The organism is Candidatus Nanosynbacter sp. HMT-352 (genome assembly GCF_022819345.1).
In the GTDB taxonomy this organism is placed as follows: Bacteria; Patescibacteriota; Saccharimonadia; order Saccharimonadales; family Saccharimonadaceae; genus Nanosynbacter.
Genome location: NZ_CP089288.1, coordinates 461,374 through 576,716, shown reverse-complemented (window position 1 = coordinate 576,716; position 115,343 = coordinate 461,374). Strand labels below are relative to the sequence as shown.

The following is a 115,343-nucleotide window of genomic DNA, read 5'->3' as shown; positions in this document are numbered from 1 at the left end:
AGATAACTTTGCCGTCTGGTGAGAGAAAAGTTTTTGAAGCCGCAGTTCCTGACGAATTCAAGAAGTTCTTCCCAGAGGATTTATAGATGTCTGAAGTGATCATATCCGCTCGAGATGCTCAAAAAATCAACCAGATTTCATCGCAATTGCCTCACGCACTTTTGGTGATTGCGGATTACGGACTTGATGGGCTGGGCGTAGCTCAAATACTAGCAAAAAATAGCGATACTTTTCACCTGAAGCCGCTTCCAGAAAAGCAAACCATATCTGTTGATCAAATCCGCGAACTCATCTCTATGCTCCGAACTTACGCCATAAATCGTCGAGTCATTATCATTGACGAAGCTGATTTAATGACCGAACCGTCGCAAAATGCATTCCTGAAAGCACTGGAAGAACCGAATAAAAATACCAATTTTATCCTTGTCGCGAAAAACCTAAAGTTGATACTCGACACTGTTAGATCTCGTTGTCAGACGTTGACGCTTCATAAAACAACATCTGCCCAAGATAAAAAACTGCTTGAAAAGTACAATTTAGACCCAGCTTCCAGCCAACAGATCCTTTTTTTGGCTGCTGGGCGACCATTGCTAATTAAGGAATTAGCGGAAAATCCAGAAAAATTCGCCGAATATCGACAATTAGCCACCGACGCAAAGCAAATTTTAGCCACAAATCGGGAATACGACGCGTTTAAGAATCTCGCCAAATACTTTTCTGACCGCCAAAAAGCGATATTGCTAACGGATATTATAGTAAATATGATTCGCTTTCAGGCTTTATCTCGCGGGATGAATTCGTCGCTTGAGGAGCAACTTGAAAAAACCACCTCTGTTGCGAGCGCGTTAAAATCCAACGCCAACGTCAGGCTGGCACTGACACAACTTGTGATATAATAGTATAGATATGTTTGGATTACTCCTCATTCTGATTTTAATGATTTGGGCGATTTTTTATCATCCGTCAATTAAAGAAACTGGCGATCTGCCAACTAAGATTACTAATAAACTTGATCAGTTATGGGAAATTGCTCAGGAATCGATTCGTGAAAATAAATATTTGCGAGCGGAAAAGGCTTTATTGACAATTTTGCGAGTCGACGAGAAAAACGCCACGGCATACAATCGTTTAGGAATTTTATACGCCAAGCAGCGCGCATATAAAGACGCTATCGAGTGTTTTGAGATTGCCCAGAGTTTGGAGCCAAGTGCTTCCAGCCTTCATAACGTCGGCTTAATTTACTATGAAACAGAGAATTACGAAAAGGCGTCGCTAGCATTTGAGCAAGCACTGGAAATGGAAGATGATTTGGCGGCACGCTACATCGCTTACGCTAAGGTTCAGGAAAAAATAGGAAACACAAAGAAGGTTATCAACGCCCTAGAAAAAGCTGTCGAATTAGAGCCGATTCCTCAGACATTGAAGATTTTAGCGGAAGCGTATGACAATGCTGGACAGACCGAGCTGGCTGAAGAATTGCGTAAGAAAGCCACAAAAATGCTAACTCCGACGACATCATCAAAGAAAGCTGACGCGCCACGTCCACGCCAACAGCGCAAAATACATCAACCACGAAAAATAGTTATGTAAACTCTTGTCACAGAGAGAAAAAATTGATAAAATAAATTCAGTTGCCGCTTTAGCTCAGTTGGCTAGAGCAACGGTTTTGTAAACCGTAGGTCCTCGGTTCGAGCCCGAGAAGCGGCTCCACATCACGCTGGAATCGTGTAGTGGCAATCACAGGAGACTGTAAATCTCCCGCCGTAAGGCTTCGTAGGTTCGAGTCCTACTTCCAGCACCAAGTTTGAATCATCGTCGCCTTTTCGGGCGACTTTTTATAATACTAACAGACTCTTTATAAATTAATCTTCCGCGATAAGGCATCGCGCCACCGCTATCACGCAAGTCTTCAGAAGGGCTATTTCAAAAGATGGTAAGCATTCGTCATACCTTAAATGCTCAATAGAAATAATATATCTGTTAATCTACTGGGTCCTTGTTGTATTAAATAGACTATTGCCAAAACCCTCTTCATGTTGTAAAATAGCGAAGTTGCAGTAATCGCTGTGACTTCGCTCCTTTACAGAGAGGATATTATCATGTCTCGTCAGCGAGACGCCGAGCTTGACCGTTTGAAATCTGCCCGTGAGTCTGCCCGCCAGCGACAGCAGGCAGCCTGGGAAGCTCAGCAAGCAGCCTGGGAGCGCCGCTCCTTGGCTCGTGCAGTCATGAACCGTGCCTGGGAGGCCAAGCAAGCCGCCTATGCAGACCAGCAAGCCGCATGGGAAGCCTACATGTCCATAAAGCTAACCAACGGCCCGCGAATCGAAATCCTGGATAATCAGCAAGAGAAAGCATACCAGGAAATGAAGTCGGCTTTCGAGTCGGCTTCACTAGCCCACGACATGCGCGACGACGCTAGCGCGCGTATGTATGCAAATCAGGGACATGTCCACAAGGCAAGGTCTCAAGCCTTTGCCGCCGAACGGCGACAGCTTGTCTCTGAAATTCGCGCCGCACGTGAGCGGTTCGATGCCGTCAAGCCAGCCTTCTGGTCGGCTAAGGATGAGTTTGCTCGTGCGCAGCAGACATTTCATTCTGTCAGGGCAGAGCACGAACTAGCGGAGGCTGAGTTAAAGCGCGCCAAGGCCGACTTTGAATCATGCGCCAAGGCTTTCCGCTCCAGGCTCGATGAACTGAAGTCGGCAAGCCGAAAGAAGCGTAAGGAGTTGGCCGCAAAGGCTGGAGTTCCGCTTCAGTATCAGGACGATGTATGGATCTCGATGGAGCCGAACGGCAACGTCAACATCTACTTCGGTGGTGTTGACAAGCCTGATGGTCCTGGTCACGGACACTACGTCATGGGTCGAAACGGAGTCGTAACATACAGGCGCGATCCGTTCGCACCGCATGGTGCGCAGAACTTCACCGATGAGCCTGGTGGGGAGCACTGTATGACCGCCGCGCCCGGAGAGATACGCTACCGCTAGGTGTGAGAAACCGCGACAACGACACCAATGATCGCAGTGGAGTGTTCTACGATAGGAATCGCCAGATAGATCTGCATGTGACGCAGTACTACGAAGATAACTACCGCATCTCGTGGAACACCGACGGAGAATCTAACAAAGACCATCACTAGACAAACCAGAGCCTTCCATACGGTCACCCTGACAGACATAATCCACCTGAAGATGCTCGATAGATAGAAAGGAGACGACCGTCCCAGGCTAATATTATATTATTATTAGCCTGGGACTTTTTCATGTTATATAATAACAAATATGAATAATAAGAAGAGCCAATACCCTCAAATGACTTACGAACAAGCAGTCGAGCACTGCAAATATTGGGCAGATCAAATTAGACATGATGGGCTTGACTTATTGACTACTGATTATGGTGCGGCTATTGGAGTTTCCGACCAGTTAGCGTATCCTTTGGAGATGCAGACTTGGATTAATTCACAAGAATATCCTCTCCTGCATAAAGTTTGCGTATACGCTGTTACCGTTGATAATGACCACACCGACAGAGCCTCATGGGAAAAGCTACTCGAGCTAATTGATAAATTATAAGGTCGGAAAATAATATTTTTCTTACGTGGATATTTTTATAGAATTGGTCGCAAGACGCCAGGCTGAGTGCCATTGACTTTTGATAATTTATGTGCTATTATATGGGTATGCTTGAATTTACAAAATCTATTCTGACACTATGGAATAGCGAAAAAAACCAACGATTGAAATTACAATACGCTTACATTATGTTAGCCATAATCGGGCTAGCCGTGGCGGGATTATTGACATTATTTAACGCTTCATCAGCGCACTTGGCGGCATCAGCTTCAGGAATATTGTTCGTTACATTCTTAGTCAATAGCGTAACGTGGGGAATAATAGAGGCATTTGTCACGCCAAAACTACCAAAAGAAGCCAGCACGCCAGCCAAAAAATCCATTCGTAAAAAATAGCCCAGTTGATTAAACATGGCTTAATATGCTAAAATTAAGCCTGTTACGCCGCGATAGCTCAGTTGGTAGAGCGCATCCATGGTAAGGATGAGGTCTCGGGTTCAAGCCCCGATCGTGGCTCCATATGAAACACGGATTCGCAGAGATGCGGATCTTTTTATATCATATAGCTCGAGTCACGGAAGGACTACAAAGCCTTAGTAACTTACTAGCTCCAGCAATTTTTCGTATGAGTTGCAAACTCCATAAATACGATCGCCGTTACTAATCTTTTCGAAGTGCTTTCTGGCGCACTCAATCTTAGCTTTTTCAATACCTTTCACGCCGACATCAAGTTGTCCCTCGCTCACGCCCTTAGTTTCCGCCACAAAGTAAATGTGCTTTACTCCGGATTCATCCTTAAACGCAATTGCCCAGTCTGGATTGTAATTGCCCATTGGAGTATTTATGTAGAATCTCTTTGGAAGTTTCACGTAAACTTCTACTGCATCGCTATTTTCAAGTTCCCTCGCAAAGTTCTTTTCAACTTCAGAATCGTAGCGCAATTTGTCATATAGATGATGATCGGGAGTATCTATGAGGTTGTAGCCATATTCACCGGTAATACTTTCATTGATGAAAATTTCTCCACTGTCCCATTTCTCGTTTAGCTTGTCATATTCAATATGTTTAACTACTGTCGAGGCTTTTTGGTCGTTTATGAGCTGAATTGCATTGTGGATAAACTCTTCAGGATTTGTTTTAAACGAATGAAATACACTCGGTTCAATTCTAGACAAAATGCTTGCTATAGCCTTACGCGTGAGACCCGTACCACCATCGCTATAAGACCTGGAAAGCTCAGAGATAATATCGTATTTAACCGTCTCATTCGCAATTTCAGAAACAGCAATTGGCATGCCGATTTTACTTCTATACATCTCCAATTTATCTTTACCGGCAGTCTTTAACAAACCTTCGGTAATAATAACTTCCGTCTTTGTCACACGCATATTTCTATTAAGAGAATCCACACACCTCTCTATAAGCTCATCGTCGTCAAACTCCACGGTATAATAAGTCTTTTCATTAATACTGTCCCACAGCTCCTTAAACTTCTTAGAGGCGAACTTTTCTTTATCAAGTTCAAGTTTCTCGCTATTGCGATTATTAGTCACAAGCCGCCCACGCTTTGAATCGTAAACAGAAGATAGGATGTTATTAATGTTCTCTGCAAACGGAGCGTACATCTCGCCAACAGCTTCGCGAACTTTTTGAATCTTCTGCTCGTCATTTAACGAATGATATGCATCCGTCAACTGCTTTGAAACCTTGTCAACAAGTCCAGTATTAACCAGTCCCATGTATATATCCGCAGCCGCAGAGTCATCAAGCGTAATGGTCTTTTCGCCACTAGCATCCTGTATTATCTTTCCATTAAACAATGAAGCAGACGCATCCTTTGGGCGCCTTGCAATAATTTCATTAAACTCAGACTGAAGACTATTGGCAAAACTCTCATAACTTTCATTCGCAATGACAGTAAGTATGTTCGTGTCATGGACGAGATTTTCACCGAGAATCTCCGCATCTTGACGAATACCGTTTTGATCTACACACAATCGAAGTCCACGACCAATTTCCTGACGTTTCTTAATTTCAGCATCAGAATCACGAAGTGTACAAATCTGGAAGACATTTGGATTATCCCATCCTTCGCGCAGGGCAGAGTGAGAAAAGATAAATCGCACCGGCTCTTTCAAGTCCAGCAGCTGCTCCTTATTCTTCATAATAAGATCGTACGCCGAAACATCATCAGAGCCGTTACCTTCACGACCTTCCTTACTATTGATGGCGTGACCTTTTTTATCGATAGAGAAGTAGCCGGAATGTATTTCAGACGGGGTAAATTTTTCTAAGTATTTACGAAAATCTGCATTTTCTTCGAATTGAAGCTGCTGATTCAGGTAAATATCTATAGCTTTTGTAAATTCCTCTTCGAATATCTTCGCGTAGGAACCTTTATGTTCACCATTTTCATCATAATATTTATACTTGGCAACCTCATCGATGAAGAATAGAGAAAGGACTTTAATTCCTCTCTTAAAGAGTTTTTGCTCGGTCTCCATATGAGACATAATAGTTTCACGTATTTGAATACGGCGTAGATCCTCAGCATTAGTTTCGCCAATGATTTCACCCTCGTAAATACGAAGCCCATTCTTAAAGTCTACATACCTGTCGCCCTCTCTGGCGTTTATCTCCGTAATTAGATATCCATCATGATACGCCTCCAATTCGCCTGAATGCTTATAGATATCATCGCCCCAGCTAAGAGTCTTCGTTTTACGGCGTATTCCAGTGCCTGCTTTTGAATCAAACTCAAATATAGCCGTAACGGTTGGCTTTTTATTCGGATAAGTATTAATTTTTTGGATATAAATATATCCGTTAGTCGCAGTACCACCCTTAACCGTGATGCCCTTAACTGTAATTTTCTTCACAAGCTGCTTCTGGTAAGCGTCAACAGCGTCCAGACGGTAAACTTTATTAAAATCTTCACGATGAGTCGCGGAATAGTTTAAGAAAAATAGCGGGTTGAAATTGGAGATGGAAGAGCGGGTGATATTCGCTTTTTTACTTGTGCCAATAACACTTTGCGGCTCGTCAATAATTACAATTGGTTTTGTGGCGGCAATCACGTCAATCGGACGACGAGACCGAAAACTATCAAGCTTCATCGTAATACGCTTGGCGTCGGCTCCACGGGCGTTAAAAGCCTGTGTATTAATAATCATGACGTTAATATTTGGATCGCCAGAAAATTGCTCCAGCTCGCTCAGCTTGGAGGAATTGTAAACAAAGAAACGAATCTTCTTACCATAATCTTCAGCAAAATGATCCGCAGTCGTCTGAAAAGTCTTATAAACACCCTCGCGAATCGCAATACTCGGCACCACAACAATAAACTTGCTCCAGCCGTATTGTTTATTCAACTCATACATCGTTTTAATGTACGTATAAGTTTTACCAGTACCAGTTTCCATCTCAATTGTAAACACCGGTCTGTTATTAAGACGCTCAATTTTTGCATTACGGGGAATATTCTGCAGCCCCTGAACTTCATGCAGGTTCTTAATCAATTGAGCGTCTTGCAGGGAAATGTCCTCATTACCAAAGCCATACATATCAACAAAGCTCATGCTGTCACCTTGATCCGCCAGGAATCGATGCTCGGATTTTATTTGCCCGGTAAAAATATCACAGGTCGCTTTAACGGCATCTTCTTGGAATTTTTGGTGCTTGAATCTTAGCTTCATTATATTACCTTAACTCTCGTATCAGGACTAATAATACGGAAGTGCTCAGACAGGTTAATTTTTTCAGCAGAATTCTTAAACGACGAATCCTTAAATGCTGCCGTCAGAGGATTTAATTTGGCAATTTCCTTAACAGTTTCTTCCGGAACTTCGTCATCAAAGCAGGCAATAAGACCGGTATTTTCATCCAAGTAGCCATACATATAAACCGTATTCTCACCAATTTTACGCGTTTCAAGCTTAAGATCAAACGGCAGGGCAGAGGTGTAAATTATGCCGAATAATAAGTCCAGCGGCGTGCGGTCTTTTTTAACGTTATCAATCATGTCAAACATGTCACTCTGATCAATTTCACCCAGTGGCTTACGAATGTTTTCATTATTATTACTGCCGTCAACGCGGAATACACGGAATCCAGTGTCAATGTCCGCTTCTGGATGCTCAGACTTAATTTTCTCCCCAGCACGGCGCAGACGCTCAGCGGTTATTTGGTCAATGGTGTCGTATCCAGCCTTTTTGGCTTCAGATTTTTCATCAGTCTTTTCATCAAGCTGCACGCAAATGTACTGACGCTTTCCGCCATCTTCAGCGTTTAAGTCCATGACGGCATGACCAGTAGTACCAGAACCAGAGAAGAAGTCGAGAACGATATCTTCTTTTAGACTAGAGGTATTAAGCCTAATTAAATCTTCTATGAGTTTTATAGGTTTAGGGTTAGAGAAAATATCACAACCATCAAAAGCCTTTTTTAACCCTAGACTACCATTGGCATTTGCGTATTCACTTTTCATAAAATCAGCCGTGTGAAAGATAAGCTTTTCATCTTTATCTACTAAGGAATTGGTCTTTTCGTCAAATCTTTTGTCGAGATATAGCTGCATTCTAAGAGTATTTCCAGTCTCTACGAGAATGCCTAGGTCAGCAGCCGCCTGCATCCTGTCTTTAGACCAAAGCCATCTGTTTCTAGTACCATCTTTCGTTACTGGAGAATATTTTTTACCGTTATATTCAAAATCATAATCCCCACCCTTCGAATATCCTTGGGTGATGGCAGCTAGAATAGCCTTCGTATCACCTTTTATGTAGCAACCATTCTTGTCTTTTAATATAATTTTATTTGTAAGGTCTCTAGTTATTATGTTATTAAAATCATAGTTATGATTTTTTACATAACACATGACATAGTCATGAGACACGTTCATATATTGTTCTTGTCCAGATCTTTGAGCGGAAGTTAATCTAGGAATTTGGGTAATAAAATTATCTTCACCAAAAACATCATCACAAAGTTTTTTTAAGTTTGCTTGCTCATTATCGTCAATTGAGATAAATATAGCCCCATCATCAGTCAGAAGATTCCTTGCCAGACGTAACCTCGGATACATCATCGACAGCCAGTCTGAATGGAATCTGCCGTTTGCCTTTGAGTTTTCGGCGTACTCGTCTTCAGAGATAATTACATTGCCATCAGAATCCGTAGAATTGTCCTCAAAGTCGGCTTTTTAACCGTAAAATTGTCATGATACACGAAATCATGACCGGTGTTATACGGAGGATCGATGTAAATCATTTTTATTTTACCGAGGTAGGATTCTTGGAGGAGTTTCAGTGCGTCAAGGTTATCTCCAACGATTAGCATGTTCTTTGTATTGTCAAAATCTTTGGAAGCTTCCAAGTCTGGGCGGAGAATTTTATTAATTGGCGCGCCAGCCTCAATAATGGACTTTCGTTTACCAACCCAAGTGAAGTCGTACGACTCATCTTTATCTTCCAGCTTATCCAGCGCTTCACCCAACGATTCAAAGAATTCGCGACTACTTTTCCAGTCTACGCGGTTCAAGTCGATCTTTTCGACGTTATCATTCATAAGATTTCCTCCACGGTTTGTTATAAATATCCTTACCGTAATTATATCACAAAAGCTGTTGTTTTAATCTGTAACGCTCTTCTGCTAGCGACTGCTTCTTACCAAGAGATGGCTCCATCTTAATCTTTCGGTCCAACGCCGCTATTTGTTTCATAATCCTTTCACGTTCTTTCAGAGTCTCAATATCTTCTTTAATGGAATTCGGGAATTTTTCCTTGTTATTTTTATTTGTTGTAGTAAGTTTATCTCCGGCAATTTGACGCACAAAGTTGCTAAAAACTGCATCTATATTAAGTCCATCAATTTTAATGCCCTGAAGCTTCTCGTCATTCCACTTCGTGTAAAAGTAAGTATCCACCTTAACAACGTTCTCATTTTTTTGACTTTGCTCTTTGTAGCAAATGGCGGCTTTTTTAATTGAACCTTTTTCTATAATGAAAAGAATCGGATATGGAATTACTGAATCAATAGTTCTCAAAACTTTTTCTGGAATTTCACCATTTTTAAGCACTATACGAAAAACTTCGATTTCTGCCCACTTTTTTACTGGGAGGTTAATTGTGTTGGGCGCAAGTTTATATTCCCAAATTATTCGAGCAATTTCGCTCTGAAAGAGGTTTTTCGTGGCAGCGTCAATATTCTTATAAAAGTATTCTTTGGCGACAATTTTACCGACCTTTGCGCGTTCTGGAAACGTTATCATTATTTAACCACTAAAAAGTTAATTAACTCAAAGTCATCAAGTCCGGATATTTTATTAGTTAGGGCAGTAGTGCCGCCGGCTTTGAATAAACTTGCGACATCTTTCTCGTCCTTAATCGTTACGATGCTATGAATTGCGTCAGAAAGTAGCTTCGAATATACATCCATTTTCTTACCGTTTTCGGTCTCAAGGTTGAATTTTGCTACCAATTCACGACTTGGAGTGTCTTTTTCTTTACAAAGTAAACGCATTTTATCAAGAAGAGACTTCGGGTTGAGATGATCTACGAATACTTCGCCATCATCTTTAATATAAACAAGGTAAAACGGATGTAGGCGGTTCTGCTTATCAATGTTTACTCCAGAATTGATATTTTTAAGAATATAAATTACGCCAGCTGGAGCCTCATCTTTAATAGCGCCAGCAGTTGCGCTAATGCCAAATGGTATATGATCCGCGTCACCGTATTTCTTATGGAGTTCTTGTAAATCCATATGGAATTCATTAAGTCCAAGATCCATAATTGAAACACCGCTATTCATCTCTTCGAGGTCAACTACTTCTTTCTGAAGTCGCTCAAGCTGCTCCTTCCTGTATTCAAGTTCTGGATCTGTATTTTCAAGCACATCGCCGCCAGCGCCAGTGATAGAAATAAGTTTTGTGCGATTTTCCACGCGTGCTCTAAGGTTTATGTATTCGTCGAGGTCGACATTTGGCCAAAAGTTCACCAACTGAATCTGTTTATTATCCGACCCGATTCGATCAACACGACCAAAACGCTGAATAATACGAACTGGGTTCCAGTGGATGTCGTAGTTAATTAAATAGTCGCAATCCTGCAAGTTTTGACCTTCTGAAATACAGTCAGTGGCAATGAGAATGTCAATATCCTTATCAGCGAGAGCAGCCCCAAACGCGTCTCGATTCTTCGACTTCGGACTAAAGCAGGTTAGGATGCTATTAAAATCTTTTGCCACTCCCGCACAATTGGTTTCTGGATTCCTACTGCCAGTAATAACCCCAGTATTTAAGCCAAACTTATCTTTAATGGCGCCTGATATTTCACCATATAAATAATCCGCTGTATCAGCAAACGCCGTAAAGATAACAATTTTCTTATTATCGCCGTTAATCGGATTTTCAAGCTTTTCTTTAATAACTTTTTCAAGCTCACGCAGCTTAAGGTCGTGATCTGGAGTAATGAGACGGATTTTTTCGATAAGTTCGGACAATACTTCGTGATCATCAGAGAGTTTTTGGCGCCAAGAAATGCGATCCATATCACCAAGTTCAATCCTCAGGTCTTTACCAACTGTATAATCTGAGTCATTGTCATCCTCGTCAATCTCGTTAATTTGCTCCATGACATTACCAAAGTTGAATTTTGTCGTACGACCTTGCTCGAATCGGTCTATATTGTCCATTGTGTCAGCTATGAGATTATCAAGGCGCTCAACCGTTTCACGGAACGCATACACCGAACTTTCCGCACGCTTCAAGAGGTTAGTTATCATAAGAATGTTTCGACCAGCTTCACGGTTCTCCCACGACTTACCCTGGGATGAATTCAAGTCAACGTATTTTGCTAATTTTGATTTGTGCACAAATTTGAGCGGAGTATAAATCTGGAGATTCAGTTTATCAATATATTCAAACAGCGTGTTAAAGTCTATGTCCTCGAGGTCGGTTAGGTTAGGGCGATAACTTTTCGGCGCGAGTCTTTCAGGGAACTTACCGAGGTTTGTTTCATTATAATATTTTTCGATATGCTTTCTGGAACGAGCAATCGTAACACTATCAAGCAGATCAAAAAAGTCAAAGCTAAGCATCTCCAGAAGTTTCTCGGTCGTGCGATTCTCTGGATCAAGCTCAGACCAAGATTTGAAGGCGTTATTTGCATCACGGAATATTTTCTCGAGTGAACCCCCGACTTTAAGCTTGCCAGAAAGTTCATATTCATTACCGCCGCTCGCAATCATCAGCTGGTTCTTAAGGTCGGTAAAATCTATATTCACCGGAGTAGCAGACAACATCAAAACCTTCGTGTTCACTCCAGCCTTAATGATTTTTCGAATAAGTTTACGGTAGCGATTCTCGTAATTTTTATCACTTTTACGAGTACTATGTTCGCCATTACGGAAGTTGTGCGACTCATCAATAACCACCAAGTCATAATTGCCCCAATTGATGAGACTTAGATCGATTCCATTAGAAGTGCCACGCTCACGACCAAGATCCGTATGATAAAGAACATCGTAATTCAAGCGGTCATCAGCCAAAGGATTATTCTTATAATTGCCCTTAAAAGTATTCCAGTTGTCACTTAAACGCTTCGGACAAAGAACAAGAACTCGCTGGTTTCTGGATTCAAAATATTTAATAACACCTAGCGCAGAGAACGTTTTACCAAGACCCACGGAATCGGCAAGTATACATCCACCATAACGATTAAGTTTTGTAATGCATCCAACTACGGCGTCACGCTGGAAATTGTAAAGCATATTCCAGACCTTAGATTGCTTGAAGCCAACAGCTTCATTAGGAAGCGAGGCGTCATCGATGTCTTCAAGGAATTCACTAAAAATATTATAAAGCGCAATAAAATAAATAAACTCTGGCGAATTTTCTTTGTAAGCTGCCGTAATATTTTCAAGCACGGCATCAGTTACGTCAGCCAGGCGATCTTCATCATTCCACACTTCATTGAAAGTGTTAATGTACTGTTCTGTCAACGGAGCATGAACTTTAATTATCGTAGAATATGCGTTATTGCCTCGATCTTCACCTAGTTCGGCAGTAGTGAAGTTTGCAAACGGACTATAAGTAGCATCTCCCTCAGGACTTTCTATATTCATAAATGGAGACATCATTTCATTGGAAATATTTGAGCGAAAATGCGCTTTCTTACGAATCCAATCCGCACACTCCTTAGCTATTGCTTGTTGATTAAGTTCGTTTCGAAGTCGAACTTCAAAGTTGGTGCCATAAAGAGAGCGCTCGCGATTGAGTCTTGGGATATAAAACTCGCGAGCTTCTTTTGGAGCTTTTTCTTTTGTAAATGTTTCTCCCGTAAAAAGAAAATGAAATTCATCGACAGAGTTTAATTCTTTCTTTAAGGCTTCAAATGCATAAATAGAGAAAGAAGCTGCTGCTATAGAAACCTTACTACCTTTTTTAATTGTCGTTTTTAAATCATCAATTACTTTTCTATTGACGTTGTCTAAAAATTCTGGCGCCTTTGGTGTCTCTGAAGACTCTTTGTTAAATAGACCCATTTGAGTTTTTCTCCACGGTTAAATTACAAGCTATCCTTATCTTAATTATACTATAAAACGACCACCAAAAGTTTGGCTAATGATATAATCTTAACAAGGTTAGGAGGGTGTTATGACGAAACAATCGATAGAGCAGAGGGTTGATAAAGTGCGCGGGTCAATGTTGGGCGGGGCAATTGGTGATGCGCTTGGCTATCAAATAGAGTTTGAGCGCGACATAGTGCCGAGATCAACGACTCGATTCACGGATGGAATTGGTGTGATTTCGGACGATACGCAGATGACGCTATTTACAGCTTGCGGACTTTTATGGCGATCTACGCGCCTACAAACGCGTGGCATAGCGCTACTTCCATCAGAGGCGATATATTTGGCATATTTGGATTGGCTTGATACGCAACAAAAAGCTGGACAGGTCGAGCACACACCAGTAGCTTGGATAAAAAATATTCCAGAATTAAACGCCGTGCGAAGTCCAGGAATGACGTGCCTTGATTCACTTTCCTCAGGAGAGATGGGAACATTAGAAGGCGGTCTCAATGGCAGTAAAGGCTGCGGTGGAGTTATGCGAATTGCGCCAATTGCCCTGTATTGCAAAGAAGACGTTGTTGGTGAAATTTCTGCCAAATCTTGCGCGCTGACTCACGGACATCCTCTGGCAATTCTTTCCGCATACGCGCTGGGATATATAATTTATTACGCGCTGGACGGAAAATCGATAGAAGAAGCCGTGCAAATCGCAATCCAGAAAATGAATGACTGGACTACCGAGAAAGTTTATGGAGATCAAGATCCTTTTGAGATTGGTTGTGATAGCGAAAAAGCCGAGCTAACCAAACTGTTTAACAACGCCGTTCGCTTAGCCAAATCTGACGTTGAAGATCAAGAAGCTCTTTATCAACTCGGAGAGGGTTGGGTCGCCGAAGAGTCGGTTGCGATTGCTATTTATTGCTCGATCAAGTACCAAGATGATTTCGAGGAGGCGATCATCGCGGCGGCAAATCACGACGGAGATTCGGACTCAACGGCGGCAATAACTGGAAATATTGTTGGAGCGAGGGTTGGTTATAAAAACATACCGGATTATTACAAAGATAATATTGAACTCAAGGACGTAATATTGGAAATTGCAGATGATATGGCAAAAAATATGCCGCTCAAAAAGATTGACGACAAACACCTTGAACCGACGGATGAATGGCTGAATAAATATTTATACTTGGAAAAGAAAGATTAGAGTCCGGCGCGTCTTATCGATCGGCGAAGTAAGCATAAAAATTAGTAAAATCTGATATGGTACTAGCATTTTCACTTCACCCATGCTATAATTAGCCAAGACGTTTTATAAAATCTAACGAGTAAAGAGATGGCAAAGAAGAATACGAAACGAAAGCTGATTGGTTTGGTGAGTAACTTGAGCAACCACCGAACTTACTATACTACTGTTAACACCCAGAACCGCACCACAAAAGGTCAGGGTAAATTGACACTACGTAAGTACGACCCAATTGCAAAGCAACACGCTACTTACACCGAGACTAAGAAAAACCTTGGTCGTAACGAAGTTAAAGCTCGTAAAAGCTAATTTAACAGAATTATACAGAAACTCCCTCGCATTCAGAGGGAGTTTTTATTTGGCAAGGATATTTGGCTATTTCCTCAATCGAGATTTCATATCACGAATGGTATTCATATAGTAAAGAAAAGCGTCGTACGGCAAATCATACGGGCTAAAATAAGCATGGACGTCGCCGTCAGCAAAATTCTTCGTTCCCATGTAATAGAAGTGGTCTGAAGTTTGCAATTTTCGCCAATCGCTAATTAGACCTTCGTCTTTACTGTTCAAGACCTCATCTTCAAGCTCATAGACATATCGCAAAGCTTCTTTCTGCAGGTTGTTTCCGTTCCAAGCCGTCAAATCCCGCTCGGCGTCCGCCCACGTTACAGGCGACGGCATACTTATTTCACCAGCAGGCGCATTCGCGTCCAGCGCCTCGCTAACGGTATAGAAAGTATTGCCACTAACGCTCAGCCATTTATCAACAAATTCCTCAAAGAAGCCGAAAATCCCAGATTCCGCCCATTGATGTTCGCCGAAAGTTTCATAGTCCATAAACAGGTTAAGCAGTGGCGCGTAACGAACAGAATCTTCCACCCAAGTATTAAACTTATCCGCGGTCAGCGGCCATTCGTTCCATTTTCGATCACTGAACCTAAACGCTAAATCATCACTCAATCGATAATTCTTAAGCAACAATCCAATTTTCTTCGTGCCTCTTGGGCGATATACATAATTCGGACTGCGCCAATTTAGAATCGGATCCCAGCCCTCAGCCAACACGCCCTTAAAGCCGTCCTGCTCAGCCCATTTCGCCAAGTCGTCGCTATATGCCAATTCTGTATTTGCCAAAACTCGCGTTTCTGCACCAAAAATCTCGCGAATCTTCCAGCGGTGAAGTTCAACTTGACGCTCGAACTCCTTGCGCGAATAGAAAAACGCCAGACTGTGATGATACGGACTTGATAAGATTTCCACTTGACCAGTTTTCACTAGGCGCTTGAAACTCTCCAAAACCTCAGGATTAAACCTTTCGGCTTGCTCTAAAAACGTTCCACTAAAACTCAGCGAGATCTTAAAATCAGGATATTTTTTTAACAATTTTTCAAGCAAAGCATTCATCGGCAAATACGACTTTTCTGCAACTTTTTGGAATATTTTTTGATTGTCCTGATCTGGATTTTGACCGCCAGAGAAATAATTATGCTTCCAAGCCACGTCAAATATACTATACTCGCGTATTCGCCACGGTTGGTGTACATGTAGATATAAAACTATTCCTTTATTTTTATTCATACCAGCGCTCCTTTGTACAGTTTCAGACATTTTCTAGCGGCGTCTTGCCAGGAAATTCTTGCGTATTCATTCTTAACGTTTTTCTTCAAAGATTTCTGTAAGGCAGGTGATTCAGCGATATTAACAATTTCATCCGCCAATTTATTCACATCCCAATAGTCAAACCGCATAATATTATTCAGAACCTCGCCAACGCCAGATTGATGACTAATAAGTAACGCCGTATCATGATGCGCCGCTTCCAAGGCAGTCAAACCAAATGGCTCAGAAACCGAACTCATCACAAAAACATCAATCAAACAGTAAATATCTCGCCACTGTTTTCCGCGCACAAATCCCGTAAAAATCATCTTATCGCTAATCCCTAAATCTGCCGCCAGTTCAATCAGCTCATCTCTTTGCTCGCCATTTCCAGATAGAACAAAAACGATTTTCTCATATTTTTCAAGTGCCTTCGCTGCGGCCCGCACAAAATACGTCAAACCTTTCTGAACCGTGAGTCGCGTCAACGCGCCAACGACCGTATAGCCGTCCTTCTTCAATTCCTCCAAATACCTGTAAGTACTGGCGTCATATTCATGCGGCGGCAAATCAGCCAAATCAATCGCGTTATAAACCACCTCAATTTTCTCTGGCGGAATGTGATAATTCTTAACAATTATTTCCTTCGTGATTTCACTAACGGCGATTATCCGATCAGCCATCAACAAGCCTTGTTGCTCAATCTCGTGAACTAGAGGATTCCCAGACTGCTCGCCAGAACGGTCAAATTCCGTCGCATGAACGTGCACAATTAGCGGCGCGCCCGTTATTTCTTTGGCAATTATTCCAGCTTCCATCGTCAACCAATCGTGCGCGTGAATCGCGTCAGGCTGATGATTTTTCACAAACTTCCGAACGTATTTACCGTAACGCCTCTGTACGGCACGCATTGGCGAAAGACCATACTCGTCCTTGGCGTTTTCACGATCTTCCTCCGAACCGTTATTGTATGCACCCAAATCGTGATAATTCGGCGGCAAAGGAGTGGCTGAATAGATATTCATATAGTCAATTCCAGGATGCTCGGCGGTGTAGGGAATGATAAAGTCGATATCAACGCCCTCCGAAGCAAGCGCCTTCGACATCTGATAGCAAGCAACGCCAAGTCCGCCACTATTGTGCGGAGGAAGTTCCCACCCAAGCATTAAAATTTTCATCTCTGAGTTAATTGTAGAACTACGCTTATGTTTTTTCAAGAGATTTTGGGATCTTTTTCACGAGTTTTTTTATTTTTCACAATTTTAACATTTGCGACAAAGCTAATTCGTGATAAAATGGTTGCTATAGGAGTGTAGCTCAGGTGGCTAGAGCACTGGTCTCCAAAACCAGGTGTCGGGGGTTCGAGTCCCTCCACTCCTGCCAAGATTCTCGCTTGAAAGAGAATCTTTTTTATTAGTCAAAAATCTGCTATAATTTCTCAATATGAAACCTTTATCACCTTCACTTCCGCATATTATCGCCATGGTTGGTGCGCCAGGTTCAGGGAAGACACAATTCGCTGTAGAATTTGCGAAGATTTTCAATTCTCCAGTGGTAAGTTCTCGACAATTTGAAGTTTTTACGGACAATACAAAAACCATTTCTGACGCAACATTATCGCTTTTGGAAGAATTTTTGAAGACTAAGCAAACTGTCATTTTGGACGGATCAACAGATCAGCGCACGAATCGTATGCGCATCAATCGCCTTGCCAGGGAATATGGATATAAAGTCCTATTTGTTTGGGTGCAAACCGATCCCGCCACAGCCAAGCATCGCTGGATAAAGGCTTACGGCGGAAACGATGAATCTTTCGAACGACGACTAAAGCAATTCTCAGCGCCGCACAGCAGCGAATCTTACGTCGTGATTAGCGGTCGTCACACCTTAAGCAGTCAAGCTCGCACTGTTCTTAAGCAGATCGGCGCCAGTCGCCCAGAAGCTCCACGCCGCCCAATTGCCGGAAATCGCATTAGCATAGGTTAGTCATGACAATTATTACCGACGAAGAATTCGGAGAAATTGTCGTTAAAAAACGCAGCCTGGCGAAAACTGTTAGTTTGAAAATTGCGCCAGACGGACGAATACAAATTACAATGCCGCCATATGCGCCGCTGTTGGCTGCAAAGGCATTGATTAAAACCTCTCGAAAGCAAATCCGCGAATTAGTTTCTCAATACCGAGAAAAACTTTCTTATACGGAGAATCAGCAGATCGGCAAAAGCCATCATTTATTAATACAAACGACCACGAAACCTTCGAGCGCGAAAATCGTCGGAACGCAGATATTGGCAGAAATCAACGAGGCGGAATCCGTCGAATCGGCCGCAAACCAACAACTTATCCGCAGCAAAATTCTGGCAGCTCTCAGAAAAGAAGCCAAGTCATATTTACCAAGGCGACTGTCGTTTTTAGCGGAAGAACACGGCTTTTCTTTTGCTCGGAGTAAAATCACGCACTCGTCAAGTCGCTGGGGAAGTTGCTCTTCATCTGGGACGATTAGCTTGAATATCGGAATGATGAATTTGCCATTTGAGCTGATTGATTACGTAATTATCCACGAATTATGTCACACCAGGCATATGAATCACTCGACGAAATTCTGGGACGAAGTTGCCAAATTTGACCCGCATTATAAAATGCACCGAAATGAATTGAAAAAATATTCGCCATACATATAGAAACGTATATGCTTATGTTATACTTTAGCTATGTGGGCGCTAATTTTTCTATTGATCACTCTGAGTGTTGTTTTAGGTGTTATAGCTATTGTTTTACATAAAATATTGTCGGAAATTAGCGATAAATCTGATTATAAAAATGATAAAAAAAGCCTCAGCGAGCACCAAAGAATGATTACGCTTATCAATAATATTACCGACGCAATTCTCAGTACGGACGAACACGGAATTATCAATACATACAATTCGGCGGCACTTAATTTGATTGACACGAACAGCGGAATTAACGGCGAACATATCAGTCAGGTGCTGAATCTTGAAACGACGGATAAAAAGCCGATTGACATTTTTAAGGAACTCACCAAGTCTTCCGCAATTCGCCAGCGCGACGACGTTCTGATGAAAATCGAAGATGACGATTATATTCGCCTGGAAGTTACGCTTGCGCCAGTTCAGGGCGGCGACAAGATGACGCCGGACGGATATGTACTTATCTTGCGTGACATTACGAAGACGAAGAGTCTCGAGGAGGAGCGCGATGAGTTTATTAGCGTAGTTAGTCACGAATTACGCACGCCAATTGCTATTGCTGAAGGCTCGCTGAGTAACGCCAAATTGTTGGTCGAGCGTAAAATGACTAGCAAAATTCCTGAAGCCATCGACGAATCTCATAAGCAAATTTTATTCTTAGCGCGAATGATCAACGACCTCAGCACATTATCACGCGCCGAGCGAGGAGTGGCTGATGAAACAGAAATAATCGACGTAACAGAGTTGGCGGCTCAGATAAATTCCGAATATTCACCTCAGGCGAGCGAAAAAGGTTTGGCTTTCAATTTGGATATCGGCGGGCGACTTGGCGTAGTTAAGGTTTCTCGTCTATATCTGGAAGAAATTCTCCAAAACTTCATCACCAACGCCATTCGATATACACAAAAGGGCTCCATAACTTTATCAATCAAGAAAAATAAATCTGGCGAAATCACCTTCAAGGTTGTTGACACGGGAATTGGCATTAGCAAAGCCGACATGGCAAAAATTTTCGACAAGTTTTACCGCGCAGAAGATTATAGAACTCGCGAGACGAAAGGCACGGGATTAGGTCTATACGTTTCCGCTAAGTTGGCGAAGAAATTGGGCTGTAAAATTGAGGTAGAAAGCCGATTAAACCACGGATCGACGTTCGGATTCAAGCTGAAAGAGTTCAAAAATAATGACAAATAATATTCGGTCAACTTGTTTTTTTGACTCGGATGAATTACAATGACTATTGACAGTCTGTGAAAAACAGACTTTTTAAATTGGGAGAAAATATGGCACAGAAAGGCAAAGCAAGCAGCAAAACTACGGTTCGTCGAATCAAGGCTACCGACGACGCGCCAAAAAAAGAAAAAGCTGTAGCGAAAAAAATCAATAAATCAACAAAAATCACCACAAAAGCGTCTAAAAATTCTGACGAAAAAGGTGGATTGATTGGATATTTTAAGGGCGCTTGGGAAGAGTTGAAGCTAGTTCGCTGGCCAACCCGCTCAGCAACTTGGGCAATGACAGCGGCGGTGCTTATCTTCACCTTTGTGTTTGTCGTTCTGATTTTATTACTTGACGCCGCATTTAACTGGGGCTTTAACCAAATTTTGAAGTAAAGGAGAGATTATGAGTTCAAAACGATACGATGATAGTCAGCAATGGTATGCAATTCATACCTATTCTGGCTACGAAGAAAAAGTTGCTGAATCAATCCGCCAGCGAATCAACGGCGTTGATATGGCTGATAAGATTTTTGACGTTATCGTGCCAAAGGAAAAGCAGATCCAGATTCGCAACGGTAAGCGTAAAATTGTTGAAGCTAAAATTTTCCAAGGCTATGTCTTGGTTGAGATGAAATTGACTGACGAAACTTGGTACATCATCCGCAACACGCCGGGCGTTACGGGATTTGTGGGTGCCGACACTACGCCAACTCCAGTTTCTGAAAAAGAGATTGCGAAGATTAAGAAGCGAATGGGCGTTGAAGAGCCAAAGCATCAGATTGACTTCTCAGAGGGTGAAGTTGTTTCAATTATCGACGGTCCGTTCAAGGGCTTTGATGGCGCCGTGAGCGAAATTGACGCGTCTAAGGGTACTTTGAAGATTATGGTCAGCATGTTTGGCCGTGACACTCCAGTCGAGCTGGACGCCCTGCAGGTTAAAAAAGTTTAGCTTGCAATTTTAAGCATTTTTCGATATAATATTCGAGTTACGCACTACAAACTATAAGGAAGAACTATGGCAAAGAAAATTATTGGTAATTTGAAATTACGCATTCCAGCCGGTCGAGCAACAGCAGGTCCTCCAGTGGGATCAACGCTTGGTCAGTGGGGACTAAACATGATGGACTTTATTAATCCATTCAATGACGCTACAAAAGACATGATGGGTAAAGACGTAATTGTTCACATTCAAGTTTACGAAGACCGAACATTTACTTGGAACTCACTTGGTCAACCAGTTGACGATATGATTCGTGAAAAAGCTGGAATCCAAAAGGGCAGTGGCAAGCCGCACTCGGACAAGGTCGGTAAGATTACTCGCGCACAATTGCAAGAAATCGCTGAGGCGAAAAAAGACCAATTGAACGCAATCGACATCGAAGGCGCAATGAAAGTTATCGCCGGATCAGCACGCTCAATGGGCGTTGAAGTCGTCGACTAATCTACAGAACTTTTAGCAAATAGCCCCGAACTTCTCGGGGTTATTTTATGGTAAGATGTAATAAATGATTGTGAAGAATATTTTAGATGACAGCGCAATTTCCGCGCTTAAAAATGAGCAATTGATAATTGCTAAAACTGATACGATTTATGGAATATTAGCCGCTGCCAATTCAAAAAAAGCCGTCGAGAAATTATACGAAGTTAAGCGGCGCCCCTTGAATAATCCGGTCATTATTTTGGTTGCAAATATTGACGACATTCCCAATCTCACGCCGTCGATCAAACACAAATATCAAGAAATCTCCAAAAATAGACCGACAACAATCGCCACCAAAGTGAGTCCTGATTTCCTGCCACATCTTCCGAGAAATGGCGGAACATTGGCATTCAGAGTCGTGCCAGAATCTCCGTTGGCAGAGTTAATTCGAACCGTCGGTCTTTTGGTCGCGCCCAGTGCAAATCCATCAGGAGAAGAACCGGCAAAAAACATCACCGAAGCGATAAATTACTTCCACGAATTAGTGCCGATTTATGTCGATTCTGGAGAAGTCGCCGATACTCAACCGTCACAAATTGTCCGAATCAACGAGGGCGGGGAAATTGAGTTTTTAAGAAGATAATCCTCGAATAATTATCAAAAATCGCCAAATAAAAAAGACTTCCTCTGAATTATGGGGAAGTCTTTTTGCGCGAGTTACTTCACAAACGGATGTGCAATCTCCAAATCTGGACGCTTTTCCGCAATTCTCAGCAGCTCGTTATACTTAGCAATTCGCTCTGAACGCGACATCGAGCCAGTCTTAATTTGACCCGTACCCAAACCGACCGCCAAGTGAGAAATCGTTACGTCCTCCGTCTCGCCAGATCGGTGGCTCATCACCGTATTCCAGCCAGCATTCTTCGCCATCAAAACAGCCTGAATTGTCTCAGTCAATGTGCCAATTTGGTTCGGCTTGATTAAGATCGCATTGCCAGCCTTTTCTTCAATTCCGCGCTTCAATCGCTCGACATTCGTCACCAAAAGATCGTCGCCAACCAATTGCGCAAAATTGCCCAAATCAGCCGTCATTTTCTCCCAATCTTCCCAAGCTTCTTCGTTCAATCCGTCTTCAATCGAGAGAACAGGGACGCGTTCCAACAGGGCTTTATACGTGCGAATCATTTCGTCAGCCGACAGAATTCGGTGTTCAGTCGCCAAGTTGTATTTGCCGTCCTTATAAAGTTCGCTCGCTGCAACGTCCAATGCAAAACCAAAGTCCACGCCTAATTTATAGCCAGCCTGCTCGATGGCGCGAGATAGCAACAAAATAGGCTCCATATTACCATTCCTAACATGAGGAGCGTAACCGCCTTCATCGCCAACCGTCGTAGGATAACCTTCATCTTTCAGGATTTTTGCCAACGCGTGAAAAACTTCCGCACTCATTCGAACTGCGTCCGCGAAAGTTGCCGCGCTAGTTGGGATAATCATATATTCCTGAAAATCAGTCGCGCCCAACGCATGCTGACCGCCGTTCATCACGTTGATCATCGGCATCGGCAGGCACATTGCAGGACTTCCAGCTAAGCTATTGACGTATTGATACAACTCCACGCCACGCGACTTAGCAGCAGCTTTCGCCACAGCCAGCGACACCGCCAAAATCGCATTTGCACCCAAGCGCGCCTTATTCGGCGTACCATCCAGACTCTTCATTTTTTCATCAATTGCGACCTGATCGAACGGATTAGAACCCTTCAAAGCCTGCGCAATCTCACCATTGACATTTTCGACCGCACGAAGCACGCCTTTACCGCCGAACGCCAACTCGCCATCCCGAAGCTCAACAGCCTCGAAAGAGCCAGTGCTTGCGCCAGACGGAACAGCCGCACGACCGAACGAACCGTCACTCAAAGTCACGTCCGCCTCAACCGTCGGATTTCCGCGCGAATCTAAAATTTGCCTTGCTTGTATGTTTGTAATTGTTATATCCATAATTACTATTTTATCAAACATTTGCCTCAATCTCTGAAAATATGGTATAATTTCACTATTATCAATCAATGCTGGGAGGCTGGTTTGTTAAGATGACAAATTGCCGTTCGTACCACAGAAAGGATTTTTATGGCAAAGAAAGCCGAGTTGCTAGAAAAAGCAGCAGAACTAAAACTATCAGTCAGCGAAAAAAACACAATCGCTGAAATTGAAGCAGCAATTGCAGAAGCTACCAATGAAAGCAAATCTCACGACAACAAAGACAAAGACGTTGTTGCTGAGCGCGAAGCTACTGTCGCTAAGTCTGGCAAACGTAGCCAAAAAGCTCTTGACGAAGCTGCTGAAAAAGCAGAGAAGGAAGCTCGCAAGGAAGCTGGCGACACTACTCCACAATCAGACGACGCTGAAGCTCACGTAAAGAAAGGTCCAAAGCCAGTTACTCGTCCACGCTTGGAGCGCCGCGGTAAAAAATATCAAGACGCTGCAAAAAACGTTGAAAAGAACAAATTGTACAGCTTAGACGAAGCTTTGAAATTGGCTACTGAAACCAGCCCAGTCAAGTTCGACGCTAGCGTTGAAATCCACATCCGCTTAGGCGTTGACCCACGCCAAGCCGACCAAAACATTCGCTCAACTGTAGCATTGCCACACGGTACAGGTAAGGATGTTCGCGTTGCTGTTTTCGCACCAGAATCAGAACACGCTGCCGCTAAAAAAGCCGGCGCCGACATCATCGGTGATGAAGAATTCCTAAGCCAATTAGACAAGGAAGAATTGAACTTCGACATTTTGGTCGCAACTCCACAGTACATGCCAAAGCTTGGTAAATACGCACGTTTGCTTGGTCCACGCGGTTTGATGCCAAATCCAAAGTCTGGCACCGTTGCTACTGACGTCGCTAAAGCCGTTTCTGAAGCAAAAGCCGGAAAAGTTGAATACCGCGTTGATAAGCAAGCCATCGTTCACTTGTCAATCGGCAAAGTATCATTCGGCGCTGAAAAATTGTCAGAAAACGCACGCGCATTCTTAACCAGTTTGAACTCCCAAAAGCCATCCAGCTTAAAGGGTGTTTACGTTAAGAGCGTTGCAATTGCCACAACTATGGGCCCTGGTATTAAAGTAGAGAACTCTCTGTAATATTTATATTTCAGGCAATTAAATCCCGTCGATTTTGGCGGGATTTTTGTGTTACTATTGCATTTTTCATTTTTTATGATAAAATAGTAAAGTCCACGCAGCTGATGTTCAGATTTCCTGATTTCCAGCATGGCTGGATAAGGACCTTAACATCTTCTGTACCTGACTCAACAAAGAAAGGATGGTGCGAAAATGCACCACCGTAACAGGACTCCGCTGGGGGTCTCAATCGTGGCGACCCTCGTCGCGATTCTTGCTATGTCCCTCTTCGGGGGTGTGGTCGCTCCGTCTTACGCGGATGGCCACCCCATGACTGCTGAAATCACCAAGGTCACCTCTGCCGGTACTCACGTCACCTCGACGGTGTCTGTGAACGGCACGTGGGCGGCAGACAAACTTGAGGTTGGTCAGACGTTCACCGTCTATGCCAACATCGACCTCAAGTGGGCTTCCGAGTTCCCCTTCACGCTCGACAGCGGCGAGAAGATCGGTGACTGCAAGGTTGCCGACAGCAAGCTCACCTGTACTGTCACCACTGTACCCGACTCCATGACCGATAAGGCTAATGTCTCCGGTCACTGGTGGGCGAATGCCAGGATTCAGGAAACGGCAGTGGGTAAGAACACTTCCAATCTCATCCTGGATGGCAAGACGACGTCTGTCACGTTCGGTGATAGCAACGGTGATGGTACATGCGATAGGGACTGCGGTCCTGTGCATTACCCCTACGCAAGTATCGACAACTTCAAGGCGGGATGGGTCAATCCTGACAACACCGTCTCTTGGATGATCAGCTGGGTCACCACGCCTGGCACTGAGTACACAATTCACGACGAGAGCACCCGTCTCTCGAATGTTGTCTCGTGCTCTACGGATGAGACGTGGAACCCGAAGACCGTTATCAAGGTCACGGCTACTCAGGTTGACAACGAGACCATCAAGATGATGGCTCCCGAGGGATCGAAGGTCTGTGTGACCTACACCCCCGATCCGGTGAACCCTGATGGCGCAAAGGCGGTCACGAATGTGGCTACCGTCAATGGCGTCCGCTATGAGAAGACGGTCGAGATCAAGGCTAATGGAGGGACCGACGGAGACGGCACGACGCCTGCTCCTCAGCCTACACCCACTCCCTCTGTGACCCCGACCCCGGCACCGAGTCCGAGCCCGTCGGCACCCGCGCCGACCCCGTCGACGAGCCCCACACCGGCTCCGACACCAACCCCGTCGGCACCCACGCCGGAACCGACACCGACTCCGAGCCCATCGACGACACCGTCGGCAACACCGGTGCCGACACCCACGCCGTCGGCGACTCCAAATCCGACGACGACACCGGCACCCGTGCCCACGCCGTCGGCGACACTGGCACCAGCACGCCAGCACAAGAAGCTGGCGATCACTGGTGCAAGTAGAGACGCAGTCACCAGCGCGGTCGCGCTAGTGACTCTCGGAGGATTCCTTATTTGGGCGCGTCGTCGCCAGACGGCGCACCCAGAAGGATAACCAACATCTCGTTGAGGGGTGTTAGTTTAATCGACTAGCACCCCTCAGCGGAGAACTCAGATACAGAAGGAGGTTTCACACACCACACCCGCTCTACGGAGCGGGTTTTCTCTTTGGCTAGACATAGAAGCCTATTGATTTTATCACGTTATTATTGTAAAATAATCGGCTGGAAAATAATTGCCATAACTCTTGTTTTTCGTTGTCATTTCTGCTACAATTCTAAGGAACATTACCAAAGACAGTGGCGACTTGACGTAAAACAAGTGTAAAAATGCCACCGAGGGATGAAACTAACAGTTTTATTTGACGTCTTTGGTAGTGCGAGAATCAAAGACGTTTTTTGATTCTCCATTACCGCACGTTAACAAATTGGCACATAACAAATTAACTCAATCAAAGAAAGGATTTTTATGGCAATTTCACGCGATAAAAAACAAACTTTGGTTGCTGAACTGACAGAGCTATTAAAAGACGCTAAGGGTACGGCTTTTGCTCGATATCAAACCCTTACCGTTGCCGACCTACAAGAACTACGCAAGGCAGCTCGCGAAGCGGGCGTTACCATCAAGGTTGTTAAAAACCGACTGGTACGCGTAGCTCTTCAGGAAATCGACACTTACAAAGAAACCGACACCAGCTTATTGGTTGGTCAATTGGTTTACGCCGTAAGTAGCGAAGATGAAGTTATGCCAGCAAAGGTATTGGACACGTTTGCAAAAACACATCCAGCATTACAACTTGCAGGTGGCTTCTCAGGCGAAGGCTTGGCAATTAGCGAAGCTGACGTTAAAGCATTGGCGGGTCTACCAAGCAAAGACCAACTCGTTGCTCAAGTGGTATCACAATTGCTATCACCAGTACACGACACGGTCAACGCGCTTGGCGGCAATTTGCACGGACTTTTGGACGGCATCGAAGCCAAAGCTGCTGCTTAAGTTTAGCAATCAACACTAGTAACGTTGCATTCATCGCAACAATATAATAATAAAGGAGAATATCAATGGCTGATATTAAGAAATTGGCTGAAGAACTTGTAAAGTTGACAGTTCTAGAAGTTAACGAATTGAAAAATCATCTTAAAGAAGAATACGGCATCGAGCCAGCTGCTGCAGCTGTCGCTGTTGCTGGTCCAGCTGCTGGTGGTGACGCCGCTGCTGCTGACGAAAAAACTGAGTTCACAGTTACTTTGAAAGACGCTGGTTCTCAGAAGGTTGCAGTCATCAAGGCTGTTAAGGAAATCACTGGCCTAGGTCTAGGTGAAGCAAAAGCTATCGTTGACGGCGCTCCAGCACCAGTCAAGGAAAAAGTTTCTAAGGACGAAGCTGAAGCTGCAAAGAAAACTTTGGAAGACGCTGGCGCTACTGTCGAGCTTTCATAATTTGTTATATAACGCCAATTTGTTTCGTTTAATCACCGTCCGCTCTGGGCGGTGATTTTTATGTCGCCAATCTTAATATCACGAACCACACGTCGATTTCAAGAGTAAAATTTGCAACACTTTTTTATTCATATCTTATAGCGCTGTGGAAAATCGGATAAAAATAGATAACGCGACTTGATATAAATGTAAGGATATGCTATATATTAGTTAAGTATTATAAAAAATAGACAAAGGAATTGCGAGAACCATGTCTGAATTACCAGAAAAGCAAATTAAGCGTCTGAGGACACTTATTCAAGAGGCGGAAACCAATTTAGCTGCCGCAAAAGAATTATTGATTAGTATTATTGGCGACGACGGTCAAGTTGTCACGCCAAAAAATTCGTCAGATGATGTAACAGGAAAGATTATCGAAGGCGTATTTGACGGCCAGATGATGCTTAGCCCAGACGGCAAAAATTACCCAATCCCAGCCAACTACGCTTCAAAGTCGAAGCTGGTTGAAGGTGACCTGATGAAATTGACAATCGCTGAAGACGGCAGCTTTATCTATAAGCAAATCGGTCCTGTACCACGAAAGCAAGTTATCGGAACACTCGTCCAGCACGACGGAATTTACTACGTCGAGGCTTCCGGCCGCGAATATCGTATTTTGCTTGCTAGCGTAACTTACTTCCGAATTAACGTCGGCGACCAAGTTACAATCATCATCCCCGAAGACAATCCTGACGCAACTTGGGCTGCAGTCGAAGCTGCATTGTAAATATTATGCTACCGAGCGAATTTCTGCTCAGTTACGCCAGTTTTAACGCCGACAATAAGCCTTTTATTGAATGTCAAGTTGGTGATAAAATTGAGCGCCATGAATTGTTCGAACAAGATTTGTCTCTTAAGTTTGATTTTTCCGTTAAATATTGCACGGGTTGGGTGGATTTTGAGAATCGCTGTAGCCAAATCTGCCCAGACCACGCCACGGTTGATGAAAAATATGAAAATTGCCTAAAATGCCGCGACAAAACTGGCTTTAATCCAGCATTTTATAACGCCAATTCGGTTTCCGCCCAACAAGAAAAAATCAATCAAAATCCGCACTTTGTTTACTTGGCGTACTTCGCGCCGAACGTCATAAAAGTTGGAATCTCGCAAGAAGAGCGCGGAATTCGAAGATTATTAGAGCAAGGAGCGCGATTAGCCGTAAAATTAGAAACATTTTCTTCGGCATTGATCGCCAGACAATATGAGGCGAAAATTTCCAAGCTGGACGGAATAACTGAAACTCTGCCAGTTTACAAAAAGCTGGAATTGATAAAACAACCTTTTGACCGTGCAGTTGGCGAAAGGGAATTGCGACAAAAATTACTTGAAATTGAGCAAAAAATTGGTGTGTCGTTTCCGAAATCCGAGCTAATTCCTTGCGAAGATTATTTTCAAACCACTGGTGTTGATTTGTCACGTGTCGTTTTAATGAAGGATTATAGTCAACTAGTCGGACATGTACGTAGCGTCATCGGCTCAATTGTCATCACTGATTACGACGGTCAGCTGCTGGCTTACAACATCAAAAAGCTCATTGGCTATCGGGCGCAAAAAGTTGACGGCGTCATTGACATAGAAATACCCAGCACGCAGCTGGCGTTGTTTTAAGAGTAATTTAACCGCGAGGCTTTTGTTAACATTATTACTTTTATTTTAGAAGAGCAGGGGTTGACTTTTTGATAGAACAGAAGTATAATTCCACTCATCCGAGAATAATCTCGGTGTACGTTTCACAATCAGAGGAGTTGATGATGAACAGCAAGAAGCGATTGGCGGCATTTATTGCCATCATTTCTCTCGTGTTCTCAGCGATGACGCTAGCCACCCCACCCGCCGCTCATGCCGTCGGGTGCTACGGAGACTGGTGCTCGGGACAGGACGCAGACGCAACGGGCTGCAGCGCCGATGCCGTCACCACCCAAGTCTACAACAACAAGGAATTCTCCTTGCAGATTAGGTGGTCGCCAACCTGCAAGACAAACTGGGCTCGCATTGTCATGTATAGCCCAGGCTGGATCAAGTGCGCTAGTAACGGATATCTGAAAGCCGTCCAGGATACTGGATACACACAACAGATATTCTTCGATACAACATGCGCACCAGTCGCCACTGTACACTATACGCCGATGATCTACTCGCCGGCACATAAAGTGCGTGCAGTGTTCGTGAACCAGAACAACTTCACATATTCAACACCATGGTCGTGAGACCAGTCCCTCGCTCTCTATGCAAACATAGAGAGCGAGGGTAAAACACAGCAAAGGAGGCTACCAATGAGCTTAACTACAATATTATTCAATACTTCAATAGTACTGGCACGATACTTGCCATACATCTTGGGAGTGGTGACTCTAATTACATCAATATTTATCCTTAAGAGAGAAAAAATTGGCAAGAAGTCTAAGGCTCTGCTATTAACTTGTATAATTACTGCCATTATTACAATAATAATCGTATTTATGCGATCTCGAATAATCGGAAATCACATTTGTTAACTTCTGTCTCAAGGTATAGTTTGCTATAATTATCTCATGAGGAGCATGAGGGGATGAGTCAGGCGCTATATCGTAAATATCGCAGTCGCAGTTTGGATGAAGTTTTAGGTCAAGATCACGTGACTAGTATTTTACGTCGAGCGTTAGAGCAGAGAAAAATTGCTCATGCGTACTTATTGACTGGACCACGTGGCGTGGGAAAAACATCAGTGGCGCGAATTCTGGCGCACGAAATTAACCACTTGCCATATGATGACGACGCTTCAAACTTGGATATTATTGAAATTGACGCAGCCAGTAATAACGGCGTCGACGACATTCGAGCCTTAAGAGAAAAGGCCCAAGTCGCGCCTGTTTCTGCGCCGAAAAAAGTTTATATCATCGACGAAGTTCATATGCTGTCAAAATCAGCATTTAACGCGCTATTAAAAACCCTGGAAGAACCGCCAGAGCATGTGGTGTTTATCTTAGCTACAACCGACGCCGACAAACTTCCAGCTACCATTCTTAGCCGTGTTCAGCAATTTTTCTTCCGCCCAATTCCGACGGAAATTATGACGCGCCAGTTAATGAATATAGCGAAAAAAGAAGGATTTGCAATCGAAGAGGATGCTGCCAAGTTAATTGCTGAACGTTCCCGCGGCGGATTCCGTGACGGCATTAGCACGCTTGACCAATTGTCGATTTTAGCAACTCCAGACCAGCCGCTGACGGCGAATATGGTTACCGAATATTTGGGACTGAGCGACGCGACGATGCTCGGCAATTTGTTGGATTCATATCCATCCGACGATAACGAAAAAGTCTTAAACATCTTCCAGGAATTAGAAAATAGTGGCGCAAATTCAGTTGTTGTGTCGCATCAATTATTGTCGATTGCTCGCAATAGGTTACGAAAAAATCCAAACCTTGTTGGGCTAGTTCAGCAATTGATCGAGGTTGATCGGCACCCGCATCCAGACTTGAAACTATTGACGATATTTATGAATAGCAATTCTCAGCCGGCAGAAAAGCCAATCACGACAAAGAAAAATACAACTCAAGCTGCATCCCAAAAACCTGCCGCAAAACCAACACCAATTAAGCCCGCAGAGCCAGCAAAACCGACCGAAAAGCCGATTAAAAAAGAAGAAAAACCAGCCGAGCCAGCAAAAAAACCCGCCGCAAAACCAAAGAAAACCGACGCGCCACTAGAGCTAAATTGGGAAAAAGTCATTGAAAGAGCGAAGGAAAAATCCCTCGGACTGGCGTCATTATTACAGAAAAGCCAGTGGTCGTTTGACGGTGAAAAATTGACAATTTACGCAGGTTCCGCGTTTTATAAGAAAAAACTGGACGACGCAAAAAACAAACCATTGATCTCAGAAATTATCTCAGAAGAAACCGCGATGGATTTGGAAATTGATATAATTGGAGAGAAGAAACCGCCAGAGGACGAAAAATTGGCGGAAATTGCAGAATTAATGGGTGGCGGCGAAGAAGTTAAGCTGGAGGATATTTAATGGCAGATAAAAGTGAAGAAGTAAAAGGGAAGATACCGCCACAAAATTTGGACGCGGAAAAGAGTTTGCTTGGGGCGGTTTTAATTGACGAGGAAGTTTTGGCGGACGCCGCAGAGATTACTCACCCTAGCGATTTTTACGACAAGAATCACGGATTGATTTTTGCCGGAATGATGCGGCTATTTGAAAAACATAAGCCTGTCGATCTATTGACCTTAACTGACGAATTGAAGCGAAAGGACGAGCTGGAATTAGTTGGCGGCTCGGCATACCTGACAGAGCTAACAAACTACGTCCCAACGGCAGCGCACGCATCGGCTTACGCGGAAATGATTGCGCAGGCAGCGGTTCGCAGGCGTCTGATAAAAGCGAGTGGCGATATTTCAGAACTTGGCTATGACGAATCGACGACCACACAGGAATTATTAGAGAAGGCCGAAGCTGAACTTTTCAGCGTATCAGACCAATCAACCAAGCAAGATTTGGTCAGTCTGGAAAGCATTCTGACGGATAGCTTTGATCGAATTGAAGAGCTCAGTAAAAATAAAGGCTCTCTCAGGGGAGTTCGTACTGGCTATCGTGATCTGGACAATATGACCGCTGGTTTGCAAAAATCAGACTTGATCATTCTGGCGGCGCGCCCAGCCATGGGTAAGACGACGCTAGTAACAAATTTGGCTTATAACGTGGCGACGATTGAGAAAAATCCTGTCCTATTTTTCAGCCTAGAGATGAGCAAGGAACAGCTGGTCGACCGTATGTTGGCGGATGCGTCGGGAGTTGATAGCTGGAATATTCGTACCGGAAACTTGAGCGATGAAGATTTTGCAAAATTGTCTGAGGCTATGGGAGAAATGGCTGAGGCGCCAATTTACATCGATGACACGCCGGGATTATCAGTTTTGGAAATGCGAACTAAAGCGCGCCGAATTGCTCATGAGAACCAATTGGGACTAATCATCGTCGACTATTTGCAGCTTATGCAGGCCAACGGAAACCACAACGGAAACCGCGTTCAGGAAGTTTCGGAAATTTCACGCGGACTGAAGCTTATTGCTCGCGAGCTGAATGTGCCGCTAATTGCCCTAAGTCAGCTGAGCCGTTCTGTCGAATCGCGCACGCCGCCAATTCCGCAACTAGCCGACCTGCGTGAATCCGGTTCCATTGAGCAGGACGCCGACATCGTGAGCTTTATTTATCGCCCTGGATATTACGAACCTGACAACCCGGAAGTCCAGAATATTACTGACCTCATTATAGCTAAGCACCGTAATGGTCCGGTCGGTAAAGTTCAATTGTACTTCCACCCAGAGCGCCTACGCTTTATGAGTCTGGATCGCAAGCATGAATAGAATTGTGTTATAATCATACCAATGAAAAAGCAAAAAGTTACCGATATATTCCTTTACCGATGGCGCTACGTTTTCGGCTATACGCTGCTGGCGCTGCTATACATAGGAGCTATTATAATTTCCGCGTTGCACGTGCCGGGAGGTTTGTCGCAAGCAGAAATCGACATGGTCAATACGACAAATCACTTGAATTTTAGCGTCGAGGGAATCGCCGTCACAAATCTGCCATTTCACCTTCTTCAATTGCTATTCTTCAAACTGTTTGGCGTCGGTTTATTAACAATTAAAGCGCCCGCCGTAATCCTTTCAATCGCCAGCTCCGTCGCTATTTTCTTCCTCTTAAAGCGCTGGTTTAAGCCGTCCACAACAATTCTATCGCTATTAATCATGGCAACGACTGGTCAATTTTTATTCATCGGTCAAAGCGCAACTGTTGGCATTTTATATATTTTCTACACCGCGCTAACTTTACTTTTTGCCACATTGATTCTCCAAAAAGCCCAGAACGCTTCCATTTGGCGAATCAGCTTAGCAATCACCACGGCACTCAGTCTCTTCACTCCGTATTTTTGGTATATCAATCTGGGACTTCTGATCATCGCCCTCCTGCATCCGCACCCACGCTATTTCCTCATCTCCAGAAAACATCGTAAATCTTGGATTGTGCCGTCCGCTATTTTATTCACAATTGGTTGTGCGATTGGTTTTCTTTGCTATAAATCCCACGCGCTATTTTACAACCTCATCGGCATCAACGGCCTAAGTTTTGACATCATCGCAAACCTCAGGACTTTATATTACACATACATTCGCATTTTCCCATCAGTCGTAGGAAACCAAATCACGCCAATTATGGACGTCAACGCAATGGTGCTGATCGGACTAGGGCTATTCCGCAGCTTCCAAAAAATCTCCAGCGCCCGCTCGTTTATGATTTGGTCGTGGCTAATCTTAGCATTGGCGCTACTCATCTTCCAGCCAAGTCTCACCCCGATAATCATCATCCCGCTATTTATTCTCTTGGCGGTCGGATTGGAATCCCTAATGAATATGTGGTACGGCCTTTTCCCGCGCAATCCATACGCTCGCGGCACAGGACTGGTTCTTATATCAATGTTAATTATCGTTATGGTGGTGGGTGGTAGCTTCCGCTATATTGACGGTTATCGTTATTTCCCAGAAGCAGTTTCACGCTTTAATAAAGATTTATCTTTGCTCCGTAAAAATACCGCACCAACTGATTCATTCTCGTTATTGGTCAGTAAAGAAGAATCACCGATTTACGAAGCGCTTAAAAAACACAACTATCACCAGATATCAATTATCTACACAGCGCCAGCGAATGTCGGACAGACTTTATATGTTAGCCACAGCGTAAAGTCTCAAATTCCGCAGACTTACTCTGGGCACTTGTCGTCAGTAATTGTCAATGACCATAAAGACGGCGATCGCTTCTATATCTACACATCCGACCGCAAATAGGGTATAATTATAAGTGTTAAATAAGGAGGAATATGGCGTTTGATCAGGTAAAAATGCTGCAACAATTACGCAAAGCACAGAAACAATTAGGCAAAGAAATCATCGAAGTTGAGGCTGGCGATGGCGCTGTGATCGTACAAATCACTGGCGAATTAAAGATCAAGTCTGTAAAGATTGACCCAGAAATGGTCGACTTGGAGAATATCGAAGAGTTGGAGCACTGGATTGAAATCGCAGTTCGTGACGGCATGACAAAGGCACAGGAAGTCGCTGCTGAAACTATGAAGCCATTGATGGGCGGCTTGGGCAACTTGCCATTCTAAAGTCATGTCAATCGACATTTTACCAAAAGCACTAACTGCTTTAATTGATGATTTTGGTAATCTACCTGGAGTTGGACCGCGTACGGCTGAAAGATATGCCTACGCGGTTTTACGCCGTAATCCCAAATCCGCAAAGCAATTAGCGCATTCATTAGACCAATTGCACGACCGCGTAAAAACCTGCCCGAAGACATTTGCGTTAATCGACTCAGATGACGATGTGTCGCCTTTATACGCAGATTCGAACAGGAATAAAAAAGTCGTTTGTGTAGTCGAGGAGCCGCTAGACATTGTCGCTATAGAAAGAACAGGGCAGTTCCTGGGTACGTACCACGTGCTGGGCGGCGTTATTTCACCAATTGACAATATTGGACCAGAGCAATTACACATCCCAGAGCTGATCGAGCGCATAAAAACCGACGACGTTCAGGAGATTATCATCGCTACGAACGCTTCAGTAGAAGGCGAATCAACCGCGCTATTCTTACAGCGTTACATCCAAGAAGCTGGCTTGAATACGACCATCACACGCTTGGCTAGAGGTATTCCAGTCGGCGTTGACCTTGAGTACGCAGACCAAATTACACTAACTCACGCACTAGAAGGTCGAAAACAGTTATAGACTCAACAGCTTCATCACCAATAAAAATACCCGCCATCTCGGCGGGTATTTCGTTGCTAGCTTGACCTATTACATTTGGCGGCGGCTAGCGATGTAAGCGATAGTAGCTGTAGTTAGTCCACCTAGACCTAGTGCTGACATGATCGCGTCACTTGCACCAGTCTTTGGCAATTCTGGGCTAGGTGTTGGTGTTGAAGGAGTGTTTGGTGTAGGGGTTTCCTGACACTTGCTCAAGTCAGTTGTATACTTTGACTCGTTGTACTCTTCCTTCTTGATTTCACGAATCTCTTTTTTCTCGATTACACAGATTTTAATCTTAGCAGGAGCTTCCTTGCAGTCGTTTGGATTCTTTGAATACTTGCTCTTGTCGAACTCTGATTCCTTAATCTCTACTGGATACTTATTAGTCTTAAGTTCACAAACAACAATCTTTGGCTCCGGCTTAACCGTAACAGTTTTTTGACAGTTAGGGTTTTGCCTCTTAACTTCACCAGTTTCTTTACCGTTTACAGTAATAGTAACTGTGTAGTTGCCTTCTTTTGCGTAAGTGTATTGAATTTCTGATGAGTTAGTTGTCTTGATGTTGTTATCACCGAAGTTGTATGTGTAGCTGGTGATAGATGCGCCATCCTTAGCGGTTGCCTTAACACTGAATTTGAAGGTGTTTCGAGAAATTTCAGTTACTTGCAAAGCGTCACATGTTAGAGCAGGCTTTGCTGGAGGTGTTGTTGGGTTACCCCAAACTGGGTTACCACAGTCTTTAATCACACCAGTGATAAATGAGCCGTTATTGTCAAACCATGCGTAAATATTGTAGCTCTTAGGTCCGTCAACGAAGCTCTGACCAGTTGTGTATTGGTAGTAAGTATATCCGTTTGAGGTCTTGTAGCTACGTTGTGGCTGAGGCTGACGAGTACCAGCTTTAGACTGTACGGTTATAGCGTTTGTAGCTACAACACGACCGTCAACAGTAATGTTACCATTTGCGTCAACTACACCTTCACGCATGTTTGAGCCACCTTGAACCATAGTCTCAGTAACGTACCACTCTTTGTATAGTTCTTTAATTTCTGTACGACTGTATGCTGTTTGCAATTCTGACATAGAATGTGTACCACAGTATACAACGTTAAAGCTGTTACAGCCGGCAGCCTGTGAAGGTGATGCCAACCAGATTCCACCGAGCATAGCAAATCCCAAAGAGATAGCAATGCCGATTTTCTTAAATTTGTTCATAAAAACTCCTCTTTTCCAGCCCTATCTTCAGGCTTTATGTCCTCATACTAGCACAATCTTTATATTTTGTCAATAATAATTTATAAAAATGTTTATGTTTTTTTCGATTGCGCAGTATTTTTAATAGTCCATCACATATTATACCACTTATGTAATTAAAAACAATATATATTATATTAGAGTAAAAATCATTTGTTATAATAAATAATATGCTAGATACAGCTAAACAATTCATTCAATCCGCAAACAATATAGTTATTATTCAAGCCGAAAATCCCGACGGCGATAGCCTGGGTTCAAGTTTGGCGCTGGAAGAAGTCTTAAGCGACCTAGGGAAGACTGTTACTTTATATTGTCCAGTAGACATACCGAAATATCTTCATTATATTCGCGGTTGGGATCGAGTGCAGAACGACTTTCCGTTTCAAGCTGACGCCGCGATAATTGTCGATACAAGCGCGGACGTGCTTCTCAGTAAGGTATTAGAAACTCCTGGGGCGCGCCATTTTCTGGAAACGCACCCGACTCTGGTTATCGATCATCATACAGCCGAATCGACGCTCAGCTTTGATCATATTATGTTATCAGAAACCGTCGTGGCGACCGGGGAATTACTGTATAAACTATTCAAGCATTCCGACTGGAAGATAAATCCTCAGGCGGCCGAAGATTTGTTGATAGCTATTATGAGCGATAGTCTGGGACTTACTACGCCAAACACTACGGCTCAGACTTTTCATACGGCGGGAGAACTTACAGAACTGGGCGCTTCCAACGCGGAAATTGAAGAGCGACGACGCGAATTTATGAAGAAATCGCCAGAAATTTTGGCGTACAAGGGAAAATTGATCGAGCGAATCGAATATTTACTGGATGGACAATTGGCGTTAGTGCATGTGCCATTTGAGGAAATCCAAGCCTATAGCGATGCCTACAACCCTGGAGCGTTGATTGGCGACGAACTGCGGTTGGTTGAAGGCGTGGCGCTTAGTTGCGTTATTAAAACTTACCCTGACGGCAAATTGACTGCGCGCCTACGAGGTAATTTGCCAATCGCCGACACCGTGGCTGGATACTTCGGTGGCGGCGGTCATCCGTATGCGGCCGGCTTCCGCGTATATGAAGATTATGACGAAATCGTAAGGGAATTAGTTACAGCAACAAATCAAGCTCTACAAACAGAATATTGATCCACTACGCTATCAATATATATCTCCCAGACCTGCTCTATCTAGTTGCTCTATCAAATCATCATTCACATCAAATGCACCCTCAGACCATAGGGGGCCGTTAACTTTTCTTCGTACCTCTTCTACTCGGTCCGATACACTAGGGTAACTAAACATTATTCTATCATTATACGTCAGATAATCCTGGAGAACTTTGCTTACGGCATAAGCTTGCAATTCAGAACGGAGGTTTACTTGATCGGATTTAGGGTCTATTTCCAAAACTGGATTCGTGACACAATCATGCGCATGAGATGTCTCGTGACCCAACGTGGCGGTATTAACACATGTCAGTCCACTCTGAGCCACACTAATAACAGGGCGAAGATATACATAAGGGCCCGTCCCGACGTCCCCCATTTCGTAAAAAGTAGTACTACAAAAACCGCCAACACCTGTTCTTTTTATTTTTGTGGGCGAATAGATATCTACATAAGTACACATTCTGGCGATACTTTCACTAGCAAAAGTATCGCTTATTCTATCTTTTTGCACTGGCATAAGAGATATCTGCCTTCCAGAAACAACAAACTCATTACTCCCAGTAAGTGGTATTATATTTTTATCTGTCCAGTCTGGGTCAGGATGACTGCCTCCCAGCTCTTCACCTTCAACAGATTTCATAGGCTCCAGCATTTGAGCCGTATTACATAGTCCTAAGGCTAGATTCCCCAGTTTATCAATTATCTCAGGCTCCTCTAAAGCACCTATCAACCTATCTTTCATATACTTTAAAGAATCCAGTGTAATAGGCCTATCGTAGCTGAATATTGGCGGACGACGCACCTGCACTTTTTCTCTCATACTTTTTATTATATATTAAATATCTTATTTTGTCAAGTACAAGGTCTTATCTGGCGACATAGCTACGACGTCTTAGACCCTGATAGGACTAGGTTAGAGTTGACTTTTTAATATAAGTGTGGTATAAATAACACCAGCTTTTGTTGACAAGTTGAGTAAATCCTTGTCCGAAAGCGTACTTTGACAGACAGTTATATACAAGGTGAGTTTTTATTCCTTTTATAAAAAGCAGAAAAGAGGAATGAGATCTCACCTTGTGACAAAACGTCACTTAACCATCCAGGGGTGAGAAGACAGGAAAGAGATTATGTCTCGACAGGAAAAAGACAACACTCTGAAAATTAGCGGAAAGACTTTTGTCTTCAAGGAGAGCGACATCAAGCTCTTTTGTAAACTGGAGAATGCCGCCAATAATCTGGGGCGTGCGTTCCAGAAGAGTGGAAAAATTACGGGGGAAGAAGTCATCGATAATATGATTGAGAGCTGTCTCTCAATCATGCTCATCTTACATGACGTCTTGGCGTCGTCGCTTGACGTCAGATATCACTCTGTTAGCAGAATGACACTTGCTTCGTATTCGGCGGAGCAGAATCTACTTGCTGTGTTCAACACAGCAGGGTCTTCAGGCAGGACTCAGACCTGGTCGCGCTGGGAGATAATGTCGGCCTACGGTCGCCTTTCACTGTGCCACGTCAAGGTTATGAGGCGCCTAAACGGCGCGATCATCACTGCCTTGAAAAAGGCAGTGTGCGCCTTGGAAGAACAGAGGAAGGGGGTGAAAGATCTCGGAGACTATCTTGTCGAGATCGTTATACCTGCAATGCAAGTAAGGGAAAATACCCATATCTTGCTCGACGAGTCCGACATTCTTCAGTTGGGGGAGAATCAAATTTCCCAGCTGCATCAGCTACTCGGGAGGATTAAAACCCTCCTAGAGTGGAACTAATCTTCCGACGGGAGAAATGGCGGGCGGCGTTTTGTAATAATACTGTCTGTCATTTCTTCCTTGAAATTATTAAGTCCCGTTGGGGCTGTTTTTTATACCAATTTTGAAAAACTGACCAGAGTAACGTACAATAGAACTAATGATAAAACTCTATAACACGCTTACCAGAAAAAAAGACGAACTGAAACCGCTCGACGGAGAAACGGTCAAGTTTTACACCTGTGGTCTAACAGTTTATTCGCAACCGCACATCGGCAACTGGGTTGGCTATATTTATTGGGACGTGCTGGTGCGATTGCTACGCTGGCAAGATATTCCCGTTATTCGAACGCAAAACATCACCGACGTTGGACATTTGACCAGCGATGACGATAACGGCGAGGATAAAATGGAAAAAGGCGCGCGCCGTGAAGGGAAGACTGCCTGGGACGTGGCGGAAAGATATATTTCCATAGCCAATCATGAGGCTTATGACGTGCTGAAATTGATAAAACCAGATTACTTGGTGCGGGCGACGGATTATATTCAGCAGCAGATTGACTTCGCAAAAGGACTGGACGAAAAAGGATTTTTATATAAAATCGACGGCGACGGCATGTATTTTGATACGTCGCTTTTGAAGGATTACGGGAAATTAGCGCGGCTGGACGTAGCGGGCCTGGAAGCTGGCGCCAGAGTGAGCGTTGAGGGGAAGCGCAATATTACCGACTTCGCCGTCTGGAAGTTTTCGCCAAAAAATGCCAAGCGCGATATGGAGTGGGACAGTCCGTGGGGAGTCGGTTTTCCTGGCTGGCATCTGGAATGTTCGACAATTGCCCGTGAAACACTTGGGGATTCTATTGATATTCACGCGGGCGGGATTGATCATATTCCAGTTCATCACACGAATGAAATTGCCCAGAGCGAGAGTTTGACTGGAAAGCAATTTTCTCAGATTTGGCTGCACAATAATCACATAAAAGTCGACGGCCGAAAAATGAGTAAATCCCTGGGAAATATTATTACGCTGGAAGATATTATTTCGCGAGGCTTTAGTCCGATGGCGTTTAAGCTGGCGATTCTCAGTAAGCATTATCAGACGGAGGGCAATTTTACTTGGGAAATTCTGGAAGCAGCGCAGGCGCGGCTGAATCATTGGCGGGATTACGCGGTTCTGAGACATCAAACTCACGACACGCTGGAAGATGACGATGATAAGGACGAGCAGGACGATTCGGTTTCGTTATTAGCGGGACGTCAGGCGTTAGTCGAGAAATTGAACGATGATTTGGATACTCCAGGCGCACTGGCGTTGATTGATGAAGTATTTTCAAAGTTGGATCATACGCCACTTGATAAAATTCATCGACAGAGTTTGGTGCAGTTTATTGATGAGATTGACGAGATTTTAGGGCTGGATTTGGCCGAATCCACGCCTGATATTACTGACGATTTGAAGAGGTTTATCATCCAGCGACGTCAAGCACGCGCAGAGAAAAATTGGGAAGAATCCGACAGAATTCGTGATGAACTTCTTCAGGCTGGCGTTGCCGTTCGTGATACGCCAAGCGGCAGCATTTGGACATGGAAATAGCCCGCTGGATTCAACGGGCTATATTTTTTCTGTGTCAACTAATCTTCGTTTTTCAATTTCTTAACTAATTTATTAAGCGGTTTTTCGCTTTCGACGCGGTTAGACTTGGCTTGCTCCAAGTAATTATCCAGCAAAACTTTCACGACGCCAGCGGCTGGAATAGCAACTAAACCACCTAATAGACCACCGACATACAAACCAATTGTCACCGCGACCAAGACAGTCAGAGCCGACAACTCAACCTTCTTTGACTGGATAGAAGGAGAGACAAAGTTATTCTCAATCTGCTGGTAAATCACGAAATAAATCGCATAAATAACGCCCGCTGTCATGTTATTGAAGAATAGTAGTAGTGATATCAACGCGCCAGCAATCGTTGCGCCAAACATCGGAATTAGCGTCAGCACAAACGTCGCCATAACGGTGAGCATTGCCAAATTTGAATTTATGACAGGGAATGTCAAACTCAGCACAAACACCACGAAACCTGATAATATCGCATCGATTCCAGAAACTGTCAATTGCCCAGAAACGTATCCCGTAATCACGTTATACATACGACCGACCAGCTTCTTATGACGCTCCATTTTTTCTTCGTCGTTGTACAATCCCCACAAACGCTTCACCCAAGTTGGACCCTCGAGGAGCATCAGGAATGACAGCACTAGCACCAAGAATAGCGAGCCCAAGAACGACGCCAAAGAGCCAACGCTGGACAATAGATTCGTGCCGACGCTCGTCGCCCAAGACGAAAATTGCTGCTTGATGTTTTCCATCATCGAATCGACCTGTGGGCGCAAATTATTCTTATCAATAAAATCGTTGACGCCACGCCACTGTGAACTTGCTTGGTCGATTATACTCGGAATACTCTCGACAAATTTGGCAGATTGTTGGACAATTGGCGGAATAACAAACCAGATCACACAACCCAAAAGCAAAACCAGCGTCGTGTACGCCAGCGCTGTGCCGCCTAATCGACTTTTTCCAGGCAATTTTTTAGCAATTGCTGCAACCGGACGATTTAGTGCCAACGCCAAGAACAGGGAAATTCCCAATAAAACCAGCGCATCCTTTGCGGAATAAATTGCCAGACCAGCCAGACCAAAGCCCATCACGACCAGCCAAAATCGCACAAATGTTTTCGTGTCTATCTCTATACGTACTTTCATACCTAAACTTTACCAGCTTTTCGGCGTGTTCGCAACGCCGACAGAGATAATTTACTATCATAAGACATCGCGCCGTAGCGGAAAACGCGCACCGATAGCCACATAACAAACACCGCCGTAGCGACCAAAATTGCCGTACCGAGCAAAGCTTCCCAAATTGGCAAATTGCCTATTGCGTTTCGTAATAACAATGGAATCGGCGCGGTGAATGGAAATAGCGATAAGAACTTAACGAAGAAATAATCAGGGAAGGAAACGAACGCCGTGATTCCGTAAAATGGGCCAATGAATAGCATAATCACAATTCCGAACCACTGACTGGCTTCTTTGGCGGTCGGCATCATCGCGCCCAAAGTTACCAACATTCCCGTAAATAAAGTGAAGCTTGCGGAGAAAATTATGATCGCCAGACCAATTCTCACAGGATCAAACACGAGCGTGCTCAAGTCCAGATTAGGCAATTGCAACTTCGAGCCAAATGCCAAATAGCCCGCCAAAACTGGCAAAACAATCACCAAAATCTGAATCAAAGCCAACACCATCAAAGACAGAATTTTACCCGTAATCAAAGTGTCGGTTTTAACGGTCGTGAGCAGCATTTCCACCGTGCGATTTTCTTTTTCCTCGGTGGTGCTAATGAGCATTTGATTGCCAAAAATACTGATGAGAATGAACAAAATAACCAAAAACATTCCCGGCACAATCATCTCATTAATGCCGCCGTGTTCTTTTCCGTCCAGATATGTGGTTGATAACAATTGGACTTTGCCGCGTAGAATTGCAACTTGTGCTGGATTAACGTCGCTTGCTACTGATTGGCTCAATAAGCTCTGCGCCACCGCGCTGTATTTTCCGTTTTGGAATAACCCAACATCTTTACCATAAACTTCAACCTTTTGCTTGCTCAAATCCTTTGGAAAATAAATATACGCATCAACCTTATTATTTTTTACGTCGTCAATTCCAGATTCTTTCGATTTGGCGGTTCTGGCTTTAATTGCCGTCAGTAATTCTGGCTTCACGAACTTCGAATCGTCCGTGACTTCCAGCGAAAATTCTTGCTTTTCCAGATTTTTTGACGCTTCAATAGTCGTACTTTGTGACCAAAACATAATGCCGTACAGCACGCCAATCAACAGAGGAAACCCTAAAGCCGTCAACCAAAACGTCGGTTTTTTCAGCGTTCTAAGCGTTTCAAATTTGAAAACCGTCCCCAAATTATGCATTTTACTCATCACTCAACTCCTTCGCTTCGCCGCCGTAAACTTGGACAAAAATGTCATCCATTGACGCGCCGCCAAATTGACTTTTTACTTCTTCCAATGTGCCGTACGCCGCCGCTTGACCATCTTTCAATAAAATCAAGCGATCGCACAATCTTTCGACTTCCTCCATCTGGTGCGTAACGTAAATAATTGTCGCGCCAGCTTTTCGTTGCTCCTCAATTATATTCATCAACAAACGGCGATTCACTGGATCAAAACCTTTGGCTGGCTCGTCCATAATCAGTAGTTCTGGATCGCCCATAATTGTTACGCCGAGCTGGATTTTCTGTTGCTGTCCGCCAGATAATTTATCAAGTTGCGTATTAGCCTTATCGCTTAAATTGACACGCTCCAAAAACTTCAGAGAAAAATCCTTAGCTTCTTTGCGACTCAAGCCTTTCAATTGACCAAAGTAGAGCATCACGTCTAAGACTTTTTCTTTTTTATACAAGCCGCGCTCCTCAGGAAGATATCCGAGGCGAATCTGACTCTCCACCGAATATGGCTTGCCGTTTATCAATAAATCACCCGCGGTCGGCTGGTATAGTCCAAGCAGTGCGCGCAACGTCGTAGTTTTTCCCGAGCCATTGCTTCCCAAAAAACCAAAAACTTCGCCGCGAAAAACATCAAAACTCAGATCTTTAATAACAGTTTTATCGCCGAAACTCATCTTAAAATGACGAATCTCAACCATTTTTTTATTATCTGGCATACGCCTCCTTTTCTTTAAATAAAATTATAGCACTTAGCGCAGGAAAAAAGATATAATATAAATATGCGACTGCTGGTTATTGAGGACGAACGAAAAATTGCGAGGATCATAACCGAATCTTTGAAGCGCGAAAAATACGCGGTCGATGCGGCGTACGACGGAGAAGAGGGCTTTAATTTGGCGGACAGTCAGCCATATGACTTGTTGATTGTTGATCGAATGCTGCCGGGATTAGAAGGCACGGAGATTGTTAAAAAATTGCGCGAAAACGGGAAAAATATGCCAATTCTGTTTCTGACAGCCCTGAGTACGACCGAAGATAAAACGCTCGGACTGGACGTGGGAGCCGATGATTATTTGACTAAGCCTTTTGCAATTGATGAATTGTTGGCGCGCGTGCGAGCCTTGCTTCGTCGGCCGCCAATTCAGCAACCAGACATCTTGAAAATTGACGATTTGAGAATTGACAAGCAGCAGCAAACCGTAACTCGCGCAGGAAAAATTATCGACCTCACGAGCAAAGAATATGCGCTGCTGGAATATTTGATGCAGCATCCGAACCAGATTCTCAGTAAAGAAACGCTGATTGATCACGTTTGGGATTTTGACGCCGATATTTTGCCGAATAATGTCGAGGCGTACATAAAAAATCTACGCCAAAAAATCGACAAACCGTTCAAAAAACAATTGATAAAAACCGTGCGCGGTTTCGGTTATAGGATTGAATCATGAAAATTTTTACTTCAGCAACAATTAAGCTGGCGGGCTGGTATTTGATGATTTTGATGATCGTCAGTTTGCTGTTTAGTAGTATTATTTTTCAGGTGGCGCGCTCGGAAGTTGATGCGCAAATTCATAAAATTATCGTTCAAAGGAAGGGCGATTTTCCTGCAATCAATTTGTCGGAAAGAATAGATAATTCAACTCGAAATCTTTTAATTAGTTTGGGCTATATAAATCTTATAGTTCTGCTCGCTGGCGGTTGGTGTTCATATTTATTGGCGAAAATTACTTTGCGACCGATAGAAACCGCCCACAAAGCTCAATCGCGATTTGTTGCTAATGCCAGCCATCAGCTCCGAACGCCTCTAGCAATTATGAAGGCAGAAACTGAATTTTCGCTAAAAAATCGGAAGGCGAATAAGGCGGAACTTACAGAAACTCTGGAAAGCAATTTGGAGGAAATAAATAAGTTGACTGAGCTTACAGCGATGCTTCTGGAACTGTCGCGGACAGAAAATAAGTTGGCACTGGAAGATAAAAGTTTTAACTTGACGGAATTGATATCCGAACTCATCCGCGAACGAAAAGCCGAAGCGCGAGTTAAAATGAATTGCCCAGAACACATAAATATTCCGCTTCATCACACTGCGACGCGAGAATTGTGCGCGATTTTACTCGACAATTCATTGAAACATAGTCCGAAAAATTCTGTGGTAAAAATTTGCATCATTCCATCGAAACAAAACATCACCGTCAACTTCATCAACGACGGCACGATTTCACAACAAACTCTGCCACACGTTTTTGAGCGATTTTTCCGCGGTAGCCAAAGCACAAAAGGCTACGGCTTAGGATTGCCATTAGCGGAGCAATTGACAAAAGCGCTAGGCGGGCAAATCTCTGTTAGTACCTCAAAAAACTCAGCCATTTTCACAATCTCTTTGCCGATTCTGTAAATTTTCAGCTATTTTTCAGAATTAGATGTTGTAATAGGATTGTTGATTGGCAAATTGCCGATCCGAAAGGGGAAGTATGAGTACAACATTTTTAAGCAAAAAAGGATTTAAGGAGCTCCAGAAAGAAATTTCTGGACTAGAGATTTCAGAGAAAGCGCTCATATTAGAATTGAAAGAAATTGGGCGCGCCAAATCGCGTGATGACAAATTACGCCGCAACGATGTAATTACGCAGCTGGAAAATATTCAATCAAAAATCTTTATGAAGAAGGACATTTTACGCCACGCCAAGCCGCTGCCAAGGAAGCGCGATCGATTGAAAATTGCTATTGGCTCAGTCGTGGATTTGGTGGATCAGCAGGGAAAAATTTTCCGCTATACGCTGGTTCATAGCCTGGAAGCAAACCCTCTGGACGGGCGAATTTCCGTGGATAGTCCACTAGGAAAAAGTCTACTGAACCGCAAGAAATCCGAAACTGTTTCCTGGAAAAATGGCTTGATGACCAGACAGCTACAAGTCGTTAAAATTAGCTAATCCAAATTGTCCACCACGACAGTTTAGCTCTCACTAGCGAGTGGGAGCTTTTTTTATATAAAGCAATAAGCCGATGCTGCGGCATGCTATAATTACACTAAGAATATTCACAAATTTAGCGACAAAAAATAAACGGGGGATATTATGTCAAAGCTAAACGTAGACCAAAAAAGTATCTATGCACTCTTATCGGATAGAAAAGCAGACTACATCATACCAGATTACCAGCGTCCATATGCGTGGGATGAGGATAGTTGTCAGACTCTCTGGGATGATATATTTTCTTTTGCAATACCAGACAATGATGCCACAAAGTTCGATAGTAACGACGAGTATTTTCTCGGTTCAATTGTGACTTTTGAAAACGACAAAAAACAACAAGAAGTGATCGACGGTCAGCAGCGCCTAACCACATTCATGCTTCTCCTTCGAGCTTTTTACGATCGCTTCACCAAAATGCAAGACCAAGGCTCAAAAGACTTTTCCGAACGCATCGCCAGCTGTATATGGAAAACAGATGAAATGGGCAAGCCAGATAAAGATCACCTAAAAATAGATTCTGTTGTCGCCACTGATAAAGACAAGGAGGAATTCCTTTCAATTCTAAGAACAGGCATCGTTACCGACAACCAAACTAGCCGATACGCCAATAACTTTAGATTTTTCCTTAAAAAAGTCGATGAATTCATCAATAGCTTCCCAACTTTTGCAAAGAACTTGCCAGCAAGAATTCTTAATAACTGCATCTTAATGCCAATCGAAGCCGAATCTCAAGATACCGCTCTTCGCATATTCTCAACATTAAACGATAGAGGTCTCCCACTTTCAGATTCTGATATTTTTAAGGCTCAATTCTATCAATATTACAAACAGAAAAGCGAAGACGACAGGGATGAGTTTATTAAAGATTGGAAAAAACTCGAGGAGACATGTGAAAAAATCTTTCACCCAATCACCGGCACACCAATGGACGATTTGTTTACGAGATACATGTATTTTATTCGTGCCAAGCGAGACAATAACAAGTCTTCCACGACCGAGTCACTTAGAAGATTCTATGAGCGCGATAAATATTCCGTACTTAAACAAGATGACACTTTTGAAAATCTTAAAGATCTTGCTCAATTCTGGGAAGATATTACCGATCAAAATCGTGAACGTTTCAGCGAAGAGGTTTTAAAGAAATTATTCATATTAAACTATGCTCCAAATAGCATGTGGAATTATTTCATATCTGTTTACTATTTAGCAAATCGCACCGAAGACGGAAAATTGGATGATGAAGACTTTAAGATGTTTCTCGATCGTACAATTGCATTCATATGGGGATACGCAATAATGCACCCAGGCGTGAACGCATTAAGAACGCCTATTTTTGCCGAGATGCTGAATATAGTTAATCTAAATGAAGTTACATTCTCAGACTTCAAATTTGATAAAGAGCAAACACGCAGTGCGATCCTTATTTATGATTTCAAAAACGGCAGACCAATCACTAAATCCATGCTGGCGCTTCGTATGATGCTCAATAAAGAGCAATCATATCCAAAACTCTCTCAGCAGTTTGATATTGAACATATTTATCCCAGAAAGCGACAAGAAAATGAGAAAGGATTGTCTAATAATCGGCAAATCGACCTCCTTGGTAATAAATCTCTTTTAGAAAAACGAGTCAATATTCGCGCATCCGACTATAGGTTCGAAGATAAAATTAAATATTACCAGGGTTTTGATAATAGTAGAGGACAGCGCATAGGCGGAACAGAAAATCTTGAACTCAAGAATATAAGCAATGTTTATAAAAAATTCGGAGAAAAAGAAATTGTTGAGAGGACTAATTTGTTTATTGACGATTTTATGAATTTACTAGATAAAAATGGCTTGATTGCTTAAAAACAAAAAATCGCCCAAAAGAGCGATAATTTATGTCTGTCAAATTTGGCTGGGACGGCAGGATTCGAACCTGCGAATGCTGGGACCAAAACCCAGTGCCTTACCACTTGGCGACGTCCCACTATTGCCAGGACAATGACGATTATAGCACGCCAGCCAGAAAAAATCCACACATCCTGATATAATATAACCTAATGAGAAAACAAATTTTTGAGACTTTAAGATTGGAAAAAATCGTTGGCGGCGGGCAAGCCATCGGGACGCTTGACGACGGTCGCAAAGCATTCGTCTGGGGAGGGTTGCCAAAAGAACTTGTAACGATTCGCGTGACAAAGAAAAAATCACACTTCGTCGAAGGAATAGTGACGGAAATTATCGAGAAAAGTCCAGAGCGAATTACGCCGAAGGATGAAAATAGTTATTTAAGCACCAGTCCTTGGCAAATAATGCCGATGTCCAGCGAGCAATCGTACAAAGCGTCGCTAATCGAAGAGGCTTTTTTGCTTCACAATATTACATTGCCAGGTAAAATTGACGTCTTTACCGACGGCGTAGAATTTAATTATCGCAATAAAGTCGAGTTCAGCTGGTTCGGCGACAAAACGGACGACGACGAAAAAGAAACTTTGGACTTGGCGTTTTTCAAGCGTGGCGGCAAGGGAAAAGTTGTCGTCGACGGAACCAGCTTGGCGCACCCGAGCATAAATAAATTGGCAATTGAAATTCGCGACCTATTACGAGAAAAACCGATTGTCGCGCGCCAATTAAAAACACTCTTGATTCGCTCAGATCAACAGGGAAACGCCGTCTGGCAATTGTACGTAAAAAATAAGATAGAAAATCTGATTTCCGACGATGAAGTCAAATTGCTATCAGCCGCGGGCGGCGAAATAATCTATTCCGACCCCAAAAGCCCAGCCAGCAGGATCACAGAACGCTTGAACAAATTCGGCGACACGACACTGAGCGACACGATTTTAGGCGTCGCCTTCAACTACGCCTGCGAAGGATTTTTCCAGGTCAACATTCCCGTTTACGAAAAAGCCCTAAGCGACATGAAAGCGTGGATCGATTGCAATGAAAAATTGCCGACACTTGACCTTTACTCTGGAGTTGGGACAATCGGTTTGACAATTGGGGGTGATGACGTGACGCTGGTGGAAATTAACGAACATGCCGTCGCGGAAATGCGGAGGAATATTACCAAGCTGAATCGACCGAACGCCAAGGCAATTTTGGCACCGAGCGAAAAATCTCTGGAATATATAACGGGCGAGCAAATTGTCATCGTTGATCCGCCGCGCGCTGGACTTCACGCGGATGTTACTAATAGACTGCTGGAAACAGAGCCGCCTCGGATTATTTATCTGAGCTGTAATCCAGTCACGCAGGCGCGAGACGTCAGCCTACTTCAGGAAAAATATGAAATCGTGCATCATCAAGGCTACAACTTCTTCCCGAGAACGCCGCACATTGAGCACCTTGTGGTTTTGGATAAGAAAGCGTAATCTATAGCCATGAAGACTAGAATATTAAAGCAAGCTACGTTTAGAGGAATTATTCCTTTCGTTATAATGTCGGCATTAGCGCTCATAATGACATATCAAAAAATTGACCCGTCACAGATTAAGGGGACATTCTTATCTGGCATCATAATATCCATAGTCGCAGCCGCATCTGTAATATACGACATTGAAAAATGGTCATTACTCAAACAATCTGCCATACATTTTATCGTCATGATATTAACAATTTTTCCTTGTCTATTGATAAGTGGCTGGTACGAGTTAAGCTCGTTCGCAGACTATTTGAAAGTATTCGGAATATTTTTACTATGCGGTTGCGTTTTCTGGACTATAGGATATATCGTTTTTGGCAAATTACTGAATAGATAGACAAGTTCCTACCGAACAATTCGTCGACCAGCCCAGCGAGCAATGAATAGCTGAGCTAACATCGCTACGACAATTGCGCCAGCAGCTGGCCACATTATGAACAAATTCGGTACGGTAAAGTCGAAGAAATCGCGTAGGAAACCAAAGCTAAAGCTTCCGGCCGCCACAATAATCACCGACAGAAGATAAAGCAGACGAGCGCGCTTGGCAGATTTATCGATGGTTACGTCAAGCATAATCCCCACCAAGAACACCAAATATACACCAAATAAAGTCGCGGTAAGCACGGTCATCGTTGCGACTTCTGCAGCGTGACCAGGGAATATAACAGAGGTAATCCAATAGGTGAACGCGACAGCCACGCCAGTAATCAAGGCAATCGGCGTAACAGCCAGCAAAGTATCATGCCAGAATCTCTTCGGATTTATTCGATGCTTCGGCACTGGCGGAAACAGCGTCCACATAAGAGTTGGCATCGTCACCAGAAAGATATTCATAAATGTAATGTGGCGCGGCGAATACGGATAATTCATATTGATGAGAATCGTCGCAAGAAGAAGCGTCACGCCGTAAATAATTTTATGGAAAAACAGAACAGCGATGACTTCGATTGCTTGCATAATTTGATTGCCCAATTTCATTCCCATCGGCAGAGAAGTGAACGAATTGTTGAGCAATATAATGTCGGAAACTCGACGCGATGCTGGAGCACCAGCGTACATAGCCACACCGAGGTCAGCCTTTTTCAGCGCCAAAGCGTCATTTACACCGTCGCCGACCATACCAGTGAACTTGCCAGATTGCTGGAATCGATTAATCAATCGCTCTTTTTGGTCTGGCAAAACTCTGGCAAAAATCGTGTAAGTGTCAGCCGCTTTATTAAATTCATCTTCGCTAAGCGCCGCCAAATCCTCGCCTAAAATCGCCTTTTCTGGATGTTTAATTCCAGCCTCCTTAGCGATGTATTGAACCGTGCGCGGATTATCACCAGAAATTACGCGAATAGTTACGCCTTGGCTCTGCAGAAAATCCACCGTTTCAACAACGCCATGACGCAGAGAATTGCGCAGAACAACCGCACCAATTGCCGTTCCAGAGCCGTTTTTCAAGTCTTTCAATTTGGTTTTATCGTCCGAAAATTCAGCCAGCATCAACACACGCAAGCCATTGTCAGCCCAATCATTCAGTTTCTTCTGGATCTCCTCATCTACCGGCGCCAACTTCGACACAAACTCTGGCGCGCCCATCATCAAAGTCCGAATTTCACCGTCAATATTCGCCCTCACGCCAGCCATTTTACGCGCCGATGAAAACGCCATCACTCCCAAAACTTTCGTATTTTTTGGCGAAGTAGCTTCCGCCAAAATTGCACGACCAGTGATATTCCCGCCACTGGTTTCATGAGAAATTAATGCCGCAAAACTGGCGATATCAGAATCCAAATAGTCATTTTCATCACTGAACGCCGCGACTTTTTCAAGCGTCACTTCATCGCTAGTCAAGGTGCCTGTTTTATCTACAGCCAGCAAATTCAAAAGCGCCATAGCTTCAATCGCTGACAATTTTTGTGGCAAGACTTTCGCCTGGGCTAATCGCAGTGAGCCGAACGCCAAAAGCAGAGAACTCGCCAACAACAGACCTTCAGGCACGACCGTAACCGCCGCCGAGGTTATAGTTTTTAAGATAACGACGACGTTATCGCCAGAGAAATAATAGACGATAGCAATAAGTAGCGACAGAACAATTGCGCCGTAAGTCAAGAAGTAAATTGCGCGCCAAATCGCCAATTGCAAAGGTGTGAGTTCTGGTTTGTAACGCTTCAGGACTTGGCTAATCGCGCCAGCTTTCGTGTCGTCACCAATCGCAATTACTCGCGCCATACCTTCACCAGCCAAAACCGTGGTCGCCGCCAACACGACATCGCCGTCCTTTTTCTCAATCGACGCAGACTCGCCGGTCAACATACTTTCATTCAGCTCCAAGCCTTTTGACTCAATAACTTTCGCGTCCGCCGGTAGTTCATCGCCAGCCTGAATAAGAATTTCATCGCCAACCTTAAGCTCGTCATAACCGACCTCGACAACATTTCCATCTCTTAACAATCGAGCTTTCGGCGCGCTCATCAATTCCAATTGACGTAAAACTCGCTTAGCCCTTAATTCCTGGATAATGCCAATCGTCGAGTTCACGACAATCACCACCGAAATAAACCACGCGTCACGATATTCGCGAACATAAACCAGCGCGCCAGCCAGCAGAAAAATCACCACGACAATAGGTGAAAGCAGATTCCGCTTGATAATGTCCAAGTAGTCGCGCATTAAATTGCCCGAATCCTTCTGTAGCTAAACCTCGCGCCAACTCGCCAATTTCCGTACGCGTCAGAATCGAATTGATATATCTCGCCATTTTTCACTTCAGAAATCAAAACCAAGGCGGGATTATACGGCGCCAAAGTTTTATAAAAATGCAAATCTTCATCCGTGACGTGCTTTCTCCCAGGAAAAACCTCGCGGAATTTGCGCTTGCCAATATCTTCAAAATATCGCGGCTGACCTTTTGGTGGAAGAAATAATTCCGCACGCATACCCATTCGTGAAATTATCTTTTTAACGTCAGACAAAATCAACGGCGAAGTCGCCTCCAAATACATCATCAGCTGCTTTTTATTCGTCAAAAACACCGACGCCTTAGCAGTGCGACTAACATCAGCGTGCCACAAAATTATCGACTGAACATCAATTGGAAAACCAAATTTCTCCTTAGCAATTCGCTCCAGCGCCAGCTCGTCGTACGTCGCCTTATTCATAGATAATATTTTACCATTTTTTTATGAGGTGCGCGAGATGACAAAGATATGAAATCTAATAGCCAAACTGTCTGACCGATTCGACTGATTGACGGGAAATATCCAAGTGGCTTTTACCCTTAAACGCGTCTTCTGGATGTTTTTCATTCCAAGCGTCGACATTTTCTTCAGTACAATCTTTAATGGCGTGATTAACACAAAACTCAAGTCGCTTAATGCTTTGGGTATTAGCAATTTTGATATTGCGTTCTGAAGACTGCCGACATGGTAGAATAAAACTATGGATTTCAATACTCGTTACGCTAAATTAAACGATAATCAACGACAAGCAGTCAACTACATTCACGGATCACTTCTGGTAATTGCTGGGCCGGGAACGGGGAAAACCGAGCTTCTGAGTATGCGTACCGCCCAAATCCTAAGACAAACCGACACTTTGCCGAACAGCATTTTATGTCTAACGTTTACCGAAAGTGGCGCCACAAATATGCGCCAACGACTCCGCCAGATTATCGGTGAGGACGCGTATAAAATTGCGATTCACACATTTCACAGCTTCGGCACAGAAATCATCAATCAGCACCGCGAGTATTTTTTCCGTGGCGCCGACGCTCAGCCAGTTGACGAATTGACGCAATATCAAATTATTTCTGGAATACTCGAAGGACTTGATTGGCGGAATCCATTAAGCGCGAAAAATAACGGGGAATTCGTTTATATTAAAGACCTCATTCGCATTATTTCCGAGTTCAAGCAAAGCGGCTTAACGCCGTCAGAATTACGGGCAATTATTGAGGACAATCAAAGCACAATCGCCGAAATTGAGCCAGATATTCAGCAAGTATTTTCCGCCAAAATATCGAAAAAGACGATTGAAATGTTTGCGCCGATAGCTGAGAAAATTGCCAATTTAGCCGCCAAAAATCCTGACGAGAAAAACTCAAAATTGCCAGCCTCAATCACGCCATACGCCAACGTTTTGGCGCTGAGCATCGTGCATGCCACTCAAGAAGCAATTGACGAAAACTCAACCAAGCCGCTGACTGCCTGGAAAAATAAATGGTGCGAAAAAAATGCCAATGGCGAATTTGTCCTGAAAGATTTTACCGCTGCAGAAAAATTATCCGCCGCAATTGACGTTTACGAAAAATATGTAAATATTTTATCCGAGCGCTCGTTATTTGACTACGACGATATGATTTTATCCGTTATTCAAGCCTGCGAATCTCACCCAGAACTGCGCGCAAACCTTCAGGAGCAATTCCAATTCATCATGGTCGACGAATTCCAGGACACGAACTTAGCGCAATTACGATTATTGTTTAATTTGACCAGCGAGAACGACGACGATCCAAACATCATGGCGGTCGGCGATGACGACCAAGCAATCTTCAGCTTCCAAGGCGCAGACGTAGGCAACATCCAGCGCTTCCGCCAACATTATCACGACCCAAAAATTATTGTTTTGACCGACAATTATCGTTCCGCCGAAAATATTTTGTCATCGGCGCGGGACGTCATCACCCAAGGCGCGGATCGATTGGAAAACACAATTGACGGGCTATCAAAACAATTGACCGCACACGCAAATAGCGAAGGCTCAAAAGTCGAAATCCAAGAGTTCTCATCTGTTGGCGAAGAGCGAGCGGGAATTGCCAAACAAATTGCCGAGCTGATAAAAAATGGCGAGAAACCAGAAAACATCACGATTATTGCGCGCCACCATAAGGAACTCATTGAGATTCTTCCGCATCTTTATAAGGAAAATCTTTTTGTCAATTACGAGCGTCACGACGACATTCTGGAGCAAGACATAATCCAGATTCTGGACAAATTAGCGCGAACTGTCGTGGCGATTAGCCAGAATAATTTGGACGTTGCCAATAGTCTACTACCGGAAATTACGGCTCATCCAGCGTTTGGATTTTCTGCACTGGACATCTGGAAATTGAGCCTTCAAGCTTACAAAAATCGGCAATTGTGGCTGGAAAGTATGCTGGCGAACAGCGTATTCAAGGAATTTGCGGAGTGGCTTTTGGAGCGCGCTAAGGATGTGTCGAATCTGCCGCTGGAAGAGCAATTGGACAATTTATTAGGCTTAACTAACGATGAAAGCGGCGATCTTCAGGTCAATTCTCTTGCCAATTTCTATTTCTCGCCAGAAAAGCTAGATAAAAACCCAGAAGCATATCTGACGATTCTGGAAAGTTTGCGTACTTTACGCCAAAAACTTCGCGATCGAATCACCGATAAAAATCCGACTCTGGAAGACTTTTTGGAGTTTATTGACCTGCACATTTCGACAAAAACTCGCTTAACACAAATTCGCACGCACGCAAGTTCACTCAGCGGTGCCATAAACTTAATGACCGCACACAAATCCAAAGGCTTGGAATTTCCGCACGTTTTTGTGATTGGGGCAATTGACAGCGCTTGGGGCGAGAAGGTTCGTTCGCGCAGCCGAGCTATCCGATATCCCGCAAACCTCCAACTTCAACCAGCGGGTGCCACTTACGACGAGCGACTTCGGCTGTTTTTCGTGGCGATGACTCGCGCCAAAACCACATTAACCATGACCTATTCCCAAACCAACGATTCTGGTAGCGACACGATAATCGCCAGTTTCTTGACAAATTGCACACCAACCGTCATTCCGACCAGCGATGATCCAGCCGAACAAATTGAACTCGCTGAAACCGACTGGACGACGCGGCTAACTTCGCCGATTGTTCCAGAATTAAAGGATTTATTGGCGCCAGCGCTGGAAACATACAAACTTTCCGCGACACATTTGAACAACTTCCTCGACGTTTCACGTGGCGGGCCGCAGAATTTCTTATTGAACAATTTGCTGCATTTTCCATCCGCCAAAAATTCCGCCGCAGCTTACGGAACTGCGATTCACAGCAGCCTCCAGCAAGCACATTGCTCGTTCAGCGCCGATCACCAATTGCCAAGCACCGAACAAATCCTCCAATTCTTCCAAAAATCCCTCGAGAGCCAACATTTGCCGACGGACGATTTTCAATTGTACTTGGACAAAGGGAAGTCGGCTTTGACCGCGTTCTTAAACGCCAAATCTTCAGATTTTCACGACACAGACTTGGCGGAATTAGACTTTTCAAACCAAGGCGTAATTATCGATAACGCCAGATTGACCGGTAAACTTGACGTCGTCGACATCGACAAGCAAAATAAAACCATCTTCGTAACGGATTATAAAACTGGCAAACCGGCGCATTCCTGGAAAGGTTCGGCTGATTACGAGAAAATCAAACTTCATAAATATCGTCAGCAATTGATGTTCTATCAGCTGCTGGTCGAGCATTCACGCGATTATAGCAATTTCACGTTTACTGGCGGGCGACTACAATTTGTCGAGCCAGACATGAAGACCGGCGATATCCTCAACCTGGAAGATACATTCTCCAGAGAAGAGCTGACTGAATTTACGCAACTAATTGAGATTATTTGGCAGAAAATAACCACTTTAGATCTGCCGGATATTTCTGGCTATTCGGCGGATTATAAGGGAATGTTGCAATTCGAAAAAGACTTGCTGGCGGGCGAAATATAAAAATATTCTGGTATATTGTTGCGTTTTTTTATAATTAGTGTTACTATAATAAACGCTTTATTTATAAAGCAGCTCTCGACTTGACGCCACAAATGGTATCAAGTCCTGACCATGCTTCGCACAAAAGCATGGTCTGAAAGATGGTTAGAGATCCTTGTCTTGTCTATCGCCGATACTTCGGCGGGGAGGGGGTGAAAACCCTTGGCTGGAAACCAAACTGACGCACGCCGCCGCGCGCAGCAGGACTACGAGTCCGCTGTCAGAAACGGCGCCGAAAAGTCCACTCTGGACCGTCTGTACGCGACGGTTCTGGACAAGCAGGCCGCGGAAAACGCAGCCACCGGTCAGAGCGACCGTCCCAGGAAGCTCCACTGGTAGTCTTTTTCTTTGGCAGTCGGGGCTTGTGCGACCCCGAAACCGCTGACTCCGCGTCAGCAGAGGGCGTCTGTCCGCCCTCGGCTTGATTCGCCGACCGGTAATCCGGAAAAGAATCAAAGGACATGATTCTGGAAAAATCCCGCCGCTTTGTTGTGAAAATGGAGTAGCGGTTGATAAGTGGGTTCGACCCCCTCCGTGTCCGCCATCCGGCAATTAAAAAACCTAACGCTATCGAGCGCCCCAACGGGCGGCGTTCAGGTTCATCAATACTCCCTGCTAGGCAATGGCGCCTAGCAACGTGAGCCGGCACGCGGAAGTATTGATGTTTTCTAATTTTCGGGCTCGTGAGTTCACTCGTGGCAGTTTTTCTCAACGTTGAGAATTACTCCGAGCAGAACCGCTTGAGCCCCCATCCCCCTCATTCTCAAAGGCGAGAGTGAGGGGTTTTCTCCTTTTTGTGATAAAATAACAGAGATGACATCGTTTTGGAATGATTTACCGCAGCCATTTTTCATATTGGCACCAATGGAAGCCGTCACCGACGTCGTGTTTCGTCATGTTGTGAAACAGGCTGGCGCGCCAGATATATTTTTCACCGAGTTCGCAAATGCTACCGGCTGGGTTCACGCTGGCGATAAAGCCATAGCTGGGCGATTAATCAAAACTGACGATGAGCAGCCGCTCATTGCGCAAATTTGGGGTGGCGAGCCAGGAGATATGGAAACTTTCGCTAAGCACTGCGCAGAACTTGGTTTTAACGGAATTGATATCAATATGGGTTGTCCCGCCAAGTCTGCAATTAAAAGCGGTGGCGCGGCTCTGATTCGTCGACCCGACATAGCGATAGCCGCAATTGATGCCGCCAAAAAATCTGGATTGCCTGTTAGCGTAAAAACTCGGCTGGGCTATACTTACGTTGATGAATGGCGAGAGTGGCTGACGACAATTCTCAAGCAAGACATCGTGAATTTGACAATTCATCTGCGCACAAAAAAAGAGATGAGTAAGGTTGCGGCGCATTATGAATTGATTGACGAGATTGTTAAACTGCGCGATGAAATTGCCCCACAAACTCTTTTGACTATCAACGGCGACATTCGCGACAGAGAACATGGGCTGGAAATTGCCAGAAAGCATCCTGGCGTAAATGGAATTATGATCGGGCGAGGCGTTTTCAGTGATCCGTTTTGCTTCCGCGAATCGAAAACTGACGCAGATAATCATAAAGAAGAATTGTTGACGCTTCTTAATTATCACTTGGATTTGTTTGATTCTTACCAGCAGACTTTAGGGCGACCTTTTGAAACCCTAAAACGTTTTTTCAAGATTTATATTCGCGATTTTGACGGCGCAAAGGAACTTCGAGAGAAATTGATGCACACCACGACGACCGACGAGGTGCGATCAATACTTGCACACAACGATCATCCACATTATACTTATTGACATGACAACAAAAAAACAAAAACTACAAAAACAACAGGCCATAGACACATGGATCGTCATAGCGTTATGGGTAAGTGCTATCTGGTTCTCGTTCGCACGCGGATTCATTACTGGCATCGGCGGTTGGGTACTAGCACTACTTGCCCCGTGGGCGCTTATCGTTAGCTGTATCTGTCTTGCAATCATCTCCCGACAAATGAAAAAACGCCATGCATCAAAAGACCATCTCACCACAATAGTACGTGTTTCCTTTATCGTCATGTCAATCTCATTATTTATCTGCGGCCTTGCAATGCCTGATTTTAGCGACATGGAGACCTTTTCAACATTATCCGTGTATACAAATAACGCTATTTCATTTAAAACATCAAAAACTATCGCCATTATCTCAGGGTTTGTAGTGGTTCTGTCTCTATTCGTGGCTGTTACTTTTGGTATCGCTGAAGATAAAGAATAGACGACGGAAGACGTCGCTATTTAGATTAGTATTAATTAGAGTCTTAGTACTATACGCAAATTGATTGAAAAAGTATAGATAATATTATATAATATAAATATGTTATCCTCAGAAATGTGCGCATGCGGCATACTACATCAGGATCAGCCAAAGAGGAAACTGCGTACGGCAATAGAAAATACACCCAGCGGACAAAATACACCGCTGAGTAGCGTCACTCGCGGTCAAAGATTAACATTTACTCCCGTTGAAGATTATTATACAGGACGACAGGACGCAACAAGTGGCATCATGTTCGGAAATATGTCAACAAATGACATAGAAATACCTGTAGCGATTAAGCCTCATGACAATATCGCTTCTGCACTTTCAGAATTTTGTATTACACAACATCTTATTAGTGAAGGACATATTAAACCATACCAACCACTAGGATTTTTATCAGGAAGAGATTCTATATATACGCTATCCGCATTCGAAGACGATGTTGTGAGCTGCGACACGATTACCGACAGTACAGACAATCCTAAAAAGATACAAAGGGTTCTGCTTGTGGGAGCAGCAACTCTCGCGAGGCTACATAAATCGGGAGTTGCACATGGCGACGCGCAAATTAAAAATACCGCATTCAGTGTAAAGACAGGAGAGGAGCGAGCAATAGACCTAACTTCCTCTTATTTTGATAAAAGCGGTCGCGGTATCGCTGATGACATGCATTCGTATATAGATACATTACCCGATTACATTAGTCCAGTGCTAGACAATAAGTATATCGAGGAATATTTTATTGATCCATACTTATCTCTAGTCGCTGGTGCACTATCAAAAAAGCAACAGAATAGTGTCCGTCGCGTTACTAGTAGTCTATGAGTAGATCTGTATAATACCGCACAATACCTTTCAATCTTCACGCCCAGTTTAAGGCACAAAAAAACAAAACCCCGACGATATTGGCAGGGTCTTGTCCAATTATTTACGCGCTCAAACCTAGTGTCGTCGCTTACGCCTATGAAGATCGGCAACCTTCAATCGCACCATATGACGATCGATAAGCTGTTTGGCTTTCTCGCGCTCAACTTGATCGCCAGCTTCATCACGCGCCTTAATAGCACGCTCCAGAGCCTTCTGCGTTTCTGCCTCGATGATGTCATCGCCGTGATCAGCTTCATCAACCAGAATTTGCACCGACGAATAATCAATTTTTACCACGCCACCAGAGATTGCGAAATATTCCAACTGATTATCGGAATCTTCTTTATGTCGACGCACGGTAATCACGCCGTCCCGAGCAATCGTCACTAGCGGCTCATGGCTTGGGAAAACGGAAATTTCGCCATCAGTAGTCGGAATTGACACCGAATAAACTTCTTCGTCAACCTTCGTACCGACAAGTGTGACTAATGACAATTTCATGACTATTTAGCTTTCTTTTCAGAATGTTTTTTAGCCTCGGCAGATTCAGCTTCAGCGTCGCGAGCGACTTGGTCAGCCAGCGTACCCTGAACCATATAGAACCAGTTTTCAGGCTTATCATCGTATTTACCAGCCAAAATATCGGAAGCGTCGCGAATGGTATCTTCCAATTTAACGTAAACACCTGGATTTCCGGTAAACTTCTCAGCCACATGGAACGGCTGCGCCAAGAACCTCTGAATACGACGAGCGCGAGCAACAATCTGCTTCTGATCATCTGACAATTCTTCCATACCCAGAATAGCGATGATATCCTGAAGCTCTTTGTATTGCTGCAAAATTCGCTGAACCTCGCGCGCTACGCGGTAATGCTCTTCGCCGACAATTTCTGGATCAAGCGAGTTTGAGCTGGAGTCCAAAACGTCAACCGCTGGATAAATACCGATTTCCGTCAATGCACGGTTCATCACAATTGTAGCGTCAAGGTGAGCAAAGGTCGTCGCAGGAGCTGGGTCGGTCAAGTCGTCAGCTGGCACGTAGACAGCCTGAACAGAGGTAATCGAGCCTTTCTTTGTTGAGGTAATTCGCTCTTGCAAGGCGCCCATTTCCTGCTGGAGGTTTGGCTGATAACCAACCGCACTTGGCAAACGACCAAGCAATGCTGACACCTCGGCACCAGCCTGAGTATAACGATAAATATTGTCGATAAATAGCAAGACGTCCTTACCTTCGTCACGGAAAGCCTCAGCCATCGCCAGACCCGACAATGCCACGCGCAAACGTGCTCCAGGTGGCTCGTTCATTTGCCCGAAGACCAGCGAAGTCTTGTCCAAAACGCCAGCTTCTTCCATTTCATAGTAAAGGTCGTTACCTTCACGCGTTCGCTCACCAACACCAGCAAAAACAGAGTTTCCAGAGTGGAACTTAGCAATATTGTTAATCAACTCAGTGATAAGAACAGTTTTACCAACACCAGCACCAGCAAACAAGCCAGCTTTTCCACCCTTAGCAAGTGGCGCAATCAAGTCAACAACCTTAATGCCAGTTTCCAAGATTTCAGTCTTATTTGACTGCTCAGAAAGCGCTGGAGCGGGGCGGTGAATTGGAGCGGTTTTGCCCTTTGGTTGCGGTTTTTCGTCAATCGCTTCACCGACGACATTGAACATTCGTCCTTGAGTTTCCGCGCCGACTGGAACGGAAATTGGAGCACCAGTCGCAACAACTTCTGCGCCACGACTCAATCCATCTGTCGAAGACAGGGCAATTGCTCGAACGGTATGCTCGTCCAAATGCTGAGCAACCTCCAGCACCAAATTCTCATTGCCGTTTTTAACGTGCAACGCATCGTAAATCGCTGGAAGTTCAACGTCTCGCGGAAACTCCACGTCAACGACCACGCCAACAATCTGAATAATTTTACCTAGATTTTTACTCATTTACAGCTCCTGTTGTATTATCGGTGATATTACCTTGTGCAGTTAAGAAGCCATCAACAAATTGACGAAGGTGTTCTGGAGACTGAATATCATCAATTGACTTAATGCCTAGTTTTTTGCATTGTTCATTCATTCTCTCAAGAGCAGCCATTGTGCCTGGAAGTCTATAATACACACCAGTCTCTCGATCAATTTGCAGACCACCTTCACCAGGTATAGTTGGTCGGTATGTGGAGCTAGTGTAATACTCATCAGGGACTAGACTTACCAACCATCCATACAAGGTTGGTGTTATGCGCTTATCTAAAACTTTAAATGCAAAATGCTTTGCAAGAAATTGTTTCACTTGTTCAATTGTAACCATTGCAGCTCCTTCATTTTTACTCATAATTGCTCCTTTACTTCAAGATCTCCTTTATCATTGTTCCATCGCCTCCACGCCACCAGAAATTTCAGCAAGTTCCTGAGTAATCGCCCCTTGACGAGCTTTATTCATAGCTAGCGTCAAATCGTCAACCAAATCGCTGGCATTATCCGTAGCATTCTTCATCGCCATCATACGCATAGAATGTTCACTGGCTCGAGCGTCAAGTAACGCCTGCAACAGTCGCGCACCAACCAAACGATACGCCACCGCGTCCAAAACTTCTGGAATGCTCGGCTCATATTTGGCGTCAGAAATCGTGTCAGAAACCTCACTCGGATCAACCAAGATTTTCGTTCCTGCTGGCAATAATCTATCCAATTCAGCGGTCTGAACCATACTATTCACAAAACGCGTATAGACAAGCGTAACGGCGTCAACTTCGCCATTTTCAAACATATTTACTGCCGTATTCAAAATCGTATGAAACGTCAATCCAGACGGCTGATCTGGCAGATCTTCATACGTACCGATGATTTTCGTATCTTTAAGACGCGTTGCGAATTGCGAAGCTCGCCGACCAATCGTCAAAGTCAAGTTCTCAATTCCGCGTTCGTCATCACGCTTTAACAGCTCCAAATATTTCTTCAAAACGTTGGTGTTGTATGCGCCAGCCAGACCCTTGTCGCTGGCCACCACGATAATCAATCGCTTATTTATCTTTCGCCTAACGAACAGCGGATGATTGTCGGTTGCGCCTTGGCTAGCCAAATAAGACAGCAATTCTTCCGCCGCCATTGTGTACGGCGCAGAAGCTTTGTCCGCCTCTTGAGCGCGACGCATTTTACTAGCCGCCACCAACTGCATAGCCTTGGTGATCTGCTTAGTCGAGTCCACCGAACGAATGCGATTTTTCAGCGCGCGAGTGCTCGGCATGAATTACTCCTCAAATCCTTTCGCTATTTCTTTTGTAGCTTCGTCAATCAATTTCAATTGCTCATCCGAAGGCTTATCGCCCTTGTTTAGCTCGCGCATAGCATCTTTAGAATTTTTCCAGAGATAAGTCAATAGGGCAGACTGCGCATCCTTAATCTTAGAAACTGGAACATCGTCAAACATGCCGCCAGTCACCGCGTGAATGCTGACAAATTGCTCCCAAACGCTCATTGGTTGATATTGTGGCTGCTTCAAAAGTTCAGTGAGTCGCTGACCGCGGTCAATTTGAGCCTTTGTTGCGTCGTCAAGATCTGAGCCGAATTGAGCAAATGACGCCAATTCGCGGAACTGAGAAAGACCAAGTTTCAAGTTTCCGCCGACAGATTTAACGGCTTTCGTCTGAGCTGCGCCACCAACACGAGAAACTGATAGACCGGCTGAGATGGCTGGGCGAATGCCTTGATAGAACAAGTCGGTTTCCAGGAAAATCTGACCGTCGGTAATAGAAATCACGTTGGTCGGAATGTAAGCGGAAATGTCGCCAGCTTGCGTTTCAATAATTGGCAGAGCCGTCAAGCTTCCCGCGCCAAGTTTATCTGACAATTTAGCCGAGCGCTCCAATAATCGTGAGTGCAAATAGAAGACGTCACCTGGATAAGCTTCGCGTCCTGGTGGACGGCGCAACAATAGCGACATTTGTCGATAAGCCACCGCGTGCTTTGTCAAATCGTCATAAATCATCAATGCGTGACCGCCGTTATCGCGGAAATATTCTCCCATGGCGGTACCGGCGTAAGGCGCCAAGTAAAGCAGGGAGGCCGCATCGGACGGGCTGGTCGCAACGATAATCGTCTGGTCCATCACGCCTTCTTCTTTCAATCGGTCGACCAATCGAGCAATCTTCGACAATTTCTGACCAATCGCCACATAAACGTTCACCACGCCAGTCTTTTGACGAGCCTGGTTGATCATCGTATCAATAGCAATTGCCGTCTTACCAGTTTGACGGTCACCGATAATAAGCTCACGCTGACCACGACCGATTGGGAACATCGCATCAATTGACATGATACCGGTCATCAGAGGTTCGTGAACCGATTTACGACCCATCACACCAATAGCGGGACGCTCAATTAAACCACGTTTCTTCGTCTTAATCGCTGGACCGTCGTCAAGAGGCCGACCTAGCGGGTCAACCACTCGCCCCAACAGCTCTTCACCGACAGGAACGTCTAGCACCGAACCCTTACGGCGAACGCTGGCGCCAGCCTTAACCTTATCTTCGCCGCCAAGAATCACCGCACCAATTTCATCTTCCATCAAGTTCAAAGCAAACGCTTCAACCGTGCCGCCGTCAGTTTCAATTTCCAGCACTTCGCTATAGCCAGCACTACTTAAGCCATGCACCCAAGCCACGCCGTCACCAACGCGAATAACCACGCCAGCATCTTCCAAACCTTCTGTCGCCTCCAGCTGCGCGATTTTTTCCCGCAGGCTTTTGGCTAATTCTGTCACATCAATCTTGCTCATTTTTCCTCCTAGATTTTCTTCGCCCGCAAGTCGTTTAACTTCTTCGAAACCGTTGCGTCCAGTGTTGCGGTCGGCGTTTGTAGCTTAAATCCGCCAATCAACGTCGGGTCAATTGATTCTCTTAGCGACACTTTTGGCTTGCTATTTTTACCGCTCGCCGCAGTCGCCAGAAATTGCTCTATTTTACGCCTTGTATTGTCATCGAGCGCTCTCGCACTCTCGACCGACGCTACAACTTCACCACGCTCAGCCAACTCAGCCTCAATATCTCGCACCAACAAATCAACTTCACGTTCGTGCTTTTCGTAAATCAAAAGACCAGCAATTTCTTCTAATACCGCGTCATTGCCAGCTAAAATTTGTTCAGCCGCGTACTTTGCCAACTTTCTCCTGGACACTAATCTCATCTATTCAGCCTCCTCAAGCGCTTCCGAAATCAGCTTTGTATCTTTCTTCGCATCAATTTTCTCGCCCAAAACCTTGCCAGTCGCTTCAGCCACCAACTCTAGTGTCGAATTGTGCAAATCTTTCTTTGCATTCTCAATTTCTTGAGCAATCGTATTATGCGCTTCTTTAATCAAAGCTTCAGATTTGGCAGTCGCTTTTTTAGCCGCTTCTTCAACGACTTCGGTCGCTTCTTCTCGAGCAGACGCCACGATGTCGCTAGCTTGCGCTCGCGCTTTCCGCATCATTTCGGCGGTCATTTCTTCAGCTCGGTCGGCATTTTCCTTAGCAGATTTTGCCGCCGCGTCAGCCGCTTTCAAGTCTTTTTCTCGCTTGACGAGCATTTCCATCATTGGCGGATAGACAAACTTGCGAAGAACAAATAGCAAGATTAAAAATGCTACCGTCTGAAACGCCAATAGCGCCCAATCAATACCTAGCGAATCAAACAAACCAGCTTTTTCCGATGCGCCAGAATTGGCAAATTGTGTTAATATTTTCTCCACAATTTACTCCCGAAAACTACATAACTTTGCCGACGATTGCTGCGACGAAACCGATAATAGCAATAGCGTCGATGAATGAAATACCCAAGATCATCATTGTGCGTAGGTCGTTGATTTTTTCTGGGTTACGACCAGCGGCGTTCATAGCTGCTGCACCAACGATTGCGGCACCGATTGCAGCAAATGCAGCTGGGATTGCGTAGGTAAGTGTGAATGCTAATGCTTCCATTGTTAATATTCTCCTTTTAATTAATTATTATCTAATTTAATCACTCTCTGATGTTGCTAATTTATTAGTTTCAACAGAGGAGTGAACTTCATCAATTGGCTCGTGTGAATCATGGTGAGCCAGCCCCAGGGAAATAAACACAGTTGATAACATAAAGAAAATATATGCCTGAATACCGCCGATAAATAACTCAAAGAAATAGAACGGCTGCAGAGCTACGGGCGACAGAAACTTCGTCATATAAGCGATAATTGCCAAGAGAATTTCGCCAGCCAAAACGTTACCAAACAGACGGAAACTCAGCCCCAGCATTCGCGAGAACTCAGCCACCAATTCCAGAATACCAACAAATGACATAATTGGATCGCGCAGTGGGTTAACAAAATATCGCCCCAAATTACCCTTGAAACCCAAATACTTAAACGCGTAAACCTGCGCCGCAACAATCGTTACAATTGCCAAGCCGAAAGTCATATTAAGATCCGCAACTCCACCGCGGAACAGCGGAGTGTGATGTTCACCAATTGTAATTGGACCGACAATCGGCAAAAGCCCCAGCCAGTACTGCGCAACGATAAAGAAAAACAACGTAATACAGAGCGGAGCAACTTTACGCGCCCATTTTTGATCTGGAATAACTTGGCAAACTGTATTATAAAGTCCGTCGAACGTCCACTGAATTAGCCTCGTGATAAAATTATGTTTCTTTTTGCCCAAAACCGCCGCACGAGTACGGAACATTGCCCACACCAGTACGATCAATCCCAAGAATCCCATCAAGTGTGAATTCGTAATAGATACGCCAGCAATGTTGAAAACTTCGTCAACCTTTACTGAAATATGCGGACCAGCGCTTGCCATATAATCGATCATTTCTTCAACTCCTGCTGTTTAATTTTAGCAATTTGCAAAGCTACGAGAATCACTGAGAAAATCGCGCCAGAAACAATTCCAGCAAGCAACCATCTCATCTTCATTCCGCTGACATTATCCAACCACAATCCTAACAAAGTCAAACCAATTGTCGGCAAAAACATTCGCCACATTGTACCAATCATCGTCCTTGCCAAAATCATCATCGCACCAGAATCGCCTGTATCATTAGCCGAAATGTCAGTTTCTTTTACCATTACTTTCCACTATATCAATCTGTTATACTATTTTGCAAGATGCCACGACGAAATTATTCAAAAAATAGTCAAAAAAGCCAAAAAACATCATTGATGTCAATTTCAGGGTTGGCTAATTGCCAGAAAAAACGTCGCTTCTCAACAGAGATAAAAGCGCGCCAAGCAGCAGAAATCCAAGAATTAGCAAACCCGAATTTGTCGATTGATATATATCACTGCGAATGGTGCAAAAATTGGCATTTGACGTCGAAGAATTCTAAATAGACGTAACCGTTATGTTATAATTGGAAGTGTTATTAAATAGGGGAATATATGAGCGAAGACACAACGAACAACCATCAAGACACAAAAGTTGTCGTATACAGCACTAGCTGGTGTGCGTTTTGCCACACGGAAATGGAATGGCTGAAGAAGCTGGGAATTGATTTTGTTTCTAAGGATATCGAGGCTGATCCTGGCGCAAAAGAGGAATTGCTAAATAAAAATGGTGGCAATTTCCAAGGCGTGCCGGTAACGGATATTAACGGGGAATTAGTGCTTGGTTTTGATCGACCGAAACTACAAGATTTGCTACGAAAAAACGGCTTACTAGCTGACTAATTTCTTGAAAATAGACTTAAGATTTTCCGTCAAATTCTGGCGGAAAATTTTTATTCTGCGCCAATTTGCACAACTTTGCCGCCAAGTTTTTCGCGGAAATAATTATCGTGGCTGACGTAAAGAATCGCGCCGGAATACTTGACCAACGCCGTTTCCAGCTCTTCGATGCTCGGCAAATCCAAATGGTTCGTCGGCTCGTCCAGAACTAACAGTTGCGGGTCGTTCGCCAGCATAGCAATAATCTGAAAGCGAGCTTTTTGACCGCCAGACAAGCGAGCCAGCGGCGTCATTCGATCAGCGTCCGTGAACAAATAATCTGCCAAAAGTTGCCGAATTTTCGTATCAGAAATCGACAAATCGCGACTCATATACAATTTTTCAATCGCTTTTTCTAACGGATCAGACAGATATCGCTCGTCAATTTCTTGCTCATAAACGCCAATTCGAACCTGCGGATCAAGGAAAATATCGCCAGAATAAAGAATAGGACCGCCGTCAAAACTCTTGCCCGACGCCAAAATCATCCGAATCAACGTAGTCTTACCAGCGCCATTGCGACCTCTAATTTCAATCGCTTCACCTTCACGCAAATCAATATTCACATCCTCAAACAATATCCGCTCACCAATCCCAACCGCCACATTTTCCGCGCGAACCAACACGTGCTGACTACGACTGGAAGCGTCTTTCATGTTCAGGCGAATATTACGCGACTTGAATTTTCCGTAACGCTCCGCCGATTTATAATCCAATTGACCAACGGATTCTTTGTCGATCCAAAACGTCGGCTTTTCCATTTCTGACAATTCCGCCAGCTCCGCTCGCGCCTCGTTCTCCAAGCGCTTAAATTTCTGAATCGTGCCAGGATTTCGCGACTTTTCCTTAAGCCTTTGATAGTCCAAAACTTTTTGTTTCAGGTTAACAATTCGCTTCTCAATCTGCTCAAAATTGTTCATTCCAGCTGTCGTGGCTTGCGCGTTCTGCTTCAAATACGCGTCGTAATTTCCACGGTAACTCACGGCTTGACCGTCCTTAATCTCAACTATTCGATCAACTTGCCCAAGCACATCGCGATCATGCGTAATGATTAGCATCGCTTGATGCGGCTGCGAATTCATCCAGTCGATAAACTGCTGTTTCGCAACGTAATCCATGTGGTTTGTCGGCTCGTCAATTAGCGCCAGATGCGCCTCCGAGTGCATAATTTTAACAATTTCCACCAGCCTTTTTTGTCCACCAGACAGGGAAGAAATCCGCCGATTGCCATAACCATCTAATTGAAAATTGCTCAGCTCTCGCTCAATTTTTTCTTCAACTTGATAAAATCCTTTTTGGTCAAATCGCTCCAAAGCTTGTGTATATTCCTCAATTTTTCGCATATTATCGCCCATAGTCAGCGGATATTCATCGATAATTTTCTTTAGCTTGGAATATTCTGGAAGTCCGCCAAGAATATACGACATGACCGTTTGCTCACCCAAACCGTGATGCTCCTGAGCGGTAGTCGCAACCGTAATGCCGCGCCGAAAAATAACCTCGCCAGTATAATCAGTGTCTTTTCCGCTCAATATTCCAAACAGCGTCGACTTGCCAACACCGTTACGACCAACCACGCCGACTTTCTCGCCGTCGTCCACACTGAACTTGACGTCTTTCATCAACGTCTTATCGCCAAAACTTTTCTCAGTAATGTGAATGTCGGCTATCATGCTTGAGATATTGTAGCATAAGTCATATTTCAGCCGCACCAAACTAGCCTAAATATACTGTCGCGTTAAGTTTTGCTATAATATAATCCATGTCAAAGCCAAAAGCTAAAAAACCAGCCACACAGAATATTGTCAATCGTCGCGCACGGTTTGATTATGAACTTGGCGAAGAAATTGTAGCCGGCTTGGTTTTAACTGGAATGGAAGTGCGAGCCGCCAGAGAAGGACACGTCCAGCTTAAAGGCTCATTTGTTAGCTTAAGAAATGGCGAATTGTGGCTAAATAACGCCAGCTTTTCACTGCGATTAAACGTTCGCGGAGAAGCAAATAGCCGCTCAGTCGACACTTCGGCGCGGAAATTGCTAGTCAGTAAAAAACAATTGTCCAATTTTACAGAAGCCAAAAAACAGGGAATGACAATTATCCCGACCAAATTGTTGACCAATGGAAAGTTCATTAAAGTTGTAATTGCGCTCGGAAAAGGTAAGAAAAATTACGACAAGCGCCAAACCATCAAACGCCGCGACCAAGACAGAGAAACCAGACGACTCATCTCTAATAGATAATCGCATTGACTACGAACCAGGCTCAGAATTTATTGATTTTCGCGCGCTTTAATTAGATTTTCATAAAGCTTTTCAAGTTTCTTCACTTGACTGCGCTCCGTGAATTTATTAGCCAGCTTCTTACTTTCAGCACTAAATTCTGCTTGTTTCTTCGGGCTTTTTAGAATTGCAATTACTTTTTCCGCGACACTTTCTGGATCATTCTCCGCAAAATAGCCACTAACTCCATCCTTCACGACCTCTGAAACTTCCTTGTCAATAATAACAATCGGCTTTCCGGCGTGAGCGGCTTCGTGAAGAACCCAGCCCTGCGTATCCTTAAGCGAAGGAAAAGTAAACACATTCATCACTTTATACGCCACACCCAAATCTTCTCGTGGCATAGCGCCAGTAAATATAATCCTATCCGCAAAATCCGTCTCAGCCGCCATTTTTTCCAAAGTTTTTCGATATTCAAAATCGCCAACAAACAATAGCTTCGATTTCGGACGGGCTTCGGCAATAAACTCACTAAACGCCTGAATCAAAATTGGCAAATTCTTTTCCTCACCCAAACGCCCCACAAAGCCAAACACTTCATCTTTTTCGTCAAGACCCCATTGCTCGCGAAATTCTGCAACCCGCTTCGCGCTCGCCCGCGGAAGAGCATTCACTCCGTTTGGCATTAAAGTAACATCGTAGGTGTAATCTTCGGTCTGCCAAGACTCCAATTGATCGCGGCTTTTACGCGACAGAGCAATCACCGCATCCGCCTTGCTGTATAAAATAGTTATGACGCGCTCAATAATATCTTTATTCCATTTCGTTACGCCATTACGCGGACGATATAATTTGGCAACTTCCAGCAAATCCTGTCCATTCAATTTTACCGACAACGGAAAAACCACTCCCGCCAACGCCAAAACTCCTGGCAAAACCGCAGGATAATGATCGACGAATTCGTATAGATCCGTACAATGCTGAATAATCAAAGGAATGTTATTTTTCTTCGCTGCCTTCACGCCCAATAGACCAATTTGCGACGGCGTAAAAATATGAACAACGTCCAGATGCATATTAGCAATTTGACGCTGCACCACAGGAGGGAAGAACACCGACGTGTCGTAATCATCAAAGAACGCGCCCGTAATTGAGCGAAAACGAATTATTCGACTATTCTCATCTTCGTGAAGGAGTTCGGCTTGCTTGGACGGACTAATAGACTTTGCTGGGCAAAAAACATAAACCTCATGCCCCAAAGCTTCCAGCTCGCGCTTTAATGATTCAACAACGTAAACGATACCGTTAATGGACGGTCTGTAGCTGTCCGTAAAAAGTCCTATCCTCATAATAGCCCCATTATACCATTTATATCAGCGATCGATAAAATTCAACCAATCGCTCAGCGCCAGCACTGCTGTCAAAACGTTTGGCAATCTTTTCTGCTAATAGACATTGTTGGCTATAAAATTTCTTATTTCGCCTCAGTTTATCTACTTGGGTAACAAAATCGCTATCAGACGAAGCCATTACCGCCCCATCTCTAAATGTTGTGCCATAATCAGAAATATCTCGCAAGACAACAGGTAATCCTGCGGCAGCGGCCTCAACAACAACCAAACCGAAGGTTTCCTGCTCGCTCGGCAATACAAACACATCTGCCGCACGGTAATAATCAGCAACATCGTCAAGCGGTATCACACCGGTAAATTTCAAATTCTTTGGCGGATTATTCATCATTCTTTGCATAGCACCATTCTCAGCCGCAATCACTCCAAACGGCACGCCGCCGACCCATACAAACTCCACATCAGGCATCTTTCCTGCCATACCAAAAAACACATCGACACGCTTACGTGGCTGCACTTGACCACTTCCAACGACCACAAAAGCATCATTGCTAATGCCAAGCTTTTGTCTAGCAGATTTCTTCTTCGCCAGTGAATTGGCATATTTTGCCGTATCTATAGTGTTGTATAGTACAGAAATTGGCTTCTTGACACCAATTTTTTCCAGTTCGTTCTTTGTATAATCAGATACCGCCAAGACCAAATCAGCTTTATTGTAAAACCATCGTAAATACGCGCGAGCAAGTGGCTCTAGCAACTTCGCACCCTTAATACTACCTATAAAAGAAGCTGGTACAACATGAGCAGACACGACCTTCTTTCCGCCAGATTGACGCATTTTTTTCATCGAATACAGTCCAGTAGTTTGCGCATGGACTATATCCGCGTCTAACCGAGCCTTATTCACCGCAATATCAATATCATCACGATCTTTAAGTGCATTTGTCATCTCTACAAATGCCGTATGTACACCATGACCCTGAACAGTGAATTCGCTCTCAGAAATCATATCAACAATTAGTTTTTTATCGTCTTTCTTACTCATACCTACAGTATAGCAAATAATTATTCCGCCAATATCAATTCGGCAACCAGCTCTGGACTATCCAACACCGACAAATGCCCCGTATCAATCTCCACAAATTTATCAATTTTTACACCATCGGCGGCGTTCACAGGAAGCGAAATCTTGTCCCGTCGCCCAACTATCAATCCCGTAAACTCACGCTCAGAAATAATAATTTTATTGCCCCGAGAAATGTCCCGCGCAATTTTCGATTGCTCCAAATATTGCCGCCGCGTTACTCGCGTATTTTTCGTCAGCCACCGTATCAAATCCACGACATTTTTCCGTCTATTATTCACCAAGCACAGCCCACGGAACACTGAAAAATAATAGTTCAAATAGATATATTGACTTATCCGACGAGTGTGGTAAAAGAACGACGAGGAAATTCTCGACATAACCGAAGTTTTAATCGGAGGGCTGATGTACCAAATTTTCTGGCATTGCATTTTATTTGCCGCCAAACATCCAAGCGAATGAGCAACAACCTCGTCAATTGACACGCCTTTACCGTCAAAAGCCGACATCAAATTCATCGCCCAATTTTCAACGTCGCTCATTTTCATATCTTTTATCAATTGACTTCTGCCGTGAGAAGGCAAGTCAACAAACACCAAATTCGCATCATTTTTCAGACAGTAAGCTAACGGAATCAGCCCGTGAAAATCGCCACCAATGCCGTGAATTAGCAAAATAGTTTTATTCGAGCCACCTTGATAAAAATAACAAGCAGTTTTCACGCCTCCGACGTCCATAAAGCCGCTTGATATTTCGCCCAAAAACTTATCGTACATTGGTAGCATATTCATTAAATTATATCATCACGGTATAATAAAACTATGAAGCTTTTCTCTTGGAACGTAAACGGCATTCGTGCAGTTATAAATAAGGGTGAATTTGCTAAGTTCATCGACACGTACAATCCAGATATTCTGTGCCTACAAGAAACCAAAGCCACCAGAGATCAGGTTGAAATTGACCTGCCAAATTATCACGAACATTTCTATTCCGCCACCAAAAAAGGCTACTCTGGCACGGCAATTTTCTCAAAAATTCCGCCCTTAAGCTGGCGCGACGGATTTCCGCCGAACATCATTGAGCAATTTGATTTAACGGGCGACGAATACGGCAATCCTGCTGACGAAGGACGAATCATTACCGCTGAATTTGACGATTTTTGGGTCGTCAATTGCTACACTCCGAACTCAAAAGGGGATTTAAGCCGATTGGATTTGCGATATAAAAAATGGGACAAGGCAGTGTTGGCTTATCTGGAAGAATTGGAATTATCAAAGCCAGTCCTTTATTGCGGCGATATGAACGTGGCGCATCAGGAAATTGACTTGGCGAATCCAAAACCCAACGTCGGCAAGCACGGCTTCACCGACGAAGAGCGGGAAGGTTTTCAGAACTATTTGGACGCTGGATTTACGGACACTTTCCGGGCGACTTTCCCCGAAAAAACTGGCGCGTACACTTGGTGGACGCATTGGGCGAATGCCAGAGCGCGAAATGTTGGTTGGCGGATTGACTATTGGCTGGCGTCGCGTGAAATTGCAAATCGCGTTACTAATCCGCAAATTCATCCAGAACAAATGGGCAGCGATCATTGCCCGGTGAGCATTGAGGTAAATCTATAATGGATATGAAATTTTGGCAAAAACAAGAACCAGGGAAGCCACTTTTTCCAGATGTCGAATGGAACAAGCCAGAACGACGCGACCAAGCAGGGAAATTGGGAATTATCGGCGGCAACAAATTAGGCTTTTTGGCGGTGGCAGAAAGTTACCAAGAATCCCTTAAAACTGGCGTGGGCGAGGCTCGCGTTTTACTGCCTGACGCCTTGAAAAAAAATGTTCCCGCGAATATGACCGACGTGCTATTCGCGCCAACAAACCAATCGGGCAGTCTGGCAAACGAAGCGCTCACTGAAACTTTGGCGCTAGAAAGATGGGCGGACGTATTGCTATTATGCGGCGACGCTGGACGGAATAGTCAAACGGCAATTGTCTACGAAGAATTGATCAAAAAGTCAGAAATTCCTGTCGTGCTGACGCGAGACGCGATTGACCTCGTGCAAAATAGTTTTCAGGAAATTCTGGACAATCCGCACGTGGTTTTCATAGCGAGTTTAGCGCAAGTTCAGAAAATATTCCGCGCAATTTTTTATCCAAAAATGATTACGTTCAGCATTCAATTATCGCAACTCGTCGAAGCTCTTCACAAATTCACCATCACATATCCCGTAACAATTTGCGTTTTTCATGCCGACAATTTAATAATCGCCCACAGCGGAGAAGTCGTCACCCAAAAATGGGACGCACCAATGGCAATTTGGCGAGGAACCGTCGGCGCCCGCGCCGCAAGCTACTTGATTTGGTCGCCGAAAGCGCCGCTAGCAGCAATCAGCACCGCTATCTGCAAAATGTAGCCTCGCATAAATATCCGCTTGACATTACGTACAATTAGTTGTATTATACTAACAAGCTTTCGCTCGGACTTGTCAAGGGCGAGAGTAGCCCTTGGTCACGAGTGAACACTTACTGAAAGGAAGTGTCATGCGGATAGCGACGACAGTACTTGTCATGATCATCGCGGTTACATCAATCGTCATCACCTTCGCCCTGATCGGGGCGGTAGTCGGAGCGATAGTAGCACTTCTGCTACAAACCGACCTCATCCCCGCAGCGCTCATTGGAGCGCTGGGTGGATTCTGCTCTGGGCTCGCATTCTTGCTGAATGCAGGGCTGAATGGGGAAGAAAAGGGGCTGTAAAGCCCGCAGAGAAAACAGCTTGCCTGGAAGGCTATAAAAAGCCTCGGCATAATGCCTTTCTGCGGGCTGTTTTCTTTGCATAAAAAATCGCCCAAAATGGACGATTATCACCTGAAGCTGCCTCTGGTACCGCGGGCCGGACTTGAACCGGCACGAGCTATTGCTCACCAGATTTTGAGTCTAGCGCGTCTACCAATTCCGCCACCGCGGCACAAGAGAACGCTCCAAGCTACCGTATGATTGTAACACAACCAGCAATTTCTCACAAGCACGACTTTTATTTGATATCAATTTGACGTATAATGAAAGAAGTTATGTATCCGACGGATGATCAATCAAACGGTCGAGTGGGCATGCCGGTATCAGATCAGCGCCGATCTCTCACGCCGCCAACTCGCGATTCGGTAGCTTCGCAAAATGCCGCTGCTGATGTTATTCGTGGTCAACTTGACGCTATTTATTCCAGAACAGAAGAACAGAATTCCGCACCAGAAAGATCTCAGCCGCAACCATTTTCCGCTCAATCACAATCAAAACCCGAAGTCCGATCAGAACAGCCTAAGGCACAAATAGTCAAACCTCAGCAAGCTCCAACAACGCCACAGCCAGAGCTGAAAAAAGACTCTGCTAATCACGCTATGCGGACGACGCCAATTGCCCAAACCCAGATTCAGCCAAATCCACAAATTAGCAATTCCGCACCCGCAAACCAAGCCGCTCAAACTCAAAATTCAACCATCCACACTCAAGTTTCAGCCGACCAATGGAAGCAATACCACAGTGCTTGGCAGAAATATTATCAGATGTATTATGAGCGTTACTACGCCGGCGACATTGCGGCAAAGAACCGTGAAATTTCTCGATTGACGGAGGAAAATCAGAATATCACGCCAGTAATCAGCGCAGACGAGCCTCTGGACCCACAAAAAGCAGCCATAAAAGAACTCCGCAGTCAAATTCAGCAAAAGGTTCGCGACTCCGCAAATAAGGTGAAAAAATCCCGACATTTTGTTCCAGCGATTGCTGGATTATCGGTGCTGTTAGTCTTCATGTTTTTGCAATATAACCGCGTTATTTTCGGCGCGGTCGCAGCCTATACAACACCTGGCGCAATTAACCCGCAAAACATCATCGTTGACGCCTCCACTGACGTAACTGTCGGACCTGAACCTAGGATTATCATCCCAAAGATTAACGTTGACGCGCCGGTCATTTACGGCGCCGCCAGCGACACAAAATCGCAATCAAAAGCCATGGAGAAGGGAGTAGCTCACTTTTCAATTCCTGGCGCCAGCGCCGTGCCAGGCGAAGTCGGAAATGCCGTATTTGCCGCACACTCCAGTAACGATGCCTTTGCTAGTGGTGATTATAAATTCGTCTTTGCTCAGAATGAAAAGTTGGTCAAGGGCGATATTATTTACATGAATTATAATGGAAAGCGCTACACTTACAAGATAACTTCAACAGAAGTTGTTATGCCAACCGAAGTTTCAAAAGTTCAGATTAATACAGATAAACCAATGCTGACACTTGTAAGTTGTGTGCCTTTAGGAACCGCAGAAAAGCGACTTCTTATCTTTGCGGAACAAATCAGCCCAGACCCAAGCAAAGCCACTGCGACGTCAGAATCCAGCTCAAATCAGCAGCAAAACAACAAATCAAATATCCCAGGAAAGCCCGAGCCGACTTTACTTGAGAAATTATTCGGCGGTCGATAGACTAGCTATTTAATTAAATAACCCAGTCGATCCATTGTCCATATTCATTTTACTCAGGACAATTTTTCCAGAAGCGTTGGTTGTCAATCCGTAAACGTATCGCTGGTTCGAGGACAAAACAGAATCCAAACCAGGCTTAACACTTATCAACGTATGAGCATTCGTGCCGTCAAACTCGCGAATCTCCATTTTTCCCGACGCAGAAATGCTACGGATATAGAAATTGTCAAGCCACTTCACTTCCTGCGCCACGCCGATGTTAAACGCGCTCGACAATTCTTTACGCTCCAAATCATAAGTCTGCAATGTCGCGCCGTTTTGCGCCACGATAAATCGCCCAGCATTGTCCATCGTTATGCTCGTAATCGCATTATCGGTTTTAATAATCTTTGCCGTTTTTAAGAACTCTTTTTGGCGGTCCTTAGAATCCGAAATGTCGCCTCTATAAATTGTCATATTTTTGCCATCAGTCAAAACCACCGTGTCTTTATTGAAATAGCGAGAAATTCGAATTACCGGGGTAGAATCAGTAGCAAAAGTGCCAATCACAAACGGCTCTTTCCAATCTCGTTTCCAAATTCCTGCCACTTTTTTACCGTCAATAACAGCCAGGTAGGACAAACGATCGTCGCCGTAAAGCTTGAAAGATTCGACGCCAGTCAAAATTGGGCTGGAAATTGTCGAGCTATCAAGATCAACTCGCCTCAATTCGCCAGTTTCCTGCAAGGCGTAAGCCGTGTGTGCGCCAGTCCCCGCAAAGCCAATTTGCTTAATTCCAAAACCAGTCATTGCTGTTACGTCGGTAATTTTCTCTGGATTTTCTCTATCAAAAACCAACCACTGCACGCCCGTAGCGTTATTTTCCGCTGGATACGAATGCTTCACTAGCGCGTAACGAGAATCGCGGTCCCACTCCGACACAGTAAACGTATGATTGTCAGAAGACAGGGAATAGCCAGCCAAAACGCTCGTGCTTAATGCATGTTCCGTGAACTTTTCCTTATCTTTGTTTGTGTCGCGAATGTCGCCAATTGTCAGAATAGGAGTTTTATCCTTAACGCCAAATCCCATCAAGAAATTACCAGCTGGCGACAGAGAAATGGATTGTAATGAGTCGAACGTTTTTACTTCGGTAGTTTCGCGTTTTGTCGGAATCAGTCTGGCGTAATTCAGATTTGTCACGGTATCAGATTTAATATTCAACGTTTTTTGCCACGGTTCGTATTTATCCAATTTCATCGAAAAAGTGTGCTTACCAGGAAGAACAGTGCTTTTCGTCGGAGTGCGGCGCAGCTCCATATCGTCAACATAAACCAGCGCCCCGCCAGGATGTGATTCATATTGGACAAGTCCAGTTTGTTGCAATTCTTTCGTATTCGGATCAAACGTATAGCCGAGCATTCTAAACGTCAAAAACGTAAGAAGAATTATAAGTGATAATGTCATCAGCGTGTACACAAAGGTCCGCCGTGCGAGCTCTTTAGTGCGATTCTTTTTCTGGTACATAATTACGGAAATTATAACATATTTTTACACTTGAAAAAACCTTAGGCGATTTGTAATATAATATACAGGAATAAACATTAGGGGGATTAATGGCAAGTAAAAACTACGTGGTTATCAATGGACGAGCTTACAATACTATTACTGGAATGGTAATGGATGATATTAAGATTGAAAAATCTGAAATAGAAAAAGAACAATCAATCAGTAAGCGTGGTACGTCTGTATCAAATATTCACGCCGCACACGTTCAGAAATCCAGCACATTGAATCGCCGGCACGTTAAAATGCCGCAGCGTACGCCATTGGCTGCCAAACCCCAGAAAGCTCGCGTCGACGTGAAACAACATATCGCCGTGAAGAAGTTTTCTACGCCAATTGTCAGCAAGCCAGTTCCTCAGAAAATTGCTATTAACCGCCCAGCCGAAGCTCACCCCGTTACTCGTCGCGCTCAACAAAGACCTCTTAGCGTTGATACTAAATTGCGAAAAGAGCGCCAGCCTCTGGCTATGAATAACAATCCGCTTGTCGCCGTCGCTCCGCAAAAAATAGAAAAGCCAGTCGTAAAAACCGCTCACCAATTGAAAAACGAAGCGATTGAGAAAGCTTTATCGAATGAGATTATCAGCAATAAAAAAGCACGTCGACGCCAGAAAAAGGGCGGCGCCTTACGTTGGTTGAATACGTTTTCTGTTGGTTTTGCGGTGATGCTACTCGGTGGCTATTTAACATATCTGAGCATGCCAAATATTTCCATAAAAATGGCAGCCGTTCAATCGGGAATTGATGCCAAATATCCAGGCTACAAGCCAGACGGCTACGCCTTAAACGGACCCATCAAATTCAAATCGGGTGAGGTCTCTATGAAATATGCCTACGCCGACGGAAGTTCAGGGTACACCATAACCCAGCAAAAAAGCGGCTGGAATTCGTCAGCAGTGAAAGAATTTTTCTCTGAAAAGCACAAGAATCCAAACACCACGATGATCGACGGATTGACAATTTACAGCGGCGGGAAAGAAGCGGCTTGGGTGAACGGCGGGATTTTATATCAAATCAGTGGCGACGCGAACCTCTCAAGCAGCCAAATTGAAAAAATCGCCACTAGCCTGTAACTCATCAGATAACGTGCTATAATTTACTCATGACTATTAGAACTCGTTTTGCGCCAAGTCCGACTGGCTATATTCACTTAGGCAACGTCCGCACCGCGCTATACACATACCTTGTTGCCAGGGCGCATCAGGGAGATTTCATCTTACGCATTGAAGACACGGACCAAGCTCGGTTCGTCGAAGGCGCGGAAGAAATGATTTTGGAAACCTTAAATTGGCTAGGACTAAATTGGGATGAGGGACCAACTCTTAACAATCCAAAAGAAGAGTCTGGCAATTTTGGTCCATATCACCAAACAGATCGCCGCGACATTTACATAAAGTGGGCAAAGAAAATGATCAGCGAAGGACTAGCTTACGCCGATCCGTACACGCCTGAAGAAGTGCAAGTTTTCCGCGACAAAGCCAGGGCTGAAAAGCGCGCATTTTTATATCGCGACCATCGTCCAGAAAATCCGCCAGAGTGGCAGCTCGGGATGCCGCTGCGTTTCAAAGTTCCAGAAATTAAGCGATATTCTTGGAAAGATGCCGTTATGGGCGAATTGTCGGCCGGCCCAGAAGCTTTGGACGATTTCATTCTGATCAAAGCGGACGGTCTGCCAACCTACAATTTTGCACACATCATTGACGATTTCGAAATGCAAGTCACGCACGTGATTCGCGGCTCGGAATATATTGCCAGCACGCCTAAATATCTGTCGCTTTACGAAGCTCTTAAAATTACGCCGCCGATTCTAGCACACGTGCCACACATTATGGCGCCATCGGGAAATAAAAAACTTGGCAAGCGTGACGGTGCTAAAAGCGTAACTGAGTATCGATCAGAGGGAATTTTGCCAGAAGCGATGCTTAATTTCTTAGCGCAACTTGGGTGGAATGACGGCACGGAGCAGGAAATTTTCAGTAAAGCCGAACTGATTGAAAAGTTCTCACTCAACCGCGTTCAAAAATCTGGCGCGCGATTTGACGAACAACGACTCATTTGGCTGAACGGTCAATGGATTCGCTCGCTTAGCTTGGACGATCTTTATTCTCGCTGCCAATCATTCTGGGGCGAAGAAGCCAAAAACGCCGACGAATCGTATAAAAAGCGCGTTCTAGAATTGGCGCAAGATCGCTTGAAGACATTACAGGATTTGCCAAAATTAACAAGTTATTTCTTCGTCGAGCCTGAAATTGATACGGAATTGATTGACGGAAATAAGCAACTTCGCAAATTGACCGACGACGAACGACGAGAATTATTGTCAATTGCGCGCCAAGAATTCGAGAAAATTACAGATTGGACGCCAGAAACAATTCAGAATTACCTTAATCAATTGCTGGAAACGACAGGACGAAAGCCGGGGATTTTGTTTAGCCTGGTGAGAATTGTGACGACGTGGGCGCCGTTTAGTCCGCAGCTTAACGACACGCTGGCGCTAATTGGCAAGGAAAAAACTCTGCAAAGAATCGATAATTATCTACAAAAATAGTTTATTCGTGCGCCGAAAATGCTATACTAAGCATAAGCATGAATGTTGAAAAAATAGATAAATCAGGACAAAAAAAGAACGCTCGCTGGGAGTCGTTCAAAGAATGGGTAAAAAAGCACATTCTGGCAATTGTGCTCGTGGTGAGCGCAGCGGTTATTGCTGGAGTTTTCATAATTGCAATTCACTCCATAAAATACGAGCAGACCGCTAGCGTGGATCTGAAATTACCAACTAAAAAACCCGCGCCGAAGAAGTTTTATTCGCCGCTAACTGGCGTGGAAATCGCGAACGAAGCCGCCGCAAAGTTGCCCGTAACTGGCGTGATGATTGAGAATAGTCCAGCCGCCAGACCACAGTCAGGACTGAAGAAAGCCGGCGTGGTTTATGAAGCTGTGGCGGAAGGCGGAATTACTAGGTTTTTGGCTCTGTACCAGGGAGAAAAGCCGGCGCTAATCGGTCCAGTGCGAAGCTTGAGATTGTACTATTTGAGCTGGGCGGCGCCATATCAAGCATCAATCGCGCACGTTGGCGGAAGCCCCAACGCTTTATCTCAAGTCAGAAACGGCAATTATCGCGACATCGACCAGTTCTTTAACGACGGATCATATTGGCGATCTCGCGACCGCTACGCGCCGCACAACGTCTATACTTCAGGAGAAAAACTTGATCAATTGAACAGCGCAAAAGGCTATAACAATTCCGAATTCACCAGCTTCGCGCGAGCAGACGGCAAGCCTGTCGAATCACCAAACGCCACATCTGTAAACATAAACCTCAGTGGGTCGCTCTACAACACCTCATACGCTTACGACAAGGCGTCAAATTCTTACCCCAGGAGCATGGCTGGCGCGCCACACACTGACAGGGAAGATGGACAAATTACTCCAAATACCGTTGTAGCTATGGAAGTGGGCGTTGAAGCTCGGGCTCAAAATTACGATGGCTACGAAGATGTCAAAACGACAGGATCCGGCAAAGCTTACATTTTCCAAAACGGCACAGTCGCCACCGCCACTTGGTCAAAAGCGGACATCAATTCGCCGCTTAAATTGATAGACGAATCCGGAAAAGACATCGCCTTAAATCGCGGACAAACATGGATTGCAGCCTTCACGCCAGGAAGGGGAAGTGTTTCATGGCAATAGATCCAGCATCTAAAACTTTGCGCGAGTACAAACAATATTATTACCGAAAAGTCATATTAGTCTTATTGTCAGCGAGCGCCTGCATCATATTGGGGCTGGGAATCGCACTCCACTTCACGGCAATTTCCGTATTCCAGCTAAATTTCTGGATTATCATTTTAATTACCGCTATTTTACAAATCCTATTTTCAATTTCTATCGTTAAAATTATCGCTGCGCCGCTTAATAAAATTCTGGCAGCACTTTCTCATAAAATTGGCGAACCGACAACCGACACTCCGCCAAATCCTAACGATAAACGCTACGAAAAAACTGGATTTAAGACGGCGCTTCAGGCAATTTATGGCGATTATCAGCCAGAGCAAAAACCAGCTAACGACAACGACAAGCCAAAAATTCCGCTCACTCAAGCTCTAAATCAAGCCAGCACTGGCGTCGTGATTCTTAATTCCAATCAGAAGATTATCTTCGCCAATTCCGCCGCCCCGATTTCCAGGAACGCAAAAGGCGAGGATTTTCTGGCGCTTGATTTTCTAAACGAACCGAGCATTTCCGATTGGCTTCACGAAATCTCCAATGAGAAAATTAAAGCCGAACGCCGTTGGCAACGCATTAGCACCAACCCCGACATCATCCAAAAAACGCGGATTTTTGATATCGTGGCTTCATTTGAGAAAGGCGCCGCCGCCGAAACTGTCATTTTCCTCATCGACAAGTCTAAAGGATATTTGCCAGAAGAAGAGGACCTCAATTTCATCTCATTTGCCGCCCACGAACTTCGCGGACCGATTACGGTTATTCGTGGATATCTGGACATTATCAACGAAGAGTTTGCTGGGCGCCTACAGGGTGACGAAAGGCAACTTCTTGACAGGTTGGTCGTTTCGTCCAATCGCTTGTCTAGCTACATTGACAATATTCTTAACGTTGCCAGATACGATAGACATCACTTGAAGGTTTATTTGTTGGAAGATACTGTCGCTAATATTTACGCCTCGATTGCTGATGATATGCAGCTTCGCGCCTCGACGCAACACAGAATGCTCAGCGTCAATATTCCAGATGACCTTCCAACCGTAGCCGCCGATCACGGAAGTATCGGGGAAGTGATTGGTAATCTAATTGACAATGCCATCAAATACAGTTTTGAGGGCGGATCAGTTACGGTTTCTGCCGAACAAAAAGGCGACTTCGTGGAAGTGTCCGTCGCCGATAACGGAATTGGTATGCCGGCGAATGTTGTGGACAATTTGTTCCACAAGTTCTACCGATCACACAGATCACGCGAGGCTGTGGCTGGAACAGGAATTGGGCTTTATATTTGCAAAGCCTTTGTCGAATCGCACGGCGGCTCGATAATCGCTCGATCCCGCGAAAACGAAGGCTCGGTATTCTCGTTCACTTTGCCAATTTATGCTACAGTTAAAGATAAATTGCTAGAAGACGGGCAGTTGAATAATCAATTGATACGAAAGGGCGGCGGCTGGATAAAAAATCACGCTATGTATAAGGGCTAGGAGGAATTATGATAAAGACAATTTTATGCGTGGAAGATGATCGATTTATTGGCGAAATGTACGTCAGAAGCTTGCAAAAAGCGGGATATGACGTGACGTGGGTGGTTGACGGAAATGACGGGCTAGTGGCGGCGCGTAACCAGAATTTTGACTTGATAATCTTAGATTTGATGTTACCAGAGCAACGCGGCGACCAGATTTTAGACGCGCTGAGAAATAACAATGTCGATTTGGTTCCGAATAGTAAGATTCTGATTATGACCAATTTTGAGCAGGACGAGGCTTCACGAAAATCCGTTATGAGTCGCGTTGACGGATATCTAATTAAGGCTGACATTACGCCGCGGAATTTGATAGATGTCGTTAAGCAGATGGATAGTGACAACTCTTAGCACAATTCATAAAAAGCCATAGGATAAATAAAAAAACGTAAAGTCGGCAAACACTTTCCTTAAATTAGACAAAACTAAAGCGCAAAGATAGCTGAAAGAATGCTAGAATGAGTAATATGACTACAATCGACATAGATCTTTCGCAGTATCCAGACAGATTTAAGGATGAGAAAATATCTTTCACAGAAGGTAAGCCCGCTTTTATTTTTGGCAGAAATGGCACCGGTAAAACCACTATAACCAACGCCATAATAGAACAGTATAGAGATTCTTATGACGTGAGAGTATTTAAAGATTTTGAAAATGTTGCCGAGAATAAACAACTGAACGCAATATCCCTTGGAGAGGAAAACTCTGAAATTCAAGGTAAAATCAATAATCTAAACAGAAAAATTGATGAATTAAACGAAACAATAATAGATGACGACATTAATTATAATAATAACCTATGTGCAGAATTTAAAAAGTCGGAAAACTCCTATAGCGAATGCAGTAATAAAATAGAGAAGTTCTTTACCAATAGTGCAGCACAGATAACCAACAAGTGTAATCTTGGACGGAATTATAACAAGAATAATTTTAAAAATGATATAAAATTAAATCCAGTAGAATTAAAGGAAGATGAGCTAAAAAATAATAATAGTATTATCAAAGAGGATAAAAAAGAAATAGTCAATCTGTCACCAATTGAAGACTATGAGCTAAAAAAGATTCTTACCTCTGCAAATGAAATTATTCGAACAGAAACACCTCAACCGACCAATCTGCCAGAGCTATCAGACAATCCTGATAAGCAAAATTTCGCAAGGCAGGGCATGAAACTTCATGAGCCGGGAGACAAGTGTTCTTTTTGCGGATCTATTTTTGAAGAAAACCGTTGGAGCGAACTAAGCCGGTTCTTCAATGAAGAGCTTGCAAAAACCGAAGAACGCATAAATCACGAACTTGACTACATTTCAAAAATCGAGAAGCAAATAGATGAAATTAAGCGCATTGAGCCGGAGATGTTCTACAGGCATTTATTAAAAGAGGTGTCGGAAGTTAATAACCTTATTACATCTAGAGTAAATGAGATAAAGATTTTTCTGTCAATAATAAAAGGCGCTTTATTAGAAAAACAAAAATCCCCCTTCGTTAAGCTTGATCCAATAAAGGAAGATATTCCCAAGGGCTTTGAAGATATTAATAATAGAATGAAACAGCTAGTCGATGACGCGAATAATTTCACAAACGAAATCTCGGAAAGGAAAACAAAAGCAGAAAAGGCTATTCGCTTGAGCTACGTCGCACAACTCCTCAAGGAATTCGATTATACAAAAAATAACGAGCAGCTATCTATATTAAAATCCTTAATGGATAGTAAAAAAGAAGAAATTGAAAAAATAAAAGAAGATATCCGAGGGAAGAAAGAAGAGATAAAAGACTTAATTTCAGAAACAAAGAATGAGCAGTTGGCGGCAACAAAAATAAATCAGCTACTAAAACAATTCGGCATTAATTCTTTTTCTCTCGAGCTAGTACAGAATCCAGACAATAAACAAAAAGGTCAGTATCAAATTCTAGGATATAACGGTAAATTAAGAAATGTCGAAAATCTTAGTAGAGGAGAGATGAATATTGTAGCCTTCCTCTATTTTATCTTTAAGCTTGACGAAGAAGGAGACAGCAGCAATCCAAGGATAATTATTTTCGACGACCCAATGACAAGCAATGATGATGTTACACAGTATCTAATGATATCTGAACTTCAACGCATTTATTTAGCTATGATAAATAAGAAAGACTATTTCATAGTCCTTACTCACAACTGTCATTTCTACTTAAATGTCAGGAAAAGCCAAGAAAAATTTTACAAAAAATACGACAATATTCATCTATTATCAGACGGAAACAAAACATCCATACAGCCAATTAGAAAAGGAGACTGCGATCTCCATACCAGCTACGAGCTACTATGGATAGAATTAAAATTCTTATACGTCGAGAACAAGCCAGCCTTAATGATTAGCTGCTGTAGGCGTATATGTGAAACATTCGAAAAATTTAACGGGATAGAAGAATTTTACAAAGACAGTAATAAAAGTGCAAAAAAACTATTTGATGTCAACGTTCATTCTATTGATGACCTAGATAGCGAGCAGATCGGCAAGACGAAAGAAGAAATAATAGAAATACTAAAAGAACTGTTCCGGTCTAATAACGCAGAGGATCACTTTACTAAATATTGGGAGCAAGATGATAGCTCTAATAATATCCGCTGACTGCAAAGTCTGTATTTATACGAAAAGTTGAAGAATATTGAGAATTGAAGCATACTACTTCACAAATTAAAAAAACACCTTCATGTAGATGTTTTTTAATAAGTTAACTATTCTTGGTGACCCCACCGGGAATCGAACCCGGGTTGCCAGGATGAGAACCTGGTGTCCTAACCGCTAGACGATAGGGCCGTAACTCCATGGATTATACCACGAGAAGAGGAGGCTTGTCTACTTTTCCGCATCCATACAACCTCTATGTCATATTTATCACTTGAGATTTTTCTGAAAATTCGCCATAATAAAAGCATGAAAAAGGGCGGGATTTACTTTAAGCCTCACGCAATTTCCAGATTTTGGCTAAGGAGATTGTGTGAAGTGGCATTGCTGAGCTGTTTTACGATCATTCTTTTATACGCATGGGCACGATTTATACCGACCGGTTATCAACTACCAATCGGATTATCGGTCTCAGATTTGGCGGCTGGCGTAGCAGGAATTGGCAGCTTAATTGTGCTGATTTTATGTTTTTGGCTTCCCAGAAAACACGAAACTGAAATCGGAATTTTTGTATATTTATTAACCGTCACCGTCGCCGCAACCACCATAATTACCAGCGGCGGAGTCGTTTCACCATTCTTAGTTATGTGGATTATCGTGGCAATTTTTGCAGGATTTTTCGGCGCAATAATCTTAGGAATAATGGGACTTTTGGTTATTTTGCAAATTATAGCCGCCAGCGTTCAACAGGGAATAAATATACAATTCATCATCGGCTACCTATTCTTCGGATTTTTGCCTTTGATTTTCAGCCTTGTTTTATGGATTCGCCGCCAAAAAACTGATGACAATACATCCAATCTGGAGAATAGACTTTCCGCGGTTGAGAACAAATCTGACGTAGTGATTAATGCTATCGACGACGGCGTTCTGGCTATTTCCAAAGACGGCAACATAGAATTAATCAATCCATCCGCCCAACAAATCATCGGCTGGGACCAAGGCGACGCTCTCGGACTTAATTGGAAAAGCGTCTTAAAACTCGTTACCTCAGACGGAAAAGACGTAGAGGACCTCGATAATCCAATAGCCCAGTCCTTATCAAAAAACCAGCCAACGCACAACGATAAATTATTCCTATTGACCAGCTCTGAAAAACGCATTTTAGTATCAATCGTCAGCTCTCCAGTCGGCACGGACGGCGAAGGAATTATCGTAGTTTTCCGCGACATCACCAAAGAAAAAGCCGAGGAGCGCGAGCAAGCCGAGTTCATCTCCACCGCCAGCCACGAGATGCGTACGCCAGTTGCGTCAATTGAGGGCTATTTGGGTCTGGCGTTAAATCCAGCCACCGCTCACATCGACGAGAAAGCCCGCGATTTCATTACCAAAGCCCATGAATCAGCGCAACATCTGGGGCGCTTATTCCAAGATCTCCTCGACATTAGCAAAGTTGAAGACGGGCGAATGAAAAATAACCCGAAGATCATCAACGTGAACGAATTTTTGAAGGATATTTTTGATGGTTTAGCGACGAAAGCTAACGAAAAGCAGCTCAATTATATCTTCATGCCAGACATAATTGATGAAGGTAAGGAGAAGTCATTGCAGCCGATTTTTTATGCCAATATTGACCCTGACCATTTTAGGGAAGTTGTCAGCAATCTGATTGAAAATGCCATCAAATACACGCCGTCGGGCGAAGTTGTCGTCAATATTACCGGCGACGATAAGCAGATTTCCGTAAGCGTAAAAGACAGCGGCATTGGCATTCCCGCCGAAGATATTCCGCATTTATTCCAAAAATTTTATCGGGTGGACAATTCTGACACGCGAGAAATTGGCGGAACTGGCTTGGGGCTATATTTGAGCCGCCGCTTGGCCGAGGCGATGTCTGGAAACTTGCGAGTTGAAAGCAAATATAAAGAGGGAAGTACTTTCTATTTGGAAATTCCTCGCATGAGTAGTTCGGAAGCCAAGCAGCGATTAGAATCTGCGGAAGCTAAAGATTCAATGCCAGATTCTACCGTTCCAGAAGAAACTGAAATTGCCGCAGAAGAGAAGGCGGAAGATATCGCGGCTGAAAAAAATAATAGCGAAATTGCCGATTCAAATCCAGCCGCAATCGCAACTCCAGAAAATCCAGCTCCATCCGCGCCCGCAGTCCCGACGACCCAGCCAGAAATTCCACAACCAGCCAGAAATTCTTCCGAGCCAACGTTGGCTGAAATTGAGGAAGAATTGCGAAGAAAACGCCAGCAATTGTCCATACCTGGACGCGAATAATAGCCATAAGAACTATGGATTTTTTGTCAAAACTTCAGTATAGTATAAACATATGACAAAAATTTTATTGGTTGAGGACGACAAAAGTTTACGCGAAATTTACGGCGTACGACTTTTGGCGGAGGGCTACGATATCGTTTCGGCGGGCGACGGCGAAGAAGCTCTGGCCATGGCAATTAAAGAACGTCCGCGATTAATTTTAAGCGACGTGATGATGCCGAAGATTTCCGGATTTGATATGTTGGACATTTTACGCTCGACAACAGAAACAAAAGACGTTAAGGTGATTATCATGACCGCGCTATCCTCAGAGGATCAGAGAAAGCGTGGCGAGCAACTTGGCGCTGATAAATACTTGGTGAAGTCTCAGGTGGGAATAGAGGACGTTGTGAGGGCAGTTCACGAAACTTTGGGAGATCTTCCAGGAGTCGGCACAAATCCAGTGCCAGTTTCACAACCAGCTCATACATATGAGCCAGTCGCTCCAGAGCCTCAGCCAACACAGATTCCAGCGCCGCAGCCAGTTACTAGACCTGATATTTCTTCATTGTCACCGCAACCAGCCGCCCCCGCTGCAACGCCAACAACTCCTGCAGTAAATCCACTCATACAACAACATCCGCAACAGGCATTCGCGCCGGCGCCGCAGCCGCTACCTCAACCAACTCCAGCAGCGCCTCAACCGATTCCAACACCTCAGCCGACAACCCTGCCGCAGCCTATGGCGCCATTTTCATCGCCCGCACCACGACCCTCAGGGCTTGGTGACCGCATTATTCAACCTTTACCAGCTGACGATTCTCAGAATTCGGTAGACATCTCTAAGCTTATGGCAGAAGAATTAGACAATACACAGAGAATTTCTCAACCAACTCCAGAGCCTCAGCCAACACAGATTCCAGCGCCGCAGCCAACGCCAAATCCTATTGAGCAAGCTAGCGTAATACCTCAGGTCCAAGCACAGCCTCAGGAGCAAAGCATCCCACATCAACCATCAGAAACTTCTCAGTCGCCACAATTTCCACCGATAAATCCACAACAATGATAAGCCCAGACACAAATCAAGAATCTTGGCGCCTCAACAAATTCGTGGCGCTTTGCTTGGGTGTTTCCAGGCGGAAGGCTGACGAATTGATAGAGAAGGGAAAGATTACTATTGACGGTCAGCCCGCCAGATTGGGTCAACAAATTTCTGACACAAATAAAATTTCCTATAACGGCAAATTGCTAGAATTACAGTCCAAACAACTCATCATCCTACATAAACCAACAGGATACTTATGTTCGCGCGCTTCTCAGGGCGGCGTTCCGACAATCTACAAATTGCTACCGAAGAATCTTCACCACTTAAAACCTGTTGGTCGCCTGGACAAAGACAGTTCTGGGCTGATTCTCATGACGAACGACGGCGATTTTGCTCACAGCATGACGCATCCGTCGTTTTATAAGATTAAGCGATATCTCGTTACAATCGACCAGCCACTGCAACCTCTACATCGTCAAATGATCAATGATTTTGGCGTGCAGCTTCCTGACGGACGCAGTCAATTGACGCTAGAAAGACAACACGAAGGTGATGATTGTCGCTGGATAGTGGAAATGAGCGAAGGTAGGAATCGTCAAATTCGGCGAACTTTCGATGCATTAGGCTACACTGTCAAAAAACTCCACAGAACAAACTTCGGCAATTATTCGCTCGGCGACCTCAAGAGAAGCGAATGGCGAGAAGAGAAATTCACGAATTCATAATTTACTCCGCAGCTCTTTACATTTTACAGTAAATATTGTAATATAGCTTTTGTGCTAAATTTGATAGAAAGTGTAATTGCAAAATGGAAGCGCTAGGGCGCGAACCTGAACCCTTGTCCTCAGAAAAACTAAAAGCAGTCGTATGCAACCTTAAGGAAGAAAGGTCGAATACTATATATGAACTGTTCTATGAGAAGGACGAGTCCAGCATTTTACCAAAATTCCTAGAAAACCAAATCTACGCTTACATCGAACTCATTAAAGAGGTCGAGAAACGTACTAAGAAATTTAAATATCCTATATCCGTAGCGTTCGAAGATGACGACAATAACGTTTACTACTGCATAAATAACCCTGAAGAAAATTGCTACATAACACTTTACCCAAATCCAATTAACGAACAATCTCCAAAGGCCTACATCCACAGTTACACCAGAAAATATAATAGCGATAACGAGGGATATAGGCGAGTCGTAGAGACCGAGAAATTCATAGCAAAAAGCGGCCTGAGATGTTTTGAGGATTTCCTGAAAATAGTTCGCCCATGCGAGGCTTATATAAACAGTGTGCTCGCCAAAATGTCTTAAAACTGCTATAATATACAATCATGTCTAAATTACCAACAGTCGCCATCATCGGGCAGGCCAACGTCGGCAAAAGCTCACTATTTAATCGCTTGACGCGCTCTCGCACAGCCATCGTCGCCAGGGAAGCTGGCACGACACGCGACAATGTTGTTGGTAAAGTCTCATACAAACGACGCAACGTAGATTCTGCACCGTCAGATGACTATTCGCAATTTTGGCTCATCGACACAGCCGGACTGAAAACTGCCGAGGACGAATTTGAGGCGACCATTCAGGATCAAATCGCTGATGCTTCCGCCGCCGCTGACGTAATCCTCGTAACAGTTGACTCCACTGTTTATCCTTCTGACGCTGATCGACAACTGGCCAAAAAAGCTCTAAAAAGCGGCAAGCCAGTCATTCTAATCGCAAATAAAGCAGACTTAAAAGGCTCTCTTTCTATCGACGAATTCAAACGGCTCGGCATTAAAAACATCATAAAAACTTCCGCCGAACACAGCATTGGCATTTCGGAGCTTCTTGATAGCATTGCCGAGCTTATTCCGCCAGCCACCGAAACCGCGCCTGATGATATCATCCGCGTCGCACTAATCGGCCGTCCAAACGTCGGCAAAAGTAATCTATTCAATACCTTAGCGGGCAAGCAGCAAGCCATCGTCGCCAACGTCGCCGGCACCACTCGCGACGTAAACCGCGTTCAAGTTCGTTATCACGGTCAGACGATTGAACTGCTCGACACCGCTGGAATTCGCCGCCAAGGAAAGCAAGAAACGGGAATTGAAAAGTTCTCAGTTCTTCGCACAATGCAAGCCATCAACGAGGCCGACGTTTGTCTGCTTCTTATGGACGTCAATGAGCTTAACGTTCAATTGGATCAGCGCCTAGCTGGAATTATTGACGAGGCAGGCAAGGGGCTTGTCCTGGTCGTCAGCAAATGGGACTCCGTCGAAGGTAAGGACACCTACACGCACGATGAAATTGCATCACAAATCAGCTATAACTTCAAGTTCACGCCGTACGCACCATTGATATTCACCTCTTCCGTCACTGGGCAGAATGTCGCCAAATTGTTTGACCTAGCGCTTGATATCTATAAGCGTCGTCGCCAAGAATGTAAAACTCGCGCCTTAAACGACATTTTGCAGAAAGCCATCGCCGCGCATCCGCCAGCTGGTCTGAAAAATTCGCACCCGAAGCTGCGCTACATTGTCCAGACTGACGTTGCTCCGCCGTGGTTTGTTATATATGGCAGCAATCTGAAATTTGTCCACTGGAGCTATAAACGCTATTTGGAGCGAACTTTACGCGAGGCTTTCAATTTTGCGGGAACGCCAATTAAAATGTCTTTCCGCGACGAAAAGCAGTTAAAGGCTAATCGCGAACGCGTCGCCCGCGGTCTGGCGCCAGTCACAAAAGCCTACAAACAGGCCAAAAACGCCGAAAAACAGCTATAAAACCACATTTTTGACAAAATCCATTGACATTTTATTCTATTAGTGATATATATATTAGCTTTCACAATGTGTGTTAGCTTGCGTCAAATCGACGCACCGTTCTGCGGAGAGTTTATTTCTCCGCCCGACTCCAGAAGAGGAGTTATCATGGGAGAAGGATTTCTCAAAGCAATGATGATCATCGCGCTTGGGATGGTCGCTGGAGCTGGCCTCGCGGGAGGCCTCGCGGGAGGTCTTCTGGGAGGTATTGTCACGATGGGGACAGGGGCTCCTGTCTCTATCACTGCTCCGATTGGAGCAGTGATTGGAGCGGGGGCAGCCGGTACGCTAACGTACCGGCGCATCTGGTACGGAAACAACAAGAGGGATAACGATCCTCATGTTGACGGCCAGGCATAAGCCTGCTTGAAAATAGCTCGCTCGAAAATAGACTCAATTCGGTTAGAAATGCAGGTTTTGCGTTTCCTGGATTAAATCTAGTTTTCAGCTTGAGCACGTTTTCGAGCGGGCTATTTTCTTTTATAACGAATCTTAGCTGTATTCGCTCCATAGATGTGTATCTATGCTGATGAGTCGGAAACGACGAAAGCGAACTTTTATTCAAACATCACCAATTGCGCAGACAAAACTTCACGCGTAATTTCGTCCGCACGTTCACCAATTAGCACAATTTTTGCTGGCTCTTCCGCCGCAGAATTAGCTATTTGAATCTGATTTTCCGTCGCCTCCAAATGATGCCGCACGCCATTATCATCAATAAAACAGCCCTTCATTCGCCTGAGTTTATAAGCATCAAAAAGTTCCGGCCAAATTTTTTCCAGAGTCGCCACAGCAATTTTCATACCAGAAATATCCAGCACGGCATACGTCGGATTATCCGGCACGACCAACTCGCCGTCATACTTATCGAAAAACGTTAGTAGTCCCGACGGCGTGGTTAATTTACTTAGGTCAAACCGACCGCGTGGCGCGCTCAATATTTTTCCGTAAGGCAGAGAGCTCAGCTTGGATTCATACTGCAATCGCTCGTCGTCACTTAGCAAATCTTCTTTGGTCACTAAAATCATATCCGCCGCTTGCAACTCAATTTCATGCGCCGGCTCAATTCCGTGTAAAATCTCATGTGCATCAATAACATAAAAACTCTGCGCCAACTCGTACTTATTGAATATTTGTGCATTAATCAATTTCTCAACCAAATTCATCGTTCGCGCCACGCCAGTCGCTTCAATAAACACTGGGGCGGGGGAATTGCGACAAAAGTCAAGTAACATTCGCGTCAATGCATGCTTCGACGAACAACAGATACAATCGCCAGCCAAAGTCGTCACAATATCTGCCAGCTTTTCCAATCGATAACCGTCAACATTTTCATTAGCATATTCATTCTCAATCACTCGAGAACCCTTATAGTCACTTTGTTGCAATAAGAACTCAAGAACACTAGTTTTCCCAGCGCCCAACGAGCCGTTCACCAAATACAACGGAACTTTATCGATAATCGCTCGCCCATCATCAAACGGAGCATTAATGCTAAATTCTAAATCATCGTCGCGTTTTGCCACATGCTTATTATACGTCATTTTCACAAGGTGATATACTAAGTCTATGAAAGTCATCTTAGCATTGGGAAATCCAGGCGAAAAATACACAAACACAAGGCATAATGCTGGATTTTTGGCTATTGATAAATTTGCGTCAGAAAATAATGCAGTTTTTTGCAATAAGCCAAAATTTTCCGCCGATATTGCCGAGCTGAATATTTCTGGGGAAAAAATCCTGCTGGTTAAGCCAACTACTTTTTACAATGAGGTCGGAATTTCCGCCCGAGCAATCTTAGATTTTTACAAATTGACATTGGATGATTTACTAATTATTCACGACGACACGGCGCTGGATTTTGGTAAAATTCGAACCCGCAAAGGCGGACGAGACGCGGGCAGCAACGGATTAAAGTCCTTGCATTCTCACGTCGGATCAGATTTTTGGCATATTCGTATTGGCACAGATAATTTGCTCAGACGCCAAGTTGGTGACGTAGATTTTGTCCTAGGCAAATTCAATTCAGACGAGCAGAAAATTCTCCAAAGCTGGATATTACCCGAATCAATTAGCTTGGTCGAGAAGTTTATTAACGAAACTATCGAGCCATTCAGTATAAAATATTAAACCAGATTCTAGCGTCGTTTTCGCGGCACAATTTTTGACGCGCCGTTCTTCAATTGCTCTTCTGCTTGATGTAATTTTACAGCCGCAGCTTCTTGCAGATTGATCGATCGAGCTTCCAATATACTGCTGCCAACCGCCAAACTCACGAACAACAAGCCCAAGCCACCCGTCGCCCATTCCGGCAATTCCAAGTGGAATAATTTGGCAATCATCATCACGCCGAGCGCCATAATTGCCCAGTGAGCGCCATTTTCCAGATATTTATATTTGCTAAGCGCGCCTGTTCGCAATAAATATACAGTTAGTGATCGGACCCAAATCGCTCCAGCGCCCAGTCCAGCCACGATCAGTAGCACGCTGTTGGTGATGGCGAACGCACCAATCACACCGTCAAAGCTAAAGCTGGCATCCAGAATTTCCAAATATAACAAGCTAGCAAACGCCGCCCAACCAGTTTTAATCTTAACAGATTTCGCGTCATCTTCATGGAAAAATGACCCAAATAGTTCCAATCCGATATGCAACACAATTCCAAGAACCGCTGAAATCAACACCAAAGATTTATGCGGCGCCTCGACTGTAAAATACAAAACAGCCGCCACGCTAAGCATTATGCACACCTTAAAATTCTCAAATCGCCCAGCCTTCGCCAAAATCGGCTCAACGTGCCGCATCCAGTGAACACGCTTGTTATAATCGATGAAATAGCTAAGCCCAATCATAATCAAAAACGCACCACCGAACGCGTCAATCATCGGCGACGCCTCATGCAGGATTTTGCCGTATTCAACAGGTCTATGAAGCGCCAGATTGACAACATCCATAAATCCGTGGCCGCTCGCGATCATCACAATAGCAATTGGCAATATAAATCGAACGACAAACACCGCCACAAATATACCAGCCGTCAGGAAGACTTTCTGCCAGACTTGGCTCATTCCCGCCAAAACCTTGCTATTTATCACCGCGTTGTCGAAGCTAAACGTGACTTCCAAAACCACCAAAATAGTAAATAACCAAAGACCGCTAACGCCCATATGGCTAAAAATCAAACTGCCCAGACCTAAGGTCAATAGGACTGAAAACCAGAAAATCCGAAACGGATGATGTGAATGTAAAAGATGCTTCATATTGATTTAGTATAGCATAAGCATGGAGTATAATTTTATATATGGCACAAAAATCGCCAGATGGTCGCATAAAAAAGTTTTTATCAGCCAACAGCGAATTGATCGGTTGGGTGGTTTTTGGCGTCCTTATAATTTCTATTTATCAATTCAGCTCGCGATTCGGCGTTATGTTATTAAACGGAGAATTTGCAGAATGGTGCAATAAATTACTTCCGTCATTACAAGATTTCATCACACTGACACTAAGCATAATCGTCGAGGCGGTCCCATTCTTAATTTTAGGAATTATCATATCCGCGCTTATCAGGTACTTTTTATCATCAAAAGATGTCTTCAAAATGTTACCAAAAAACGCCTTTCTTCGACGAATTGTGCTCTCTATGATCGGGCTAATTTTACCAGTGTGCGAATGCGGCAACGTACCAATTGCACGCAGCTTAATAGCAAACGGATTAAAACCTGCCGACGTTATTAGTTTTCTTTTCGCCGCGCCAATCTTAAACCCGATAACCATAATTTCAACCATGACCGCCTTCAGTTTTGACACCCGAATGGTTTGGTGGCGAATTATCTTTGCGCTAATTATCGTACAAATAACCGCTTTTATCGTCAGCTTTTTTAAGGAAGATTCCGTCATTAATCCAGAGTTTGAAAAACTTTGCCACTCTCATAATCACGGTTCAAAATTATCAAACATATTCAGCTCATCACGTAATGAATTCTGGCAATTATTTACTATGTTAGCCTTAGGTGCTAGCATCGCAGCCGCCACGCAAATCTTCGTTCCGCGATTCATCATAAACGCTGTCGGTGGCGACATTTTCCTATCAGTCATATCCATGATCACGCTAAGTTTCGTCATTTCGATATGTTCCAGCATCGACGCGTTCTTCGCACTTGCTTATGTGCGAAATTTCACGACAGGCTCAATTTTATCTTTCTTGCTATTCGGACCGATGATAGACATTAAAATGATTACGTTGTTAAAAACAACTTTTCGCTGGAAATTTATTGCAACAATTACCTTAACTGTATTCGTCTTATCATTAATTGTCGGGCTGGGAGTTAATTTATATGTACGCTAATCTTACCAAATCAATTGGCGGAATTATCATTTGTGTATATATTTTGCTATTAGCTTGGCGTGACCAACTCGGCTTTTACATTCATCCACGCTATCACACATTCGCGGTCGTAATTAGCGTAATCGGCGTTATACTTTTGCTTATTGATATAATGTTGCAATTAAAAAATAAACCCGCAAAAGACAAATCTAGAATTGGCTTGAAAAAAATTGCCCCAATATCTTATTTTGCAATAATTATATTATCAGTCGGATACATATTACCGCCAAAGCCACTCTCTCCAAGCAGTCTCGCGCAAAAAGAAAGTCCTATGATTATTGAGCCAGAAAGTCGTTGCGAAACGCCTCAACCAAAGGAAGGCTCTTCTACAATCTCAATAAATCGCTGGAAAACCGCAATAAATTCCTGCAAAGAAACCGCTTATTTTAACGGCAAAGATATCACCATTACTGGCTTCGTTTCAAATGATCTGTTAAAAAACTACGGCTACAACTACTTCAATATTGCCAGATACGTTATAAGTTGCTGCACCGTTGATAGTGTACCTATGAAAATCCTGGTCGAGAAAAACTTTTCAACAGACTACCCAGACGGAACGTGGCTAATCGTCAAGGGTAAATTGTCGCAAAAAATCGTTAATAGCCAAGCCGAATACGTCATAACCGACGCGCATATCACAAAAATCAGCCAACCCAAATATCCTTATGAACTACTCGGACTGTAAGCCTATTGCACACTTGTTGCAATAAGTTATAAACTATTGATAGCACTATGCTAAATGAAATATTTGAACGTCACAATCTTCGCCTGACAAAACCACGCCAGCAAGTATTTGATATCCTACGAAATTCAGACGTACCTCTTACGGTCGGCGATATTGCGAAAAACTGCAAAAGCATTAACCGTGCCAGCATTTACCGCACACTGCTAATGTTCGATAATCTGAACATTATAAACACCATAACTATTGGCTGGAAGAACTATTACGAGTTAGCAGAACCTTTTATACCACATCATCACCACCTCTACTGCATAAATTGCCAAAATGCCGAACCCATACAATCACAAGAACTCGAAAAACTCATAGATCTCATCGGTAAAAAACATAATTTCATAGTCACAAAACACCACTTTGAGCTGGAAGGTATTTGCGAAAAGTGCCGATATATTATAGAAAATAAATAATTTTTCCCAACAAAAAAGCGCCAGGTAAGGGTGGGCATCACCTGACGCTTTTTTACCCTTCAACCCACCCGAGCTACCGTATCAGTGAAGCGTCGCGACTAAAACTCCAAAAGTCCGCGCCTGATGACTATCAATACAATTTTGTACTCACATTAACAGAGGTCGCCTTTGAAAAAGGGCAGTTAAAGGGGTTAGTATGCGCGTAACGTTGAACCGCAAAAAGTGGAGGGTAAGAATACTTAATGCCATTGCGCGCAACCTAACATATAGTTAGAATAGGGGGTATAAGGTGCGTTTGGTTAATAATTACTTAACCAATCGTCCTTGATTATAGCAAACATTTGACAAAGTGTCAATACTTTTTACCACATTTTTTATGGAAATCAATAGAATTACACCAGATGAGCATATTTTCTCCCAGAGATTAGTACATATTGCCAATTCACCAAAAAGCTTATGTTATATGGGAAAATTGCCAGAAACAAATGCGCCAGTCGTATCAATCGTCGGGTCCCGTAAGCCGTCTGCCTACGGAAAAGAAGTGACAGAGCGATTAGCAACAGATCTAGCAAAAGCCGGATGTGTAATCGTGAGTGGGCTGGCGCTAGGCGTGGACTGCATTGCCCAAAAAGCTGCGATTGAAGCTGGCGGAACGGTCGTGGCGGTCGTCCCAAACGAGCTTCCTGATATTTCACCGCGGACTAATTATCAACTAGCCATGAGCATCATAGAGCAGGGCGGCGCGGTCGTTTCAGAATGGATGAAGGGCGATAATAAAATAGTTAATCGTTGGAGTTTTTTGGAGCGCAATCGTTTGGTTAGTGGGCTGGCTGATGGGATTATTATCACCGAAGCCGCCGAGCGAAGCGGCACATTAAACACAGCCTCGCACGCACTAAATCAGGGAAGAGATTTGTTTGTAGTTCCCGGGAACATAACCAGCCCACTGTCGGCGGGTTGCAATACTTTATTAAAACAAGGGGCGTATTTGGTGACAGACGCCGACGACGTTTTGTCAATCATCGCGCCAGAAAAATTGCAAAAAGACAACGGTCAAGAATTAGCAGCCAGCGCAACAATTGAAGAAGCTATTATCATAAAACTCATCTCAGAAGGGCTTCGCGACGGCGACGAAATCCAACAAAAATCAGGATTATCCGCGTCAGACTTCGCTACGGCGTTAACCATGCTGGAAATCAACGGAGTGATTAAGCCTCTCGGGGCGAATAATTGGACGTTACGATAATATTGCTATTTTGACAAATTGATGTTATTATGCGGACTATGAAAAAATCCCGAGAAACATCTCCTACCGCCCGTAAAGTCGCCAAAGACGTTTTTACCATCCCTAATTTGATAAGCGTAACTGGCGCCGCTTTAGCGATACACGGATCTGAGGAAATCGATACACCCGAAGGGCTGGCGAAATGCGCGGTCGGGCGATTAGCTGACGTCTTGGACGGCAAAGTAGCACGTATGACAGGGCAGACCAGCAATTTTGGAGCAGCCTTAGATGCCACAACAGACAAAATAGTTATGGCAAAAATTCTCTATGAAATGTATAAAAAGGGGTTGGCTCCAAAGCATGTTCTTGGCATTGTTGCGCTACTAAACTCGATAAACGCTGGGGTTACAGGAATTACCAATTTACGTAGTGACAAGAAAGCTGAAACTCGACCGACCAAATCAGGAAAACTAGCCATGGCAGGAGAAACAGTTACTTTGATATCTTATATTGCCGCCCATGTTGCCGAGCAGGATAAAAATCCAAAACTCGCCAAACTTCTACGCAAACTAGGAGCTGGAGCATTCGCCGCCTCGCTTCCGTTCGCCGTACACGCAACACACACCTATATAAAGCGAGCAATTAACGGCGACGTGAAAAAAGAAAAACCAGAAGAGCCACGCCAAATAACAGATGTCAATCGCACCCTCGGATCAATGGCAATGCTCGGTCGCCTCAGTGGTCGCTCGTAATAATTCACTTTGCGGTTGTAGCCAGATAGTGATTTGTTATAATATAAAGTTATGAAAAATCTCGTTATCGTCGAGTCACCAGCCAAAGCTAAAACCATCGAGAAATATCTCGGCAAGGATTTTCACGTCCTGTCCAGCGTCGGACATATTCGCTCGATTGTTAAAAAGACGAAGGATGGAACGCCGCCGATTGACGTGGCTAACGATTTTTTCGCAATTTATGAAGTTGATCCTGAAAAAAAGAAAGTTATCACCGAGCTAAAGAGAAATGTCAAGGCAGTTGGCAAGGAAAATGTTTGGCTCGCAACCGATGAAGACCGCGAAGGAGAAGCTATTGCTTGGCACTTATGTAAGGTGTTGAATCTTCCTATTGAAACGACTAAGCGAATTGTTTTTCACGAGATCACCAAAGACGCCATAACCAACGCAATTAAGAATCCGCGAATCGTGGATATGAATTTGGTTCAGGCGCAACAAGCCCGACAAATCCTTGACCGACTAGTTGGTTTTGAGCTCAGTCCAGTCGTCTGGCAAAAAGTTCCTGGTGGAAAGTCAGCTGGTCGCGTTCAGAGCCCGGCGGTGCGATTACTAGTCGAGCGCGAACGAGAAATTATGAAGTTTGAGGGCAATTCTCAGTTCAAAGTTACTGCCATTTTTATTCACGACAATCAAGAATTCAAGGCCGAGCTTAATCAAAAATTCGATACAGAAGAAGCAGCGAATGAGTTCTTAAATAGTCTGAAACCCGCCGAATTTATTGTTAGTGATATCTCAAAAACTCCAGGAACGCACAATCCAGCGGCTCCATTTACTACGTCAACCTTACAGCAGGAAGCCAACTCTAAACTTGGCTTCAGCTCCAAAGCGACCATGGCTTCGGCGCAAAAATTATACCAAGATGGAAAAATCACTTATATGCGTACCGACTCGGTGAACTTGAGCGGTCAAGCCATCGCGGCGGCCACCGATTTTATCAAGCGTCTTTACGGTCCAGATTACTCAACGGTTCGCAAATTTAAGACCAAATCCGCATCCGCCCAAGAAGCCCACGAAGCCATTCGCCCGACAGACATCACTCTGGAAACCGCGTCTAATAATAGCTATGACCAAAAATTATACGACCTGATTCGACGCCGAACTTTAGCGTCGCAAATGTCGCCAGCGAAACTGGAAAAGACAACTATCACAATTGGCATCAAAGGCGATAATTTACCTAAGAGCAAAAAACCCGCTCAATTTGAAGCGAAGGGCGAAGTCATTACGTTTGACGGATTTTTGCGCGTTTACGGCGGCAATAAAGATGAGCTTCTACCGAAGTTACAGTCTGGTGATGGAGTCAACTCTCACGACATTACGGCTCGCCAAACATTTACACGACCGCCAGCTCGCTACACCGAAGGTTCGCTAGTCAAGAAACTGGAGGAGCTTGGAATCGGACGTCCATCCACATACGCCACAATTATTGACACTATCCAGACTCGCGGCTATGTTGAAAAGGGCGACAGCGAAGGTCAGCCGCGAGATGTAATCGTCCTGAACTATAACGGTGAGGAAGTTAGCCGAAGTATTGTCCAGGAAAAAACTGGCTCGACTCGCGGCAAGCTTATTCCAACGCCAAGCGGCGAGCTGATTGCCGATTTCCTGACGGACCATTTTACGCAAATTGTCGATTACGATTTTACCGCCAATGTTGAAACGGAATTTGATAAAATTGCCGGTGCTAATCTGGAAAAAAGCGCAATGTTGCACGGATTTTACACGCCTTTCCATAAATTGATCGAGCAATCTGGCGGGATCGACCGAAGTAAAGTCGGCGCTAATCGCGAAGTGGGAATTGACCCGAAGACGAATAAACCGATTATCGCAAGATTCGGTCGTTTCGGTCCAATGCTGCAACTTGGCGAAACTGACGGCGACGAAAAGCCTCGCTTTGCGCCGCTTCCAAAAGGCGCGAAGATTGAAACGGTAACCTTAGAGCAAGCACTGGAAATGTTCAAGTTGCCACGCATCGTCGGACAAACAAAGGACGGGCAAGATATTAAGGCGAATATTGGGCGATTTGGTCCGTATATTCAAGTCGGCAAACTGTTCGTTTCCATTAAGCCAGAAGATCCACACAGCATTACTTTAGAAAAAGCGCGCGAACTTTACGCCGCCAAATTAGAAGCTGAAGCCGCTAAGAATATCGCCGAGTTTCCAGATGGAATTAAGGTTCTCAATGGTCGATTCGGTCCATACATCACCAACGGCACCAAAAATGTCAAAATTCCTAAAGACACGGATCCGAAAACTATTACTCACGAAAAAGCTCTGGAGCTATTAAGCACCACAACAGCGAAGCCAACTCGCAAACGCGTAGTTAAAAAAGCCCCCAAAACATCCGCTAAAAAGAAATAGCGTTTTTATACTATCCAATAATTCCGGATAATAAAAACTCTTCATATAATCTATTGCAAAAAACGTAAAATAAATGCTATAATTTATATCAGCAATTATGGCATTTATCTATTGACTTTTGTCAAATGCAATTGTATAATTAAAAACATATTTTCAATCAATATAACCTGTGGTGAGGCAGAGAGGATGTTTCTAGTAGCATGAGCGAGATAGCAAAAACCGAGCAAAGCGCCAAATTAAATTCTGTCGTCGATACTATTATTTCTAAGATTCCGCAAGAGCGCGAGAAGGAAATTATTTCTCGACGATTTGGTTTGTACGACCGAAAAGAAACGTTAGAGTTAATTGGCGATATGTTCGGCATTACTCGCGAGCGCGTTCGTCAGCTAGAAAAAGCAATCTTAACGCGTCTACGTGCAGCTGTCGCCGAGGGAGAACTTCCTTCGGTTATTGCTATGGAAAAAGAAATTACTTCGAGTTTGTCTGAGATGGGACGAGTCGCACGCATGCAAGATTTGGCGTCGCACTTCCTCGGTAAAGAAGCTACTGCAATTGACCGCGCTCATGTGGCGTTCATTTCTGAGCTGGCAGAAAACATCACGATTGTTACAGAGAATGACGATTATTACCAAGCGGCAGCGATTGACACTCTCGGCAACGAAAAGCAAATTAGAGCACGAGTTGAAGAAGTTGTCAAAGCGATCAAAAAGCACGGTGAGCCTGTTACCGCGGAAGAATTGCACAAAAAATTGGACTATGAACATCCTTCAAACATTGCGGCCTTGGCTACCGTTAGCAAAAAATTGGCTAGCTTAAACGATCAGTGGGGACTAGCCAAATGGCCAGCCGTTAACCCAAAGAACATTCGCGATAAAATCTACGTCGTTCTGGACACCAACGGCTCGCCGATGCATTTTTCCGACATCGCCAAGGGAATTCGGGACAGCGAATTTAACCGCCGAAGCGTCACAACGCAGGCAATTCACAATGAACTTATTAAAGACAAGCGCTTTGTTCTAATTGGTCGCGGGATTTACGCACTTGCCAGTTGGGGCTACAGTCGCGGAACTGTAGCAGATATCATTACCGATATTTTGAAGAATTCCGAAACTCCGCTTCACCGCGACGAAATCGTTCGTCAAGTCCTCGACAAACGACAAGTCAAGGAAACTACTATTCTATTAAACCTTCAATCAAAGCCACAATTCAAACGCGTCGCTAAAGCCACGTACGTTTTTGAAGAAGCCGCTTAAGCTAAGTTGCAAACTTCTTTCAGAGGTGAGATAATTTACACATAATGCAGATTATTTCTTGGATCATCAGCACATTATTGCAATGGTACGTTTGGATGCCAATTGTGGCAGTTCTGATGTTTTTGACGTGGCGAAATTATCGGAAGATCGAAGATTTCACCCCAGTTGAGAGCGTGCTTTTAGTTCTGGAAATCCCACGCACTAACGATAAGCAAGAGCTTGCCGCCGAACAGTTATTCGCTTCACTACACGGAATTCTTCGCGACAATAAAGAGTTGCGATTATCTGGCGGACACCAAGAGCACATTAGCTTTGAAATCGCCTCAGTTAATGGGCAAATTCGCTTTTACGTTTGGGTGTCAAAGACCCTGCAGAGCTTTGTCGAAGGACAGATCTATTCTCAATACCCAACCGTTCAAATTCACCAAGCCGACGAAGATTACACTGAGCACGAGCGTGACCACGAAGTTGCTTACTCGACAGAATTGACATTAACCACAGATGAATTTCTCCCGATTCGCACCTTCCAAAACTTCGAGGTCGACCCGCTGGCAGGCATTACGGGCACGCTGGCGAAATTGGAAACCACCGGTGAAGAATTGTGGATTCAGGTGCTAGTCAGACCAATCCCAGATGACTGGCAAAACGCCGCTGATCGATACATAAATAGCATAAAAAACGGACGAATGTTCTCCTTGCCAGGATTCGGCGGCAGTATGCAGTGGCTAATCGGTGTACTTGGCGCACTTTGGCAACCACCAGAGCAGGGAGCAAATCAATCGACAGCCGTTGAGCTGTCAGACCGCGATAAAACTCGCATTTCTGAAGCAGAGAAAAAGGCGACCAAGCTCGGCTATGAAGTAAAAATTCGCTTGGTTTATATGGGCGAAAGTCAGACAAATGCTAAGCTTCGCATGCAGGCGCTCGTCGGCACATTTAAGCAGTTCAATTCAACCAATCTCAACGGATTCCACGCCGTCAAGGGTGCGTTTGGCAAAGAATTTATTGATAAATATCGCAAGCGTTCGTTCATTGGCGACGGTTTTATCTTAAATATAGAAGAATTGGCGTCAGTTTTTCACCTGCCACACACCAACGTTGAAACGCCAAATATAGTTTGGGCAAGCTCCAAAACCGCAGAACCGCCGTCCAAATTGCCAGTCTTAACCGGCGAAGACGTCAACGATGACCAAATTTCTGCCTTTGGCGTCACCAACTTCCGCGGCATCAGCCACCAATTCGGCATGTTACGCTATGACCGCTCACGCCACGTTTACATAATCGGGCAGACGGGCGCCGGAAAAAGTGGACTATTAGAGCTCTTCGCCTTAAGCGACATTTTCCATAATCAAGGATATGCCATCATCGACCCGCATGGCGACTTCGCAATCAACAACATGAAATTTATCCCCGGCAGCCGATTGAACGACGTGATCTATTTTAATCCAGCCGACACCGCGTATCCTCTGGGATTCAACCCGCTGGAAGTCACGAACCCGAACCAAAAAACCAACATCTCATCAGAAATCATCGGCGTTTTGAAGCGTATTTTCGGTGATTCGTGGGGGCCACGACTTGAGTATATTTTGCGGTATACAATCCTGGCTTTGCTGGACCGACCGGAAGCGACGATGCTCGACATTACTCGCATGCTAACAGATAAAGAATTCCGAAAAGAAACACTGACTTATTGCCGCGACACCGTGGTTTTGCAATTCTGGAATGTCGAATTTGCCAGCTGGAATGACAAGTTTGTCGCCGAGGCAATTGCGCCAGTCTTAAATAAAGTCGGGGCTTTCACTGCCAATCCGATCATCCGCAATATCATCGGGCAGCCGAAATCCACGTTCAATATTCGCCAGATTATGGACGAAGGAAAGATTCTAATTGTCAATCTGTCCAAGGGTCTAATTGGTGAAGATAATGCCGCCATACTCGGTTCGTTCTTGGTCACGAAAATTCAGCTTGCCGCCATGTCTCGAAGCGACATTCCTGACGTCCGCGACCGCCGCCCATTCTATCTTTACGTCGACGAGTTCCAGAACTTTGCCACCGATTCATTTGCAACTATTCTATCCGAGGCTCGAAAATATGGCCTTAACTTGACCGTTGCCAACCAGTACATTTCCCAAATGAGCGACACGGTTCGCGATGCAGTTTTCGGCAACGTCGGCACCATGATTTCCTTCCGAGTTTCTGCTGACGATGCGCCGATTCTTGCTAAGCAATTCGAGCCGAACTTTGAGTCAATCGACCTTCTACAGATGCACAATCGTAATTTCGTTGTCAATATGGTTATCGGTGGCGAGAAAACTCCTGCGTTTTCTGCTCGCACATTGGAACTTCCGCCAAGCCAAGCCGACAACACGCCGCACATTATTGAACATTCGCGTCGCATGTATTCGCGAAACAGGGAAGATGTTGAGAAGGAAATTGATGCCGCAATAAAGCCTGTTCGCAACCAAAAAAAGCAACCAGCCAAACCTCAACCGCAGCCTGCAAACAACGTTCCAGTGGTCAATAGCCAACTGGAAAAGCAGCAACCCGCAGCAAACGACGGCGAAGTTGTTTTGCAAATTCGCGGCAATGATAATGCACCTACAGAAACTGCAATTAGCACAGTTACACCACTAGATTCAGCCACACCAAAAAGACGACGCCGCCGACGAAAAAAGAGCGCTACTGCCGACTAAAAACTATTCGTATCGCCACTGACGCATATCGGAATTGTAAACGTCGGTGATTCGCGGAGAAACCAACGTGGAAGTTGGTCCGGACGGCACCAATACGGCGTTCTGTTTAGCCAGGAAGGTGAGAAGTTTCTGGTTTTGGTATCGCAGGTTTTTCGGCAATGGTTGACTAGCCACGACCTCAGCTTGCGGCGTAGACATTACAAAACCCCACTCGCCAAATGACGGCACATTGACCGAAAACGCCGTCACGTATCGCTCTGGATGAGATGATTTGACGGTATTTGCCACCATATAAAAAGCATGTGGAGAGAAAAATGAAGACGTCGCTTGCGTCACCATAACCCCACGCTCCGTTAAAATATTACCGATTTGACGATATAATTGTTCGGAATACAACTTGGCTAATTTTTCATTCGACGGATCCACCAGATCAATCAGCACGACATCATATTTATCTGAGGTAGAGAAGGCGAATTGGAAAGCGTCTTGATTGACAATAGAAACGCGCGGATCGTGCAGAGAGCGCTGATTTATATCAGTGAGAAGATGATTAGTTTTCGCCAGATTGGTCATTACCTCATCGATATCAACCAACGTAATATGCTCAACGCTGGGATATTTCAAAACGTCCCGAGCCAGCAAACCGTCGCCGCCGCCCATAATCAGCACGCGCTTCGGATTGGCGACTGAAGACAAAGCGGAAGTGGACAGCGTTTCGTGATAACGCGCTTCGTCAAGGCTGGAAAACTGCAGATTGCGATTCAAAAACAACCTCGTGTCATTCTTATATCTCGTCAGGACAATTTTCTGATATGGCGTCTGTTGCTGCCACATTACAGGATCTTTATACGTTCGTTTGTCAATTCCGTGCTCAATTTCCGTCGCATAAATAAAGAACCCCAGAAGTAACATTGTTGCAATAACGCTAATTGTCATAATAATTTTCGAAGCCTTCATTTGTTTAAGAATTAGAACCGCAACGCCAATATTCAAAGCCGCCACCAAATACGCGCTACGCATTAAGCCAAGATACGGAAGCATAACGAGCGGGAATAATAGCGACGCAATTAACGCCCCAAAATAATCGAGCGCTAAAATCTTACTAAACAATTTCACCGAAGACTTGCGCCCGAATTCCTGAAACATCTTCATTAAAAGCGGAATTTCCAGCCCGATACAAATACCAATTGCCAGACTTATGACGGCAAAAATTAGCCAATGCGAACGCGTAAAAACGAATCCTAAATACATCAGCATCACCGAATTTCCACCAATTAGCCCCAGAATAATTTCGTTCGTTGCGAAGCTGGTGGCTGGATGAAGCTTGATGTAATTGACCAGCAGTGAGCCAATTCCCATGCCAAACAGTGTCACGCCCGTCGCCAAGCTGAAACTCAAAATCGAATCGCCCACCAGATATGACGCAGCTGCGCCTAAAATCAGCTCGTAAATAATTCCGCCAATTGCTACCAAAATTGCCGCCGCAAATAGAGCAACTTGCTCCCGTTTTCTCGTACTTGATCGTGACATTATAACTCCTTTTATTTACCAAGCCCGCCGCTACTGCCGCCATAAACACTGCGCGATCCGCCGTGACCTCCGCCATTACTGCTGTCGGAATTGTTATCAAAAATGAACGCAAACAAAATAATGGCGATAAATATGGCAATAACTATAATCGTCGTCCAGTCAATCGGCTTAATGGTCCTGCCAAACATTTCCTTCTGTTCTTTGTCGCTCAACTGAACCTTGCGATAAGCGTCGTATTCGCGATTGTTATACTTCTCAATTGTTATCAACTGACGGTTTTTCGGCGCGCCAGTATCCCTCAAAGTAGCGTACGCCATCAGTTCTTTCGGGAAAACTTGATAGGTATTCTTACCCTTGATATTAACAATTTCACCCACGCCAACTTCATCAACTACTACTGTATGTTCTTTTCCATCCTGCTCGGAAACGGTAAATGATTGACCTTTTTCCAATTGCGTTGGATCAATTGCCTGAGTGAAACGAATCGGCTCGTACAGAGAAACGGTTTGATCGCTGTGATCATATTCCACCCAGCTATCATAATCAGCCAGCCCGGTAATCTCCCACTCTTCCCAGTAGTAAAATCGCTTGTCTTTCTTATCCCATTCGCGAAAAAGCAAACAGCCAACAACTCGCAAATTAGTTTTCTTTCCAGTCAATATTTGGTTGATTTTAAGTCGCGCTTTGGTTCGTTTCATATTACATTGCCATTTCTTTCATAATTATGTTTTCTGCGTCCAACACCCGTGCAACCAACTCTTTTATTTGTTGCAATTTATCATCATCCAGTATTTTACAAGTTGTCATCGCTATATACGCCACGCCGCTTTCTGGCCACGTATGAATCGCGATATGCGACTCCGACAAAAGCAGGGCAGCACTGATTCCTTGCGGAGAAAATTGATGCATCACCGATTCCAAAGAATGCAATCCCGCCAATTCCGTAACATTTCTTAACATTTTCTGCAGCTCATCCGCGTCATTAAGCAAGGCAGAGTCAACTTCGCTCACTTTTATGGTTATAGACTGGAACGCGGACGCATGCATATTATAGTAATTATATCACCTCTAGGGTGCCAGGGGTAAAGGTGAAACGCGACTCTTAGGGAATATCGGCATTTAGATTGTTGGGAAACTATAGATAAAGGCGGTATTAACAACAGCCGTTTATTGATTTTTCGTGGCGGCAGTAGTAATATTTACGCAGAAATAGGTAGCGCCACCCGTATTGGATAGGAGAGCAGACCTACTTCTTTTTTATGATGAATGAATATTTAAAAGTCCGAAAGCGCTACTTTTCTATTCTCGCTTAGTCTTTTTTATTGATATTGACCAGCAAAATTATTATGATTATAAGTAACAATACTGATATCATTAATTCGCCCATCGTAAAAGAATGAAAAATAATTCCATTATCAAGTATTTTAGTTCCGTTTGCCATATTATCCTCCTGCCCTCATTTTAGCATAAAATAACATGTTCATTTTATACTCATTTATATACGTATTGCGGAATCTAGCAAATAGCGACAAGAGGAGACTTGAGCAATCGCTTAAAAAGTAGTACGATAGCTGGACAGTTGTTGTGATTTGCAGCTGTCATTGTATGAAGACGCCTCAAAAACGAGGTGTCTTTTTTGACGGCTTCGAAAAAAATAGTAAATACATTCCGAATACAAGCTTAATCGCTGAGTCAATATATGCCATCACCTCTAATGGAATATCAGTAAAAATATACCCTACAAAAACATTAATGGCGCAAATAAGACCTAGATATATCATTGATTTTCCATGCACAAAATAATACGGGAAAAAATGCAGTGCAGTTGCCATCAGCGCTCCCAGCCAAATCAATCTCCAATTTTCAGTCGCAAAGAATGGTCCACCCAGCAAAACCATCAAGATAAATAATAAAATAACGGCATATAAAGATACTTTCTTTTGAAATTCACTCGAAGGGCCACCAGACAGCCTATTCAACACCTTTTTATTCATGTTGATTGAGAAAAAACTAATAACATATCCAATACTAAATATTTGCATATTTATTATTTGCTTTCCTCCTATTAAAGTAGCTATTGAAATAATCGCCGCTATTACAATTAGCCACAATCCGCACGCTCTCTTATAATTGAATTCCAACTTTTCATCTTTATTATAATTTAAAAAAGCCATAAATATCTCCGATAAAATTATCACTCTTATTATATCACCTCAACGATAAAGCCTAAAAATCGTAAGCATTTATTATCAACATATGATAAACTAATCTCATGGAAACGCTTATATTTATAGCTATAGTAGTAGCCGCAATTATTTTTTCTGGCAATCAAAGCAAGGCAGGGGACCGGCGGCGACACAAGCCCAATTAAAACCCCAATAAAGAAAGAATACGTATATATTAAAAAATCTTGTGCAATGACGCCAAGTGAATTATCGTTTTATAAAAGTTGGAAAGCGGCTTTCGCGAGAATAAACGGCAAATCTGTAGATTTTCTAATTTGCACCAATGATATGAAACCTCTAATAGCCATCGAGCTTGATGACAATACTCACAATCAGCCCGATCGAAAAACGCGCGACGATTTTGTCAATTCGATCATGGCCAATACTAATATGCCCCTACTGCGATTTAAGGCAGGCGAATGGAACAGTGAAATAATTAAGCACAGAATCACCCAAGCTCTTTCGCAAAACTAGCGATTTAAAAAACAATAGAACAAAATACGAACTAATTATGAGTTAATTTTTAAGTGTACATAAAGCCGAATCGGCTGAGTATTTATATTAATAAATTTTGCGCGATACAAGCACAAATTATAAATCCGAGCCAATGCAGATAAACCAATATACAACATAAAACGCACCAAGCTGACAAATAGGGCGGTCTATAAAATAGTAAACGACAAGTAGGTTGATTTGGTGAAAATGAGATAAATTTATCGCGAAGAAAGACGATGGAATAGTCGTGTTTTAGATATAGTTTTAATGTCGCACAATGTACCTTTTACGCAATAATAAATACCACACAAAGATGAATATACATATGTCTACATATATTCGCTAACACCTTAAAAACGAACTTTTTCTAGTAATTCGACCAGGGGATTCTCTACTATATACAGCCTCATAAAACATACCGTCTTTTATAAAAATATACACTAACAAAATACGAACTTAAAAATATTTTTTAATTCCAGCACTATACATGCCGGAGTGCTACATTGATATTTTTACATCAATATAAACTCTGAGTATGCGCGCCGTAAACTCATTAAGTTTTCCACAATGCATTTTATATTATTTGACATTTTTATATTTTTATTGCCCTACTCCCCTAGCTTATCATTTTGCGATTATTTGACTTTTGCATATTTTTATATTGTTATATATATTTTCTACGCCATACAGTAATAGAACAAAAAGAGAACTTACTCTATCCAAAAGAGAAGTTGACCGCCCTACTTATAGAACGACCTCTGATCTACCCTGACGTCTATATACCCTGGCTTTGCGCCATTATTGTCCAAATAACTCAAAGTAGCTATCGCCTGTTTAACCTGAGCTTGAGCAGACCTATCCACCGTCATACGGATCTGGGTTTCCCTGCCCTCGACCTTAAACCAAACTTGGCGTACAGTATTAACTGGCAGAATAACCTCTGAAACATTCATTTTGTGTTGCGAAAATTCAGATACGGCTTGACCAAGAAAACTCAAGAATTGACGATTGATAACTTCTTGACCACCTCTAGTTGGCAGGCCACTCTCATCACGAACAGCAACCGTAGGCGCGGCAAAATAATTCTGTTCAAAAGTAACGCCACTATCATCAACAAAATAAATCTTATCCCCAGAAGACCACTGAGCCACTGGCTGCCTAAACGTCAACTTAACGGCTGATCGCGCTAGAAAATCTCCCTCCACACGAATATTTTTTACCTCAGGAGCTTTCTGTAAAAAGAATTGCTTTAAGTCATTATTATTGAGGAAAAATCGGAATCTCTCCGCTGGATGGGCGCTGTAATATTCATTAAGAACGCTCACGTATTTATTGGCGTTGCTGGAACTTTTTGCGTCGGGAGTTTGGATTGAAATATTGATTGTCAATTGAAACAAAAGGAATATCACAACAAGCAGACTTACCGCAGTCGCAAACATTTTCCGCATTACACGGCGACGTTTTTTCACCAATTCGTGAGTCTCGAGTCTCTCGGAAGTCTCCAAAGGAGAGGATGTTTGGCGGCTATTAAGCGTCCTGTTTCGACGATACGATTGGGTGGGCAAATCCTCATAATTCTCAGTTCGACGACGCGCCGCGATTTCCCGACGACTTAGATTATCGTCCGATTTTTTCTTAGAGAAGGGGAATTTCACTTTCGCCTACCCTGCCTTCGCACTGTAGTAAGAATAATCTTCGCCATATCTTTAGCCGCGTTTAGCTTAGCAAATTTACCAAAGTTATCGCCCAGACCTTTAAGAATTTTCTGAGATTTTAATACGCCAATTATTTTTCGTGCCAAGATTTGATTGTCCTTATCCAGCTCATCTTCGGAAACTATCAATGCCGCCAATGCGTCCTGATAAACCTTAGCGTTTTTCAATTGATGCCCACCTGTCAAATGACCGTTGGGGATAATAATTGTCGGTTTATGTAGCGCCGCCAATTCCAGAAGAGTAGTCGCCCCTGCCCTGGTCACGACTATGTCCGCCGCCGCCAAAACTTCCGCCATTCCGTTGTGAACAAACGCCTGCAACCTCCAGCCTTCTCGCTCGTCGGTTTGCTTGAGAATTTCTTCATATTGCTGATTTCCCGATATCAAAAATACCGAAGCCTCGGAAAGCAGGTTTTCCCTAATTGCTACAATCGCGGAATTAATTCGCCCGGCTCCGAGTCCACCCCCGGTAATAACAACCAGCGGTTTATTGACATTAAAGCCCAATTTTTCCTTCAATTCTTTCCTCTCAGCCTCAGAATATGGATGGAATTCTGGCGCAACTGGAATGCCAACATATGAAGCTTTTTCTGGTGGATAATTGTAATATTCAAGCGGCGCACCCGTGCCGATAGCTTTTGCGAAGGGGCTCAGCAAGCGATTCGTCAAACCTGGATGCGCGTCAGAATCATGCAAAACCAACGGAATTCTTAATAGCCGAGCCGCATAGCCAACCGGCAAACAAACATATCCGCCCTTAATGAAAATAACGTCTGGACGCCACTTCATAAGCTTAAATAAACTCTGGAAAAATCCAACCATCACCTTAAAACCGTCACGTAAATTTGGGAATAAAATTGACGGATATAGATGAAACGAGATACTTTTTCCGTGATATCGGCGCAATTTTCCAGCAATAATCAAATCAACCGGAATATTCTCATCGAACTTAGCAAAAATCCCGCGTGCGCTGGCGCCAAATTTTTTATCACACCAAAAACGAAGCTCGTGATCACCAGTTTTCTGTAATTCTCTAAATACGGCTACCACTGGCGTAACGTGTCCGCCTGAGCCGCCGCCGACCGCTAAGATCTTGGCCACTTTCACCCTCCTCTAATGCTTTATGTGACGTATATTTGGAAATTTGAAAAACTAAACCTAACGCTGCCGCGATAAACAACATACTTGTACCGCCATAACTTAATAATGGCAATGGAATTCCAGTAAGCGGCGCCAATCCTGTCATTGCGGCAATATTCAGTATCACGTGAGAAGCAATCCAGCCAAAAATTCCCGCCACAATTAACCGCAACGTCACGTTCGGAAGTCTCGCGGCTACGTGCAAAATTGATAGTAGCAATGCTGTAAATAGCGCCAATATGGCCATTAAACCAACAAAGCCAAACGTTTCCCCCATAACGGCAAAAATTGAGTCGTTGGTCGCCTCTGGAAGATATCCTGTCGCCTGAACACTCTTACCAATTCCAAGCCCCAGGAGCCCACCAGAACCAATCGCAATCCTGGCCTGCTGAATGTGATAATTCTTGTTCTCCTGACTGCTCGTCCCTTTGTGACTATCGCCCTGCACGAAAGTCATCACGCGCTCAATTCGGTGCGGCGATGTAAAAATCATCACCAAACCACAAAGTGCAACAATCGCCAGAATCTTCTTGAAAATCTTCCAATCAATTCCAGCTACCAAAATCATTGACAAGATAATCGCTATCAAAGAAATTCCCGTTCCCAAGTCTTTTTGCAAAAACACAATCATCAGTAGCGACAAGCCGGAAATAATGCCCAGCGGAATGATAGTTTCTTGGATGTCGTTCAATTTTCCCTGTTGCGACCGCCGCCCTAAAAATCCCGCCAAAAACAATAGTACGCCATATTTGAGCAATTCTGACGGCTGGAAACTTCCTAATACGCCCAATTGGAACCATCGATACGCACCGTTAGTTTCTTGCGCAAATGACAAATGAAGTACCGCGCCCGAGAGAAATAGTAGAATACATAGCGCAAATCCAGCGTAGAGAATATATTTTGATCTCTCGCCAATAAACCATTTGTACGGTGTAAAGTAAAACGCAGAAAAAGCTATGATGGCAATAAACACACTCGTCAGCTGCTTGCCAAAGAAATACGTATCGCTATAATTCGTGCCGTAAGCATAATTCATCACGTTGGCGCGTTGCGGCCCCAGTGCATACATAACAATCAGCCCAAGTAGCAGCAAAAGCCCCATATAAAGCACAATCTGATACATCGGTCGATGACTTCGAACCGGCTGAGCGATAGATTGACGATTTTTGGCGACCGAATTACGCAATATGACCTCCAGCAAGCGCCAGCATCACGCCGATAAACGCCATCACGCAACCAATAACCCAGAAGCGCATCGTCACTTTAGTTTCCGGCCAACCAATCGCCTCCAAGTGATGATGAATCGGCGCAGACAAGAAAATCTTTCTCTTAAACAACTTCTTGCTGACGATTTGAGTCAAGCTTGATCCCGCCTCAATTACAAACAATAGACCAATCACAGGAAGCAGGAGTAGAGAGTCGGTTAACATCGCCACAACGCCCAAACACACACCATAAGCAAAGCTGCCAACATCGCCCATGAAGAATCGAGCTGGGTAAATATTGAACCACAAATAGCTCAAGAGCACTCCGACAACCGTAAAGCAGAATCCCGCCAATATGACGTGCTGTTGTAATAAAGCAATCACACCAAACGCCCCAAAACTAATACCGAGCAGTCCGCCCGCCAGACCGTCCATTCCGTCAGAAATATTAACAGCGTTACCGGTAGCCACCACCGCAAATGCGAACAAAGGAACTATCAACCAACCAATATTCACCTCACCCACAAACGGCACGTGGAAACTCGCCACGCCCAGTTTGGCAAAGAAAAACCAACCAAGCACCACGCCAATCAACGTGATCAGCGCAAACTTCACTGGACTACGAAGCCCAGCGGCGCCGCCACCCAAACCACGCAGATTGATAATGTCGTCAATTAGCCCAACAATTCCGCCACCAACCAACGCCGCCAGAGGAAGCCAGGTCTGAGCTCGGTCTAAATTGAAGAAAATCGTCACCACGAAAATTGAGATTACGCCAATCACTCCAGCCATCGTCGGAATGTTTCGCCGCAATTTTGCCGCTTGGAATTTGGCAAAAACCTTTAGCTTTTTCCCATCAGTACTTTCCGACCTTTGGCGCTTCCAAAAGCGATATCGATAAGCGAAAAACGTATAAATTGGCGTTAAAAACATCGCTAGTAAAAACGCGCCGACGCTCAGTAAAAATACGTGCGTCAATTCATTGGTCATTGTTTGCAAAGCTATTCCCATATTTATTCCTTTGGTGCTATTTTCATATAATCAATCATCCAGTTGGATATATCTGTAAAAATTGGTCCAGCGTGAAGATTTCCCTGCAAATTAATCCCCCTGCCTGGAGCCGCTACAC

At 44.0% G+C, this 115,343-nt stretch carries 109 protein-coding genes, 7 tRNA genes, 1 pseudogene and 1 other annotated feature (2 of these 118 only partly in view); of the genes and pseudogenes, 73 read left to right on the top strand and 44 right to left on the bottom strand.

The features are described 5' to 3' along the window. From LRM46_RS03045 to LRM46_RS03005, 9 genes are all read left to right on the top strand, one after another. Positions 1-86, top strand: the 3' portion of a protein-coding gene (locus LRM46_RS03045; RefSeq protein WP_243812974.1) for an RluA family pseudouridine synthase. The gene continues 1,060 nt to the left of window position 1, outside the view; 86 of the gene's 1,146 nt are visible here — the last part of the coding sequence; its start codon lies beyond the left edge, outside the window; its stop codon occupies positions 84-86. Beyond that, positions 87-896 carry a DNA polymerase III delta subunit-related protein gene (locus LRM46_RS03040; protein WP_243812973.1) on the top strand — a complete coding sequence of 270 codons (810 nt, stop codon included), beginning with the start codon at positions 87-89 and terminating at the stop codon, positions 894-896. It begins immediately after the preceding gene. Positions 897-906: 10 nt separating this feature from the next. Continuing rightward, positions 907-1,590 carry a tetratricopeptide repeat protein gene (locus LRM46_RS03035; protein ID WP_129745405.1) on the top strand — a complete coding sequence of 228 codons (684 nt, stop codon included), beginning with the start codon at positions 907-909 and terminating at the stop codon, positions 1,588-1,590. 43 nt (positions 1,591-1,633) lie between these two features. Continuing rightward, positions 1,634-1,710 (top strand) — tRNA-Thr (locus tag LRM46_RS03030). 6 nt (positions 1,711-1,716) lie between these two features. Further along, positions 1,717-1,801, top strand: a tRNA-Tyr gene (locus tag LRM46_RS03025). A gap of 298 nt (positions 1,802-2,099) precedes the next feature. Next, entirely contained in the window at positions 2,100-2,990 is an 891-nt protein-coding gene (locus LRM46_RS03020) for a hypothetical protein (protein ID WP_243812972.1), read from the top strand. Between the two features lie 294 nt (positions 2,991-3,284). After that, entirely contained in the window at positions 3,285-3,578 is a 294-nt protein-coding gene (locus tag LRM46_RS03015; RefSeq protein WP_243812971.1) for a hypothetical protein, read from the top strand. Between the two features lie 107 nt (positions 3,579-3,685). Continuing rightward, positions 3,686-3,973, top strand: a complete 288-nt coding sequence (locus LRM46_RS03010) for a hypothetical protein (protein ID WP_243812970.1) — start codon at positions 3,686-3,688, stop codon at positions 3,971-3,973. Positions 3,974-4,020: 47 nt separating this feature from the next. After that, a tRNA-Thr gene (locus LRM46_RS03005) sits at positions 4,021-4,096 on the top strand. A gap of 74 nt (positions 4,097-4,170) precedes the next feature. Here the strand turns inward: LRM46_RS03005 and LRM46_RS03000 are convergent. The 4 genes and pseudogenes from LRM46_RS03000 to LRM46_RS02980 all read right to left on the bottom strand — a co-directional run bounded on the left by LRM46_RS03000 (position 4,171) and on the right by LRM46_RS02980 (position 13,117). After that, on the bottom strand, positions 4,171-7,272 hold the full coding sequence (locus LRM46_RS03000; protein WP_243812969.1) for a restriction endonuclease: 3,102 nt from the start codon (positions 7,270-7,272) through the stop codon (positions 4,171-4,173). Further along, positions 7,272-9,067: pseudogene (locus LRM46_RS02995) on the bottom strand (site-specific DNA-methyltransferase). The gene LRM46_RS03000 and the pseudogene LRM46_RS02995 overlap by 1 nt, the downstream one beginning before the upstream one ends. Before the next feature lie 118 nt (positions 9,068-9,185). Beyond that, on the bottom strand, positions 9,186-9,842 hold the full coding sequence (locus LRM46_RS02985; RefSeq protein ID WP_243812966.1) for a DUF4391 domain-containing protein: 657 nt from the start codon (positions 9,840-9,842) through the stop codon (positions 9,186-9,188). Continuing rightward, complete coding sequence (locus LRM46_RS02980; RefSeq protein ID WP_243812965.1) at positions 9,842-13,117, bottom strand: helicase-related protein; 3,276 nt, start codon at positions 13,115-13,117, stop codon at positions 9,842-9,844. The genes LRM46_RS02985 and LRM46_RS02980 overlap by 1 nt, the downstream gene beginning before the upstream one ends. 112 nt (positions 13,118-13,229) lie before the next feature. Between LRM46_RS02980 and LRM46_RS02975 the strand changes: the two genes are divergently transcribed. Both LRM46_RS02975 and rpmG read left to right on the top strand, forming a co-directional pair. Further along, positions 13,230-14,354, top strand: a complete 1,125-nt coding sequence (locus LRM46_RS02975) for an ADP-ribosylglycohydrolase family protein (protein ID WP_243812964.1) — start codon at positions 13,230-13,232, stop codon at positions 14,352-14,354. 129 nt (positions 14,355-14,483) lie between these two features. Further along, entirely contained in the window at positions 14,484-14,702 is a 219-nt protein-coding gene (gene rpmG / locus LRM46_RS02970; RefSeq protein WP_129632843.1) for a 50S ribosomal protein L33, read from the top strand. Between the two features lie 66 nt (positions 14,703-14,768). Here the strand turns inward: rpmG and LRM46_RS02965 are convergent, their stop codons facing one another. Next, positions 14,769-15,971 carry a glycoside hydrolase family 57 protein gene (locus LRM46_RS02965; RefSeq protein ID WP_243812963.1) on the bottom strand — a complete coding sequence of 401 codons (1,203 nt, stop codon included), beginning with the start codon at positions 15,969-15,971 and terminating at the stop codon, positions 14,769-14,771. Beyond that, positions 15,968-17,170: a glycosyltransferase family 4 protein gene (locus LRM46_RS02960; protein WP_243812962.1), complete on the bottom strand. Its 1,203-nt coding sequence runs from the start codon at positions 17,168-17,170 to the stop codon at positions 15,968-15,970. The genes LRM46_RS02965 and LRM46_RS02960 overlap by 4 nt, the downstream gene beginning before the upstream one ends. Positions 17,171-17,298: 128 nt before the next feature. Here LRM46_RS02960 and LRM46_RS02955 point away from each other — a divergent pair. The 8 genes from LRM46_RS02955 (at position 17,299) to LRM46_RS02920 (ending at position 21,986) form a co-directional block, all read left to right on the top strand. Further along, positions 17,299-17,375 (top strand) — tRNA-Trp (locus tag LRM46_RS02955). A gap of 60 nt (positions 17,376-17,435) precedes the next feature. Next, positions 17,436-17,978, top strand: a complete 543-nt coding sequence (locus LRM46_RS02950) for a P-loop nucleotide/nucleoside kinase family protein (RefSeq protein WP_129743944.1) — start codon at positions 17,436-17,438, stop codon at positions 17,976-17,978. 2 nt (positions 17,979-17,980) lie between these two features. Next, on the top strand, positions 17,981-18,673 hold the full coding sequence (locus LRM46_RS02945; RefSeq protein WP_243812961.1) for a YgjP family zinc-dependent metalloprotease: 693 nt from the start codon (positions 17,981-17,983) through the stop codon (positions 18,671-18,673). Positions 18,674-18,703: 30 nt separating this feature from the next. Continuing rightward, positions 18,704-19,897 carry a sensor histidine kinase gene (locus LRM46_RS02940; protein WP_243812960.1) on the top strand — a complete coding sequence of 398 codons (1,194 nt, stop codon included), beginning with the start codon at positions 18,704-18,706 and terminating at the stop codon, positions 19,895-19,897. A gap of 89 nt (positions 19,898-19,986) precedes the next feature. Next, positions 19,987-20,316, top strand: coding sequence for a preprotein translocase subunit SecE (gene secE, locus LRM46_RS02935; protein WP_243812959.1), 330 nt, complete (start codon positions 19,987-19,989; stop codon positions 20,314-20,316). 10 nt (positions 20,317-20,326) lie between these two features. After that, on the top strand, positions 20,327-20,872 hold the full coding sequence (gene nusG, locus LRM46_RS02930; RefSeq protein WP_243812958.1) for a transcription termination/antitermination protein NusG: 546 nt from the start codon (positions 20,327-20,329) through the stop codon (positions 20,870-20,872). Between the two features lie 66 nt (positions 20,873-20,938). After that, positions 20,939-21,364, top strand: a complete 426-nt coding sequence (gene rplK / locus LRM46_RS02925; protein WP_129632624.1) for a 50S ribosomal protein L11 — start codon at positions 20,939-20,941, stop codon at positions 21,362-21,364. A gap of 64 nt (positions 21,365-21,428) precedes the next feature. Further along, complete coding sequence (locus LRM46_RS02920; protein WP_243812957.1) at positions 21,429-21,986, top strand: L-threonylcarbamoyladenylate synthase; 558 nt, start codon at positions 21,429-21,431, stop codon at positions 21,984-21,986. 74 nt (positions 21,987-22,060) lie between these two features. Here the strand turns inward: LRM46_RS02920 and eno are convergent, their stop codons facing one another. Further along, complete coding sequence (gene eno, locus LRM46_RS02915; protein WP_243812956.1) at positions 22,061-23,341, bottom strand: phosphopyruvate hydratase; 1,281 nt, start codon at positions 23,339-23,341, stop codon at positions 22,061-22,063. A gap of 450 nt (positions 23,342-23,791) precedes the next feature. Between eno and rplA the strand changes: the two genes are divergently transcribed. The 12 genes from rplA to recR all read left to right on the top strand — a co-directional run bounded on the left by rplA (position 23,792) and on the right by recR (position 35,180). Next, entirely contained in the window at positions 23,792-24,478 is a 687-nt protein-coding gene (rplA, locus tag LRM46_RS02910; protein WP_129632827.1) for a 50S ribosomal protein L1, read from the top strand. 309 nt (positions 24,479-24,787) lie between these two features. Continuing rightward, a complete protein-coding gene (locus tag LRM46_RS02905) occupies positions 24,788-25,984 on the top strand; it encodes a hypothetical protein (RefSeq protein ID WP_243812955.1) in 1,197 nt (398 codons plus the stop codon). 217 nt (positions 25,985-26,201) lie between these two features. After that, positions 26,202-26,338: a sequence feature (ribosomal protein L10 leader region), on the top strand. A gap of 59 nt (positions 26,339-26,397) precedes the next feature. Further along, a complete protein-coding gene (rplJ, locus tag LRM46_RS02900; RefSeq protein ID WP_243812417.1) occupies positions 26,398-26,922 on the top strand; it encodes a 50S ribosomal protein L10 in 525 nt (174 codons plus the stop codon). Between the two features lie 65 nt (positions 26,923-26,987). After that, positions 26,988-27,365: a 50S ribosomal protein L7/L12 gene (rplL, locus tag LRM46_RS02895; RefSeq protein ID WP_129632638.1), complete on the top strand. Its 378-nt coding sequence runs from the start codon at positions 26,988-26,990 to the stop codon at positions 27,363-27,365. Between the two features lie 250 nt (positions 27,366-27,615). Then, positions 27,616-28,131 (top strand): hypothetical protein, encoded by a 516-nt coding sequence (locus LRM46_RS02890; RefSeq protein WP_129637171.1) that lies wholly within the window; start codon positions 27,616-27,618, stop codon positions 28,129-28,131. A 5-nt stretch (positions 28,132-28,136) separates the two neighbouring features. Further along, on the top strand, positions 28,137-29,012 hold the full coding sequence (locus LRM46_RS02885; RefSeq protein ID WP_243812954.1) for a DUF2797 domain-containing protein: 876 nt from the start codon (positions 28,137-28,139) through the stop codon (positions 29,010-29,012). Positions 29,013-29,155: 143 nt separating this feature from the next. After that, complete coding sequence (locus LRM46_RS02880) at positions 29,156-29,611, top strand: DUF2690 domain-containing protein (RefSeq protein WP_243812953.1); 456 nt, start codon at positions 29,156-29,158, stop codon at positions 29,609-29,611. A 341-nt stretch (positions 29,612-29,952) separates the two neighbouring features. Beyond that, complete coding sequence (gene dnaX / locus LRM46_RS02875; protein WP_243812952.1) at positions 29,953-31,401, top strand: DNA polymerase III subunit gamma/tau; 1,449 nt, start codon at positions 29,953-29,955, stop codon at positions 31,399-31,401. Then, positions 31,401-32,753, top strand: coding sequence for a replicative DNA helicase (gene dnaB / locus LRM46_RS02870; RefSeq protein ID WP_129635267.1), 1,353 nt, complete (start codon positions 31,401-31,403; stop codon positions 32,751-32,753). Before dnaX ends, dnaB begins: the two co-directional genes overlap by 1 nt. 21 nt (positions 32,754-32,774) lie before the next feature. After that, complete coding sequence (locus LRM46_RS02865; RefSeq protein ID WP_243812951.1) at positions 32,775-34,235, top strand: ArnT family glycosyltransferase; 1,461 nt, start codon at positions 32,775-32,777, stop codon at positions 34,233-34,235. Between the two features lie 32 nt (positions 34,236-34,267). Then, positions 34,268-34,558 carry a YbaB/EbfC family nucleoid-associated protein gene (locus tag LRM46_RS02860; RefSeq protein ID WP_129635271.1) on the top strand — a complete coding sequence of 97 codons (291 nt, stop codon included), beginning with the start codon at positions 34,268-34,270 and terminating at the stop codon, positions 34,556-34,558. A 4-nt stretch (positions 34,559-34,562) separates the two neighbouring features. Further along, positions 34,563-35,180, top strand: a complete 618-nt coding sequence (recR, locus tag LRM46_RS02855; protein WP_232736512.1) for a recombination mediator RecR — start codon at positions 34,563-34,565, stop codon at positions 35,178-35,180. A 69-nt stretch (positions 35,181-35,249) separates the two neighbouring features. Here the strand turns inward: recR and LRM46_RS02850 are convergent, their stop codons facing one another. Then, on the bottom strand, positions 35,250-36,416 hold the full coding sequence (locus tag LRM46_RS02850) for a PKD domain-containing protein (RefSeq protein WP_243812950.1): 1,167 nt from the start codon (positions 36,414-36,416) through the stop codon (positions 35,250-35,252). Between the two features lie 209 nt (positions 36,417-36,625). On the opposite strand from LRM46_RS02850, the gene LRM46_RS02845 reads away from it, so the two are divergent. Continuing rightward, complete coding sequence (locus tag LRM46_RS02845) at positions 36,626-37,606, top strand: DHH family phosphoesterase (protein WP_243812949.1); 981 nt, start codon at positions 36,626-36,628, stop codon at positions 37,604-37,606. Positions 37,607-37,618: 12 nt separating this feature from the next. On the opposite strand, the gene LRM46_RS02840 is transcribed toward LRM46_RS02845, so the two are convergent. Continuing rightward, positions 37,619-38,449 carry a hypothetical protein gene (locus LRM46_RS02840; protein WP_243812948.1) on the bottom strand — a complete coding sequence of 277 codons (831 nt, stop codon included), beginning with the start codon at positions 38,447-38,449 and terminating at the stop codon, positions 37,619-37,621. A gap of 307 nt (positions 38,450-38,756) precedes the next feature. On the opposite strand from LRM46_RS02840, the gene LRM46_RS02835 reads away from it, so the two are divergent. Beyond that, complete coding sequence (locus tag LRM46_RS02835; RefSeq protein ID WP_243812947.1) at positions 38,757-39,395, top strand: hypothetical protein; 639 nt, start codon at positions 38,757-38,759, stop codon at positions 39,393-39,395. A gap of 139 nt (positions 39,396-39,534) precedes the next feature. Beyond that, positions 39,535-40,968 (top strand): cysteine--tRNA ligase, encoded by a 1,434-nt coding sequence (gene cysS, locus LRM46_RS02830; RefSeq protein ID WP_243812946.1) that lies wholly within the window; start codon positions 39,535-39,537, stop codon positions 40,966-40,968. A 38-nt stretch (positions 40,969-41,006) separates the two neighbouring features. Here cysS and LRM46_RS02825 read toward each other — a convergent pair whose 3' ends face one another. The 3 genes from LRM46_RS02825 to LRM46_RS02815 are packed head-to-tail and all read right to left on the bottom strand — an operon-like array spanning position 41,007 to position 44,117. Continuing rightward, positions 41,007-42,140 (bottom strand): AI-2E family transporter, encoded by a 1,134-nt coding sequence (locus tag LRM46_RS02825; RefSeq protein WP_243812945.1) that lies wholly within the window; start codon positions 42,138-42,140, stop codon positions 41,007-41,009. A gap of 2 nt (positions 42,141-42,142) precedes the next feature. Next, a complete protein-coding gene (locus LRM46_RS02820) occupies positions 42,143-43,375 on the bottom strand; it encodes an ABC transporter permease (RefSeq protein WP_243812944.1) in 1,233 nt (410 codons plus the stop codon). After that, positions 43,368-44,117, bottom strand: a complete 750-nt coding sequence (locus LRM46_RS02815) for an ABC transporter ATP-binding protein (RefSeq protein ID WP_243809466.1) — start codon at positions 44,115-44,117, stop codon at positions 43,368-43,370. Before LRM46_RS02815 ends, LRM46_RS02820 begins: the two co-directional genes overlap by 8 nt. Positions 44,118-44,180: 63 nt before the next feature. Here LRM46_RS02815 and LRM46_RS02810 point away from each other — a divergent pair, with 63 nt between their 5' ends. The 4 genes from LRM46_RS02810 to LRM46_RS02795 all read left to right on the top strand — a co-directional run bounded on the left by LRM46_RS02810 (position 44,181) and on the right by LRM46_RS02795 (position 48,224). Further along, on the top strand, positions 44,181-44,849 hold the full coding sequence (locus LRM46_RS02810; RefSeq protein ID WP_243812943.1) for a response regulator transcription factor: 669 nt from the start codon (positions 44,181-44,183) through the stop codon (positions 44,847-44,849). Then, positions 44,846-45,796 carry a sensor histidine kinase gene (locus LRM46_RS02805; protein ID WP_243812942.1) on the top strand — a complete coding sequence of 317 codons (951 nt, stop codon included), beginning with the start codon at positions 44,846-44,848 and terminating at the stop codon, positions 45,794-45,796. The genes LRM46_RS02810 and LRM46_RS02805 overlap by 4 nt, the downstream gene beginning before the upstream one ends. Before the next feature lie 76 nt (positions 45,797-45,872). Continuing rightward, positions 45,873-46,331, top strand: coding sequence for a GreA/GreB family elongation factor (locus LRM46_RS02800; RefSeq protein WP_243812941.1), 459 nt, complete (start codon positions 45,873-45,875; stop codon positions 46,329-46,331). A 144-nt stretch (positions 46,332-46,475) separates the two neighbouring features. Beyond that, positions 46,476-48,224 carry a DUF262 domain-containing protein gene (locus tag LRM46_RS02795; protein WP_243812940.1) on the top strand — a complete coding sequence of 583 codons (1,749 nt, stop codon included), beginning with the start codon at positions 46,476-46,478 and terminating at the stop codon, positions 48,222-48,224. Positions 48,225-48,270: 46 nt separating this feature from the next. Here LRM46_RS02795 and LRM46_RS02790 read toward each other — a convergent pair. Beyond that, positions 48,271-48,345 (bottom strand) — tRNA-Gln (locus LRM46_RS02790). 73 nt (positions 48,346-48,418) lie between these two features. Here LRM46_RS02790 and LRM46_RS02785 point away from each other — a divergent pair. Next, a complete protein-coding gene (locus LRM46_RS02785) occupies positions 48,419-49,732 on the top strand; it encodes a class I SAM-dependent RNA methyltransferase (protein ID WP_243812939.1) in 1,314 nt (437 codons plus the stop codon). Between the two features lie 9 nt (positions 49,733-49,741). After that, positions 49,742-50,119 carry a DUF3021 family protein gene (locus LRM46_RS03895; protein ID WP_445083015.1) on the top strand — a complete coding sequence of 126 codons (378 nt, stop codon included), beginning with the start codon at positions 49,742-49,744 and terminating at the stop codon, positions 50,117-50,119. 8 nt (positions 50,120-50,127) lie between these two features. Here the strand turns inward: LRM46_RS03895 and LRM46_RS02780 are convergent, their stop codons facing one another. Continuing rightward, the gene (locus tag LRM46_RS02780) at positions 50,128-52,440 is read right to left on the bottom strand and encodes an HAD-IC family P-type ATPase (protein WP_243812938.1); all 2,313 of its coding nucleotides are present in this window, start codon (positions 52,438-52,440) and stop codon (positions 50,128-50,130) included. Then, positions 52,440-52,928, bottom strand: a complete 489-nt coding sequence (locus LRM46_RS02775) for a hypothetical protein (protein ID WP_129635180.1) — start codon at positions 52,926-52,928, stop codon at positions 52,440-52,442. The genes LRM46_RS02780 and LRM46_RS02775 overlap by 1 nt, the downstream gene beginning before the upstream one ends. A gap of 280 nt (positions 52,929-53,208) precedes the next feature. On the opposite strand from LRM46_RS02775, the gene LRM46_RS02770 reads away from it, so the two are divergent. The 4 genes from LRM46_RS02770 to LRM46_RS02755 all read left to right on the top strand — a co-directional run bounded on the left by LRM46_RS02770 (position 53,209) and on the right by LRM46_RS02755 (position 59,656). Then, positions 53,209-56,505 carry an ATP-dependent helicase gene (locus LRM46_RS02770; protein ID WP_243812937.1) on the top strand — a complete coding sequence of 1,099 codons (3,297 nt, stop codon included), beginning with the start codon at positions 53,209-53,211 and terminating at the stop codon, positions 56,503-56,505. An 852-nt stretch (positions 56,506-57,357) separates the two neighbouring features. Continuing rightward, on the top strand, positions 57,358-58,329 hold the full coding sequence (locus LRM46_RS02765) for a tRNA dihydrouridine synthase (protein WP_243812936.1): 972 nt from the start codon (positions 57,358-57,360) through the stop codon (positions 58,327-58,329). A 1-nt stretch (position 58,330) separates the two neighbouring features. Continuing rightward, positions 58,331-58,786: a hypothetical protein gene (locus LRM46_RS02760; RefSeq protein ID WP_129632715.1), complete on the top strand. Its 456-nt coding sequence runs from the start codon at positions 58,331-58,333 to the stop codon at positions 58,784-58,786. A 99-nt stretch (positions 58,787-58,885) separates the two neighbouring features. Further along, positions 58,886-59,656 (top strand): protein kinase family protein, encoded by a 771-nt coding sequence (locus LRM46_RS02755; RefSeq protein WP_243812935.1) that lies wholly within the window; start codon positions 58,886-58,888, stop codon positions 59,654-59,656. Between the two features lie 117 nt (positions 59,657-59,773). Here the strand turns inward: LRM46_RS02755 and atpC are convergent, their stop codons facing one another. From atpC to LRM46_RS02705, 10 genes are read right to left on the bottom strand one after another with little or no spacing between them, the layout of a single operon-like run. Further along, positions 59,774-60,199 carry an ATP synthase F1 subunit epsilon gene (atpC, locus tag LRM46_RS02750; protein WP_243812934.1) on the bottom strand — a complete coding sequence of 142 codons (426 nt, stop codon included), beginning with the start codon at positions 60,197-60,199 and terminating at the stop codon, positions 59,774-59,776. Positions 60,200-60,201: 2 nt separating this feature from the next. Further along, positions 60,202-61,635, bottom strand: a complete 1,434-nt coding sequence (gene atpD / locus LRM46_RS02745; RefSeq protein ID WP_243812933.1) for a F0F1 ATP synthase subunit beta — start codon at positions 61,633-61,635, stop codon at positions 60,202-60,204. Then, complete coding sequence (locus LRM46_RS02740) at positions 61,628-62,023, bottom strand: hypothetical protein (protein ID WP_129745556.1); 396 nt, start codon at positions 62,021-62,023, stop codon at positions 61,628-61,630. Before LRM46_RS02740 ends, atpD begins: the two co-directional genes overlap by 8 nt. A 30-nt stretch (positions 62,024-62,053) precedes the next feature. Beyond that, on the bottom strand, positions 62,054-62,935 hold the full coding sequence (gene atpG / locus LRM46_RS02735) for an ATP synthase F1 subunit gamma (RefSeq protein WP_243812932.1): 882 nt from the start codon (positions 62,933-62,935) through the stop codon (positions 62,054-62,056). Between the two features lie 3 nt (positions 62,936-62,938). After that, positions 62,939-64,465, bottom strand: a complete 1,527-nt coding sequence (atpA, locus tag LRM46_RS02730; protein WP_129744594.1) for a F0F1 ATP synthase subunit alpha — start codon at positions 64,463-64,465, stop codon at positions 62,939-62,941. An 8-nt stretch (positions 64,466-64,473) separates the two neighbouring features. Then, on the bottom strand, positions 64,474-64,872 hold the full coding sequence (locus LRM46_RS02725) for a F0F1 ATP synthase subunit delta (RefSeq protein ID WP_243812931.1): 399 nt from the start codon (positions 64,870-64,872) through the stop codon (positions 64,474-64,476). Further along, positions 64,873-65,415 carry a F0F1 ATP synthase subunit B gene (gene atpF / locus LRM46_RS02720; RefSeq protein WP_165000031.1) on the bottom strand — a complete coding sequence of 181 codons (543 nt, stop codon included), beginning with the start codon at positions 65,413-65,415 and terminating at the stop codon, positions 64,873-64,875. Between the two features lie 16 nt (positions 65,416-65,431). Beyond that, positions 65,432-65,644, bottom strand: coding sequence for an ATP synthase subunit C-like protein (locus LRM46_RS02715; protein ID WP_129637300.1), 213 nt, complete (start codon positions 65,642-65,644; stop codon positions 65,432-65,434). Positions 65,645-65,680: 36 nt separating this feature from the next. Continuing rightward, positions 65,681-66,517, bottom strand: coding sequence for a F0F1 ATP synthase subunit A (gene atpB / locus LRM46_RS02710; RefSeq protein WP_243812930.1), 837 nt, complete (start codon positions 66,515-66,517; stop codon positions 65,681-65,683). Next, a complete protein-coding gene (locus tag LRM46_RS02705) occupies positions 66,514-66,774 on the bottom strand; it encodes a hypothetical protein (RefSeq protein ID WP_243812929.1) in 261 nt (86 codons plus the stop codon). Before LRM46_RS02705 ends, atpB begins: the two co-directional genes overlap by 4 nt. 39 nt (positions 66,775-66,813) lie before the next feature. Between LRM46_RS02705 and LRM46_RS02700 the strand changes: the two genes are divergently transcribed. Both LRM46_RS02700 and LRM46_RS02695 read left to right on the top strand, forming a co-directional pair. Further along, positions 66,814-67,038 carry a hypothetical protein gene (locus LRM46_RS02700; protein WP_129637302.1) on the top strand — a complete coding sequence of 75 codons (225 nt, stop codon included), beginning with the start codon at positions 66,814-66,816 and terminating at the stop codon, positions 67,036-67,038. 48 nt (positions 67,039-67,086) lie between these two features. Continuing rightward, positions 67,087-67,374, top strand: a complete 288-nt coding sequence (locus LRM46_RS02695; RefSeq protein ID WP_243812928.1) for a glutaredoxin family protein — start codon at positions 67,087-67,089, stop codon at positions 67,372-67,374. Positions 67,375-67,424: 50 nt separating this feature from the next. On the opposite strand, the gene LRM46_RS02690 is transcribed toward LRM46_RS02695, so the two are convergent. Further along, positions 67,425-69,083: an ABC-F family ATP-binding cassette domain-containing protein gene (locus LRM46_RS02690; RefSeq protein ID WP_243812927.1), complete on the bottom strand. Its 1,659-nt coding sequence runs from the start codon at positions 69,081-69,083 to the stop codon at positions 67,425-67,427. An 89-nt stretch (positions 69,084-69,172) separates the two neighbouring features. Here LRM46_RS02690 and smpB point away from each other — a divergent pair, with 89 nt between their 5' ends. Continuing rightward, positions 69,173-69,649: an SsrA-binding protein SmpB gene (gene smpB, locus LRM46_RS02685; protein ID WP_243812926.1), complete on the top strand. Its 477-nt coding sequence runs from the start codon at positions 69,173-69,175 to the stop codon at positions 69,647-69,649. A gap of 29 nt (positions 69,650-69,678) precedes the next feature. On the opposite strand, the gene LRM46_RS02680 is transcribed toward smpB, so the two are convergent. From LRM46_RS02680 to LRM46_RS02670, 3 genes are read right to left on the bottom strand one after another with little or no spacing between them, the layout of a single operon-like run. Further along, positions 69,679-70,977 (bottom strand): glycosyltransferase, encoded by a 1,299-nt coding sequence (locus LRM46_RS02680; protein WP_243812925.1) that lies wholly within the window; start codon positions 70,975-70,977, stop codon positions 69,679-69,681. A gap of 19 nt (positions 70,978-70,996) precedes the next feature. Then, positions 70,997-72,022, bottom strand: coding sequence for a glycosyltransferase (locus LRM46_RS02675; RefSeq protein WP_243812924.1), 1,026 nt, complete (start codon positions 72,020-72,022; stop codon positions 70,997-70,999). A 20-nt stretch (positions 72,023-72,042) separates the two neighbouring features. After that, entirely contained in the window at positions 72,043-72,852 is an 810-nt protein-coding gene (locus LRM46_RS02670) for an alpha/beta fold hydrolase (RefSeq protein ID WP_243812923.1), read from the bottom strand. 30 nt (positions 72,853-72,882) lie between these two features. Here LRM46_RS02670 and LRM46_RS02665 point away from each other — a divergent pair, with 30 nt between their 5' ends. From LRM46_RS02665 to LRM46_RS02655, 3 genes are all read left to right on the top strand, one after another. Further along, complete coding sequence (locus LRM46_RS02665) at positions 72,883-73,683, top strand: exodeoxyribonuclease III (RefSeq protein WP_243812922.1); 801 nt, start codon at positions 72,883-72,885, stop codon at positions 73,681-73,683. Between the two features lie 5 nt (positions 73,684-73,688). Further along, the gene (locus LRM46_RS02660) at positions 73,689-74,474 is read left to right on the top strand and encodes a carbohydrate kinase family protein (RefSeq protein WP_243812921.1); all 786 of its coding nucleotides are present in this window, start codon (positions 73,689-73,691) and stop codon (positions 74,472-74,474) included. A gap of 127 nt (positions 74,475-74,601) precedes the next feature. After that, positions 74,602-74,817 carry a hypothetical protein gene (locus tag LRM46_RS02655; RefSeq protein WP_243812920.1) on the top strand — a complete coding sequence of 72 codons (216 nt, stop codon included), beginning with the start codon at positions 74,602-74,604 and terminating at the stop codon, positions 74,815-74,817. 124 nt (positions 74,818-74,941) lie between these two features. On the opposite strand, the gene LRM46_RS02650 is transcribed toward LRM46_RS02655, so the two are convergent. Then, positions 74,942-75,028: transfer RNA gene (locus tag LRM46_RS02650), tRNA-Leu, on the bottom strand. A 91-nt stretch (positions 75,029-75,119) separates the two neighbouring features. Between LRM46_RS02650 and LRM46_RS02645 the strand changes: the two genes are divergently transcribed. Beyond that, the gene (locus tag LRM46_RS02645; protein WP_243812919.1) at positions 75,120-76,535 is read left to right on the top strand and encodes a sortase; all 1,416 of its coding nucleotides are present in this window, start codon (positions 75,120-75,122) and stop codon (positions 76,533-76,535) included. Between the two features lie 9 nt (positions 76,536-76,544). Here the strand turns inward: LRM46_RS02645 and LRM46_RS02640 are convergent, their stop codons facing one another. Beyond that, on the bottom strand, positions 76,545-77,948 hold the full coding sequence (locus LRM46_RS02640) for a PEGA domain-containing protein (protein ID WP_243812918.1): 1,404 nt from the start codon (positions 77,946-77,948) through the stop codon (positions 76,545-76,547). Positions 77,949-78,130: 182 nt separating this feature from the next. Between LRM46_RS02640 and LRM46_RS02635 the strand changes: the two genes are divergently transcribed. The 6 genes from LRM46_RS02635 to LRM46_RS02610 all read left to right on the top strand — a co-directional run bounded on the left by LRM46_RS02635 (position 78,131) and on the right by LRM46_RS02610 (position 85,943). Next, positions 78,131-79,153 carry a DUF4367 domain-containing protein gene (locus LRM46_RS02635; RefSeq protein ID WP_243812917.1) on the top strand — a complete coding sequence of 341 codons (1,023 nt, stop codon included), beginning with the start codon at positions 78,131-78,133 and terminating at the stop codon, positions 79,151-79,153. 29 nt (positions 79,154-79,182) lie between these two features. Continuing rightward, complete coding sequence (gene gltX, locus LRM46_RS02630; protein WP_243812916.1) at positions 79,183-80,628, top strand: glutamate--tRNA ligase; 1,446 nt, start codon at positions 79,183-79,185, stop codon at positions 80,626-80,628. 38 nt (positions 80,629-80,666) lie between these two features. Next, entirely contained in the window at positions 80,667-81,773 is a 1,107-nt protein-coding gene (locus tag LRM46_RS02625) for a DUF3048 domain-containing protein (RefSeq protein ID WP_243812915.1), read from the top strand. Next, positions 81,764-83,290 (top strand): sensor histidine kinase, encoded by a 1,527-nt coding sequence (locus LRM46_RS02620; RefSeq protein WP_243812914.1) that lies wholly within the window; start codon positions 81,764-81,766, stop codon positions 83,288-83,290. The genes LRM46_RS02625 and LRM46_RS02620 overlap by 10 nt, the downstream gene beginning before the upstream one ends. An 8-nt stretch (positions 83,291-83,298) precedes the next feature. Next, positions 83,299-83,682 carry a response regulator transcription factor gene (locus LRM46_RS02615; RefSeq protein WP_243812913.1) on the top strand — a complete coding sequence of 128 codons (384 nt, stop codon included), beginning with the start codon at positions 83,299-83,301 and terminating at the stop codon, positions 83,680-83,682. 116 nt (positions 83,683-83,798) lie between these two features. Further along, on the top strand, positions 83,799-85,943 hold the full coding sequence (locus LRM46_RS02610) for an AAA family ATPase (RefSeq protein WP_243812912.1): 2,145 nt from the start codon (positions 83,799-83,801) through the stop codon (positions 85,941-85,943). A gap of 114 nt (positions 85,944-86,057) precedes the next feature. On the opposite strand, the gene LRM46_RS02605 is transcribed toward LRM46_RS02610, so the two are convergent. Next, positions 86,058-86,132, bottom strand: a tRNA-Glu gene (locus tag LRM46_RS02605). A gap of 117 nt (positions 86,133-86,249) precedes the next feature. Here LRM46_RS02605 and LRM46_RS02600 point away from each other — a divergent pair. The 6 genes from LRM46_RS02600 (at position 86,250) to LRM46_RS02575 (ending at position 92,415) form a co-directional block, all read left to right on the top strand. Then, a complete protein-coding gene (locus tag LRM46_RS02600) occupies positions 86,250-88,226 on the top strand; it encodes an ATP-binding protein (protein WP_243812911.1) in 1,977 nt (658 codons plus the stop codon). A gap of 52 nt (positions 88,227-88,278) precedes the next feature. Further along, positions 88,279-89,271 (top strand): response regulator transcription factor, encoded by a 993-nt coding sequence (locus LRM46_RS02595; RefSeq protein WP_129743937.1) that lies wholly within the window; start codon positions 88,279-88,281, stop codon positions 89,269-89,271. Continuing rightward, positions 89,268-89,975, top strand: coding sequence for a pseudouridine synthase (locus LRM46_RS02590; RefSeq protein WP_243812910.1), 708 nt, complete (start codon positions 89,268-89,270; stop codon positions 89,973-89,975). The genes LRM46_RS02595 and LRM46_RS02590 overlap by 4 nt, the downstream gene beginning before the upstream one ends. An 83-nt stretch (positions 89,976-90,058) precedes the next feature. Further along, entirely contained in the window at positions 90,059-90,562 is a 504-nt protein-coding gene (locus tag LRM46_RS02585; protein WP_243812909.1) for a hypothetical protein, read from the top strand. Positions 90,563-90,582: 20 nt separating this feature from the next. Beyond that, positions 90,583-92,016: a ribosome biogenesis GTPase Der gene (der, locus tag LRM46_RS02580; RefSeq protein ID WP_243812908.1), complete on the top strand. Its 1,434-nt coding sequence runs from the start codon at positions 90,583-90,585 to the stop codon at positions 92,014-92,016. Positions 92,017-92,163: 147 nt separating this feature from the next. After that, the gene (locus tag LRM46_RS02575) at positions 92,164-92,415 is read left to right on the top strand and encodes a hypothetical protein (RefSeq protein WP_129632815.1); all 252 of its coding nucleotides are present in this window, start codon (positions 92,164-92,166) and stop codon (positions 92,413-92,415) included. 197 nt (positions 92,416-92,612) lie between these two features. Here LRM46_RS02575 and LRM46_RS02570 read toward each other — a convergent pair whose 3' ends face one another. Beyond that, a complete protein-coding gene (locus tag LRM46_RS02570) occupies positions 92,613-93,581 on the bottom strand; it encodes a GTP-binding protein (RefSeq protein ID WP_243812907.1) in 969 nt (322 codons plus the stop codon). A gap of 43 nt (positions 93,582-93,624) precedes the next feature. Between LRM46_RS02570 and pth the strand changes: the two genes are divergently transcribed. Beyond that, positions 93,625-94,185, top strand: coding sequence for an aminoacyl-tRNA hydrolase (pth, locus tag LRM46_RS02565; protein WP_243812906.1), 561 nt, complete (start codon positions 93,625-93,627; stop codon positions 94,183-94,185). Between the two features lie 8 nt (positions 94,186-94,193). Here pth and LRM46_RS02560 read toward each other — a convergent pair whose 3' ends face one another. Next, positions 94,194-95,315: a DUF475 domain-containing protein gene (locus LRM46_RS02560; protein ID WP_243812905.1), complete on the bottom strand. Its 1,122-nt coding sequence runs from the start codon at positions 95,313-95,315 to the stop codon at positions 94,194-94,196. A 41-nt stretch (positions 95,316-95,356) separates the two neighbouring features. Here LRM46_RS02560 and LRM46_RS02555 point away from each other — a divergent pair, with 41 nt between their 5' ends. The 8 genes from LRM46_RS02555 (at position 95,357) to LRM46_RS02520 (ending at position 105,905) form a co-directional block, all read left to right on the top strand. After that, positions 95,357-96,400 carry a permease gene (locus LRM46_RS02555; protein WP_243812904.1) on the top strand — a complete coding sequence of 348 codons (1,044 nt, stop codon included), beginning with the start codon at positions 95,357-95,359 and terminating at the stop codon, positions 96,398-96,400. Next, a complete protein-coding gene (locus LRM46_RS02550) occupies positions 96,390-97,124 on the top strand; it encodes a TIGR03943 family putative permease subunit (RefSeq protein WP_243812903.1) in 735 nt (244 codons plus the stop codon). Before LRM46_RS02555 ends, LRM46_RS02550 begins: the two co-directional genes overlap by 11 nt. Positions 97,125-97,171: 47 nt before the next feature. Next, positions 97,172-97,585: a Fur family transcriptional regulator gene (locus tag LRM46_RS02545; protein WP_243812902.1), complete on the top strand. Its 414-nt coding sequence runs from the start codon at positions 97,172-97,174 to the stop codon at positions 97,583-97,585. Positions 97,586-97,961: 376 nt separating this feature from the next. Continuing rightward, on the top strand, positions 97,962-98,831 hold the full coding sequence (gene dprA, locus LRM46_RS02540) for a DNA-processing protein DprA (RefSeq protein WP_243812901.1): 870 nt from the start codon (positions 97,962-97,964) through the stop codon (positions 98,829-98,831). Between the two features lie 38 nt (positions 98,832-98,869). After that, positions 98,870-99,562, top strand: a complete 693-nt coding sequence (locus LRM46_RS02535) for a CDP-alcohol phosphatidyltransferase family protein (RefSeq protein ID WP_243812900.1) — start codon at positions 98,870-98,872, stop codon at positions 99,560-99,562. Between the two features lie 51 nt (positions 99,563-99,613). Then, on the top strand, positions 99,614-101,959 hold the full coding sequence (topA, locus tag LRM46_RS02530; protein ID WP_243812899.1) for a type I DNA topoisomerase: 2,346 nt from the start codon (positions 99,614-99,616) through the stop codon (positions 101,957-101,959). A gap of 200 nt (positions 101,960-102,159) precedes the next feature. Next, positions 102,160-103,212 (top strand): sigma factor-like helix-turn-helix DNA-binding protein, encoded by a 1,053-nt coding sequence (locus LRM46_RS02525; RefSeq protein WP_243812898.1) that lies wholly within the window; start codon positions 102,160-102,162, stop codon positions 103,210-103,212. 44 nt (positions 103,213-103,256) lie between these two features. Beyond that, the gene (locus LRM46_RS02520; protein WP_243812897.1) at positions 103,257-105,905 is read left to right on the top strand and encodes a type IV secretory system conjugative DNA transfer family protein; all 2,649 of its coding nucleotides are present in this window, start codon (positions 103,257-103,259) and stop codon (positions 105,903-105,905) included. A 3-nt stretch (positions 105,906-105,908) separates the two neighbouring features. Here LRM46_RS02520 and LRM46_RS02515 read toward each other — a convergent pair whose 3' ends face one another. The 5 genes from LRM46_RS02515 to LRM46_RS02500 form a co-directional block, all read right to left on the bottom strand. After that, the gene (locus LRM46_RS02515; RefSeq protein ID WP_243812896.1) at positions 105,909-107,435 is read right to left on the bottom strand and encodes a polyamine aminopropyltransferase; all 1,527 of its coding nucleotides are present in this window, start codon (positions 107,433-107,435) and stop codon (positions 105,909-105,911) included. A gap of 11 nt (positions 107,436-107,446) precedes the next feature. Beyond that, positions 107,447-108,133, bottom strand: a complete 687-nt coding sequence (locus tag LRM46_RS02510) for a hypothetical protein (RefSeq protein WP_243812895.1) — start codon at positions 108,131-108,133, stop codon at positions 107,447-107,449. A gap of 1 nt (position 108,134) precedes the next feature. Then, positions 108,135-108,446, bottom strand: a complete 312-nt coding sequence (locus tag LRM46_RS02505) for an S-adenosylmethionine decarboxylase family protein (protein WP_243812894.1) — start codon at positions 108,444-108,446, stop codon at positions 108,135-108,137. Positions 108,447-108,744: 298 nt separating this feature from the next. Further along, positions 108,745-108,876, bottom strand: coding sequence for a hypothetical protein (locus LRM46_RS03865; RefSeq protein ID WP_259372790.1), 132 nt, complete (start codon positions 108,874-108,876; stop codon positions 108,745-108,747). A 175-nt stretch (positions 108,877-109,051) separates the two neighbouring features. Then, positions 109,052-109,609 carry a DUF6609 family protein gene (locus tag LRM46_RS02500; RefSeq protein WP_243812893.1) on the bottom strand — a complete coding sequence of 186 codons (558 nt, stop codon included), beginning with the start codon at positions 109,607-109,609 and terminating at the stop codon, positions 109,052-109,054. A 243-nt stretch (positions 109,610-109,852) separates the two neighbouring features. On the opposite strand from LRM46_RS02500, the gene LRM46_RS03890 reads away from it, so the two are divergent. Further along, positions 109,853-110,134: a DUF2726 domain-containing protein gene (locus tag LRM46_RS03890; RefSeq protein WP_243813362.1), complete on the top strand. Its 282-nt coding sequence runs from the start codon at positions 109,853-109,855 to the stop codon at positions 110,132-110,134. A gap of 761 nt (positions 110,135-110,895) precedes the next feature. Here the strand turns inward: LRM46_RS03890 and LRM46_RS02495 are convergent. The 5 genes in view from LRM46_RS02495 to LRM46_RS02475 are tightly spaced (at most 2 nt apart) and all read right to left on the bottom strand, a layout consistent with a single transcriptional unit that may run on beyond the window. Beyond that, positions 110,896-111,810, bottom strand: a complete 915-nt coding sequence (locus LRM46_RS02495; protein WP_243812892.1) for a cell division protein FtsQ/DivIB — start codon at positions 111,808-111,810, stop codon at positions 110,896-110,898. Further along, complete coding sequence (locus LRM46_RS02490) at positions 111,807-112,970, bottom strand: UDP-N-acetylglucosamine--N-acetylmuramyl-(pentapeptide) pyrophosphoryl-undecaprenol N-acetylglucosamine transferase (RefSeq protein WP_243812891.1); 1,164 nt, start codon at positions 112,968-112,970, stop codon at positions 111,807-111,809. The genes LRM46_RS02495 and LRM46_RS02490 overlap by 4 nt, the downstream gene beginning before the upstream one ends. After that, the gene (locus tag LRM46_RS02485; protein WP_243812890.1) at positions 112,903-114,195 is read right to left on the bottom strand and encodes an FtsW/RodA/SpoVE family cell cycle protein; all 1,293 of its coding nucleotides are present in this window, start codon (positions 114,193-114,195) and stop codon (positions 112,903-112,905) included. The genes LRM46_RS02490 and LRM46_RS02485 overlap by 68 nt, the downstream gene beginning before the upstream one ends. Further along, positions 114,188-115,225 carry a phospho-N-acetylmuramoyl-pentapeptide-transferase gene (locus LRM46_RS02480; RefSeq protein ID WP_243812889.1) on the bottom strand — a complete coding sequence of 346 codons (1,038 nt, stop codon included), beginning with the start codon at positions 115,223-115,225 and terminating at the stop codon, positions 114,188-114,190. The genes LRM46_RS02485 and LRM46_RS02480 overlap by 8 nt, the downstream gene beginning before the upstream one ends. A gap of 2 nt (positions 115,226-115,227) precedes the next feature. Further along, positions 115,228-115,343, bottom strand: the 3' end of a protein-coding gene (locus LRM46_RS02475; protein WP_243812888.1) for a peptidoglycan D,D-transpeptidase FtsI family protein. The gene runs 1,630 nt beyond the window's last position; the window shows 116 of its 1,746 coding nt (coding positions 1,631-1,746); its start codon lies beyond the right edge, outside the window — the gene reads right to left on this strand; its stop codon occupies positions 115,228-115,230.

Bases quoted from the DNA above. Each gene is read 5' to 3' on its own strand.
- rplJ (WP_243812417.1), top strand. From the start codon at position 26,398: ATGGCAATTTCACGCGATAAAAAACAAACTTTGGTTGCTGAACTGACA.
- LRM46_RS02980 (WP_243812965.1), bottom strand. From the start codon at position 13,117: ATGGGTCTATTTAACAAAGAGTCTTCAGAGACACCAAAGGCGCCAGAA.
- LRM46_RS03035 (WP_129745405.1), top strand. From the start codon at position 907: ATGTTTGGATTACTCCTCATTCTGATTTTAATGATTTGGGCGATTTTT.
- gltX (WP_243812916.1), top strand. From the start codon at position 79,183: ATGACTATTAGAACTCGTTTTGCGCCAAGTCCGACTGGCTATATTCAC.
- LRM46_RS02965 (WP_243812963.1), bottom strand. From the start codon at position 15,971: ATGAATAAAAATAAAGGAATAGTTTTATATCTACATGTACACCAACCG.
- LRM46_RS02655 (WP_243812920.1), top strand. From the start codon at position 74,602: ATGCGGATAGCGACGACAGTACTTGTCATGATCATCGCGGTTACATCA.
- LRM46_RS02575 (WP_129632815.1), top strand. From the start codon at position 92,164: ATGGGAGAAGGATTTCTCAAAGCAATGATGATCATCGCGCTTGGGATG.
- LRM46_RS02950 (WP_129743944.1), top strand. From the start codon at position 17,436: ATGAAACCTTTATCACCTTCACTTCCGCATATTATCGCCATGGTTGGT.
- LRM46_RS02620 (WP_243812914.1), top strand. From the start codon at position 81,764: ATGGCAATAGATCCAGCATCTAAAACTTTGCGCGAGTACAAACAATAT.
- atpA (WP_129744594.1), bottom strand. From the start codon at position 64,465: ATGAGCAAGATTGATGTGACAGAATTAGCCAAAAGCCTGCGGGAAAAA.
- LRM46_RS02585 (WP_243812909.1), top strand. From the start codon at position 90,059: ATGGAAGCGCTAGGGCGCGAACCTGAACCCTTGTCCTCAGAAAAACTA.
- LRM46_RS02905 (WP_243812955.1), top strand. From the start codon at position 24,788: ATGACTGCTGAAATCACCAAGGTCACCTCTGCCGGTACTCACGTCACC.
- LRM46_RS02715 (WP_129637300.1), bottom strand. From the start codon at position 65,644: ATGGAAGCATTAGCATTCACACTTACCTACGCAATCCCAGCTGCATTT.
- LRM46_RS02595 (WP_129743937.1), top strand. From the start codon at position 88,279: ATGACAAAAATTTTATTGGTTGAGGACGACAAAAGTTTACGCGAAATT.
- LRM46_RS02985 (WP_243812966.1), bottom strand. From the start codon at position 9,842: ATGATAACGTTTCCAGAACGCGCAAAGGTCGGTAAAATTGTCGCCAAA.
- LRM46_RS03040 (WP_243812973.1), top strand. From the start codon at position 87: ATGTCTGAAGTGATCATATCCGCTCGAGATGCTCAAAAAATCAACCAG.
- nusG (WP_243812958.1), top strand. From the start codon at position 20,327: ATGAGTTCAAAACGATACGATGATAGTCAGCAATGGTATGCAATTCAT.
- smpB (WP_243812926.1), top strand. From the start codon at position 69,173: ATGTCAAAGCCAAAAGCTAAAAAACCAGCCACACAGAATATTGTCAAT.
- LRM46_RS02670 (WP_243812923.1), bottom strand. From the start codon at position 72,852: ATGAATATGCTACCAATGTACGATAAGTTTTTGGGCGAAATATCAAGC.
- secE (WP_243812959.1), top strand. From the start codon at position 19,987: ATGGCACAGAAAGGCAAAGCAAGCAGCAAAACTACGGTTCGTCGAATC.
- pth (WP_243812906.1), top strand. From the start codon at position 93,625: ATGAAAGTCATCTTAGCATTGGGAAATCCAGGCGAAAAATACACAAAC.
- LRM46_RS02880 (WP_243812953.1), top strand. From the start codon at position 29,156: ATGAACAGCAAGAAGCGATTGGCGGCATTTATTGCCATCATTTCTCTC.
- LRM46_RS02865 (WP_243812951.1), top strand. From the start codon at position 32,775: ATGAAAAAGCAAAAAGTTACCGATATATTCCTTTACCGATGGCGCTAC.
- LRM46_RS02775 (WP_129635180.1), bottom strand. From the start codon at position 52,928: ATGAATAAGGCGACGTACGACGAGCTGGCGCTGGAGCGAATTGCTAAG.
- LRM46_RS02520 (WP_243812897.1), top strand. From the start codon at position 103,257: ATGCAGATTATTTCTTGGATCATCAGCACATTATTGCAATGGTACGTT.
- LRM46_RS03865 (WP_259372790.1), bottom strand. From the start codon at position 108,876: ATGGCAAACGGAACTAAAATACTTGATAATGGAATTATTTTTCATTCT.
- dprA (WP_243812901.1), top strand. From the start codon at position 97,962: ATGGAAATCAATAGAATTACACCAGATGAGCATATTTTCTCCCAGAGA.
- LRM46_RS02885 (WP_243812954.1), top strand. From the start codon at position 28,137: ATGCTACCGAGCGAATTTCTGCTCAGTTACGCCAGTTTTAACGCCGAC.
- LRM46_RS02645 (WP_243812919.1), top strand. From the start codon at position 75,120: ATGAAAGAAGTTATGTATCCGACGGATGATCAATCAAACGGTCGAGTG.
- LRM46_RS02940 (WP_243812960.1), top strand. From the start codon at position 18,704: ATGTGGGCGCTAATTTTTCTATTGATCACTCTGAGTGTTGTTTTAGGT.
- LRM46_RS02815 (WP_243809466.1), bottom strand. From the start codon at position 44,117: ATGCCAGATAATAAAAAAATGGTTGAGATTCGTCATTTTAAGATGAGT.
- LRM46_RS03890 (WP_243813362.1), top strand. From the start codon at position 109,853: ATGACGCCAAGTGAATTATCGTTTTATAAAAGTTGGAAAGCGGCTTTC.
- LRM46_RS02960 (WP_243812962.1), bottom strand. From the start codon at position 17,170: ATGAAAATTTTAATGCTTGGGTGGGAACTTCCTCCGCACAATAGTGGC.
- LRM46_RS02770 (WP_243812937.1), top strand. From the start codon at position 53,209: ATGGATTTCAATACTCGTTACGCTAAATTAAACGATAATCAACGACAA.
- LRM46_RS02810 (WP_243812943.1), top strand. From the start codon at position 44,181: ATGCGACTGCTGGTTATTGAGGACGAACGAAAAATTGCGAGGATCATA.
- LRM46_RS02610 (WP_243812912.1), top strand. From the start codon at position 83,799: ATGACTACAATCGACATAGATCTTTCGCAGTATCCAGACAGATTTAAG.
- atpB (WP_243812930.1), bottom strand. From the start codon at position 66,517: ATGATCGATTATATGGCAAGCGCTGGTCCGCATATTTCAGTAAAGGTT.
- LRM46_RS02675 (WP_243812924.1), bottom strand. From the start codon at position 72,022: ATGAGTAAGAAAGACGATAAAAAACTAATTGTTGATATGATTTCTGAG.
- LRM46_RS02890 (WP_129637171.1), top strand. From the start codon at position 27,616: ATGTCTGAATTACCAGAAAAGCAAATTAAGCGTCTGAGGACACTTATT.
- recR (WP_232736512.1), top strand. From the start codon at position 34,563: ATGTCAATCGACATTTTACCAAAAGCACTAACTGCTTTAATTGATGAT.
- LRM46_RS03895 (WP_445083015.1), top strand. From the start codon at position 49,742: ATGAAGACTAGAATATTAAAGCAAGCTACGTTTAGAGGAATTATTCCT.
- LRM46_RS02850 (WP_243812950.1), bottom strand. From the start codon at position 36,416: ATGAACAAATTTAAGAAAATCGGCATTGCTATCTCTTTGGGATTTGCT.
- LRM46_RS02975 (WP_243812964.1), top strand. From the start codon at position 13,230: ATGACGAAACAATCGATAGAGCAGAGGGTTGATAAAGTGCGCGGGTCA.
- LRM46_RS02545 (WP_243812902.1), top strand. From the start codon at position 97,172: ATGCTAAATGAAATATTTGAACGTCACAATCTTCGCCTGACAAAACCA.
- LRM46_RS02920 (WP_243812957.1), top strand. From the start codon at position 21,429: ATGATTGTGAAGAATATTTTAGATGACAGCGCAATTTCCGCGCTTAAA.
- LRM46_RS02625 (WP_243812915.1), top strand. From the start codon at position 80,667: ATGAATGTTGAAAAAATAGATAAATCAGGACAAAAAAAGAACGCTCGC.
- LRM46_RS02840 (WP_243812948.1), bottom strand. From the start codon at position 38,449: ATGAGAGAAAAAGTGCAGGTGCGTCGTCCGCCAATATTCAGCTACGAT.
- LRM46_RS02780 (WP_243812938.1), bottom strand. From the start codon at position 52,440: ATGCGCGACTACTTGGACATTATCAAGCGGAATCTGCTTTCACCTATT.
- LRM46_RS02845 (WP_243812949.1), top strand. From the start codon at position 36,626: ATGCTAGATACAGCTAAACAATTCATTCAATCCGCAAACAATATAGTT.
- LRM46_RS02725 (WP_243812931.1), bottom strand. From the start codon at position 64,872: ATGAGATTAGTGTCCAGGAGAAAGTTGGCAAAGTACGCGGCTGAACAA.
- LRM46_RS02600 (WP_243812911.1), top strand. From the start codon at position 86,250: ATGAAAAAGGGCGGGATTTACTTTAAGCCTCACGCAATTTCCAGATTT.
- LRM46_RS02555 (WP_243812904.1), top strand. From the start codon at position 95,357: ATGGCACAAAAATCGCCAGATGGTCGCATAAAAAAGTTTTTATCAGCC.
- LRM46_RS02480 (WP_243812889.1), bottom strand. From the start codon at position 115,225: ATGGGAATAGCTTTGCAAACAATGACCAATGAATTGACGCACGTATTT.
- LRM46_RS02525 (WP_243812898.1), top strand. From the start codon at position 102,160: ATGAGCGAGATAGCAAAAACCGAGCAAAGCGCCAAATTAAATTCTGTC.
- LRM46_RS02615 (WP_243812913.1), top strand. From the start codon at position 83,299: ATGATAAAGACAATTTTATGCGTGGAAGATGATCGATTTATTGGCGAA.
- LRM46_RS02660 (WP_243812921.1), top strand. From the start codon at position 73,689: ATGAAATTTTGGCAAAAACAAGAACCAGGGAAGCCACTTTTTCCAGAT.
- LRM46_RS03020 (WP_243812972.1), top strand. From the start codon at position 2,100: ATGTCTCGTCAGCGAGACGCCGAGCTTGACCGTTTGAAATCTGCCCGT.
- LRM46_RS02945 (WP_243812961.1), top strand. From the start codon at position 17,981: ATGACAATTATTACCGACGAAGAATTCGGAGAAATTGTCGTTAAAAAA.
- LRM46_RS02680 (WP_243812925.1), bottom strand. From the start codon at position 70,977: ATGAGGATAGGACTTTTTACGGACAGCTACAGACCGTCCATTAACGGT.
- atpG (WP_243812932.1), bottom strand. From the start codon at position 62,935: ATGCCGAGCACTCGCGCGCTGAAAAATCGCATTCGTTCGGTGGACTCG.
- topA (WP_243812899.1), top strand. From the start codon at position 99,614: ATGAAAAATCTCGTTATCGTCGAGTCACCAGCCAAAGCTAAAACCATC.
- LRM46_RS02785 (WP_243812939.1), top strand. From the start codon at position 48,419: ATGAGAAAACAAATTTTTGAGACTTTAAGATTGGAAAAAATCGTTGGC.
- rplL (WP_129632638.1), top strand. From the start codon at position 26,988: ATGGCTGATATTAAGAAATTGGCTGAAGAACTTGTAAAGTTGACAGTT.
- LRM46_RS02740 (WP_129745556.1), bottom strand. From the start codon at position 62,023: ATGAGTAAAAATGAAGGAGCTGCAATGGTTACAATTGAACAAGTGAAA.
- LRM46_RS02560 (WP_243812905.1), bottom strand. From the start codon at position 95,315: ATGAAGCATCTTTTACATTCACATCATCCGTTTCGGATTTTCTGGTTT.
- LRM46_RS02860 (WP_129635271.1), top strand. From the start codon at position 34,268: ATGGCGTTTGATCAGGTAAAAATGCTGCAACAATTACGCAAAGCACAG.
- rpmG (WP_129632843.1), top strand. From the start codon at position 14,484: ATGGCAAAGAAGAATACGAAACGAAAGCTGATTGGTTTGGTGAGTAAC.
- LRM46_RS02535 (WP_243812900.1), top strand. From the start codon at position 98,870: ATGAAAAAATCCCGAGAAACATCTCCTACCGCCCGTAAAGTCGCCAAA.
- der (WP_243812908.1), top strand. From the start codon at position 90,583: ATGTCTAAATTACCAACAGTCGCCATCATCGGGCAGGCCAACGTCGGC.
- cysS (WP_243812946.1), top strand. From the start codon at position 39,535: ATGATAAAACTCTATAACACGCTTACCAGAAAAAAAGACGAACTGAAA.
- LRM46_RS02800 (WP_243812941.1), top strand. From the start codon at position 45,873: ATGAGTACAACATTTTTAAGCAAAAAAGGATTTAAGGAGCTCCAGAAA.
- LRM46_RS02820 (WP_243812944.1), bottom strand. From the start codon at position 43,375: ATGAGTAAAATGCATAATTTGGGGACGGTTTTCAAATTTGAAACGCTT.
- LRM46_RS02635 (WP_243812917.1), top strand. From the start codon at position 78,131: ATGGCAAGTAAAAACTACGTGGTTATCAATGGACGAGCTTACAATACT.
- LRM46_RS02690 (WP_243812927.1), bottom strand. From the start codon at position 69,083: ATGATAGCCGACATTCACATTACTGAGAAAAGTTTTGGCGATAAGACG.
- atpC (WP_243812934.1), bottom strand. From the start codon at position 60,199: ATGAAATTGTCATTAGTCACACTTGTCGGTACGAAGGTTGACGAAGAA.
- LRM46_RS02795 (WP_243812940.1), top strand. From the start codon at position 46,476: ATGTCAAAGCTAAACGTAGACCAAAAAAGTATCTATGCACTCTTATCG.
- LRM46_RS03000 (WP_243812969.1), bottom strand. From the start codon at position 7,272: ATGAAGCTAAGATTCAAGCACCAAAAATTCCAAGAAGATGCCGTTAAA.
- dnaX (WP_243812952.1), top strand. From the start codon at position 29,953: ATGAGTCAGGCGCTATATCGTAAATATCGCAGTCGCAGTTTGGATGAA.
- LRM46_RS02550 (WP_243812903.1), top strand. From the start codon at position 96,390: ATGTACGCTAATCTTACCAAATCAATTGGCGGAATTATCATTTGTGTA.
- LRM46_RS02760 (WP_129632715.1), top strand. From the start codon at position 58,331: ATGACAACAAAAAAACAAAAACTACAAAAACAACAGGCCATAGACACA.
- eno (WP_243812956.1), bottom strand. From the start codon at position 23,341: ATGGATATAACAATTACAAACATACAAGCAAGGCAAATTTTAGATTCG.
- LRM46_RS02510 (WP_243812895.1), bottom strand. From the start codon at position 108,133: ATGAAACGAACCAAAGCGCGACTTAAAATCAACCAAATATTGACTGGA.
- LRM46_RS02765 (WP_243812936.1), top strand. From the start codon at position 57,358: ATGACATCGTTTTGGAATGATTTACCGCAGCCATTTTTCATATTGGCA.
- LRM46_RS02515 (WP_243812896.1), bottom strand. From the start codon at position 107,435: ATGTCACGATCAAGTACGAGAAAACGGGAGCAAGTTGCTCTATTTGCG.
- LRM46_RS02825 (WP_243812945.1), bottom strand. From the start codon at position 42,140: ATGAAAGTACGTATAGAGATAGACACGAAAACATTTGTGCGATTTTGG.
- atpD (WP_243812933.1), bottom strand. From the start codon at position 61,635: ATGAGTAAAAATCTAGGTAAAATTATTCAGATTGTTGGCGTGGTCGTT.
- LRM46_RS02835 (WP_243812947.1), top strand. From the start codon at position 38,757: ATGTCTCGACAGGAAAAAGACAACACTCTGAAAATTAGCGGAAAGACT.
- LRM46_RS02665 (WP_243812922.1), top strand. From the start codon at position 72,883: ATGAAGCTTTTCTCTTGGAACGTAAACGGCATTCGTGCAGTTATAAAT.
- LRM46_RS02500 (WP_243812893.1), bottom strand. From the start codon at position 109,609: ATGGCTTTTTTAAATTATAATAAAGATGAAAAGTTGGAATTCAATTAT.
- LRM46_RS02705 (WP_243812929.1), bottom strand. From the start codon at position 66,774: ATGGTAAAAGAAACTGACATTTCGGCTAATGATACAGGCGATTCTGGT.
- rplK (WP_129632624.1), top strand. From the start codon at position 20,939: ATGGCAAAGAAAATTATTGGTAATTTGAAATTACGCATTCCAGCCGGT.
- LRM46_RS02700 (WP_129637302.1), top strand. From the start codon at position 66,814: ATGCCACGACGAAATTATTCAAAAAATAGTCAAAAAAGCCAAAAAACA.
- LRM46_RS02695 (WP_243812928.1), top strand. From the start codon at position 67,087: ATGAGCGAAGACACAACGAACAACCATCAAGACACAAAAGTTGTCGTA.
- dnaB (WP_129635267.1), top strand. From the start codon at position 31,401: ATGGCAGATAAAAGTGAAGAAGTAAAAGGGAAGATACCGCCACAAAAT.
- LRM46_RS03010 (WP_243812970.1), top strand. From the start codon at position 3,686: ATGCTTGAATTTACAAAATCTATTCTGACACTATGGAATAGCGAAAAA.
- LRM46_RS02805 (WP_243812942.1), top strand. From the start codon at position 44,846: ATGAAAATTTTTACTTCAGCAACAATTAAGCTGGCGGGCTGGTATTTG.
- LRM46_RS03015 (WP_243812971.1), top strand. From the start codon at position 3,285: ATGAATAATAAGAAGAGCCAATACCCTCAAATGACTTACGAACAAGCA.
- LRM46_RS02755 (WP_243812935.1), top strand. From the start codon at position 58,886: ATGTTATCCTCAGAAATGTGCGCATGCGGCATACTACATCAGGATCAG.
- LRM46_RS02590 (WP_243812910.1), top strand. From the start codon at position 89,268: ATGATAAGCCCAGACACAAATCAAGAATCTTGGCGCCTCAACAAATTC.